At 63.6% G+C, this 112,447-nt stretch carries 106 protein-coding genes, 1 tRNA gene, 2 pseudogenes and 1 riboswitch; of the genes and pseudogenes, 58 read left to right on the plus strand and 51 right to left on the minus strand.

The annotated features are described in order from the left end of the window. A partial coding sequence (locus tag BLU35_RS21185; RefSeq protein WP_143032962.1) for a zinc-binding dehydrogenase occupies positions 1–631 on the plus strand: 631 nt, incomplete at its 5' end. 14 nt (positions 632–645) lie between these two features. Here BLU35_RS21185 and BLU35_RS21190 read toward each other — a convergent pair. Next, positions 646–1,104 carry a GyrI-like domain-containing protein gene (locus tag BLU35_RS21190; RefSeq protein ID WP_057254344.1) on the minus strand — a complete coding sequence of 153 codons (459 nt, stop codon included), beginning with the start codon at positions 1,102–1,104 and terminating at the stop codon, positions 646–648. A gap of 218 nt (positions 1,105–1,322) precedes the next feature. On the opposite strand from BLU35_RS21190, the pseudogene BLU35_RS21195 reads away from it, so the two are divergent. From BLU35_RS21195 to BLU35_RS21205, 4 genes and pseudogenes are all read left to right on the plus strand, one after another. Further along, positions 1,323–1,666, plus strand: a pseudogene (locus tag BLU35_RS21195) (GFA family protein). Between the two features lie 147 nt (positions 1,667–1,813). Beyond that, entirely contained in the window at positions 1,814–2,038 is a 225-nt protein-coding gene (locus BLU35_RS35690) for a hypothetical protein (RefSeq protein WP_162261318.1), read from the plus strand. Positions 2,039–2,127: 89 nt separating this feature from the next. Beyond that, positions 2,128–4,185 (plus strand): RNA polymerase sigma factor RpoD, encoded by a 2,058-nt coding sequence (gene rpoD, locus BLU35_RS21200; protein ID WP_057253188.1) that lies wholly within the window; start codon positions 2,128–2,130, stop codon positions 4,183–4,185. Positions 4,186–4,417: 232 nt separating this feature from the next. Then, entirely contained in the window at positions 4,418–4,711 is a 294-nt protein-coding gene (locus BLU35_RS21205; protein WP_057253192.1) for a GYD domain-containing protein, read from the plus strand. Positions 4,712–4,739: 28 nt separating this feature from the next. Here the strand turns inward: BLU35_RS21205 and BLU35_RS21210 are convergent, their stop codons facing one another. Then, on the minus strand, positions 4,740–5,555 hold the full coding sequence (locus BLU35_RS21210; protein WP_093234378.1) for a DUF2066 domain-containing protein: 816 nt from the start codon (positions 5,553–5,555) through the stop codon (positions 4,740–4,742). An 87-nt stretch (positions 5,556–5,642) separates the two neighbouring features. On the opposite strand from BLU35_RS21210, the gene BLU35_RS21215 reads away from it, so the two are divergent. Continuing rightward, entirely contained in the window at positions 5,643–6,212 is a 570-nt protein-coding gene (locus BLU35_RS21215) for a transglycosylase SLT domain-containing protein (protein ID WP_058324740.1), read from the plus strand. Between the two features lie 198 nt (positions 6,213–6,410). Here BLU35_RS21215 and BLU35_RS21220 read toward each other — a convergent pair whose 3' ends face one another. Beyond that, entirely contained in the window at positions 6,411–6,863 is a 453-nt protein-coding gene (locus BLU35_RS21220) for a VOC family protein (protein WP_058324741.1), read from the minus strand. Positions 6,864–7,015: 152 nt separating this feature from the next. Here BLU35_RS21220 and BLU35_RS21225 point away from each other — a divergent pair, with 152 nt between their 5' ends. The 5 genes from BLU35_RS21225 to BLU35_RS21245 all read left to right on the plus strand — a co-directional run bounded on the left by BLU35_RS21225 (position 7,016) and on the right by BLU35_RS21245 (position 9,599). Next, positions 7,016–7,369, plus strand: coding sequence for a DUF1428 domain-containing protein (locus BLU35_RS21225; RefSeq protein WP_057254348.1), 354 nt, complete (start codon positions 7,016–7,018; stop codon positions 7,367–7,369). A gap of 115 nt (positions 7,370–7,484) precedes the next feature. Beyond that, positions 7,485–7,907, plus strand: a complete 423-nt coding sequence (locus tag BLU35_RS21230) for a secondary thiamine-phosphate synthase enzyme YjbQ (protein ID WP_058324742.1) — start codon at positions 7,485–7,487, stop codon at positions 7,905–7,907. A 105-nt stretch (positions 7,908–8,012) separates the two neighbouring features. Continuing rightward, positions 8,013–8,417, plus strand: a complete 405-nt coding sequence (locus BLU35_RS21235; RefSeq protein WP_057253198.1) for a ketosteroid isomerase-related protein — start codon at positions 8,013–8,015, stop codon at positions 8,415–8,417. 126 nt (positions 8,418–8,543) lie between these two features. Continuing rightward, complete coding sequence (locus tag BLU35_RS21240; protein WP_093234379.1) at positions 8,544–8,849, plus strand: hypothetical protein; 306 nt, start codon at positions 8,544–8,546, stop codon at positions 8,847–8,849. A gap of 363 nt (positions 8,850–9,212) precedes the next feature. After that, complete coding sequence (locus BLU35_RS21245; RefSeq protein ID WP_058324744.1) at positions 9,213–9,599, plus strand: hypothetical protein; 387 nt, start codon at positions 9,213–9,215, stop codon at positions 9,597–9,599. A gap of 457 nt (positions 9,600–10,056) precedes the next feature. Here BLU35_RS21245 and BLU35_RS21250 read toward each other — a convergent pair whose 3' ends face one another. Then, positions 10,057–10,797, minus strand: a complete 741-nt coding sequence (locus BLU35_RS21250) for an SIMPL domain-containing protein (RefSeq protein WP_057253203.1) — start codon at positions 10,795–10,797, stop codon at positions 10,057–10,059. 257 nt (positions 10,798–11,054) lie between these two features. Here BLU35_RS21250 and BLU35_RS21255 point away from each other — a divergent pair. The 3 genes from BLU35_RS21255 to BLU35_RS21265 all read left to right on the plus strand — a co-directional run bounded on the left by BLU35_RS21255 (position 11,055) and on the right by BLU35_RS21265 (position 13,427). After that, positions 11,055–11,130 (plus strand) — tRNA-Ile (locus BLU35_RS21255). A gap of 764 nt (positions 11,131–11,894) precedes the next feature. Then, positions 11,895–12,248 carry a hypothetical protein gene (locus BLU35_RS21260; protein ID WP_143032963.1) on the plus strand — a complete coding sequence of 118 codons (354 nt, stop codon included), beginning with the start codon at positions 11,895–11,897 and terminating at the stop codon, positions 12,246–12,248. A 168-nt stretch (positions 12,249–12,416) separates the two neighbouring features. Continuing rightward, entirely contained in the window at positions 12,417–13,427 is a 1,011-nt protein-coding gene (locus BLU35_RS21265) for a glycoside hydrolase family 26 protein (protein WP_143032964.1), read from the plus strand. Between the two features lie 132 nt (positions 13,428–13,559). On the opposite strand, the gene BLU35_RS21270 is transcribed toward BLU35_RS21265, so the two are convergent. The 3 genes from BLU35_RS21270 to BLU35_RS21285 all read right to left on the minus strand — a co-directional run bounded on the left by BLU35_RS21270 (position 13,560) and on the right by BLU35_RS21285 (position 15,648). Continuing rightward, positions 13,560–13,799 carry a DUF982 domain-containing protein gene (locus BLU35_RS21270; RefSeq protein WP_057253209.1) on the minus strand — a complete coding sequence of 80 codons (240 nt, stop codon included), beginning with the start codon at positions 13,797–13,799 and terminating at the stop codon, positions 13,560–13,562. 129 nt (positions 13,800–13,928) lie between these two features. After that, on the minus strand, positions 13,929–14,651 hold the full coding sequence (locus BLU35_RS21275; protein ID WP_082663474.1) for a GntR family transcriptional regulator: 723 nt from the start codon (positions 14,649–14,651) through the stop codon (positions 13,929–13,931). A gap of 205 nt (positions 14,652–14,856) precedes the next feature. Beyond that, positions 14,857–15,648, minus strand: coding sequence for a DUF1194 domain-containing protein (locus tag BLU35_RS21285; RefSeq protein ID WP_058326822.1), 792 nt, complete (start codon positions 15,646–15,648; stop codon positions 14,857–14,859). A gap of 157 nt (positions 15,649–15,805) precedes the next feature. Between BLU35_RS21285 and BLU35_RS21290 the strand changes: the two genes are divergently transcribed. Continuing rightward, positions 15,806–17,113 carry a glucoamylase family protein gene (locus BLU35_RS21290; protein WP_093234382.1) on the plus strand — a complete coding sequence of 436 codons (1,308 nt, stop codon included), beginning with the start codon at positions 15,806–15,808 and terminating at the stop codon, positions 17,111–17,113. Next, positions 17,110–17,958, plus strand: a complete 849-nt coding sequence (locus BLU35_RS21295) for a ferric iron reductase (RefSeq protein ID WP_286161578.1) — start codon at positions 17,110–17,112, stop codon at positions 17,956–17,958. Before BLU35_RS21290 ends, BLU35_RS21295 begins: the two co-directional genes overlap by 4 nt. Positions 17,959–18,007: 49 nt before the next feature. Here BLU35_RS21295 and BLU35_RS21300 read toward each other — a convergent pair whose 3' ends face one another. The 3 genes from BLU35_RS21300 to BLU35_RS21310 form a co-directional block, all read right to left on the minus strand. Further along, the gene (locus BLU35_RS21300; protein WP_058324754.1) at positions 18,008–18,805 is read right to left on the minus strand and encodes a CbtA family protein; all 798 of its coding nucleotides are present in this window, start codon (positions 18,803–18,805) and stop codon (positions 18,008–18,010) included. Between the two features lie 195 nt (positions 18,806–19,000). After that, positions 19,001–19,177: a CbtB domain-containing protein gene (locus tag BLU35_RS21305; RefSeq protein WP_057253219.1), complete on the minus strand. Its 177-nt coding sequence runs from the start codon at positions 19,175–19,177 to the stop codon at positions 19,001–19,003. A 42-nt stretch (positions 19,178–19,219) separates the two neighbouring features. Further along, positions 19,220–19,482, minus strand: a riboswitch (cobalamin riboswitch). Further along, positions 19,481–20,173, minus strand: coding sequence for a TetR/AcrR family transcriptional regulator (locus BLU35_RS21310; protein ID WP_093234383.1), 693 nt, complete (start codon positions 20,171–20,173; stop codon positions 19,481–19,483). Its footprint overlaps the riboswitch before it by 2 nt. Positions 20,174–20,276: 103 nt before the next feature. Between BLU35_RS21310 and BLU35_RS21315 the strand changes: the two genes are divergently transcribed. Then, complete coding sequence (locus tag BLU35_RS21315; RefSeq protein WP_093234384.1) at positions 20,277–21,107, plus strand: NAD(P)H-binding protein; 831 nt, start codon at positions 20,277–20,279, stop codon at positions 21,105–21,107. Then, positions 21,104–21,583, plus strand: coding sequence for an anthrone oxygenase family protein (locus tag BLU35_RS21320; protein ID WP_058326817.1), 480 nt, complete (start codon positions 21,104–21,106; stop codon positions 21,581–21,583). Before BLU35_RS21315 ends, BLU35_RS21320 begins: the two co-directional genes overlap by 4 nt. Positions 21,584–21,651: 68 nt before the next feature. Here the strand turns inward: BLU35_RS21320 and BLU35_RS21325 are convergent, their stop codons facing one another. From BLU35_RS21325 to BLU35_RS21335, 3 genes are read right to left on the minus strand one after another with little or no spacing between them, the layout of a single operon-like run. Then, positions 21,652–22,218, minus strand: a complete 567-nt coding sequence (locus tag BLU35_RS21325; protein ID WP_093234385.1) for an SRPBCC family protein — start codon at positions 22,216–22,218, stop codon at positions 21,652–21,654. Beyond that, positions 22,215–22,577: an ArsR/SmtB family transcription factor gene (locus BLU35_RS21330; protein ID WP_093234451.1), complete on the minus strand. Its 363-nt coding sequence runs from the start codon at positions 22,575–22,577 to the stop codon at positions 22,215–22,217. Before BLU35_RS21330 ends, BLU35_RS21325 begins: the two co-directional genes overlap by 4 nt. Before the next feature lie 50 nt (positions 22,578–22,627). Next, positions 22,628–23,443, minus strand: coding sequence for a crotonase/enoyl-CoA hydratase family protein (locus BLU35_RS21335; RefSeq protein ID WP_093234386.1), 816 nt, complete (start codon positions 23,441–23,443; stop codon positions 22,628–22,630). A gap of 83 nt (positions 23,444–23,526) precedes the next feature. Between BLU35_RS21335 and BLU35_RS21340 the strand changes: the two genes are divergently transcribed. Both BLU35_RS21340 and BLU35_RS21345 read left to right on the plus strand, forming a co-directional pair. Beyond that, complete coding sequence (locus BLU35_RS21340) at positions 23,527–24,141, plus strand: TetR/AcrR family transcriptional regulator (RefSeq protein WP_093234387.1); 615 nt, start codon at positions 23,527–23,529, stop codon at positions 24,139–24,141. 124 nt (positions 24,142–24,265) lie between these two features. Then, on the plus strand, positions 24,266–24,616 hold the full coding sequence (locus tag BLU35_RS21345; RefSeq protein ID WP_093234388.1) for a VOC family protein: 351 nt from the start codon (positions 24,266–24,268) through the stop codon (positions 24,614–24,616). Positions 24,617–24,653: 37 nt separating this feature from the next. Here BLU35_RS21345 and BLU35_RS21350 read toward each other — a convergent pair whose 3' ends face one another. Continuing rightward, positions 24,654–25,937, minus strand: a complete 1,284-nt coding sequence (locus BLU35_RS21350) for a cystathionine gamma-synthase family protein (protein ID WP_093234389.1) — start codon at positions 25,935–25,937, stop codon at positions 24,654–24,656. A 126-nt stretch (positions 25,938–26,063) separates the two neighbouring features. Here BLU35_RS21350 and BLU35_RS21355 point away from each other — a divergent pair, with 126 nt between their 5' ends. The 3 genes and pseudogenes from BLU35_RS21355 (at position 26,064) to BLU35_RS21365 (ending at position 29,865) form a co-directional block, all read left to right on the plus strand. Beyond that, a complete protein-coding gene (locus tag BLU35_RS21355; RefSeq protein WP_058321551.1) occupies positions 26,064–26,522 on the plus strand; it encodes an Lrp/AsnC family transcriptional regulator in 459 nt (152 codons plus the stop codon). Positions 26,523–26,745: 223 nt separating this feature from the next. Next, a complete protein-coding gene (locus BLU35_RS21360; RefSeq protein ID WP_093234390.1) occupies positions 26,746–28,035 on the plus strand; it encodes a mechanosensitive ion channel family protein in 1,290 nt (429 codons plus the stop codon). A 145-nt stretch (positions 28,036–28,180) separates the two neighbouring features. Then, positions 28,181–29,865, plus strand: a pseudogene (locus BLU35_RS21365) (alpha/beta hydrolase). Positions 29,866–29,924: 59 nt separating this feature from the next. Here BLU35_RS21365 and BLU35_RS21370 read toward each other — a convergent pair. Then, entirely contained in the window at positions 29,925–30,794 is an 870-nt protein-coding gene (locus BLU35_RS21370) for a LysR family transcriptional regulator (RefSeq protein WP_093234391.1), read from the minus strand. Between the two features lie 124 nt (positions 30,795–30,918). Here BLU35_RS21370 and BLU35_RS21375 point away from each other — a divergent pair, with 124 nt between their 5' ends. From BLU35_RS21375 to BLU35_RS21390, 4 genes are all read left to right on the plus strand, one after another. Beyond that, positions 30,919–33,366: a GcvT family protein gene (locus BLU35_RS21375; RefSeq protein ID WP_093234392.1), complete on the plus strand. Its 2,448-nt coding sequence runs from the start codon at positions 30,919–30,921 to the stop codon at positions 33,364–33,366. Further along, positions 33,363–35,810: a GcvT family protein gene (locus tag BLU35_RS21380; RefSeq protein WP_093234393.1), complete on the plus strand. Its 2,448-nt coding sequence runs from the start codon at positions 33,363–33,365 to the stop codon at positions 35,808–35,810. The genes BLU35_RS21375 and BLU35_RS21380 overlap by 4 nt, the downstream gene beginning before the upstream one ends. A 341-nt stretch (positions 35,811–36,151) precedes the next feature. Then, the gene (locus BLU35_RS21385; RefSeq protein ID WP_176907351.1) at positions 36,152–37,696 is read left to right on the plus strand and encodes a trimethylamine methyltransferase family protein; all 1,545 of its coding nucleotides are present in this window, start codon (positions 36,152–36,154) and stop codon (positions 37,694–37,696) included. 471 nt (positions 37,697–38,167) lie between these two features. Then, entirely contained in the window at positions 38,168–39,400 is a 1,233-nt protein-coding gene (locus tag BLU35_RS21390) for an aromatic ring-hydroxylating oxygenase subunit alpha (protein WP_093234394.1), read from the plus strand. Between the two features lie 41 nt (positions 39,401–39,441). Here BLU35_RS21390 and BLU35_RS21395 read toward each other — a convergent pair whose 3' ends face one another. Continuing rightward, the gene (locus BLU35_RS21395; RefSeq protein ID WP_093234395.1) at positions 39,442–39,885 is read right to left on the minus strand and encodes an Lrp/AsnC family transcriptional regulator; all 444 of its coding nucleotides are present in this window, start codon (positions 39,883–39,885) and stop codon (positions 39,442–39,444) included. A gap of 114 nt (positions 39,886–39,999) precedes the next feature. Here BLU35_RS21395 and BLU35_RS21400 point away from each other — a divergent pair, with 114 nt between their 5' ends. Continuing rightward, positions 40,000–40,584, plus strand: a complete 585-nt coding sequence (locus BLU35_RS21400) for a cysteine hydrolase family protein (protein ID WP_058321558.1) — start codon at positions 40,000–40,002, stop codon at positions 40,582–40,584. Positions 40,585–40,701: 117 nt separating this feature from the next. Here BLU35_RS21400 and BLU35_RS21405 read toward each other — a convergent pair whose 3' ends face one another. The 10 genes from BLU35_RS21405 to BLU35_RS21450 form a co-directional block, all read right to left on the minus strand. After that, positions 40,702–41,226, minus strand: coding sequence for a DUF3426 domain-containing protein (locus BLU35_RS21405; RefSeq protein WP_058321559.1), 525 nt, complete (start codon positions 41,224–41,226; stop codon positions 40,702–40,704). A 217-nt stretch (positions 41,227–41,443) separates the two neighbouring features. Then, positions 41,444–42,568: an ABC transporter substrate-binding protein gene (locus BLU35_RS21410; RefSeq protein WP_058321572.1), complete on the minus strand. Its 1,125-nt coding sequence runs from the start codon at positions 42,566–42,568 to the stop codon at positions 41,444–41,446. 17 nt (positions 42,569–42,585) lie between these two features. After that, entirely contained in the window at positions 42,586–43,341 is a 756-nt protein-coding gene (gene fhuF / locus BLU35_RS21415) for a siderophore-iron reductase FhuF (RefSeq protein ID WP_093234396.1), read from the minus strand. Positions 43,342–43,568: 227 nt separating this feature from the next. Then, the gene (locus BLU35_RS21420; protein WP_093234397.1) at positions 43,569–44,060 is read right to left on the minus strand and encodes an ester cyclase; all 492 of its coding nucleotides are present in this window, start codon (positions 44,058–44,060) and stop codon (positions 43,569–43,571) included. Positions 44,061–44,127: 67 nt separating this feature from the next. Next, the gene (locus tag BLU35_RS21425) at positions 44,128–45,555 is read right to left on the minus strand and encodes a gamma-aminobutyraldehyde dehydrogenase (protein ID WP_093234398.1); all 1,428 of its coding nucleotides are present in this window, start codon (positions 45,553–45,555) and stop codon (positions 44,128–44,130) included. 24 nt (positions 45,556–45,579) lie between these two features. Next, complete coding sequence (locus tag BLU35_RS21430; RefSeq protein WP_093234399.1) at positions 45,580–46,395, minus strand: ABC transporter permease; 816 nt, start codon at positions 46,393–46,395, stop codon at positions 45,580–45,582. Beyond that, complete coding sequence (locus tag BLU35_RS21435) at positions 46,385–47,335, minus strand: ABC transporter permease (protein ID WP_057253272.1); 951 nt, start codon at positions 47,333–47,335, stop codon at positions 46,385–46,387. The genes BLU35_RS21430 and BLU35_RS21435 overlap by 11 nt, the downstream gene beginning before the upstream one ends. Next, positions 47,332–48,330 carry an ABC transporter ATP-binding protein gene (locus BLU35_RS21440; RefSeq protein ID WP_065375648.1) on the minus strand — a complete coding sequence of 333 codons (999 nt, stop codon included), beginning with the start codon at positions 48,328–48,330 and terminating at the stop codon, positions 47,332–47,334. The genes BLU35_RS21435 and BLU35_RS21440 overlap by 4 nt, the downstream gene beginning before the upstream one ends. A gap of 223 nt (positions 48,331–48,553) precedes the next feature. Further along, a complete protein-coding gene (locus BLU35_RS21445; protein ID WP_093234400.1) occupies positions 48,554–49,714 on the minus strand; it encodes an ABC transporter substrate-binding protein in 1,161 nt (386 codons plus the stop codon). 160 nt (positions 49,715–49,874) lie between these two features. Continuing rightward, entirely contained in the window at positions 49,875–50,783 is a 909-nt protein-coding gene (locus BLU35_RS21450) for a LysR family transcriptional regulator (protein ID WP_029742595.1), read from the minus strand. A 159-nt stretch (positions 50,784–50,942) separates the two neighbouring features. Between BLU35_RS21450 and BLU35_RS21455 the strand changes: the two genes are divergently transcribed. Further along, positions 50,943–51,857, plus strand: coding sequence for an alpha/beta hydrolase (locus BLU35_RS21455; protein ID WP_502688165.1), 915 nt, complete (start codon positions 50,943–50,945; stop codon positions 51,855–51,857). Positions 51,858–51,913: 56 nt separating this feature from the next. Here BLU35_RS21455 and msrA read toward each other — a convergent pair whose 3' ends face one another. Then, positions 51,914–52,636: a peptide-methionine (S)-S-oxide reductase MsrA gene (msrA, locus tag BLU35_RS21460; RefSeq protein WP_093234401.1), complete on the minus strand. Its 723-nt coding sequence runs from the start codon at positions 52,634–52,636 to the stop codon at positions 51,914–51,916. Positions 52,637–52,789: 153 nt separating this feature from the next. On the opposite strand from msrA, the gene BLU35_RS21465 reads away from it, so the two are divergent. Next, complete coding sequence (locus BLU35_RS21465) at positions 52,790–53,191, plus strand: ACT domain-containing protein (protein ID WP_058321568.1); 402 nt, start codon at positions 52,790–52,792, stop codon at positions 53,189–53,191. A gap of 30 nt (positions 53,192–53,221) precedes the next feature. On the opposite strand, the gene BLU35_RS21470 is transcribed toward BLU35_RS21465, so the two are convergent. The 7 genes from BLU35_RS21470 to BLU35_RS21500 form a co-directional block, all read right to left on the minus strand. Further along, positions 53,222–53,641 carry a GFA family protein gene (locus BLU35_RS21470; protein WP_093234402.1) on the minus strand — a complete coding sequence of 140 codons (420 nt, stop codon included), beginning with the start codon at positions 53,639–53,641 and terminating at the stop codon, positions 53,222–53,224. Positions 53,642–53,753: 112 nt separating this feature from the next. After that, positions 53,754–55,352, minus strand: a complete 1,599-nt coding sequence (locus BLU35_RS21475; RefSeq protein ID WP_093234403.1) for an MFS transporter — start codon at positions 55,350–55,352, stop codon at positions 53,754–53,756. Next, a complete protein-coding gene (locus BLU35_RS21480; RefSeq protein WP_093234404.1) occupies positions 55,345–55,809 on the minus strand; it encodes an SRPBCC family protein in 465 nt (154 codons plus the stop codon). The genes BLU35_RS21475 and BLU35_RS21480 overlap by 8 nt, the downstream gene beginning before the upstream one ends. A 124-nt stretch (positions 55,810–55,933) precedes the next feature. Further along, a complete protein-coding gene (locus tag BLU35_RS21485; RefSeq protein ID WP_093234405.1) occupies positions 55,934–56,503 on the minus strand; it encodes a TetR/AcrR family transcriptional regulator in 570 nt (189 codons plus the stop codon). Beyond that, positions 56,500–56,871: an HPP family protein gene (locus BLU35_RS21490; protein ID WP_286161579.1), complete on the minus strand. Its 372-nt coding sequence runs from the start codon at positions 56,869–56,871 to the stop codon at positions 56,500–56,502. Before BLU35_RS21490 ends, BLU35_RS21485 begins: the two co-directional genes overlap by 4 nt. Before the next feature lie 235 nt (positions 56,872–57,106). Then, positions 57,107–59,101: a CocE/NonD family hydrolase gene (locus tag BLU35_RS21495; RefSeq protein WP_093234406.1), complete on the minus strand. Its 1,995-nt coding sequence runs from the start codon at positions 59,099–59,101 to the stop codon at positions 57,107–57,109. A 131-nt stretch (positions 59,102–59,232) separates the two neighbouring features. Further along, the gene (locus tag BLU35_RS21500) at positions 59,233–60,822 is read right to left on the minus strand and encodes an ABC transporter substrate-binding protein (RefSeq protein WP_093234407.1); all 1,590 of its coding nucleotides are present in this window, start codon (positions 60,820–60,822) and stop codon (positions 59,233–59,235) included. 160 nt (positions 60,823–60,982) lie between these two features. On the opposite strand from BLU35_RS21500, the gene BLU35_RS21505 reads away from it, so the two are divergent. Together BLU35_RS21505 and BLU35_RS21510 are read left to right on the plus strand one after the other, a co-directional pair. Continuing rightward, on the plus strand, positions 60,983–61,777 hold the full coding sequence (locus tag BLU35_RS21505; RefSeq protein ID WP_093234408.1) for a helix-turn-helix domain-containing protein: 795 nt from the start codon (positions 60,983–60,985) through the stop codon (positions 61,775–61,777). A 59-nt stretch (positions 61,778–61,836) separates the two neighbouring features. Continuing rightward, positions 61,837–62,178 carry a PAAR domain-containing protein gene (locus tag BLU35_RS21510; protein WP_057253294.1) on the plus strand — a complete coding sequence of 114 codons (342 nt, stop codon included), beginning with the start codon at positions 61,837–61,839 and terminating at the stop codon, positions 62,176–62,178. Positions 62,179–62,188: 10 nt separating this feature from the next. Here the strand turns inward: BLU35_RS21510 and BLU35_RS21515 are convergent, their stop codons facing one another. Next, positions 62,189–63,619 carry a LuxR C-terminal-related transcriptional regulator gene (locus BLU35_RS21515; protein ID WP_093234409.1) on the minus strand — a complete coding sequence of 477 codons (1,431 nt, stop codon included), beginning with the start codon at positions 63,617–63,619 and terminating at the stop codon, positions 62,189–62,191. Positions 63,620–63,768: 149 nt separating this feature from the next. On the opposite strand from BLU35_RS21515, the gene BLU35_RS21520 reads away from it, so the two are divergent. After that, positions 63,769–64,026, plus strand: a complete 258-nt coding sequence (locus BLU35_RS21520; RefSeq protein WP_058321814.1) for a DUF1127 domain-containing protein — start codon at positions 63,769–63,771, stop codon at positions 64,024–64,026. A 258-nt stretch (positions 64,027–64,284) separates the two neighbouring features. On the opposite strand, the gene BLU35_RS21525 is transcribed toward BLU35_RS21520, so the two are convergent. From BLU35_RS21525 to bcoG, 10 genes are all read right to left on the minus strand, one after another. After that, positions 64,285–65,916, minus strand: coding sequence for an ABC transporter ATP-binding protein (locus BLU35_RS21525; protein ID WP_093234410.1), 1,632 nt, complete (start codon positions 65,914–65,916; stop codon positions 64,285–64,287). Next, the gene (locus BLU35_RS21530; RefSeq protein WP_058321816.1) at positions 65,909–66,736 is read right to left on the minus strand and encodes an ABC transporter permease; all 828 of its coding nucleotides are present in this window, start codon (positions 66,734–66,736) and stop codon (positions 65,909–65,911) included. The genes BLU35_RS21525 and BLU35_RS21530 overlap by 8 nt, the downstream gene beginning before the upstream one ends. After that, positions 66,733–67,842: an ABC transporter permease gene (locus tag BLU35_RS21535; RefSeq protein WP_058321866.1), complete on the minus strand. Its 1,110-nt coding sequence runs from the start codon at positions 67,840–67,842 to the stop codon at positions 66,733–66,735. Before BLU35_RS21535 ends, BLU35_RS21530 begins: the two co-directional genes overlap by 4 nt. Further along, positions 67,842–69,431: an ABC transporter substrate-binding protein gene (locus BLU35_RS21540; protein WP_058326793.1), complete on the minus strand. Its 1,590-nt coding sequence runs from the start codon at positions 69,429–69,431 to the stop codon at positions 67,842–67,844. Before BLU35_RS21540 ends, BLU35_RS21535 begins: the two co-directional genes overlap by 1 nt. A 339-nt stretch (positions 69,432–69,770) precedes the next feature. After that, entirely contained in the window at positions 69,771–70,553 is a 783-nt protein-coding gene (locus BLU35_RS21545) for a carnitinyl-CoA dehydratase (RefSeq protein ID WP_057253307.1), read from the minus strand. 5 nt (positions 70,554–70,558) lie between these two features. Further along, positions 70,559–72,625: an acetate--CoA ligase family protein gene (locus BLU35_RS21550; protein WP_093234411.1), complete on the minus strand. Its 2,067-nt coding sequence runs from the start codon at positions 72,623–72,625 to the stop codon at positions 70,559–70,561. Continuing rightward, on the minus strand, positions 72,622–72,816 hold the full coding sequence (locus BLU35_RS35695) for a hypothetical protein (protein ID WP_093234412.1): 195 nt from the start codon (positions 72,814–72,816) through the stop codon (positions 72,622–72,624). The genes BLU35_RS21550 and BLU35_RS35695 overlap by 4 nt, the downstream gene beginning before the upstream one ends. A gap of 4 nt (positions 72,817–72,820) precedes the next feature. After that, on the minus strand, positions 72,821–73,981 hold the full coding sequence (locus tag BLU35_RS21560; RefSeq protein ID WP_065375627.1) for an acyl-CoA dehydrogenase family protein: 1,161 nt from the start codon (positions 73,979–73,981) through the stop codon (positions 72,821–72,823). A gap of 136 nt (positions 73,982–74,117) precedes the next feature. Further along, positions 74,118–75,611, minus strand: a complete 1,494-nt coding sequence (locus BLU35_RS21565; protein ID WP_093234413.1) for a carnitine 3-dehydrogenase — start codon at positions 75,609–75,611, stop codon at positions 74,118–74,120. A gap of 16 nt (positions 75,612–75,627) precedes the next feature. Continuing rightward, complete coding sequence (gene bcoG / locus BLU35_RS21570; RefSeq protein ID WP_058321823.1) at positions 75,628–76,530, minus strand: 3-dehydrocarnitine:acetyl-CoA trimethylamine transferase BcoG; 903 nt, start codon at positions 76,528–76,530, stop codon at positions 75,628–75,630. 108 nt (positions 76,531–76,638) lie between these two features. On the opposite strand from bcoG, the gene BLU35_RS21575 reads away from it, so the two are divergent. Further along, positions 76,639–77,610 carry a GlxA family transcriptional regulator gene (locus BLU35_RS21575; RefSeq protein WP_093234414.1) on the plus strand — a complete coding sequence of 324 codons (972 nt, stop codon included), beginning with the start codon at positions 76,639–76,641 and terminating at the stop codon, positions 77,608–77,610. Between the two features lie 102 nt (positions 77,611–77,712). On the opposite strand, the gene BLU35_RS21580 is transcribed toward BLU35_RS21575, so the two are convergent. Continuing rightward, positions 77,713–78,891: a LysR family transcriptional regulator gene (locus BLU35_RS21580; protein WP_176907355.1), complete on the minus strand. Its 1,179-nt coding sequence runs from the start codon at positions 78,889–78,891 to the stop codon at positions 77,713–77,715. Between the two features lie 219 nt (positions 78,892–79,110). Between BLU35_RS21580 and BLU35_RS21585 the strand changes: the two genes are divergently transcribed. The 7 genes from BLU35_RS21585 to BLU35_RS21625 all read left to right on the plus strand — a co-directional run bounded on the left by BLU35_RS21585 (position 79,111) and on the right by BLU35_RS21625 (position 88,521). Further along, the gene (locus BLU35_RS21585; RefSeq protein WP_057253323.1) at positions 79,111–80,649 is read left to right on the plus strand and encodes an aromatic amino acid lyase; all 1,539 of its coding nucleotides are present in this window, start codon (positions 79,111–79,113) and stop codon (positions 80,647–80,649) included. Between the two features lie 18 nt (positions 80,650–80,667). Continuing rightward, entirely contained in the window at positions 80,668–82,044 is a 1,377-nt protein-coding gene (gene ertD / locus BLU35_RS21590) for a hydantoin-5-propionate amidohydrolase (protein ID WP_093234416.1), read from the plus strand. Next, positions 82,044–83,327, plus strand: coding sequence for a Zn-dependent hydrolase (locus tag BLU35_RS21595; RefSeq protein WP_093234417.1), 1,284 nt, complete (start codon positions 82,044–82,046; stop codon positions 83,325–83,327). Before ertD ends, BLU35_RS21595 begins: the two co-directional genes overlap by 1 nt. A 1-nt stretch (position 83,328) precedes the next feature. Beyond that, positions 83,329–84,426 (plus strand): thiohydantoin desulfurase, encoded by a 1,098-nt coding sequence (gene ertC / locus BLU35_RS21600; RefSeq protein ID WP_093234418.1) that lies wholly within the window; start codon positions 83,329–83,331, stop codon positions 84,424–84,426. A gap of 12 nt (positions 84,427–84,438) precedes the next feature. After that, positions 84,439–84,768, plus strand: coding sequence for a TfoX/Sxy family protein (locus BLU35_RS21605; RefSeq protein WP_093234419.1), 330 nt, complete (start codon positions 84,439–84,441; stop codon positions 84,766–84,768). A gap of 333 nt (positions 84,769–85,101) precedes the next feature. Continuing rightward, positions 85,102–86,760 (plus strand): thiourocanate hydratase, encoded by a 1,659-nt coding sequence (ertB, locus tag BLU35_RS21610; protein WP_093234420.1) that lies wholly within the window; start codon positions 85,102–85,104, stop codon positions 86,758–86,760. 954 nt (positions 86,761–87,714) lie between these two features. After that, a complete protein-coding gene (locus tag BLU35_RS21625; protein WP_093234423.1) occupies positions 87,715–88,521 on the plus strand; it encodes a class I SAM-dependent methyltransferase in 807 nt (268 codons plus the stop codon). A gap of 276 nt (positions 88,522–88,797) precedes the next feature. On the opposite strand, the gene BLU35_RS21635 is transcribed toward BLU35_RS21625, so the two are convergent. The 5 genes from BLU35_RS21635 to BLU35_RS21655 all read right to left on the minus strand — a co-directional run bounded on the left by BLU35_RS21635 (position 88,798) and on the right by BLU35_RS21655 (position 93,853). Then, on the minus strand, positions 88,798–89,559 hold the full coding sequence (locus BLU35_RS21635; protein WP_093234425.1) for an SDR family NAD(P)-dependent oxidoreductase: 762 nt from the start codon (positions 89,557–89,559) through the stop codon (positions 88,798–88,800). A 4-nt stretch (positions 89,560–89,563) separates the two neighbouring features. Continuing rightward, positions 89,564–90,382: an ABC transporter permease gene (locus tag BLU35_RS21640; RefSeq protein WP_057253338.1), complete on the minus strand. Its 819-nt coding sequence runs from the start codon at positions 90,380–90,382 to the stop codon at positions 89,564–89,566. After that, positions 90,382–91,248, minus strand: coding sequence for an ABC transporter permease (locus BLU35_RS21645; protein ID WP_058321833.1), 867 nt, complete (start codon positions 91,246–91,248; stop codon positions 90,382–90,384). The genes BLU35_RS21640 and BLU35_RS21645 overlap by 1 nt, the downstream gene beginning before the upstream one ends. 291 nt (positions 91,249–91,539) lie before the next feature. Next, entirely contained in the window at positions 91,540–92,700 is a 1,161-nt protein-coding gene (locus BLU35_RS21650; RefSeq protein WP_058326781.1) for a polyamine ABC transporter substrate-binding protein, read from the minus strand. 70 nt (positions 92,701–92,770) lie between these two features. Then, entirely contained in the window at positions 92,771–93,853 is a 1,083-nt protein-coding gene (locus BLU35_RS21655; protein ID WP_093234426.1) for an ABC transporter ATP-binding protein, read from the minus strand. Positions 93,854–94,071: 218 nt separating this feature from the next. On the opposite strand from BLU35_RS21655, the gene BLU35_RS21660 reads away from it, so the two are divergent. The 17 genes from BLU35_RS21660 to BLU35_RS21740 all read left to right on the plus strand — a co-directional run bounded on the left by BLU35_RS21660 (position 94,072) and on the right by BLU35_RS21740 (position 112,443). Continuing rightward, positions 94,072–94,842, plus strand: a complete 771-nt coding sequence (locus BLU35_RS21660) for a helix-turn-helix transcriptional regulator (protein WP_502688166.1) — start codon at positions 94,072–94,074, stop codon at positions 94,840–94,842. Between the two features lie 231 nt (positions 94,843–95,073). Continuing rightward, positions 95,074–96,039, plus strand: coding sequence for a sugar-binding transcriptional regulator (locus BLU35_RS21665; protein WP_058321867.1), 966 nt, complete (start codon positions 95,074–95,076; stop codon positions 96,037–96,039). Positions 96,040–96,161: 122 nt separating this feature from the next. After that, the gene (locus BLU35_RS21670) at positions 96,162–97,604 is read left to right on the plus strand and encodes an extracellular solute-binding protein (protein WP_058321836.1); all 1,443 of its coding nucleotides are present in this window, start codon (positions 96,162–96,164) and stop codon (positions 97,602–97,604) included. A 185-nt stretch (positions 97,605–97,789) separates the two neighbouring features. Beyond that, positions 97,790–98,713 carry a carbohydrate ABC transporter permease gene (locus BLU35_RS21675; protein WP_058321837.1) on the plus strand — a complete coding sequence of 308 codons (924 nt, stop codon included), beginning with the start codon at positions 97,790–97,792 and terminating at the stop codon, positions 98,711–98,713. 11 nt (positions 98,714–98,724) lie between these two features. Beyond that, positions 98,725–99,582, plus strand: coding sequence for a carbohydrate ABC transporter permease (locus tag BLU35_RS21680; protein ID WP_057253349.1), 858 nt, complete (start codon positions 98,725–98,727; stop codon positions 99,580–99,582). A 3-nt stretch (positions 99,583–99,585) separates the two neighbouring features. Then, on the plus strand, positions 99,586–100,704 hold the full coding sequence (locus BLU35_RS21685) for an ABC transporter ATP-binding protein (protein ID WP_093234428.1): 1,119 nt from the start codon (positions 99,586–99,588) through the stop codon (positions 100,702–100,704). After that, positions 100,701–101,825, plus strand: a complete 1,125-nt coding sequence (locus BLU35_RS21690) for an ABC transporter ATP-binding protein (RefSeq protein ID WP_093234429.1) — start codon at positions 100,701–100,703, stop codon at positions 101,823–101,825. The genes BLU35_RS21685 and BLU35_RS21690 overlap by 4 nt, the downstream gene beginning before the upstream one ends. Next, positions 101,825–103,402, plus strand: coding sequence for an FGGY-family carbohydrate kinase (locus tag BLU35_RS21695; RefSeq protein ID WP_093234430.1), 1,578 nt, complete (start codon positions 101,825–101,827; stop codon positions 103,400–103,402). Before BLU35_RS21690 ends, BLU35_RS21695 begins: the two co-directional genes overlap by 1 nt. Next, positions 103,399–104,436, plus strand: a complete 1,038-nt coding sequence (locus BLU35_RS21700; protein WP_093234431.1) for a 2-hydroxyacid dehydrogenase — start codon at positions 103,399–103,401, stop codon at positions 104,434–104,436. Before BLU35_RS21695 ends, BLU35_RS21700 begins: the two co-directional genes overlap by 4 nt. A gap of 10 nt (positions 104,437–104,446) precedes the next feature. Beyond that, on the plus strand, positions 104,447–105,109 hold the full coding sequence (locus BLU35_RS21705) for a class II aldolase/adducin family protein (RefSeq protein ID WP_093234432.1): 663 nt from the start codon (positions 104,447–104,449) through the stop codon (positions 105,107–105,109). 12 nt (positions 105,110–105,121) lie between these two features. Continuing rightward, positions 105,122–106,657, plus strand: a complete 1,536-nt coding sequence (locus BLU35_RS21710; RefSeq protein WP_093234455.1) for a glycerol-3-phosphate dehydrogenase — start codon at positions 105,122–105,124, stop codon at positions 106,655–106,657. A gap of 11 nt (positions 106,658–106,668) precedes the next feature. Next, the gene (locus tag BLU35_RS21715; protein ID WP_093234433.1) at positions 106,669–107,721 is read left to right on the plus strand and encodes a class II aldolase/adducin family protein; all 1,053 of its coding nucleotides are present in this window, start codon (positions 106,669–106,671) and stop codon (positions 107,719–107,721) included. Next, the gene (locus tag BLU35_RS21720) at positions 107,718–108,998 is read left to right on the plus strand and encodes an FGGY-family carbohydrate kinase (protein ID WP_093234434.1); all 1,281 of its coding nucleotides are present in this window, start codon (positions 107,718–107,720) and stop codon (positions 108,996–108,998) included. The genes BLU35_RS21715 and BLU35_RS21720 overlap by 4 nt, the downstream gene beginning before the upstream one ends. Continuing rightward, positions 108,995–109,840 carry a TIGR01459 family HAD-type hydrolase gene (locus BLU35_RS21725; protein ID WP_093234435.1) on the plus strand — a complete coding sequence of 282 codons (846 nt, stop codon included), beginning with the start codon at positions 108,995–108,997 and terminating at the stop codon, positions 109,838–109,840. The genes BLU35_RS21720 and BLU35_RS21725 overlap by 4 nt, the downstream gene beginning before the upstream one ends. A 14-nt stretch (positions 109,841–109,854) precedes the next feature. Continuing rightward, complete coding sequence (locus BLU35_RS21730) at positions 109,855–110,793, plus strand: sugar phosphate isomerase/epimerase family protein (RefSeq protein ID WP_093234436.1); 939 nt, start codon at positions 109,855–109,857, stop codon at positions 110,791–110,793. 100 nt (positions 110,794–110,893) lie between these two features. After that, positions 110,894–111,679 carry a DeoR/GlpR family DNA-binding transcription regulator gene (locus BLU35_RS21735; protein WP_093234456.1) on the plus strand — a complete coding sequence of 262 codons (786 nt, stop codon included), beginning with the start codon at positions 110,894–110,896 and terminating at the stop codon, positions 111,677–111,679. Beyond that, entirely contained in the window at positions 111,676–112,443 is a 768-nt protein-coding gene (locus BLU35_RS21740) for a triose-phosphate isomerase (RefSeq protein WP_093234437.1), read from the plus strand. The genes BLU35_RS21735 and BLU35_RS21740 overlap by 4 nt, the downstream gene beginning before the upstream one ends. The last annotated feature ends 4 nt before the right edge of the window (positions 112,444–112,447 follow it).

Raw genomic sequence — 112,447 nt, forward strand, 5'->3', positions numbered from 1 at the left:
CGTCGTGCCGATCCCTGAGGACGTGCCGGACGAGATCGCGGCAATCTTCGATCCGTTCGGCAATGCCGTGCACACCGCCCTTTCCTTCGATCTCGTCGGCGAGGATGTGCTCGTCACCGGCGCCGGGCCGATCGGCATCATGGGGGCACTGGTTGCCAAGCGCTCGGGTGCGCGCAAGGTGGTGATCACCGACATCAACCCGACGCGCCTCGCGCTCGCCAAAAGCGTCGGCATCGATTACGTCGTCGACGCCTCGAAGCAAAACCTCGCCGACGTGATGAAGGCGATCGGCATGACCGAGGGCTTTGATGTCGGGCTGGAGATGTCGGGAGCGGCACCGGCCTTCCGCGACATGATCGACAAGATGAACAATGGCGGCAAGATCGCCATCCTCGGCATCGCGCCGGCCGGTTTCGAGATCGACTGGAACAAGGTGATCTTCAAGATGCTCAACCTCAAGGGCATCTACGGCCGCGAGATGTTCGAGACCTGGTACAAGATGATCGCCTTCGTCCAGGGCGGTCTCGATCTATCCCCGGTCATCACCCACCGCATCAGGATCGACGAATTCCGCGACGGCTTCGAGGCCATGCGCTCCGGCAACTCCGGCAAGGTGGTGATGGACTGGTAAGGCGCTGGGGCGGCTCAGTTGGCGAGGCCGAACTGGATCTCGATCTCGTGGTAGCGGGCGCCTTGGCCCGTCCAGCGATGATAGATCTCGCGGCTCTCGCCGGAGAAATTGTGCCTGCTCATCTCGATCTGCCCGACGAGCGGTGCGTAGCCCTGGGTAAAGAGGCTGCGCATCGGCCCCTGATGCCGGGCGGACGCCACCATGATCGGTTCCAGATCGATCAGGTCAAGGTCGCCGCCATAGTCGTCACCGCCGGTGACCGGGCGGCAGATGCGCCAGTCGAACAGGGTCTTGGCATTTTTCGGCAGGTTCTGCGCGATGAAAATCCAGGGCCCCGCGGGTGCCAGGCGAGAGCGTTCCATCTCCGCCTCGATGACAGGCGCCAGCGCGGCGCTTTCACTTTTGACGTCGGGAATGGTGAGGCGCCGCGCGATCGATAGCACGCGCATGGCGTCGGTTTCCTTGATGAGCATTTGAGCCTCCATAAGATCGGCGGCGAAGGTCGTCCGCGATTGGGTCGGGCGCAAGCGAGAAACCGGAATAATCTTGCGAATTTCCGTTTGAACTGGGTGTCTCGAGGAATGGTTTTGCGTGGATATCGCCGCGCGCAAACCCGCTTGCTTGGACGCGGCGCCGCTCTATCTTGGCCGGAGGCCATCAGGGTTGGTAGCGGGACAGAGGAGATCGGTGCATGCGTTATGAGGGAAGCTGCCATTGCGGCAAGGTCGCCTTCGAGGTGGAAGGGGACTTTGCCGAGGCGGTCGATTGCAATTGTTCGCTATGCCGCCGCCGCGGCGGGCTGCTTGCCTTCGTGGCCCGAGACAAGCTGACGATAAAGACGCCGGAAACGGACCTCTCGACCTATCTCTTCAACAAGCATGTCATCCAGCATCATTTTTGCGATACCTGCGGCATCGCCCCTTTCGGCGAAGTGAGGGGCCGCATGGGAAGATGGCGGCGATCAACCTGCGCTGCCTGCCGGAGTTCGATCTGGAGGCGGTCAGGATCGTCAAATACGACGGTCGTTCGGTTTAGGAGCAGGGAAAAGATGAAGCCCTGGTTGCGGATGCGGATATGGCACAACGGGACCTTGCCGATTAAATCGGGGGCACCCTTGTCTTTTGGCGGGCAGCGCCTACATCTTCAGCGGAAGCTGATAAACCCCAAAAAGCGATAGTTACGGTGATTTTTGCCGAATCAGCCGGTTTTTCAGCGGAAATGCTTGACGGGATCGAAAATTCTGGGAATCACCATTTCCGAATAAGAAATGGCGAAATGACACGGCGGTTAGGGAATCATGCCAGAGGCGTTTCAGTGGCAGGACTGTCGAAGCTTGCCCGCTTTGCCACGATCGCATTCGTGGTTAAACAGGAATTAAACATCATCCCGTTACGTCAGGGGAAATGATTCGGTGGCGGGTACGCGGCGTGCCCGAACCTTCGAGCGGCATTTGCACCGGGCTCACGCCGGTTGCGACAAGGAAAGCGACGAACTAAATGGCAACCAAAGTCAAAGAAAACGAAGAAGCTGACGTAGAACGCGAAGGTGCTCCGGACGGTCCGCTTCTCGATCTTTCCGACGACGCTGTCAAGAAGATGATCAAGGCCGCCAAGAAGCGCGGCTACGTGACGATGGACGAGCTCAACTCCGTCCTTCCGTCCGAGGAAGTCACCTCCGAACAGATCGAAGACACGATGGCGATGCTGTCCGACATGGGCATCAACGTGATCGAGGACGAGGAAGCCGAAGAGGCTGCCGGCGGCGGTGACGACGAGGCGAGCGACGACGACGGCGAGAGCGAAGGCGGCGAACTCGCCCCTTCCAGCGGCACGGCGCTTGCGACCAGCAAGAAGAAGGAACCGACCGATCGTACCGACGATCCGGTCCGCATGTATCTGCGCGAGATGGGCTCGGTCGAACTCCTGTCCCGCGAAGGCGAAATCGCGATTGCCAAGCGCATCGAGGCTGGCCGCGAGACGATGATCGCCGGTCTCTGTGAGAGCCCGCTGACGTTCCAGGCGCTGATCATCTGGCGCGACGAACTGAACGAAGGCCAGACGCTGCTGCGCGAGATCATCGATCTCGAAACCACCTATTCCGGTCCTGAGGCCAAGGCTGCTCCGCAGTTCCAGAGCCCGGAAAAGATCGAGGCTGACCGCAAGGCTGCCGAGGAGAAGGAAAAGACCCGCAAGGTGCGCACGGCCGCCAACGACGACGACATCACCAATGTCGGCGGCGATGTCATGCCGACCGAGGAGGAAGAGGAAGACGACGACGAGTCGAACCTCTCGCTCGCCGCCATGGAAGCGGAACTGCGCCCGCAGGTCATGGAAACCCTCGACATCATCGCCGAGACCTACAAGAAGCTGCGCAAGCTGCAGGACCAGCAGGTGGAAGCCCGCCTTGCTGCGACCGGCACGCTTTCGCCCGCTCAGGAGCGCCGCTACAAGGAGCTCAAGGACGAGCTGATCAAGGCGGTCAAGTCGCTGTCGCTCAACCAGAACCGCGTCGACAGCCTGGTCGAGCAGCTCTACGACATTTCCAAGCGGCTGATGCAGAACGAAGGCCGCCTGCTGCGGCTTGCCGAATCCTACGGCGTCAAGCGCGACTCGTTCCTCGAACAGTATTCGGGCGCCGAACTCGACCCGAACTGGATGAAGTCGATCAGCAACCTGGCCGGCAAGGGCTGGAAGGAATTCGCCAAGAGCGAAAACCAGACGATCCGCGACATTCGCCAGGAGATCCAGAATCTCGCCACCGAAACCGGTATCTCGATCGCCGAGTTCCGCCGCATCGTCTCCATGGTGCAGAAGGGCGAGCGCGAAGCGCGCATCGCCAAGAAGGAGATGGTCGAAGCGAACCTGCGCCTCGTCATCTCCATCGCCAAGAAATACACCAACCGCGGCCTGCAGTTCCTCGATCTGATCCAGGAAGGCAATATCGGCCTGATGAAGGCGGTCGACAAGTTCGAGTACCGCCGCGGTTACAAGTTCTCGACCTACGCCACCTGGTGGATCCGTCAGGCGATCACCCGGTCGATCGCCGACCAGGCCCGCACGATCCGTATTCCGGTGCACATGATCGAGACGATCAACAAGATCGTCCGTACCTCGCGCCAGATGCTGCACGAGATCGGCCGCGAGCCGACGCCGGAAGAGCTGGCCGAAAAGCTCGCCATGCCGCTCGAAAAGGTGCGCAAGGTCCTGAAGATCGCCAAGGAGCCGATCTCGCTCGAAACGCCTGTCGGTGACGAAGAAGACTCGCACCTCGGCGACTTCATCGAAGACAAGAACGCGCTGCTGCCGATCGACGCCGCCATCCAGGCGAACCTGCGCGAGACGACCACCCGCGTTCTCGCCTCGCTGACGCCGCGCGAAGAGCGCGTATTGCGCATGCGCTTCGGCATCGGCATGAACACCGACCACACGCTCGAAGAAGTCGGCCAGCAGTTCTCGGTCACCCGCGAACGTATCCGCCAGATCGAAGCGAAGGCGCTCCGGAAGCTCAAGCATCCGAGCCGCTCCAGGAAGCTGAGAAGCTTCCTGGACAGCTAAGCAATCCGCAAGCTGCGCTCGTTCCTGGACAGCTAAGCCGCACGCCTCACAGAAAACCGAGAAAGCCGGGCCGATCGCCCGGCTTTTTCGTTTCGGCCTCACCCAAGCGATTTATTGTGAGGCTCTGCGCCCAGGAGTATAGTCGCGCTTTCGCAGCAATCTGGGGCACCCCGTCTAAGTCGCGGGAGCAATCGCACCGCGGGCGTGAAGCGTGCCCCCGTGGAGGTGTAGGATGACCACTTATGTCATGCTCCTCAACTGGACCGAGCAGGGCGTCAAGAATGTGCGCGAGTCTCCGAAACGGCTCGACGCGGCAAGGCAAGTGCTCGGCGAGATGGGCGGCTCCTTCAAGCATTTCTTTCTGACCATGGGCGACTACGACATGGTGGCCGTCGTCGAGGCACCCGATGACGCGATCGCCGCACGCTTCGCCCTCACGCTCGGCATGGCCGGCAATGTGCGCTCGACCACGCTCAAGGCATTTCCAGAGGCAGCCTATCGCGAACTGATTGCCTCGCTCGGATAGGCTGAACGGCCAGCGATACTGGATCTGCTCAGGGCGACCCGTTTCCGGAGAGGATGCGGGCCGCTCCGCGTAGCGCATTGCGGAAAGCGTCGTCGAAGCTGACGCCGCTGACCTGCCATTCATAGCTTTTACCGGCGGACAGCATCCGCCAATTGACGTTCCAGCCGCGCGCTTGATCGGACCAGACCAGTGTGCCCGCAAGCGTCACGTCCCCCTCGCTCGGCATTGCGAGCCTGGCGAAGCTCTCCGGGCTCGCTTGCGATATCGTGGCAAAGTCCAGCTTTCCACCGGCGACGGTCGCCCTGTCCGGCAGGGTGACCGAGAGCGCCAGCGGTGTCGCGGCCGCGCGGAGCGAGTCGGCCATATAGGGGCTTTCGTCGCCGTCGCGCGCCAGCACGAAACGGCGCCTCTGATCCTCGACCGCCAGCAGTACGGCGATCACCGGGCGGGGCGCAAGCCATGGCTTTCGACCGAGCTTTGCAAGCAGCGGGTCAATCGTCGCCGGCGCGTAGCGGCAGGTGAGATCGTGCGGCCGATCGTGAGTGCCCTGTTCGTCGTGGATCGGGATACCTTCAAGCCGGTCGCGGTAGGAAAAGGACGAGACGAAGCTGCCGGCCTCGGCCCCGAGCGCGGCGAAGCCGGGCGCGTCGAGGATCGTCGGATCGCCCGACAGTTTGACCAAAACTTCACCGAGGCATTCGCGAAAGCCGATCTGCCGGTTGATCTCGCCGGTGCCGGTGACGATCGCGTCGCTCTGATAAAGCCGGCCGATGTCGCCGGCGTTTGCGGGACCGCCAAGGCCCGCGGCGAACAGGAGCGGCAGCAGCATTCGTGACATTGCCATGCCGTTCTCCCGATCGTTCGCCTTTGAATCAAAAGAGATCCTTAACGTTTACACTTTATCAATCTCTCGGAAACCCGAGGTTCTGCGATGCGTTGCGTATTTGTCGTCGTCCTCCTGTTGCTGGCCGGCTGCGGAACGGTGCCGAGAGACACCCGGAATGCCTGTGCGGTTTTCGAGCAGCGAGATGGCCTGTTCCACAATTGGCGCCGTGCCGCCTATGGCGCCGAGCGCGAATACGGCGTGCCCGTGCCGATCCTGTTGGCGACTGTTTATACCGAGTCCGGCTTCCGCCATAATGCGCGGCCGCCGCGCACCAAGCTCTTCGGCTTCATCCCCTGGACGCGCGTTTCGACCGCCTACGGCTACTCCCAGGCGCTCGACGGCACCTGGGCGCGCTACCAGAGCGAGACCGGCCGCTGGGCGGCGCGACGCTCGGACTTCGGCGACGCCATCCGCTTCATTGCCTGGTATCACCGCGAGAGCGCACAGCAGAACGGCATTGCGCTCAACGACGCCTACCGGCTCTACGTCGCCTATTACCACGGCCACGCCGGCTATGCGCGGGGCAACTGGAGCGATACGGCCAAGACCGGCGCCAAGCGGGCGGCCGGCATGGCTTCGATCTACAATCGGCAATTGCGCGGCTGCGGCAGCTAGAGCGTTTCCGGTCAAAAACGGGCCTGCGGAAACGCTCTAGCTGTTTTTTACGCTATTCCGGACGCAAAACCGTTTCACACTTTGGCTGGAATTGCTCTAGAGCGCCGTGCGTTCAGAGAACGCACCAAGGTCGCTCTAGTACTTTGATTCTAGAGCATCTTTCCGCTTTCAAGTGATTCCACTTGAAAGCGGGATGCTCTAGCCGGCCGCCGCGCGCTCGAGTTCGGCGACCTCGATCTTGATCATGCCCATCATTGCCTGCTGGGCGCGGGCGGCGCGGGCCGGATCTGGATCGCTGAGGTGTCGCATCAGCGCGTCGGGAATGATCTGCCAGGCAAGGCCGAACTTGTCCTTCAACCAGCCGCAATGCTGCGGCGTGCCGCCTTCGAGCAACCGGTTCCAATAGTAGTCGACCTCCGTCTGGTCGGCGCAGCGCACGAAAAACGATACCGCCTCGTTGAACTTGAAATGCGGGCCGCCGTTCAGCCCCATGAAATGCTGCCCCTCGAGTTCGAAGCTCGCAGTGAAGGCCCTGCCATCGGGTCCCTTATTGATGTCCGTGACGCGGGCGTTGCGGAAGATGGAGGTGTAGAAGCCGATGGCTTCCTCCAGTTGATCGTCGAACCAGAGAAAGGGCGTGATCTTCTGCATGGATATGTCTCCCGTGGTGATTGGTACCAACTAAGGACGAACGGGCGTTGCCCGTTCCGACAGGCGCCGCTCGAAAAAAATTGGAGCTGGTGTCGGAACCTTTGCGCCTCACGCGTCCTATGCTGGTCGAAAGAACCAAGGAGGATTTCTCAATGAACTATGTGGATGGTTTTGTCGTTGCCGTGCCGAAGGCGAATATCGAGGCGTACAAGGCGATGGCCAAGGCGGCCGGCGATGTCTGGATGGAGTATGGCGCGCTCTCCTACAACGAATGCCTGGCAGATGACGTGCCCTATGGCGAGGTGACGTCCTTCCCCCGCTCGGTGCAGGCCAAGGACGACGAGACCGTGGTCTTCTCGTGGATCGCCTACAAGTCCCGCGCCGACCGCGACACGATCGTCGCCAAGGTGATGGCCGATCCGCGGCTGCAGGGCGATGCCTGGAAGGAAGTCTTCGACGGCAAGCGCATGATCTATGGCGGCTTCCAGACGTTCCTGGAGATGTAGTCGACGCGTTGCCTTTTCCTGCGATCACTGCCTTGGACCGGGAACGGTCCAGGGGTAGAAGCGTTGGGCAAATCAACGCGTTGCACCTGCCTTGCGTTGACCGCCGGAGATCGACATGCCGCAGACGAGCATCACCATTTCCACCCGCGGCCAGGGGCTCTACGAGTTCACGGTCGAGGCGGCCGCCTTCGTGCGGGCCAATACGGACGGCGAGGGGCTTTTGACCGTCTTCGTCCGGCACACGTCCTGCTCGCTTCTCATCCAGGAAAACGCCGACCCGGATGTGAGACGCGACCTCGACGCCTTTTTCCGTCGCCTGGTGCCGCCATCTTCCGATCCCTCGATGAGCTGGGTCGTGCACACCCAGGAAGGACCGGATGATATGCCGGCGCATATCAAGGCGGCGCTGACGCCGGTTTCGCTCGGCATTCCCGTTGCCGGTGGTCGTATGCTGCTTGGCACCTGGCAGGGGATCTACCTCTTCGAACATCGCGACCGGCCGCACCGCCGCGAGATCGTGCTGCACCTTGGCGCTTGATCGCCGCCCGATCGATGCGACAGGGCGCAATTGACCGGCACGGGATCCGTTCTAGTTAGAGCATGGAGACCAAAGGGCTACAGCGCGGCGCGGGAGAGGAACAGGATGACGGATGCACAGACCATTGCCAATCGCTTCATCGAAGCGCTGAACCAGCGTGATTTCGAGGCGCTGGCTCGGCTCGTCCATGAGGATGTTGAGCTCGATTCGCTGACCGGCCAGCGCACCGTCGGCGTTGGCCCCTTGCGCGCCTGGCTGATGAATTATCTGCGCCGTTTCGACGAACAGTTCGGCGATGTGGTGTTGATGCGCGATGCCTTCGGCCAGCGGGTGGCGGCGGACCTGACGGCGCGTGGCACCTATCGCGAAACGATGGAGGGCTTCCCCGCCGCGTCCGGCCAGAGCTATTCCATTCCAAGCGTGCTGATCTTCGAGATCGAAGACGGCGCCATCACCCGCCTCAGCCACTATCGCAACATCCGCGTTTTCGAACGGGCGCTCGCCGGCTGACGAGAGCTCGGATTGACAGAAACGCGCGATGGCGGAAGTTTACGATGGCAGGCGCGCGCGGGCTGCCTATCCTATGGCACCGGTTGCCGACCGGATTGTTGTTTTGCGTTGACCGGGAGAAGATCCATGAAAGCCATGTTTCGTAATTCGGTTCTGGCGGTTGCGCTCGCCGTGACGAGCTTCGCGAGCCTGCCGGCCGAGGCCGCGGCCCCGATGCCGCTGCCGACGATGGAGCGTGGCGACGTCGATCTCGTTCGCCATCGCGGCTACTGCTCGCCGCGCGAAGCACTGCGCAGGGCCTGGCGCCTGGGCTTCCATCGCGCCCGGGCCGAGCGGGTCACCCATTCCCGTGTCGTCGTGGTCGGTTGGCGCCGCGGATATTTGAGCCGGGTCGTCTTCGCCAATGCCTATGGCTGCCCGCGAATCGGCTGACCACCACCTTCGACGGCAGAAAATGCCTCAGCGTTCCTTGGGCGCGGCCGTCCCGGCGACGCCTGATTTGCCTTTGCTGCGATGATCGAGCGGCCGATTTGCTCCTTGCGTTGCGAGCCGCCGTTGCGCGTCTTGATTTCAAGAAATCAATTTGGATCAGTAGCTTATCATTCAGACGTGCTCCGTGGGGCGGCCTTCCTTGCAGGGCGAATCTCGCGCCAAAGAGGAGCGGATCACGCTCCGGCAATCTGAACCTCCCATGAACACCAGGTTCCGCTGTCGTTCAGCTTGGGAAACCTATTCTTTGCTCAATCGCTTGGGACGGTGATTGCCCATTGAACCCTTCAAGCCTGGAGAGATGTCATGAAGAACCGCTTTTTTAACGCCGCTGCCGCCGCCGTCATTGGATTGACTGGCCTGCTTGGTGCAGCCTCCACCGCTTCGGCGGACTCGATCGAATTCGGCTTCGGCCCGAGTGACGGCATCGACGTGCAGTACCGCGACTATAACGGCGGCTACGGCGACGAGGGCGACTGGGGTCGCGGCCGTGACCGCCACTGGGATCGTGATCGCCGCGGCCGCTGCGCACCGTGGATGGCCGTCGACAAGGCCCGCGATCGCGGCCTGCGCCGCGCTTATGTCGCCGACGTCACGCCGCGCCGCGTCGTCGTCGAAGGCCGCCGCCACGGCTACCGCCAGACGATCGTCTTCGCAAACGCCCGCGGCTGCCCGACGATCGGTCGCTGGTAACAAATCTTCCCGCCTTGTCTCCCCCGGCCGGCGGAAGAATGGCCCCTCATGCTTCGGCATGGGGGGCCTTTTTCGTTTTTGCCAACGGGTGGTCATGCCCAGGCACGCGCTCCGAGGCGGCCCCTCTGCCAGCTATTTTGGGAAAACGCCTCTCCTCGAGCACCATCCTCGAGCCTGACCCGCGCCGACGCGCACATCGATGACGGTCTTGATCCTCGCCTCAAGGGCGAGGATCAAGACCGTGCGTGGGGCGAGCCGGTTTCGACCCAAAGGCTTCCTTTGGCGGTCGGACTGTCGGTAGCCGCAACCGCGGCAATACCTGCTTCGCACCTCCACACACATCCGCAGGCGCACACTCGGCGTGCCGCCCAAAAACACTTCGCCCCCGGCGCCGATCTCCGGCACCAAGGGCGAGGATTAGGTGAAAGCCCACGCGGTTGCGGCGGGCCTTGCAAGCTTACTGCTTGATTTCGAAGGTCACGTTGACCGTGACGTTGTAGCTGTTCTCGCCGGTTGCGACCGGCACGGCATCGGCGGCATATTCCTTGGCCATGCCGGCGCGCATCATCGGGACCGGCTCGGGACGGAAGCCCTGTTCTGAGATGTTGAGGATCTTGCCGATCGAGACGCCTGCAGCTTCGGCGAGAACCTTCGCCTTGACGATGGCGTCGGCGACCGCCGCCTTGCGCGCCTCGGTGATGACCCCTTCCGGCTTGTCGTTGGTGAATTGCACGCCGCCGCCCTGGTTCACGCCGAGCGTCACCGACTTGTCGACGATTTCGCCGAGCTTGGCGAGGTCACGCACGCGGACGCTGACGCCGTTTACCACCTGGTAGCCGATCAGCTCCGGCGGGCGATTGCCGCCGTCGGTATTGGTCGGATAGTTGTATTGCGGGTTCACCGAAAAGCCGCTCGTCTGCAGGTCGCGATCGGCAATGCCGTCGGCCCTCAACGCCTTTAGCACTTCGGCCATGGCCTTGTTGTTGGCGTCCAGCGCTTCGCGGGCGGTCTTGGCGTCCTTGACGACGCTGAGCTGCAGGACCGCCATGTCGGGCGCGACCGTCGCGCGGCCTTCGCCGGCAACGACGATGGTTGCCTTGTCCTTGTCGGTCTCCTGCGCCTGAGCGGCGGCTACACCGGCAAAAGCGGCGGCAAAAGCGGCGATCGAAAGCGTGCGGGCAGTGCGTGTGGAAATCATGGTCTATGTCTCTCCGGTTGTTCCGTCCCTGGCGTCTTCATGCTCGGCGATTGTGTGAGCATTGCGGCAATGGCTTGTCGGCAAAAAGGTTTTCGGCTAGAGCCATTGCCACCGCGAACTGCCATTGGTTCGCGCACCTGGATCACTACGGTGCCACGCGTTTTTATCAGAGGCGCAAAGGTTGCTGTAGTACTTAGAGTTGCTGCATGTCTTATCCTCGAATCGGTACGTTTTGAGGACGCCTGCAGATCCAGCGTGGGCCTGTAGCTCAATGGTTAGAGCCGGCGGCTCATAACCGCTTGGTTGGGGGTTCGAGTCCCTCCGGGCCCACCATTCATCTCTCTCCAAATCGGCTGCCTGAAATGTGGAGAACGAAACATGTTGGGGTTGTTGCGCCAGGTTATCGGCAGCCAGTAATTGTGCCTGTTCCAGAAGCCACATTACGGTTGAAGGTTGAAGGCCGGATGGCGAGCATTCATCGCGCCGGCTCTCTTTGAGCCCTGACCGGTACAGCAAAAAAAATGCCCGCAGGACGCGGGCAGTTTTGGAGTGGGCGCATACGCTCAAACATGTTGCGCCTGGCACCAAAGTGGCTGCCAGAGGTCAACGAACTGTAAATGCGCGGTGGCTAAAAATGAGGAATGGGGCGCTGTTTTCGTTCCATGGCGTGCCACTTGACCGATAAGCGTGGCGTTTGCGGCGTCTTTGCCGCCAATTTTCCGCTGTCGTGCGAGATTTTTCCTTGCGAACCATCCGGCGTTACCGTTGCCGCATCTACCACCGGGCGTGGTGGCCAGTGGAGTGGGTAGGGTCGCCGGTGGTGGGCGCGTTCGCCTTCGCGTCTCCTGTCGGGCAAGCATCTGGTTTTCCTGCTTTGTCTTCCCGATCCTGATGTCGCCTTCCGAGTCCAGTGTGCGATCGATCTGCGGCCGCGTTGGCGCATGGGCCAGTGCCTTCAGCTGCAACCGCTGGAAGAAAAGCCTAAGAAAGAATTTGTTAATTTAAGCAATTTATAATGGAAAGGGGGTTGAACAATGCCGCCATATCCCCCAAAGGAGGCACCGGGCGGCCATAGCCGCCAATTCGAAAGGATGCTTATGCGAGATAAGACCGCATGTGCCGGCGAGATCCGAACCACCATTTCGGGTTTCAAGTATCTCGTACCGACCGCTTCCATTCTTGGCCTTCTGCTCCTGTCCGCCGGCTGCTCGTCGACGGTCATCGGTGAAACGCCGCTGTTTTCGTCGAGCCATTCCAGCGCCTATGCAAGTCCTTCGGTCAAGATACGCAAGGAAGAGAAGCAGTTGCGGGTCGCCGAGGCTGATGAGGATGTGGTCGCGCCGCAGCCGGTGAAAAAGAGCGCAACCAGCTATCTGGGCCGCGCGCCCTATATCTGTTCGCCGAGCGGCTTCGGCCGCACGTCGCACTGCTTCCTGAGAGCTTCGCTCTAACGGGACTGTCTCTGTTCGAGTTTGCGTAACTCCGGTGCGACGAGGCCGCCTCGGATCGTTCGGGGATCGGGGCGATCCCCTCTTTGGCGGTGACCTTCTGACCGCCGCACGTGTGATGTGTCCGGTTTCATTCGCGGCGTCGAGAGACGATCCGCCGGAGAATGTTCGTTGTCTGCCAGACTTTTGAGCTCGGCCCTTGCCGCGGGAACGCTGGCGCTTCTTGCCGTCACCGGAACACAGGCGGCGCGCGCGGATGATCCGGCCGATGGCATCGACCGGGCGCTGACGACTGCGGCGATCGCGCCGCAGGCAAAGGGCGCGACGGAGAGGGCGGTCGCCATCGGCGTCTACGATCCGCATGACGCCGTTGCCGACAGCGATGCGCTCGAGCTCGAACATGTCTTCGTCTACTGGCAGAAGCCGGACCGGGCGCTGTTGAAGCGCAAGATCGCGATCGCGGCGCGGCAGGGCCGGGCGCTGATGCTCTCGGTCGAGCCCTATACCCATGCCACCGACTGGCGCGCCGGCGGCGAAAGGCTGTTCGCCGATATCGGCAAAGGCCGCTTCGATCGCGAGATCGGCGACGTTTGTGCCCGTGCGGCCGCTTTCGATGGCCCGGTCTATGTGCGCTGGGGCCACGAGATGGAGGACCCCGATGGTCGCTATCCCTGGGCGCGCCGCGACAAGGAAGGCTACAAGAAGGCGTTTCGATATTTCGTCGGCAAATGCCGGGAGCTGGCGCCGGAAGCGCGGTTCGTCTGGTCGCCGAAGGGCCATCGCAATCTCGCTGGCTATTATCCGGGTGACGATGTCGTCGATGTCGTCGGGATCCCCGTCTGGGGCCTGCAGAAGATGGATGTCGACTATTGGGGGCGTGAGCGTCGCTTCGGCGAGGCGCTGAACGAAAAATACCAGCGCGTCGCGGGCTTCGGCAAACCGGTGATGATCGCCGAACTCGGCGTCGCGGGCTCGGCCGACTACAGGCGCACCTGGTACAAGGAAATCCTCGACCAGCAGACCTATCGCCGGGCCTTTCCGCTCCTGACCACCGTCGTGTTCTTCAACGACAAGGAGCCTTACAAATGGCCGCTTGGCTATGGCTCGCCGGACTGGCGTCTCGACAAGGAAGCGCTGAAGGTGCTTGCCGACCGTCAGACGAAGGAAGCGGTCGCCGACTGATCGTCTGTATTATTCGTCACAAAGTGCAATAGCGCGCTCGTGGGGTCTGGCAGCGTTCTTGGGGGGCGATGCGCCGATCGTCCTTCGGCGCATCGTGAGAGACCCGATCTACGGACCTTGGGGACTTCCACGTCAGGCCAGAAGCAGGCCCGATTCGCGGGCAGCGGCAGCAAAGCAGCGGCTGGCCCGGTCCGTACTCGTCAATCCATCCAGCGCGTCCAGGCAGCGCCTGAGAGCCGCGCGGTATTCCCGTCCGCGACGTCCCGGCCATTGCCGCAGCAACTCGACGGCTTCGAAGACCGTTCTGACGACGGTCTGCCGTTTTGCAGATAACCGGAGGGGGATGGGAGTGGCGAAGAACTTCTCGCTCATTTGCTTTCCTCGTTCTCAGTCTTTTTCGAGCGCGAGGCCAACGCTGTGGCGCGGGAATGGTTCCGCCGGATCAGCGACTTTTTTCGGCCCGTGAACTTTTCGTGATTCCCGGAGGGCTTGAGGCGGGCCCTAAAGCTCGAGTGCTGCCTTGAGGTCGGTCGATTTGTGGACGCGCAGGTCGAGATCGGCTTCGATATGGTCGATATGGTGGACCATCAGTTTGGCTGCGGTATCGACGTCGCCGCGTTCCAGCGCGTTGACGATCTCGTCATGTTCGTTGTGGCCGCAGCTCGAAACTGTCGACTGGCCGTAAAGCGCGATCACCAGCGAGGAGCGGGCGACGAGTTCGTCCATGAAGCGGCGAAGAATGGCGTTGCGGCTGAGATCGGCGAGCGCCAGGTGAAAATCGCCTGATGCCTTGATCTCGGCGCGGCGGGCCGAGTGGCCGCGCTGTTCGGTGAGCTGCCGTTCGGCCGCCAGCATGCGCCGGAGCTCGGCGAGCTCGGCCTTGCCGATATGAGGCGCCGCGGCACGAACGACGCCGGGTTCGATCAGCCGGCGGGTCGCGAAGATCTGGCGCGCCTCGTCGATCGAGGGGTGGGCGACGAAGGCGCCGCGGTTCTTCTCGACGCTGACGAGCCCTTCATAGGAGAGCGCCTGCAGGGCGGCGCGCACCAGCGTGCGGCTGACATTGAAGAGTTCGCCGACATCGCTTTCGGAAAGCTTGGTGCCGGGGGCGAGCCGCCGCTCGACGATCGCATCGCGCAACGTGTCGCGGATATGCTGACTGCCAGTGTCGGCGGCGGTGTCTGTGGCCATGTCGGCCAGTGGAGGCGTGGTGGTCAAGGACATGAATCGATCCGCGAAATAACGGCTCATCTTATCGCCGGGCGAAGCGAAGGGAAACGACAATCTGACGCGCATGGGTTGCGCGCCGACAACTGCATGTTTCCTTAAATCGTACCCGGTTTAAGGACAAAACATGCAGCGCTTCAAAGTGCTACAGCGACCATTGTGCGCCTGATAAGACGCGCGGCGCTGTAGGGGCGGCGAGGGGCTATTTGTCGAGTTCGGGATAGACGCGGTCGAGGAAGCCGGGCCTGAGCTTCTCGCCGATCAGGCAGTCGGATGCCGGAAGGGCATCGGCCAGGCGGACGGTGGGCGGCGGCAGACCGCTGACCTCGAGCACCAGCTTCTGGCGAATTGCGATCGAAAAATCCTCAGGCTCGTGCACCGGCAGCACGAAGGACCCGGGACCGCCGATGACGCATTCGGCGTAGTACTGGTCGAGCGGGCCGGTCGAAACCGAGGGGCGGATGAGGATCGCAAGCCCGTTGATGGTGATGCCGCGGGCGACCGCCGTCTCGCGGGCGGGAATGACTGGCGGGCCGATATTGTTCGGGCCGTCGCCGGAAACGTCGATGACCCGGCGTATGCCGTTGAAGGCGTTCGAATCGATCAGCATCGTACCGTAGGTGATCGCATTCGAAATCGACGTACCGCGCCGGGTACCGACCGGTCGCGCCTCGATCAGCTTGGCAAAGGCATCGGCGTCGGCGGCGGTGGCGATCACTTGCCAGGCGACGACGGAGGATTCGTTAACCGTTCCGGCCCATTCGAAATAGCCGATGGCGATCTTGCCCAGTTGCCCGCTTGCGACCGCATCGAGGAAATCGCGGTGCCGGAGCGCCTCCACGTAACCGGCGCGCTGGATGCGCGCCTCGTCCAGATCCATCGAGCCGGACATGTCGACGGCCAGGATCAGTTCGACATCGACATCCGTCGACGCGGCGGTCGATGGGCTCGGGCCACCACTCAATGAGAGGATCAACGCCAACACGCTCAACATCGCTTCAACCAGTCATTGCGCGCGGTCAGATTAGAAGAATGTAACACAGGATTGGATTTCGGCGACTATTTGGGTGTAGCTGGCCTTCAACAAAGAGTGATTTGCCGGCGTTAGCCCAAAAGGACGTATGACTGGGGCCAGGGTCCGGAAGGGCGGAATGCTGAAACAGACGGAAAATGCCGAGCTATTTCAAACTGATGGCCTGCAGAAGGCGGCGTTCGGATACTTCCTCGATCACGCCGATCCGGCCACCGGATTGATCGCGGACACGTCGCTGCCGGTCGCGCCGTCGAGTATTGCGGCGACCGGTTTCGGCCTTTCCTGTTATCCCATCGGCGTCGAGCGCGGGTGGATTTCGCGCCGCGAGGCGATCGGGCGGGTGTTGACCACGCTGCGCTTCCTGGCCGAGAGCCCGCAGTCGCGCGACCAGCGGGCGAGCGGCTATCGCGGCTTCTACTATCACTTTCTCGATATGCGGACCGGCGAGCGCACCTGGCGCAGCGAACTCTCGACCGTCGACACGGCGCTGCTGATCGCCGGATGCCTGACCGCTTCCGCCTTTTTCTCCGGCGAGGACACGGGGGAATGCGAGATCCGCACGCTGGCCGAAAGGCTCTATGCGCGGGTCGACTGGCGCTGGGCGTTGAACCGGAGTGACACACTGACGATGGGCTGGCGCCCGCCCGGCCGGTTCCTGAAGCATCGCTGGCGGGGATACAGCGAGGCGCTGTTGCTCTATGTGCTGGCGCTCGGGGCGCCCGATCATGCGATCGAGCCGGAGCACTACACCGCCTTTACGGAGGGCTACGACTGGATCGCGGTTGATGGCGGGCCTCACCTCCATGCGGCGCCGCTGTTCATCCACCTGTTCCCGCAGGCCTGGCTTGACCTTCGCGGTCTCGGCGATCGGCCGACGCGCGAGAGGGGGACGGATTATTTCGAGAATACCCAGCGCGCCATTGCGTTGCAGCGCGACCATGCGCGGCGAAACTCGGGCCGTTTCGCCGGCTATGGCCAACATCTCTGGGGGCTCAGTGCCTGCCATGCGCCACGCGGCCGGCTGCGCCTCAAGGACGGACGCTGGCAGCGGCTCTTGGGCTACGTCAACCGCGGCGCACCCTTCGGTCCGGATGACGGCACGCTCGTGCCCTGGGCAGCGGCGGCCTGTCTGCCTTTCGATCCGGATGCGTCCCTATCGGCCCTCGGCCATGTCGCGGCCGGCTATCCCGGGCTTCTGAAGGAAGGGCGCTTTCCGGGCGGGTTCAATCCGAGCCTTGCTGGCGAGGGGCCTGCGGGTTGGATCGACGAGCGTGTCGTCGGCCTTGACCAGGGGCTCGTCGTGATGATGATCGAGAATTGGCGGAGCGGCTTCGTCTGGGAGCTGACACGCAGCCTGCCGGCGATCCGGCGCGGTCTTGAGCGCGCGGGATATGAGGGCGGCTGGCTGGCGACGGAGACGGCATGAATTCGAGAAATCACCAGCGGATGGCGCGGACGGTCGAGGGATATCCGCCGCAGGCGCTGGCAGTGGTCGAGCGGTTGCACGCGCAGTTCCCCGACGCCGGTGTCTCGCTCGGGCCGGCGGACAGTGCCTTCAGCGCACCAGCCGCCTTCTGGGCCGCTGGTGGGACCGGGATCGAGCAGAGCCTTGCCTATCAGGACTTTTTCGCAATCGGCATGACGGACCGGATTCGGGCGGCACATCTGATCGCCTTCTACAGCCGCCAGCTGAGTGTGGTTCTCGGCGCGCTCTATCTTGGCGCGGGTCTTCAGGCGCAGATCGCCGGGCTTCGCTTCGAAGAGTGGACCCGCCTTCACCAAGATCGGGAAGTTGCCGGCAAGCGTTATCATTTCCGCCTCGGTGTGGCGGAAGGGCCGCAGCATGCCGAAGGCATCAGCGCTTTCGAGCGCGGCTTCACGGCCCATCTGGCGCCGGTCATCGCGGTCCTGAAAAAGCGCACCGGGCTTTCTTCCGGGGCGCAGTGGCGGCTGGCAGCGGATTCCCTTGCCGGAGCGTTCCTGGAGATCGGTCGCGCGATCGGTGACGAGGCGCGCGGCATGGCCGAGGCGCTTGCGATCGTCAAGCGGCGGGGCTCGCGGTTGTTCTCGGAAGAGCTCTGCTACGAGGAGATCTCCGCGGTCGATCCGGCAAGCGGCGCGCAACTGTCGCGCCAATATCGGATCCGTTGCGGCTGTTGCCTCTACTTCCAAACGGAGGGTAGCAGCTTCTGCGATACCTGCGTCCTGCTGGAGCCGGACGATCGCCGCGCGCGGCTGGCCGCGCATCTCATGCAAAACGGCGGAGCCTGAACCCCGCCGTCGTTTGTTCAGGTGCCCATGGGGGGCGTGATCGGCCGGATCAGTTTGCTCTCGCGAAACGCTCGTTGATGAAGCCGGAGACGACGCCAAGCACGATCCAGAAGGCGAGCGTGGTGGCGAGTGCGGCAACCGCAAACTCGGCGCCGAGTACGGCCGGAACGTTGCTCGTAATATCGACCGGCTGCGGCGCGCCGTAGACATGGGGTGCTGCGATCAGCACCAGGCCTGCGACCTTGGAGACGATCTCCTCGCGCAGGACGACGAGATAGAGACCGACTGCGGAGAGGGCGACGGTTGCCAGCCACCAGGTCTGGCGGTCGCCGAGTTCGGCGGCCGGGAAACCCGGCAGTTCCGGCGGCAGGCCGATTGCCGGCAGCATGTGCACGGCGAGCCAGCCGCAGGCGCCCCAGAGCGCGCCGTTCCGGAGCGTGATCGGGTAACCGATCACCAGGCTGACGCCGGCCAGGAGCAGGCCGAAGCCGGAGCCGGTGACGAGGTTGGCAATGAGTGTGCCGGAGAACCGGCTCATACCGAACATGATGCCGCCTTCCTCGTGTTCGCCCTCATGCGCATAGGCTGGCGTGATCGGCGACAGGGCATCGAGCATGGCGGAAAGCGGTGAGACCGCCTTCAGCGACGAATGCTGGTCATGGCCCTCGGCGGCGGGTTGCGTCGTTCCAGGCTGTGCAGCGGGCTGTTCGGTTGCGGCCGGAGCCTCGCCTTCGAATTCCTCCGCATGCAGGATCAGCGGGGTTACCCGAAATTCCTGGGCGCCGGTCATGAAGACACCGGCAATCAGTCCAGCCACGATCGCGGCCAGAAGCGTTCTGACAATCATCTTGAAGTCCCTCGATAACGGCAAAAGCCACGCGCTGCGGCGTGGTTTGCAAGCCTTCCCGTTCTGCCATGCGGATGGCCGTTGCGCGCCGGACGAAACCGGCATGCACAAACACCGACATCCGGCACAGGCCGGATGCGTTCATGTCCGCAGACACTTCGATGCGGAACGTGAGTTACGTTCCGGAACATCGTCTTAGTGGCAGGGGAAGCCGTAGGAGTGGCGGGTGTCGTGCGCGGTGTCGTGCAGCACGGCCGAATTGGCAAGGCCGGCACCGAAGACGAGGAATGCGCCGATGAAAAGCGCGATGACGCCAGCGGTCAGACGATCGCTGAGGGAGAGCGGAATGCTCGAAACAGTAGACGTAGCCATGACAACCTCCGTGATGGCATCGGGAAATTCCCGGTGTGGGCCCTATGCCCGTATCGAGTGGCAGGTTTCCTGGCTCACGGCGCTGGGCGGGAAGCCCTGGATCAGCCTCGCCTTCCCAGATCGACCACCCTCTCGTGGTCTCTTCCAGTGGCTTCTTCCGGATCGCTCCGGAATGGCAGATCGACGTCGCTCTACAGTCGCGGGGTCGGCCGTGATGTGAATGCCCAGCATGGGTCCATCCGTCACGTTCCCGTTTACTCCCGAAACACGTTCGTGTCCCGGGAACCAATCGATCTCTGATGATTAGGATCGCACCCCTAATATGTCAATTGGACTTGCGCCGCCGCCCGGTCCATCCGCGACAAAATCGCGGATGATCATGCGTTTATAGGCCTCGACGATGCGGTCGCCCTCGGCGCGATCGACCGACACCGCAAGCCGCATGGTGCAATCGCCGAGATGCATGATCAGGAAAGCGGCACTGTCGATGGTTTCGCGCGGGGTTTCGGGCACAAGCCGGGCCCAGACATCGGCAAGCAGTTTTCCGCCGGCGCGGCTTTGCAGAAGATCGATCTCGCGCAGCGCCTTGTCGGCCTGCATTGCCGACCAGATGTCGCGCATGACGGGCTCGGCCAGGAACATGTCGTAGTAGATGTCGAACAGCACACAGAAGGCGTCGCGTAGTTCCGCGAGTGATGTGACCTTGGCAAGTTCGGCAGCGATGCACTCGTTGCACACGGCATTGTAGCGCTCGGCCAGCGTGCGCACGATCGCCGCCTTGTCAGGGAAGTACTGGTAGAGCGAGCCGATCGAAATTCCAGCCTTTTCAGCGACTTCGCTCATCCGCATGGCGTCGCTGCCCTTTTCCTGAATGAGCGCCGTCGCGCAGGCAAGGATTTGTTCGACGCGCTCGCGGCTGCGTTTCTGGCTGGGTGTCCGGCGCAGCGCAGTCTCGTCTTCGGCGGGGACCGCGGATGGGCTTGTTTCTGTAATCATGAGTGATGCTCACATTTTGGCTTGACTCTTAAAATACGAGGATTTATCACATTTGCAAATGTGAGAGATGCTCATGTTTGTTGATGAACCTTAGGAGGAAACGATGTCTCAGAAAGTCACACTGGTTTTGGGCGGTACCGGCAAGACGGGGCGGCGGGTGGCTGAGCGCCTTCAAGAGCGGGGTGTTGCGGTGCGCATCGGCGCCCGTTCGGCATCACCGTCCTTCGACTGGACGGACGAGGCGACCTGGGCGCCTGTGCTCGAAAATGTCGATCGCATCTATGTCTGCTACCAGCCCGATCTGGCGGTGCCGGGCTCTGTCGAGACCATCCGCAAGTTCTCAAACCTTGCCGTCGGCGCGGGCATCAGGCGGCTGGTGCTTCTGTCGGGGCGCGGCGAGGACGAGGCGGAAGCGGCCGAGCGCGCGCTGCAGGCCTCCGGCGCCGACTGGACGATCATTCGGGGGAGCTGGTTCTTCGAAAACTTCAACGAAGGCTTCCTGGCAGAGGGAGTTCTAAGCGGTTCGGTCTTCCTGCCCGTGGATACAGTCACCGAGCCTTTCGTCAGCTGCGACGACATCGCCGACGTCGCGGTTGAAGCGCTTCTCGACGATGATCATGTCGGCAAGGTCTATTCTCTGACCGGCCCGCGGCTGATGACCTTCGCTGAAGCCGTGACCGAGATCGCTGCCGCGGCCAAACGCCCGATCTCCTATCAGGCCGTGCCGGTTGCCGACTTCGCCGCGCAATTGCAGGCTGACGGCGTGCCTGATGACTATGTCGAACTCATCCGCTATCTCTTCACCTCGGTGCTCGACGGGCGCAATTCGAGTGTGACGTCTGACGTCGAGCGCGTGCTTGGGCGGCGGCCGCGCGACTTTGCAACCTACGCCCGCGAGACCGCAGCAACTGGTGTCTGGAGTATTGCCGCATGATCCCGCTGATCCCCGCTCTGGCGTTTGCCGCCGCGATCGGTTCCGGCCTGATGGCCGGGCTGTTCTTCATCTTTTCGGTCTGCATCATGCAAGCCTTGTCGCGGCTGCCGCCGGAGCAGGGGATCGCCGCGATGAACGCCATCAATGTCGTCATCCAGAACCCGATCTTCCTCAGCGCCTTCATGGGCACGGCGCTGCTCGGCCTGGCGCTGATCGTCGTCGCGTTCATTTCGGGTGGCGAGGGCCGATGGCTGCTGGCCGCGGGCGGCCTGGCCTATGTCGTCGGCGTGCTTCTGGTGACGATCGTCTTCAACGTGCCGATGAACGACGCACTTGGGGCCGCTGCACCCGGGCAAGCTGCAATCGACCTCTGGCGTGAGCGCTATCTCACCGACTGGGTCTGGTGGAACCACGTTCGCACCTTCGCATCGATCGGTTCGCTGGCGCTCTTCATCCTCGGTTTCGCCCGCACTTGACAAAAAGCGCCGGCAAGGCCGTCATTCCTTGCCGGTGCACCCTTCTGAGGTCTCGTCACCTCGGGCGGTCAGCGCTTGGGGATGCGCGCGTCGTACTGCTCTTCAAGCTCAGCAAACTTGCTCCAGAAGGCTGCAGGCTGCTCTCCTTCCAAAAGGTCGCGCAACAGGTCGAGATGCACGTGCCAGCCGGCGGAGAAGCTCGTCATGATACCGCGGTTGGCGATCCGGGTATGGGTGACGATCAGCAGCACCTTGTCGCCGCGCGGGCTGAGTTCGAAGCGGACCTCGGAGGGCGTATCCGTGCCTTCGTCCCAGCTATAGGCGAGCAGGCGCGGTGGCTCCCAGGCGAGCACATGCCCGTGCTTGCGAACCTCGCCGGCGTGATCGGCGTATTTTTTCGGCGGTCGATCATCCTCTGTCGTCAGTTCCGAATGGCGGAAGACGTGTTCGACCGCTGCACCCTCGGAAGAGCCGATCGTTCCCGATACCATCCAGAGCCGGCGCTTGTTTTCCTCTGTCAGATAGGACCAGACCCGCTCGATCGGGCCGGGAAGCAGGCGTTCGATGCGCACCGCATCGGGGGCGATGACGCGGCCGTAATCGGCGCTGGCAAAGGCTGTGGCAGGCGATGTCATGGCTTTTCCTCCGTATCGTTTTGAACAGTTGCGTCGTCGGCGAGAAGCAGCGCCTCAAGTGCGTCAATGCGCGTTCGCCAGAAGGCTTCGTAGTGGCGCATCCACTCCATACCTGCATGCATCGGCGCTGCATCGAGGCGGCATACATGCGTGCGTCCTTTCACTTCGCGGCGCACGAGACCTGCTCCTTCCAGCACCTTGATGTGCTTCGATGCCGCGGCCAGCGAGATCGAGAAGGGGGCCGCAAGCTCGCCGACCAGTCTCTCGCCTTGCGAAAGGTTCTGGAGCATGGCGCGGCGCGTCGGATCCGAAAGCGCGTGGAACACGGCATCGAGATGTGCGTTCTGATATTCAACCATGTTGTTGAATATCACTTCGATTGCGAAGATTGTCAACCGTTTGGTTGAATTTAGTAGTAGCTCGAGAAGGAACCGTCGCGCGGCGGGTCGTCGTGGACATGCCGTCCCTTCCAGGCGGCGAGCGCATCGGAGAGATCGTCGGTCGGCACCATCTGGGCGAACTGTTCGCTCTCGACCAGCAGCCCCTCTGCGATCGACATGTTGAGGCCGCGGGTGACGGCGGTGATGATCGAGCGGATGGCGAGCGGCGAATAGCCCATGATGCGGCTGGCCAGGTCGCGGGCGGCGGGCATCAGCTCCTCATGGGCGACGACGTGATTGACGAGCCCCATCTCCCGCGCGCGTTCCGGCGAAAAATCCTCCCCCGTCAACAGCAGTTCGAGTGCGCGCTTGCGGCCGGCAAGCCGCGGCAGGCGCTGGGTGCCGCCGAAGGTCGGCGGCATGCCGAGCTTGATCTCCGGCTTGGCAAAGCGCGCCCGGTCACTGGCGATCGCCAGATGCACGGCCTCGGTGATCTCGCAGCCGCCGCCGAAGGCGAGCCCGTTGACCGCGGCGATGACCGGCTTCGGAAAGGCTTCGAGCCGCGCCGTCAGCCGCTGGCCGCGGCGGACGAAATCGCGCACAGCCGGGTTTACGCCCGCAGCCACGCTTTCCGAGAACTCGTGGATATCGCCGCCTGCGGAAAAGGCACGGTCGCCGGCGCCGGTGATGATCACCGCGCCGACAGCGTCGTTCACTTCGATCGTGTCGAGAAGGACCATGAGCCGGTCGATCAGCTCATAGTTCAGCGCGTTGAGTTTCTCCGGGCGGTTGAGGATGAGCAGGGCGGTCCCCTCGGAAATCTGCATCAGTACGGTCTTGGACATGGTCGCTCTCCGGCTAGGGTTGACGGGGAGAGGCTAGGTGAGCGACGATGCGATGTATATTCACTAGTCGGTATACTTGAGAGATGGCGAAAGCAGAGAAATCAACGCGGGATGTGATCGTCGAAGCGGCGGAAAAGCTCTTCTATGCGGAGGGTATCCGCGCCGTCAGCGTCGATGCCGTGGCGGAAGCGGCGGGGGTGACCAAACGCACGCTCTACTACCATTTCGAAAGCAAGGACGAACTGATCGCCGCCTATCTCGAAGGCCGCGACCAGCCCAATCTCAAGCTCTTCCGGAAGTGGTTCGACACGGCCGAAGGGGAACTGGCCGACAAGGTCGAGGCGATCTTCTTCAACCTAGCGCGGGCGGCACGTCACCCGAAGTGGAAGGGCTGCGGCTTCCTGCGCACCTCGGCGGAACTTGCCAACATGCCGGGCCATCCGGCAATCCGCATCGGTGCAGCCCACAAGAAGAAGTTCGAGGCGTGGATGGCCGAGAACTTTACCGAAGCCGGCATTGCCGAGCCGATCATGCTGGCGAAGCAGATCCTGCTTCTGCTCGACGGCAGCTTCGCCGTGGTGCTGCTGCACCGGGATGCAAGCTATATGGAAACGGCAGGCAAGGCGGCGGCGACGCTGGTGCGCGTGGCGCTTGCCGGTGCGGGCCCGCGACCTGAGGCGGCGGTTGCTACACCCTGAGGCTGTCCGACGATTCCCTCTTCAATCCGGCACGTTTGGCAGGCAGGATGGCCGCATCGCCGTGAAAACCGACACCCGTGAGCGCCGGAGCGCGCTCCGTTGCTCGCCGGATAAGGAAGAACCAATGACTGTCTTGCGTATCGTCTCCAATCTCCACGCCCCGGACCCACAGATGGCACAAGCCTTTTACGGTGACTTGTTGGAGCTCGACGTGGTGATGGATCATGGATGGATCCGGACTTTTGCGGCCAAGGGTGCCGCGGCGATGCCGCAACTGAGCGTCGCCAGCGAAGGCGGCAACAATACACCCGTGCCGGTGCTTTCGATCGAGGTGGACGACGTCGATCGACTTTACGCGCGCGCCAAGGTGGCAGGTGTGGAGATTGTCTACGACATCACCAACGAGCCCTGGGGCGTGCGCCGTTTCTTCATGCGCGACCCCTTCGGCAACATCGTCAATATTCTCTCACATTGACAGGCAGCCACCGCGGACCGGCGGCTGCGATATCGTGTCAGGCGACCGACAGGGCGTTCGAAAGATCGGCGACGAGATCATCCGGATGCTCGATACCGATCGACAGGCGGATGGTCGATTCCAGCACGCCGATACGGCGGCGCACCTCGATCGGCACGCCGGAATGGGTCATGGCCGCCGGGTGGCTTGCCAGCGATTCCGTGCCGCCGAGGCTGACGGCGAGCTTGAAGATCTGCAGCGCATTGAGGAAGCGGAAGGCCGCTTCCTGGCCGCCCGAGATGTCGAAGGAGAACGTCGAGCCGGCGCCGGTGCACTGCGCCCTGAAGGTGCGGCCAACCGGCGAATCCTCGTCATGGAAGGGCAGGTAGTGGATGCGCTCGACCTTCGGGTGCTCGCGCAGGAACTCGGCGACGACGCGGGCATTGTCGTCGGCCTTCTGCATGCGCACGGAAAGCGTTTCCAGCGAACGGCCGAGCATCCAGCAGGAATGCGGGTCGAGCTGGGTGCCGATCGCCCCGCGCAGCGCCTTTACCTGTTTCATCACAGCCTTCGAGCCGAGAGCTGCACCGGCGATGAGGTCGGAATGGCCGCCGACATATTTGGTCAGTGAATAGAGCGAGATGTCGGCGCCGTGTTCGATCGGTCGCTGGAAGACCGGGCCGAGCAGCGTGTTGTCACAGGCGACCACAGGGGTATGACCCTGTTTCCGGCCGATCATATCGGCGACGCGGCGGATCATGGCAACATCGACGAGGCTGTTTGTCGGGTTTGCTGGCGTTTCCACGAGAATCACAGAGACGCGGCCCTTGGCCATCGCCTCTTCGGCGGCGGCGCTGACAGCTGCTTTATTGACGCCATCGGCAAAGCCGACGGCCGCAACGCCGAGATTGAGGAAGGTTCTGGCAAGCAGCGTCTCGGTGCCGCCATAGAGCGGCTGGCTGTGCAGCACCGCGTCGCCCGGCTTGACGAAGGCAAGCAGGGTGGTGGCGATCGCCGACATGCCCGACGAGAACAGCGCACAGCTCTCGGTGCGCTCGTAGACGGCGAGGCGATCCTCAACGATCTCGCTGTTCGGATGGTTGAAGCGCGAATAGACGAGACCGGCGCCGACACCCGCCGGCGGCTCCTTCCGACCGGAAACGAAATCGAAGAAATCGCGGCCTTCTTCGGCTGAGCGGAAGACGAAGGTCGAGGTCAGGAACACCGGCGGCTTGACGGCGCCCTCGGACAGTTCCGGATCGTAGCCATAGTTCAGCATCTGCGTTTCGGGATGCAGCTTGTGGTTTCCGATGTGGGTCTTGGAGGGATGCGGTGCGGTCATGACTTGTCTCCTGAAGGGAAGCGGACTCGACTGACTGGCAAATTATATCAGATGCTTGGACCGATCCTTGCTATTTCCGGCTGGATGTCTTTGAGTTGCGCAAAGATTTGGCTGAGTTGGAAAGATATGGCGCAGAAAATTGCCGACGAGACGGATCGCAGGATTTTGAAGGAGCTGGTGGCGGACGCGCGCCTCACCAACAACGAGCTTGCCGAGCGCGTGGGGCTCTCGGCTTCGCCATGTCTCCGCCGCCTGCGGCGGCTGGAGGAGACCGGTGTGATCCGCGGCTATACGGCGCTGATCGATCCGTCGATCGACGGCTGGACGATGACCGCAATTGCCACCGTCAGGCTCAGCCGTCAGCATGAAGATGAGATCGTGATGTTCGAGGAGGCGGTGCGCGGCTGGGACGAAGTGCTTGAATGCCATCTGGTGACCGGCTCGCGCGACTATGTGCTGAAGGTGATGAGTGCCGGGCTCGAGCACTACGAGCGCTTTATCAAGGAAAAGATCGCGCGGCTCAAATGCGTCGCCTCGATCGAAACGAGCTTCGTCATGAACACGATCAAGGAGCGGCGGGTCTAGCGTCCATCCGGCAATAAGCTTTTGAAGATGCTAGCTTTATTCCGAGCCTGCCACGATTTGCAGGTGCGACGGATCTTGCGAGGCATCCGAATTCAAGGGGGATCGACGCACCGGCTTCGGGTGGCGGCATTGAAAGTGTCAAGGATGCCCTAGATTCAAAGGATTAGGGCGTCCCCCCCAAAAAAACGCTCGGTCGGACGCTTGGTTCTCTCGGAGAGAGACGATGGATTTCGCAGAAGCGTTCGACGCCGTCGCTTCCTCGTCGCGGACGGTCCTTTTGAACGAGTGGACGTATTATCAGATCGCCATCATCGTTGCCGGCTACCTGATCTGCGGCGCGCTGGCAAAGCGGATAGAGCCGCTGGTCGAAGCCCGCGCCCGCCTGATCAAGGGCAATCCGGACCTGCTGCGCGTCATCATCGCCTTCATGCGGCGGCTGCGCTGGCTCTTCCTGATCGTGTGGCTCTGGATCGCCGATGGGATGATATTGCGTTTCGGTTGGCCGTCGTATCGCTGGCTGGTGGTGACTGCGCTGACCCTGACGGCCGCCTGGTTCGTGATTTCCGTGCTCACCCGCATCATCCGCAACCAGACGCTGGCGCGCGTCACCGCCGTCGTGGGCTGGATCTATTTTGCGCTTTATGCGGTCGGGCTGGACCGGGTGATCCTGACGACCCTTGATGGCGTTGCCGTCAACCTCGGTGCCGTTCGTCTGTCGCTGCTGCTCGTCCTGAAGGCTGTCGTGCTTTCGTCCGCGCTGATCTGGCTTGCCGTGCTGTTGGGCAACGTCTCGGCGCACTGGATCCAGCGGTCGGCAGAACTCACGCCGTCCTTCAAGGTGCTGATAAGCAAATTGGTCAAGATCGTGCTGATCGGCTTTGCCGGTGCGATCGCGCTGTCCGCGACCGGTATCGACCTGACCGCGCTGACGGTCTTTTCCGGGGCGGTCGGCGTCGGCATCGGCTTTGGTTTGCAGAAGGTGGTCTCCAACTTCATTTCCGGCATCATCATCCTGCTCGACAAATCCATCAAACCGGGCGACACGATCACGCTTGGGGATACCTTCGGTTCCGTGCGCGACCTGCGTTCCCGCTTCGTCTCCGTCATCACCAGGGACGGCAAGGAATACCTCATTCCGAACGAGGACTTCATTTCGCAGCAGGTCGTGAACTGGTCGTTCTCCAGCGACTTCGTCCGCATCGAGGTCAGTTTCGGCACTTCCTATGACAGCGATCCGCACGAGGTGGCGCGCATTGCCATCGCGGCTGCCAAATCGATCCCACGGGTTGCGAGCGGCCACGCGGAGCCGGTCTGCTGGATGACCGGCTTCGGCGCATCGTCACTCGATTTCAAGCTCAGGTTCTGGATCTCCGATCCGAGCAACGGGCTGACCAACATTCGCGGCCAGGTGATGATGGCGCTGTGGGACGCCTTCAAGGTGGCCGGTATTTCGATCCCGTTCCCGCACCGCGAAATCATCATGAAGACACCGATCGAGGTGACCCGCGCGTGAGGCGTGCGACCGTCAAAGTCCAGCTTCCGTCCGTGCGTCTTCCGGTTGCGGCAATTGACTGGACACGTCGGGGAAGCGACATTGCCGCCGGCGGAACGGCCTATGGTCTTCCGGTGACAGTGTCAGCATGAGGGGGCCCGACGCCATGGAACATCTTCAACAGACGCCGCTGTCGAGGTTGCCGGTGCCGCGGTTTCTCTCGACGCTGCTCGCATCGTTTTCGACCACTGGGCTGATCGTCGGCGTCTTCTTCTTTGCCATGTCGCTGACGCCGAGCCTCATCCCGCGCCCCTATGTGGTCCAGGCGGTGATCTCGGGCCTGTCGCTTGGCGCCGGCTATGCGATCGGCGTGCTCCTGCGCTGGGTTTGGTCGCTGCTCGACCTGCCGGAGATCCGCGGGCGCACCGGGCTGATCGTGAAGGCTCTGGCGACGCTCGGCTGCACCGCCGTTGCACTCGCCTTCCTCTGGCGCACGGCCTATTGGCAGAACACGGTGCGTCAGATCATGGGACTTGATCCGGTCGAAAGCGCCGAGCCGTTCAAGCTCGGGCTGATCGCGGCCCTTGTCTTCGTCGCCATCGTGCTTTTGGCGCGGCTTTTCCGGCTGACCTTCCGGTTTCTCACCGGTCGTTTCGAACATGTGCTGACGCGGCCGCTGGCGAAGGTCGCCGGCGTGGTCGCGGCGCTGGCGCTGTTCTGGTCGGCCGCCGATGGCGTCATCTTTCGATATGCGCTGCATGCGGCCGACAGCTCGTTCCAGCGGCTCGACGCGTTGATCGACCCCGACTTAGCCCCACCCACCGATCCCTTGAAGACGGGCAGCAGGGCGTCGCTGATGACCTGGGACGAGCTCGGCCGCCAGGGACGCCAGTTCATCGCCTCCGGACCGGCGGCAAAGGACATCGGCGCCTTCTTCGGCGGCGAGGCGAAGGAGCCCTTGCGCGTCTATGCCGGCCTCAATTCGGCTGAAACCGCCAAGGAACGTGCGAAGCTGGCGCTGGAGGAACTGAAACGCGTCGGCGGTTTCGAACGCGCCAATCTTCTGATCGTGGTGCCGACCGGCACCGGCTGGATCGACCCGCCCGGTCTCGATTCGCTCGAATATCTCCTGAAGGGCGATGTCGCCAGCGTCGCGGTGCAGTACTCCTACCTCACGAGCTGGCTGTCGCTGCTGGTCGAGCCGGAATACGGTGCCGAAACGGCCGATGCGCTGTTCGATGCGGTATATGGCTCTGGACGACGCTGCCGAAGGACAAGCGGCCGAAGCTCTATCTCTATGGCCTCAGCCTCGGTTCGATGAACTCGCAGGGCTCGGTCGATCCCTTCGACATCATCAGCGATCCGTTCCAGGGGGCGCTCTGGGTCGGCTCGCCGTTCCCGACCAAGACCTGGCTGCAGATCACGCGAAATCGCAATCCGGGCTCGCCCGAATGGCGGCCGCTCTATCGCGATGGTTCGGTGATCCGCTTCACCAACCAGGAAAACGCGCTTGATATTCCGGGGGCTCGCTGGGGCAATGTGCGCATCGTCTACCTGCAATATGCCAGCGACCCGATCACCTTCTTCGATCCCCATTCCTTCTACCGCGAACCGGACTGGATGAAGGCGCCGCGCGGTGCGGACGTCTCGCCGGCGCTCCGGTGGTTCCCGGTCGTCACCATGTTCCAGCTGCTCGCCGACATGGCGCTCGCAACAACTTCGCCGATCGGCTACGGCCATGTCTACGCACCCGAACACTATATCGACGCCTGGATGCAGGTGGTGGCGCCGCCCGGTGTCACCGAGGCGGATGCCGAGCGGCTGAAGGGGCAACTCAAGGGCCGCTACTAGGTCTTTGAAACGACGCACTTCCGGTCGGAAAACCGCTTCACACTTCTCCTGGAATTGCTTTAAAGCCCGCTGGGAACAGGCAACGTCGATAACAGCGCACCCATGGCGCCGATGATCTTGCGGTGCTGGTGCGCGTGGCGTGTTCGAAGGCTTGTTGCGGCATAGACGGTCTGGGCGATGGCCGGCGCATCCTGCACCCGATCGGCAAATCCGTCCGCGGCGAGCCGCTCCGCCGTTGCCGCCGTCACATAGGCCGCGCCACCGAGGGCGGCGAGCAGCCGGGTGATCGCCATGTTCTGGCCGGCCGAAAGCAGGGCTGCGGAAAGGTGCGGCAGGGCGAGCCGGTGGGCACGGTCGAAGGTCGGCGAATAGCTTGCGCGGATATAGTTCTCGGAGCGGACCTCGGCCAGTTCGCGCGCCTCGGTGCTGACCAGCACGTAATGCAGATCTCCGATCCTTTCGTAATAGAGATCGGGCAGGTAATGGGGCGTGTAGAGGATCGCAAGATCGAGGTCGCCGGCGCCGAGGTCACGGTTCATCTGGTTGGAATAATCGGCCTCCATATAGACCTCGGTTGCGGGCAGGTCCTGCCGAATTGCGGCCATCCATTCGCCGGCGAAGGCCTCGGCAAGGTCGTGCTGGATACCGAGGCGCATGGAGCGCTCCAACGCACCGGCGCTGGTGACCGCGCGTGTTGCCTCATGCCACTGGTTTTGCAGGGCTTTTGCATAGTCGAGGAAGCGCAGGCCGGCGGCGGTCGGCACTGTTCCGCCCTTGTTGCGGGTAAAGAGCTTGCGGTTGAACTGGGCTTCGAGTGCCTTCACCCGGTGAGAGACGGTCGACTGGGTGATGTTCAGCCGCTCGGCGGTGCGGTTGAAGGAGCGGCTTTCCATCAGGTCGAGAAAGGTTTCGATCAGTTCCACCTGCATGCCATGCGCTCCCTTTGCAATCGCTACAATCTAATCGAATTTGTCGATCAATAAAGCCTGTTTCCGTCGCTTGATGGCGCACAGCTTCCCCGGCAAGAATTCCGCCAAAACGAGGGAACTATTGATGTCGAATTTGCCGTCGCACGCACGGGTCGTGATCATCGGGGGGGGAGCGATCGGTGCTTCCTCGCTCTACCATCTTGCCAAGGCCGGCTGGACCGATTGCGTGCTTCTGGAAAAGAACGAGCTGACGGCGGGCTCGACCTGGCATGCGGCCGGCAACGTGCCGACCTTCTCATCTTCGTGGTCGATCATGAACATGCAGCGCTACTCGGCATCGCTCTATCGCGATCTCGGCGCGCTCGTCGATTATCCCATGAACTATCATGTCACTGGCTCAATCCGGCTCGGCCACTCCAAGGAGCGCCTCCAGGAGTTCAAGCGCGTCGTCGGCATGGGTCGCTACCAGGGCATGGATCTCGATATCCTGTCGCCCGACGAGATGCGCAGCCGCTACCCTTTCCTCGAAACGCACGAGCTGACCGGCGCGCTCTACGATCCCTATGACGGTGACATCGACCCGGCGCAGCTGACGCAGGCGCTCGCCAAGGGCGCGCGCGACATGGGCGCAAAAATCATCCGCTTCTGTCCCGTCACGGCGGCGCGCCGAGAGAACGACGAATGGGTGATCACCACACCGCAGGGCGAAATCCGCTGCGAATACGTCGTCAACGCCGCCGGCTACTATGCCCGCGAGGTCGGCAAGATGTTCGGCCGCGACGTGCCGATGATGGTGATGAGCCATCAGTATATCCTGTTCGACGAGATCCCGGAGCTTGCCGCCTGGTCGAAGGAGGCGGGCCACAAGCTGCCGCTTCTTCGCGACGTCGACAGCTCCTACTATCTCCGCCAGGAGAAGAACGGCATGAACCTCGGGCCCTACGAGCGCAACTGCCGCGCCCATTGGGTAACGCCTGACGATCCGATGCCGGAGGATTTTTCGTTCCAGCTCTTCCCGGACGATCTCGACCGGTTGGAATGGTACCTGAACGATGCCGTCGAGCGCGTGCCGATCCTCGGCACGGCCGGCCTTTCGCGCATCATCAATGGCCCGATCCCCTATGCGCCCGACGGCAACCCGCTGATCGGACCGATGCCCGGCGTGCCCAACGCGTTTGAGGCTTGCGTCTTTACCTTCGGCATCTGTCAGGCCGGCGGCGCCGGCAAGGTACTGGCCGAATGGATCACCGAGGGCCAGACGGAGTGGGACATGTGGTCCTGCGACCCACGCCGTTACACCGACTATACCGACCAGGACTATTGTATCGCCAAGGGCATGGAGATCTACGGCCACGAGTACGCGATGCATTTCCCGAAACACTATTGGGCGGCGGGCCGCGGCAAGAAGTTGTCACCGATCCACGACCGGATCCAGGCACTCGGTGCGCAGTTCAAGCCCTATAACGGCTGGGAGCGCGCCATGTGGTACGCCAAACCCGGCGACGACACCTCTGAAGGTGCGACGCAGACCTGGGGTCGCGCGGGGCCGTGGGCGAAGCGCATCGAGGAGGAGTGTCTGGCCGTGCGCGATGCCGCCGGCATTCTCGATTTGCCGGGCTTCTCGCGCTTCCGGGTGAAGGGCGAGGGGGCGACCGCGTGGCTTTCGGGCCTCATCACCGGGCGCGTGCCGAAGCCGGGTCGTATCGGCCTTGCCTATTTCGCGGACGACAAGGGCCGGATCGTCACCGAAATGTCGGTCATGATGATTGACGAGGACTTCTTCTTCCTGATCACCGCCGCAACGGCGCAGTGGCACGATTTCGAGTGGCTGACGAAGCACCGGCCGGCCAATGCCGCCTTCACCATCGACGATGTCACCAAGTCCTTCTCCTGCCAGATCCTGACCGGGCCGAAGTCGCGCGCGATCCTCGCCGAGGTCAGCGAGGCCGATCTCGTCAAGGGCTGGCTCACGCACCAGACGGCGCAAATCGCCGGCCGCTATTGCCAGCTCGTGCGCGTCTCCTTTGCCGGCGAGCTCGGCTGGGAAATCCACACCAAGGTCGAGGATACGGCTGTCATCTTCGACGCCGTCTGGGCCGCGGGCCAGAAACACGGCCTGAAGCCATTCGGCATGGAGGCGCTCGATAGCCTGCGCATCGAGAAGGGCTACCGCGCCTGGAAGGGCGATCTTTCGACCGATTACACCATCCTTCAGGGCGGGCTGGAGCGCTTCGTCGACTGGGCCAAGCCCGGTTTCAAGGGCAAGGCGGCGCTGGAACGGGAGAAGCAGCAGGGCGTCAGCAAGCGCTTCGTCACCCTGACGGTCGCCGCCGACGGCTGCGACGCGCCATATATGTCGACGCTCTGGTCCGACGGCCAGGTGGTCGGCGAGACGACCTCGGGCAACTGGGGCTACCGCGTTGGCAAGTCGATTGCGCTCGGCATGCTGCGCGCCGATCTCGCCGTGCCCGGCAAGGAAATCGAGGTCGAGATCTTCGGCGACCGCTTCAAGGCGACAGTCGAGGCGGACCAGCCGCTCTGGGATCCCTCCAATGAAAGACTGCGCGCATGAGCAAGCCCATTCCCTCGAAAGCCCGTGCAGTCATCATCGGCGGCGGCGTTTCCGGCTGTTCGGTCGCCTATCATTTGGCCAAGCTCGGCTGGACCGACGTGGTGCTCTTGGAGCGCAAGCAACTGACCTCGGGCACCACGTGGCATGCGGCCGGCCTGATCGGCCAGCTGCGTGCCTCGCAGAACATGACGCGGCTCGCGAAATACTCGGCCGACCTCTACGTCAAGCTCGAGGCCGAAACCGGCATTTCCACCGGCATGCGCCAGAACGGCTCGATCACCGTGGCGCTGACCGAGGAGCGCAAGGAAGAGATCTATCGCCAGGCCTCGCTCGCCCGAGCGTTCAACGTCGACGTCCGAGAGATCACGCCTGATGAGGTGAAGGCGATGTATCCGCACCTCAACACCTCTGACGTGAAGGCGGCGGTGCATCTGCCGCTCGACGGCCAGTGCGATCCGGCCAACATCGCCATGGCGCTCGCCAAGGGCGCGCGGCAGAACGGCGCGACGATCATCGAGGGCGTCAAGGTCACGGCCGTGCTGAAGAAGGATGGTCGGGTGACCGGCGTCACCTGCGAGCAGAACGGCGAGACATATACGATCGAGACGGATCATGTCGTCAACTGTGCGGGCATGTGGGGCCGGGAGTTCGCCCGCCAGGCCGGCGTCACCGTGCCGCTGCATGCCTGCGAGCACTTCTACATCGTCACCGAGGCAATCCCGGAGCTCAAGCGCCTGCCGGTGCTGCGCGTGCCCGACGAGTGCACCTACTACAAGGAAGACGCCGGCAAGATGCTGATCGGCGCCTTCGAGCTCAAGGCCAAGCCCTGGGGCATGGACGGCATCCGCGAGGATTTCTGCTTCGACCAGCTGCCTGACGATTTCGACCACTTCGCGCCGATCCTGGAGATGGCGGTCAACCGCATGCCGATGCTGGAAACGGCGGGCATCCATACGTTCTTCAACGGCCCCGAAAGCTTCACGCCCGACGACCGCTACTATCTCGGCGAAGCGCCCGAAGTGAAGGGCTATTGGGTGGCGGCCGGCTACAATTCGATCGGCATCGTTTCCTCCGGCGGCGCCGGCATGGCGCTCGCCCAATGGATGAACGACGGCGAGCCGCCCTTCGATCTCTGGGAAGTGGATATCCGCCGGGCGCAGCCGTTCCAGAAGAACCGCGCCTATCTCAAAGATCGCGTCTCCGAGACGCTCGGTCTGCTCTATGCCGATCACTTCCCCTATCGCCAGATGGCAACGGCCCGCGGCGTGCGCCGCTCGCCGCTGCATGAGCATCTGAAGGCCCGCGGCGCCGTCTTCGGCGAAGTCGCGGGATGGGAGCGTGCCAACTGGTTCGCCAAGGAAGGCCAGGAGCGCGAGTACCGCTATTCCTGGAAGCGGCAGAACTGGTTCGAAAACCAGAAGGCCGAGCATCTGGCCGTGCGCAACGGCGTCGGCCTGTTCGACATGACCTCCTTCGGCAAGATCCGGGTGGAGGGGCGCGATGCGCTTTCCTTCCTGCAGCGGCTCTGCGCCAACGAGATGAATGTCGAGCCCGGCCGCATCGTTTACACCCAGATGCTCAACGCCCGCGGCGGCATCGAGAGCGATCTGACGGTGACGCGTCTGTCGGAGACCGCCTTCCTGCTGGTCGTGCCCGGCGCCACGCTGCAGCGCGATCTTGCCTGGCTGCGCAAGCATCTTGCCGACGAATTCGTCGTCATCACCGATGTCGGCGCCGGCGAAAGCGTGCTTTGCGTCATGGGGCCGAAGGCGCGGGAGCTGATGCAGAAGGTAAGCCCGAACGATTTCTCCAACGCAGCCCATCCCTTCGGGACGGCACGTGAGATCGAGGTCGGCATGGGGCTCGCCCGTGCGCATCGCGTCACCTATGTCGGCGAACTCGGCTGGGAGCTCTATGTCTCGACCGACCAGACGGCGCATGTGTTCGAGGCGCTGGAGGTAGCGGGGCAGGATCTGGGCCTTAAGCTTTGCGGCATCCATACGCTCGACAGCTGCCGCATCGAAAAGGCCTTCCGCCATTTCGGCCACGACATCACCGACGAGGACCATGTGCTCGAAGCCGGGCTCGGCTTCGCAGTCAAAGCCGACAAGGGCGATTTCATCGGCCGCGAGGCGGTGCTGGCCAAGCACAATCGCGGGCTCTCGCGCCGGCTGGTGCAATTCCGTCTCGCCGATCCGGAGCCGCTGCTCTTCCACAACGAGGCGATCGTCCGTGACGGCAAGATCGTCGGCACGATCACCTCTGGCAATTACGGCCACCACCTCGGCGGCGCGATCGGCCTCGGCTACGTGCCTTCGGAAGGCGAGAGCGACAAGGACGTGCTCGGCTCGCATTTCGAGATCGAGATCGCCGGGACGCGGGTTGCTGCGGAGGCGTCGTTGAAGCCGATGTACGATCCGCGCTCCAAGCGGGTGCGGATGTAGGTCAGGCGTTTGGGACTGGCGTCGGGCATCGTGTTCGGGCTTGAGGATTGCCCGTCATCCGCCTGCCGGCACCTTCTCCCCGTTCTGACGGGGAGAAGGGACGCGTGGCACCGGGCTCGTTCCTCTCTACGCAGGCGGGGAAAGGGGCAGGGGACGGACGAGGCGGGCGCAGAAGACAGATAATCCTCTTCCTCATGAACGGTGAGGAGGGGAACGAGCGGAAGCAGCAAGTCCCTTCTCCCCGTCAAAACGGGGAGAAGGTGCCGGCAGGCGGATGAGGGGCTTTAACCTCACCGCGCGAATGAGGGGGCGAGGACACACCCGCCCATTGGGAGATGATGATGGCTAACGATTGCGCAGTTGCGGCTTCGAGACGGTCCGGCGGGCGGGCGGCGCGGGTGGCGCTGCGTTCGGCGCCGCTGGCCGAAAACATCCGGCCGGTGCGTCCCGGTCTTTCCGGCGGGCAATACAAGCCGCTGACCGACGCTAATGTGAAGCGGATCCACGAGGCGGCGCTCGATGCGTTGGAACAGATCGGTCTTGCCAACGCGCCGAAATCGGGCATCGAGATCATGACCGCCGCAGGCGCCATTCTCGGCGACGATGGGCGCATCCGCTTCCCGCGTGCCCTGGTCGAGGACATGCTGGCGATCGCCGCGCGCGACATCACGCTTCATGCCCGCGATCCGAAGCAGGATCTCGAACTCAGCGGCACCCGCGTCTATTACGGCACGGCCGGTGCTGCGGTGCATATCGTCGACGTCGAGAAACGCGAATATCGCGAGTCCACCACCAAGGACCTATTGAACGCCGCCCAGCTCGTCCATCACCTCGACAACGTGCACTTCTTCCAGCGCGCCATGGTCTGTCGCGATGTAGCCGACAACTTCCTGATGGACGTCAACACGCTCTATGCCTGCTGCGCCGGCACGACGAAGCATGTCGGCACGAGCTTCTCCGATCCCTCGCATGTCGATGGCTGCTTCGATCTCATCCACATGATCGCCGGCGGCGAGGACAAGTGGCGGGCGCGGCCCTTCGTTTCCAACTCGAACTGCTTCGTCGTGCCGCCGATGAAGTTTGCCGAGGAAAGCTGCATCACCATGGAAAAGTGCATCCGCGCCGGGATGCCGATCCTCTTACTTTCGGCCGGCCAGGCGGGTGCGACCGCACCGGCGCCGCTGGCAACCGCGATTGTCCAGGCGGTCGCCGAATGCCTGGCGGGCGTCGTCTATGTCAACGCCATGTCGCCCGGCCATCCCGCAGTCTTCGGCACCTGGCCGTTCGTCTCGGATCTACGCACCGGGGCGATGTCCGGCGGCTCCGGCGAGCAGGCGCTGCTGACGGCCGGCTGCGCGAAGATGCACCAGTTCTACCGCCTGCCCGGTGGGGCCGCTGCCGGCATTGCCGACGCCAAGCTACCGGATATGCAGGCCGGCTGGGAGCAGGCGATCTCCAATGTCATGGCCGGGCTTTCCGGCCTCAACATGGTCTATGAGGCCGTCGGCATGCATGCCTCGCTGCTCGGCTTCTGCCTGGAGTCGCTGGTGCTCGGCGACGATCTGCTCGGCCAGGTGCAGCGCTGCATCCGCGGCATCGACGTGACGGAGGATTCGGTCTCGCTCGAGACCATGCGCTCGGTCTGCCTCGATGGCCCCGGTCACTATCTCGGCCATCCGCAGACGCTTGGGCTGATGCAGACGGAATACATCTATCCGGCGGTCGCCGATCGCACGAGCCCGAAGGAATGGGTCGAGATCGGCCGCCCCGATCTGGTGGCGCGGGCGATCGAGAGGAAAAACCGCATTCTGGCCGAAGCAGCCCCTTCGGTGATCGCGCCGGATATCGATCGGGCGATCAGGGAGAGGTTCCAGATCTTCTGCTGAGTTTAGCTCTCCGCCCCGGTCGCGGGGCGGGGGCAGCGGGGGCCAGGTCTGGCCGATCCGTCATCTACAGATTGCAAGGACTACGTCGAGCTGAGGTATCGCCGAAGTTCGCGAGCGATGGCGTTTGCATTGGGGACGGAGGCGTAGGTGCTTGAAGCTGCCCCTCGTTCGCGTGGTGGGGGAAGGCGCCCCTCATCCGGCCTGCCGGCCACCTTCTCCCCGTTCTGACGGGGAGAAGGAGACGCCTGGCCAGCCCCAAGCCTCAGGCGGCGAGGCGAGAGGAGGCGGCGCCTTTCGACGTCGCGCTCCAAGAGAGCAGACGAGGGAAGGGAAACGCGCCGCGATGCTGGCGCGGACCTGGGCGGGGCGGATCTCGCGCCAACGGCAGAGGGCGCGCCATCCGGTGCCCGATGAAATTTACACGCGCGCCGGAACGCGGTCCTTCCGGTCCAATTGTTGGAGTTCAACCCCATGCTCGTTTCGGAGCTCAAGACTACGACTGTCACCGGCGACCGCATCGATCAGCTGGTTGCTGCCCATCGTCCCGGCCATGGGTTGGCGCGCGCCTTCTATCTCGACCCGGAAATCTATGAACGTGATCTGGAGCGCGTTTTCCGCCGCCACTGGCACTGCGTGGCGCATGAGAGCGCTATCCCGAACGCCAATGACTTCGAGGTGTTCCGCATGGCCTCCGAGCAGGTGATCGTCACCCGCACGGCCAGTGGCGAGATCCACGCGATGCTCAATGTCTGCCGCCATCGCGGCGCCGAGGTCTGCGCCAAGAACAAGGGCAATGCCCGCGCCTTCGTCTGCCCTTACCATGCCTGGACCTATGGCAATGACGGCGCGCTGAAGGCGGCGCGGTTGATGCCGAAGGATTTCCGGCGCGAAGACCATGGGCTGAAGAAGCTCCATGTGCGTGTCATCGAAGGGCTGATCTTCATCTCATTCGCCGACCAGCTGCTCGATTTCAGCGATGTCGAGCATCTCCTGCACGCGACCTGCGGGCAATATGGCTGGGGGTCGGCCAAGATCGCCCATCGCCAGACCTATCCGGTCGATGCCAACTGGAAGCTCGCGGTCGAGAACTATGTCGAGTGCTATCACTGCGGTCCGGCGCATCCGGAATATTCCGAAACGCATGCGCTGGAACAGCCGCTGCATATGATCGAGGAACTGAACGCCCGGATGGAGGCGCGCACCTGCGAACTCGGCATCGAGGTCGGCTCCGGCAACCATTGGCAGACATCTGTCACGGGGAAGGAGGCGGTGCACGCCTTCCGCTATCCGCTCTATGACGGCGCCAAGACCGGCAGCAAGGACGGCCAGGCGCTGAGCCGGCTCATGGGGCGTTTCACCGATTTCGACGGCGGCGTCACCTCGATCCATTTGGGCGGCACCACTTTCCTCGTCTGCTACCCCGATCACGGCATGATCTACCGTTTCATCCCGAAGACGGCGGAGACCTCGGAGATGGAGCTGATCTGGCTGGTCGACGGCGAGGCCGAGGCGGGGCGGGACTACGATCTGGAAAAGTTGACGTGGCTGTGGAAGGTGACGACCGAGGAAGACAAGGCGATCATCGAGCACACGTCGCGCGGCGTGCGCTCGCACTATTTCGTGCCGGGTCCGATCGCGCCGATGGAGCATAACGAGCTTCGCTACATCAACTGGTATCTCGACGAGATCAGCCGACCGGTCTGATCCATATCATCAACCGAGTGGGACGGCCGAGGCCGTCCCACCTAATCTCTGCGATCGAAATGGGTCCGGAGCGCCACATGCGTCTGCACAGTGGCGATACCCGGGATCAGGGAAATCTGCCGGCGGATCGTGTCGAGGTCGCCGTTCGTAGCGCATTCGACGAGCACCATCAGATCGGTGGAGCCGGCGAGCGACCAGCATGTGACGACCGGCGACATGGCGGAAAGGTGCGGCACGATGTGGTCGCAATTCTTGCTGGACTGGAACGTGATGGCGACCAAGGCCCTGACCGTCGGGTTCTTGTCCTCGACGCCGAGACGGATCGTGTAGCCGGCGACGACGCCCTTGGCTTCGAGGCGCCGCAGACGCTCGTGCACGCCGCTGCGCGAGAGGCCGGCATGTCGGGCGAGCGCCACCAGGCTCTGGCGTGAATCCTGGCGAAGCGCTGCCAGTAGCAGCCGATCCTTGTCGTCGAGTTCCGTCAAATTGTATCTCCTTTTGCGCTAATTCCGGACGTTTGTCCGGTTTGGCGCCATCTTGTCCAGTGAAACCGGACGGTAGGACAGGTAGCTTCCTTCTCGCAACGAAGGAGCTTTGCCATGAAAATACCAGTCGTGCCCGACAATGCCGTGCTGCTGCCGATCGACATGCAGCAGGCTTTCGACAGCGCCCCCTGGCCGCGCCGATGGAATGCCGATATCGACCGGAACGGTCTCACCCTGCTTGCCGCCTGGCGCGCGGCCGGCCGGCCGGTGATCCATGTCCGCCATGACAGCGTCATGCCGGGCTCGACGCTTGGAGCCGGTGCACCCGGCAACGCCTTCCGGCCCGGCTTCGAGCCGCAGGCCGGCGAACCACTCGTCACCAAGAGCGTCAACGCGGCCTTCATCGGTACCGATCTCGACCTCAGGCTTCGGCGTCTTGGCGTCGATACAGTCGTTACCTTCGGCATCTCGACCGACATGTGTGTCTCCACCTCGGTGCGCGTTGGCGCCAATCTCGGCTACCGCATGATCCTCGTCGAGGATGCGTGCGATTGCTTCGACCAGCCGGATGGAGATGGAACGGTAATCGCGGCCCGGGATGTCCACCGGGCCCATGTCGCGACCTTGCGCGCCGAGTTCGCCGAGGTGACGACGACGGTTGCCTTCGTCGAAGCCCTACGCCGTCCGGACGCCGCCTAGAGTGTCCCACTCTCCTGTCGAATCGCTGAGCGCGCGCTGTTTACAAGCGATTCCTGATAAACTTTGAAGCGGGTTTCCGCCGGAATTGTGTCGCATTCCGGGCATTGCACCCGCTGTTCACCGGTTTGTGCCGCGGACCTCGACGATGTCGGTCGTCCATTTCGGCGCCGTCAGGCTCTGGCCTTCGCGGTTCGGAAAGGTGAGGAAGGTCTCGAACGGCCGGCTCTGGCCGGCCGGCACCCGGGCGAGAATGAGGGCCGCGTCGTCGCCGATCGTCTGGCAGACATCGTCCGGGCAATCTTCCAGCGTAACGGACAGGCGGAAGTATTCGAGCAGCGTCTGGCCCTTGTTCGTCACTGTGCCACGCAGGCGGAAGCTTCGTCCCGGTTGGCTTTGCTCGAAGGTCAGGCCATCAAGCGCAATGTCGGCGGCGGTCAGGCCCGCGGGCTGCGTCGTCTGGACCGGTTCAGGTGCTGCGGGCTTGCGACCGTCGCGATCGCTGAACCAGATGATGAAGGCGACGAGCAGGCCGACCGCTACGGCAACTGAGAGGATCGGTTCCGCCCATTGGCGAAAACGGCTGAAGCGCGCTGCCATGTACACAACGACAAGACCCAGCGGTAACGCAATCAACCAAAGCATCCGGATCCTCCTCACCGCATCATTCCTTGAATCGGATTCGATGCAAGGGGGAAACCATGCAGCCGATCAAAGCTTTAGACGGTCCTTGCCCTCAAGAGGCATGGCCGTGACCGCACTTATATAGGGTGCTCGGCGGCTGACAACACGCGACCATAAGCAGTAGCCGATGGTTCTCGGCCAAGGACGGACTCTATTGCTGGTGAGGACAAAGCGGATGCTAGTCCGCCGGTTTCAGGTCCACCCAGTAGGTGCCTTCGAACGGGACCGCGGCGAAGCGGGTGTTGATCTCGGCAAGGCTCTTCTTCGGGTCGAGATCGGAAAAGAGATCCGGCCGGATCCAGGCGGCGAAGGCCTCTGCCGCGACGATGTTGAGCGGGATGGCGTTGAAGAAGTTCCAAAGCCCATGGACGCGCTTTTCCTGTACGGCGCGGATGCTCGAAAGGGCGGGCGCCTCGATCGTGCGGGCGAGCGTCTGTTGCGCTTCGTCTTCGCTGATACCCGGGCCGATCGAGAGCGTGCCGTACTTGCCGCCGGGCGAGGAGGTAGCGATGTAGATGTCGGGATTGGCGGCCATGACCGCCTCGGCGTTGACCGTGCCGCCCGGCCGCGGCAGCGTGCCTTCGGCGATGTTGCGGCCGCCGGCAATCGTCAGGAACTCGCCGAGGCCGCCGGTGCCATAGGCCCAGCAGCAGCGGTCGGCCTGGGGGAAGGCGTCCATCAGCACCAGAGGGCGTGGCTCCGGCCTGGCGGCGAGGCGCGCCCGGATCAAGGCCAGCTTGTCCTCGTAGAACTGAGCGAAGGCGTCTGCCTGTTCGTCCCGTTCGAGGATCTTGCCGAGCAGGCGCATCATGCGCGGCGTGCTCGTCAGCGGATCATTGTTGAAGTCGACGACGATGACAGGAACGCCGATGCCGGTCAGATAGTCGATGGCGCGCTTGCCGGGTTCGGTGTCGGCCTGCCAATTGGCGAGGATGGCAAGGTCGGCCTTCAGCGTCAGCAGCGTCTCGAAGGAAAGGCCCGGGCCGGTTCCGTCGTCGATCTGCGGGACGTCTGCGATCGCGGGAAACTTCCGCCGGAAGCTCTCGTAGATCTCCGGATTGTCGCCCTTCATGTCGCCGGACCAGCCGGCAAGCAGGCTGACGGGATCGGGATGGATCAGCGACAGCGCGACGAGATTGAAGCCGCTCCCGAGAAGGATCGCCTTGGGCTTTGCCGGGATCGTCACCACACGGCCGACCGCATCGGTGACGGTCATCGGCCATTGGCCTTCCGCATGGGCGGCGGTTGCGAGCGTCAGAGCAGCAAGGATGACGAGGAAGAACCGCCGGGCGGTCTGGAAAATGCAGCGATGAAGCAAGCCTATTGGTTCCTTTGGCTGGGAAGGGCGCAGAGGCTGCCGCAGCTCGGCACGCCGGGCAGCAGATAGCGCAGGCAGCAGATCTTGCGGCGGCAGACGCGGGCGCCGTCTTCTTCCTCGTGGCGCAGGCAATCGAAGAAGGGGTTGGGCGTGCCGTCCGGCAGGGTTTTGCTGCCGATCAGCGCATCGGCCTGGGCGTTTAGCGGCTCGATGCCGGAGGCCCGCAGCGCATAGTCGATGTAGACGAGCGCATTGTTCCAGGCGAGTTTCGGGGCGATGCCGCCGACGGACTTGAGGTAACCGACGACCTCACGCAGATGCCCTTGCATCAGGGGTGCGAGCGTCGCGAAAACGTCGGTGTCATCGGCCTCCTGCCAATCGCCCGACGTCGCGACGCCGAAGGTTCGGGGCAGGCCGTCTTCGGCAAGCGCAACTTTCATCTGATCGAAGGTGACGGGGAGCACCTGATGGTCGAGCACGCGCGCCACCAGATAGGGGATGGTGAGGCTCGAAAAATAATAGAGCGACCACATGGAAGCGACGGCGCGCCGATCGCTGGCTCCGGATTTTTCGGTGTAGATATCGAGCGCTTTGTCGAAGGCGCCGGAAGCGAAGAAGTCCGGCAGCGCCATGCCGTCGGAGAGTTCGTCCGAGAGCACCATCTTCTCGTTGCACCAGGCGTGCGTTCCGGCAAAGGCGGCCGACAGCGCCTTGGGACCACCTGTCGCGATGACCGGTTCAGAAACGGCAGCCGTCATGGCGTCACCCGCGCGCGGGTACGCCCGATCGGAAACTCAGCCGTAAAAGAACGCCGTCCTGCAAGCATGCGACACCTTCTGAGCGCGGTCAGAAACTCATAAGGTGATCGTGTTACTCAAGATTATTTGCGACGCAAGTTATTTATGAGTTTTGCAATCATGATTTGTGGGCAAAAGAAGCGAGTAGCCGCAAGCCGGAGCCTGCGGCTGCCAATGTGCAAGGCCAGTTACATCAAGCCGAGCTGCTTGTAGAAGCCGAGGGCGTCGTAATAGTCGTTCTGGGAGGCGATCTTGCCGTCCTTGATGGTGAAGACCGAAGCGCCGGTGAACTTGAAGCTCTTGTTGGTCGCGGCCGTGCCATCGGCCCAGGCGCCCGAATTGGTGCCGGAGAACTCCCATTCGAAGGAGACCTTGTCGCCGGCAGCGATCGGGTCGCCTTTCATGGTCCAGACCGCATCGGGAACGGCGTTCAGGAAGTTGTCGATGACGCCGGTCTTGGCGGCATCTTTCCCTGTTACCGGCTTGCCGACGGACGCGTCGTAATAGGTCACGTCGTCGGCGAAGTAGGATGCGGCCTTGGCCGAGTCATGGGCGTTCCAGGCTGCGACATAGGCCGCGACCACATCCGGCGCCGCGTCGGCGGCGAAGGCCGCCGGCGAGAGCACCAGGGCGCTGAGGCTCAGAGCGCCTGCAGCAACAAGCAATTGACGGCGGTACATGGCAAACTTCTCCCGTTTGTTTTCGTTTGCATGCGATATGCGAGCCGAGCTCAGGCGCGTGTGCGCCTCAGCCGTGGTTGATCATGATGTGGCGAACGGCGGTGTAGTCCTCGAGCGCATAGGCCGACATGTCCTTGCCGTAGCCCGATTGCTTGACGCCGCCATGCGGCATCTCGTTGGTCAGCATGAAATGGGTGTTGATCCAGGTGCAGCCGTATTGCAGCCGCGAGGCTGCCTTCATCGCCCGGGAGATGTCCTTGGTCCAGACGGAGGAGGCGAGGCCGTAGTCGCTGTCATTGGCCCAGGCGATCGCATCGTCCTTGCCGGTGAAGCGGGTGACCGAGACAACCGGGCCGAAGACTTCGCGGCGGACGATCTCGTCCTCCTGGGTGGCACCGGCGACCACGGTCGGCTGGAAGAAGAAGCCATCGCTGCTGCCGGCGCTGCCGCCGGTGGTGATCTCGATGTGCTTCTGGTCGGCGGCACGCTCGACGAAGCTTGCAACGCGATCGCGCTGGCGGCGCGAAATCAGCGGGCCGATCTCGTTTTCGGTGTCGTCGGCATGATTGTAGCGGATGGTCGAGACGGCGGAGGTGAGGTCGGCGACCAGCTTTTCGTAGATGCCGGCCTCGGCATAGATGCGGCAGGCGGCGGTGCAGTCCTGGCCGGCATTGTAGTAGCCGAAGGTGCGGATGCCATTGACCACCGCTTCGAGATCGGCGTCGTCATAGACGATGACCGGGGCCTTGCCGCCGAGTTCGAGATGCGTGCGCTTGACGGTCTTGGCGGCGGCCGCCAGCACCTTCTTGCCGGTGGCGATATCGCCGGTGATCGAGACCATCGAGATCTTCGGGTGGTTGATCAGCGCATTGCCGACGGTTTCGCCACGGCCGGAAATGACGTTGACGACGCCTTCCGGCAGGATGTCGGCGAGCACGCGGGCAAGCTTCAGCGCCGTCAACGGCGTCTGTTCGGAGGGCTTGAAGACGACGGTATTGCCGCCGGCGATTGCCGGCGCCAGCTTCCAGGCCATCATCATCAGCGGATAGTTCCAGGGGGCGATCGAGCCGACGATGCCGATCGGGTCGCGGCGGATCATCGAGGTGTGGCCGGGCAGGTATTCGCCAGCTGTCGGCGCATGCAGGTTGCGCACGGCGCCGGCGAAGAAGCGCCAGCAGTCGACGATGGCCGGCAGTTCGTCGTTCTTCACCGCGTTGATCGGCTTGCCGCAGTTCAGCGCTTCGAGGGCTGCAAAGCCGTCGGCATCCTTCTCGATCGCGTCGGCGATCTTGAGCAGATAATTGGAGCGTTCGGCGGGTGTGGTCTGCGACCAGGTGGTGAAGGCCTGCTCGGCGGCGTCCACGGCCGCCTCGACCTGGGTATGCGAGGCTTCCGGCAGGTCGACGATCTTGCCGCCCGTCCGCGGGTTCAGGATGTGTTCGTCGGCCTCGGTGCCGGCCTCGAAGCGCGATCCGATCAGCAGTTGGGTGTCCATGTCTGTTCTCCCTTGATAGTCGAGTTATTTGCCGGCGCCGGCGATCTGGTCGCCGTCGCGGGTGAGGTAGTAGGCGCCGAGGATCGGCAGGAAGGTGACGAGCACCACGACCATGGCGACGACGTTGGTCACCGGCCGCTGGCGCGGGCGGATCAGCTCTTCGAGCATCCAGATCGGCAGGGTGGATTGCTGGCCGGCGGTAAAGGTGGTGACGATCACCTCGTCGAAGGACAGCGCGAAGGCGAGCATGCCGCCGGCGAGCAACGCCGTGCCGATGTTCGGCAGGATGATGTGGCGGAAGGTCTGGAAGCCGTCGGCGCCGAGATCCATCGAGGCTTCGATCAGCGAGCCTGATATCCGCCGGAAGCGGGCGACCGCATTGTTGTAGACGACGACGATGCAGAAGGTCGCGTGGCCGAGAACGATGGTCCAGAAGGAAAAGGGGATATCGGCCATCGAGAAGGCGGAGCGCAGCGCAATGCCGGTGATGATGCCGGGAAGCGCGATCGGCAGGATGACAAGCAACGAGATCGTCTCGCGGCCGAAGAAGCGCGTCTGGCTGACGGCGGCGGCGCAGAGGGTGCCGAGCACCAGCGCCACCGACGTGGCGATCGCGGCGACCTTGACCGAGAGCGTCAGCGCCGCCCAGACGTCGGGCCGGTTCCAGGCAACGGCGAACCATTGCGCGGTCAGCCCCGGCGGCGGGAACTGGTAGCTCTTTTCCTCCGTCGTGAAGGCGTAGAGGAAGATCAAGAGGATCGGCAGGTGCAGGAAGGCAAGGCCGGCGGCGGCCGCCATCTTCAAGCCCATCGGCGAGCGGTTCAAGCGATCAGAGCGCATCGAAAGCCCCCATGCGTTTGGCCACAAACAGGTAGGCGCCCATGATGACGATCGGCACCACCGTGAAGGCGGCGGCGAGCGGGATGTTGCCGGCGGTGCCCTGCTGAGCATAGACCGCCTGGCCGATGAACAGCCTTGAGGAGCCGACGATCTGCGGGATGATGTAGTCGCCGAGCGTCAGCGAGAAGGTGAAGATCGAGCCGGCGACGATGCCCGGCAGCGCTAAGGGAAAGAGCACGTGACGGAAGGTCTGCGCCGGCGTGCCGCCGAGATCCGAGGAAGCCTCGATCAGGTTGCCAGGCACGCGCTCGAGCGCTGCCTGGATCGGCAGGATCATGAAGGGCAGCCAGACATAGACGAAGACGATGAAGGTGCCGGTATAGCTGACCGAGAGCGAGTTGCCGCCGACGACGGGAAGCGACAGCCAACCGTCGAGCAGCCAGAGCAGGTGCAGCTTTTCGAAGATCCAGGTGAGGATGCCTTCCTTGGCGAGGATCAGCTTCCAGGCGTAGATCTTGACCAGATAGCTCGACCAGAGCGGCAGCATGACGCCGAGATAGAAGAGCACCTTCCATTTTCCCTGCGCGTAGCGCGCCGCGTAATAGGCGATCGGGAAGGCGATGACGGCGGAAGCGAGCGTGACGGTTGCCGCCATCGTCACCGTGCGCAGGATGATGTCGAGATTGGTTTCGCTCAAAAGCTGGCGATAGGTCGCCAGCGTGAACTCGTAATTGATCAGGCCGGAGAAATCGTCGATCGAGAAGAAGCTCTGCAGCAACAGCGCAAAGAGCGAGCCCAGATAGACGACGCCGAGCCAGAGCAGCGGCGGCGCAAGCATCACCGTCAGCAGCAGATGCGGGTGCTTCCAGAAAAAGTCCGACAGGCGGCCGGCGGGGCCGCGGCGCTCGGGCAGAACGAGGGGTTCGGCAAAGGCGGTCATGCGTCCTCCATCGGGTGCAGCTCGTCGGCGGCGAAGCTGATGGTGACGGGGCTGCCGACCGCAGGCACGGTGAGCGCTGCGGGGCTGGCGACGGCGACACGGGCCCCATCGACATCGACGACGACGCGGTTGACGGCGCCGAGGAAACTATGGGCCGAGACGGTGCCCGAAAGGCTGAGCGCGCCGGTCCACGGGGTGGAGATGGAGATCGCCTCCGGGCGCAGGCTGGCGGAGGGTGCCTTCAAACCGAGCCGCTGGCAGAGTTTCGCCGGCAGCACGTTGGACGAACCGACGAAATCGGCAACGAACCGCGTCTTCGGCTGCTTGTAGACGTCTTCGGGGCTGCCGAGCTGCTGGATGCGGCCATCGTTGAAGACGGCGATGCGGTCGGCCATCGACAGCGCCTCGCCCTGGTCGTGGGTGACGAAGACGAAGGTGATGCCGAGCGATTTCTGCAGGCTCTTCAGCTCCTCCTGCATCTGCTCGCGCAGCTTCAGATCAAGCGCGCCGAGCGGTTCGTCGAGCAAAAGCACCTTGGGCTTGTTGACGAGCGCCCGGGCGAGCGCCACGCGCTGACGCTGGCCGCCGGAGAGCTGGCCGGGGCGGCGAGTGCCGTAGCCCGGCAACTTGACCATGGCGAGCGCGTCCTCGGCTGCCTTGCGGCGTTCCTCGCGGCCGACGCCCTTGACCATCAGCCCGTATGCGACGTTGTCGAGGATCGAGAGATGCGGGAAGAGGGCGTAGTCCTGAAACACCGTGTTGACGCTACGCCGATAGGGCGGCACGCCTTCGGCCGTCTCGCCGAAGATCTCGATATGGCCGCCGGTCGGCTGCTCGAAGCCGGCCATCAGGCGGAGACACGTGGTCTTGCCCGAGCCGGAGGGACCGAGCATGGCGAAGAATTCGCCCTCGGCGATTTCGAGGTTCACGCCATCGACGGCGCGCACGGCGCCGAAGTGGCGGGAAACATTGTCGAAGAGAACGGCGGTGGTCATTGAAGTACTCCGGAAAGTGTGGCCCCTCATCCCCGCGGTGAGGGGAAGCGCCCCTCATCCGCCCTGCCGGGCACCTTCTCCCCGCAGGCGGGGCGAAGGGGACTCGTGGCGGGCGTCTTGCCTCAAAGGTCACGCCCGAGGCTTGGCCGGGGGCGTTCCCTCTCCCCGCGTGCGGGGAGAGGGCTAGGGTGAGGGGCGATGCTTGCGATGTGGTCGCGACGGCTCAGCGACCGCCGATCACGCCGATGTAGTCGGAGACCCAGCGGTGATAGGGCACGCATTCGCCCTGGCTTTCGCACTTCGTAACCGGCGTCTTCCAGAACTTGACCTTGTCGAAGTCCTCATAGCCATTGGTCTTGCAGCCGGCGTCGGTCAAAAGGTCGTTGCCCTTGCAGGCGGCACCGACGGACGGGTTTGCGCCGAACCAGGCGGAGACGTCGCCCTGCACCTTCGGCGACAGCGAGTGCTCCATCCACATATAAGCGCAGTTCGGATGGGCGCTTTCGGCATGCAGCATGGTCGTATCCGCCCATCCGGTGACGCCTTCTTCCGGAATGGTCGAAGAGATCGGCAGCTTTTCGGCTTCCATCAGGTTGACCTGGAACGGCCAGGAGCCGGAGGCGACGACGCCTTCGTTCTTGAAGTCGTCGATCTGGATCATCGCGTCGTGCCAGTAGCGGCCGACCAGCTTGCGCTGGCCGCGAAGCAGATCGAGGGCCGCCTTGTACTGGTCTTCGTTGAGTTCGTAGGGATTCTTGATGCCGAGCTCGGGCTTGTGGGCCATCAGGTAGTTGGCGGCGTCGGCCACATGGATCGGGCCGTCATAGGCCTGGACGCGGCCCTTGTTGGACTTGCCGTCGGGCAGGTTCATTTCCTCGAAGACGACATTCCAGCTCTTCGGCGCTTCGCCCTTGAAGGCATCCTTGTTGTACATCAGCACGTTCGGGCCCCAGACATAGGGTACGCCGTAATGAACGCCGTTGACCGTGAACCACGGCGCGTTCTGCATGCGCTCGTCGATCGTCTTCCAGCTCGGGATCAGGTCGGTGTTAACAGGCTGGACGCGCTTGCCGGCAACGAGGCGCAGCGAGGCGTCGCCGGAGGCGGTGACGAGGTCGAAGCCGCCTTCGTTCATCAGCGCGACCATTTCGTCCGAGGTCGCCGCCGTCTTGACCGAGACCTTGCATCCGGTCTGCTTTTCGAAATCCGTGACCCAGTCGTAGTTCTTGTCGGTGTCGCCGCGCTCGATGTAGCCGGCCCAGGCGACGATGGAGAGTTCGCCTTCACCCTTGCCGAGTTCCTTCAGCGGCTCCTGCGCGAATGCCGGGGCAACAAGGCCAAGCGACAGGGTCAATGCCGTGCAGGATTTAAGCATCTGCTTCATCTGAATTCTCCCAGTTTTGAGCCGCATTTTACGGCTTCGTTCCCAGAATGAAGCGTGCCTTGATTTCTCCGCATTCGCAAATTCATTAAACAGAATGTCGCTTTCGGTTTTTCCGATATCAACGCTCAGAAGCGGCCTGAAAGCAAACAAATCCAGTGGGTTAACGCGGGCGGGCGCTTCGAAGCGCCTCGGCGATGCCGACGAAATCGCGCGCCGATTGCGGCAGGCCGGAGCCCTTGCGCCAGACCATGCCGACCTGCACGACGGGGAGCGCGCCGGAGACGTCGCGGCTCTCGATGCGGTCGCCTTCAAGCGACCAGGGGCGGTAGACGAGATCGGGCAAAAGCGCGATGCCGGCGCCGGTCGCGACCAGGCTGCGCACCGCTTCCACCGAGCGGGTGCGGAAGGCGACGTGCGGGCGGGCGCCGAGTGCCGACAGCAATTTGCCGGTGTTCTCCTCGATTTCATCCACCGTCAGCATGATCAGCGGTTCCTTGGCGATATCGCTGACGGAGATGATGTCGGCGCTGACCAGAGGGTGGCCGATCGGCAGCCAGAGACGATAGGGCGACGTCTCGAGGATTTCGGCCTGCAGCGCCATGCGATCGCGCAGGTTGGAAATGACCATGACGGCGACATCGAGCTCGCCGCCGATCAACAGATGTTCGAGATAGGAGCCGTTGTCCTCGATGGCGCTGACCTCGACGCCGGGGCAGGCGCGGCGATAGCGGGCCAAGAGATCGGAGAGCACGTAGCCGGCAACAAGCGAGGTGACCCCAAGATTGAGCTTGCCGCCGGTTTCCTCGCGGCTGTCGGAAAAGCTGCGTCGGGCGTCGGAGACATTGGAGAGGATCTTGGTGGCGTGGCGCAGGAACTGGTGGCCGTTATGGGTGATCGACAGGCCGCGCGGATGGCGGTCGAAGAGCTCGACGCCGAGATCGCCTTCGAGCTCCTTGATCGCCTCGGTGATCGAGGATTGCGAGATCGAAAGGTTCTGCGCCGCACGGGTGATCGAACCCTGCTCGGCGACGGCGACGAAATACTGCAACTGTCGAAATGTGAAGGCCATGGCGCGAGTTAATAGGTGCGGGGCAGGGCTGGCAAGCGCCGAAACGCAAGCGGATCGGTCGGTGATTTTTTCCTGTCATGTCGGTTTTCGAACAGGGAGCGGGCGTGCCGATGCTAAGCTGGCGGGAAAGCGGGATGAGAGGAGGACGATGTGGACCAGATGACGAAGCGGCCGATGCCGACGGAGGAGGGCATCCTCGCCTTCCATCGCCGCTGCGAAGACTTCTATCCCGCCGATGCTGTTGATGCCTCGATCGAGCAGCAGCGAAAATGGTACGACGCGCTTTGCGCCGAATTCGATGCGCCGAGCCCGGCCAGTCTCACCCGCGAGGATAGGTTCGTCGATGGCCGCATTCCGATCCGGCGCTACCGGCCCGCAACGGTTTCGACGAAGACCCGCATCTACTACATCCATGGCGGCGGCTTCGTCGTCGGTTCGCTTAACAGCCATGATGCGATCTGCGCCGAACTGGCGGATTTTGCTGGGGCAGAGCTGGTATCGGTCGATTATCGCCTGGCGCCCGAGCATGTCTGGCCAGCGGCCTTCGAGGATTGTTATGCGGTGCTGCAGGAGTTGCTCGCCGATGGTCGCCCGGTCGTCGTTGCCGGCGACAGCGCCGGCGGCAACCTCACGGCCGGCATCGTGCTCAAGGCGCGAGCGGAGGGGCTCACTGGCGTTGTCGGCCAGGTGCTGATCTATCCGGGTCTCGGTGGCGACCTCGTGTCCGGCTCCTATGTGGAGATGGCCGAGGCGCCAGGGCTGACGACCGCCGATACCAGTTATTATCGCAAGATCCTGCAGGCGCCTGCCGACAATTCCTTCGCAGCGCCCTTGGCGGAAAAGGATCTCTCGGGCTTGCCGCCGACCTATATCACCGGCGCCTTCTTCGATCCCCTGCGCGATGACGCGCGCTTCTATGCCGCGCGCCTTGCCACGGTCGGCGTCAACGTCACCTTCCGCGAAGAGCCGCAGATGATCCACGCCTGGCTGCGGGCGCGGCACATGAGCGACGGCGCGCGGGAAGGGTTTCGGCGGCTGGCCGAGGGCGTGGCGGTACTTGTAGGAACCCGCTGACAATTGGTGCGTTGCCGTTCCGGGCGGAAAGCTGCGTCACGCTATTTCTATCAGTGCTAGCTCTTCGCCTTGAACACCAGCACGGGGTTTGCCCGGAAGGCCTGCGGGAAGAGCGCCCGCAAGTTCTCGATCTTCGGCATGTCGTTGTAGACGATATAGGGGTGCGTCGGATTTCGCGTCAGGAAATCCTGATGATAGTCCTCGGCGGCGTAGAATCCCCTAAAGGGTGAGACTTCCGTAACGATCGCCGCGGGGAAGGCGCGTGAGTTGCCGAGTTCGGCGATATAGGCGTCGGCGATGCGCTTCTGCTCATCCGTGACGGCAAAGAGCGCCGACCGGTATTGGGTGCCATGGTCAGGGCCCTGGTAATTGAGCTGTGTCGGGTTGTGGGCGACGGAGAAGAAGACCTGCAACAGTCCTCCATAGGTCACCTCGCGCGGATCGTAGATGACCTCCACTGATTCCGCGTGGCCGGTCTTGCCGCCGCTGACCGTCTCGTAGTCGGCGGTCGCGGCGCTGCCGCCGGAATAGCCCGAAACGGCTTTTTTCACGCCTTTGACATGCTGGAAAACGCCCTGAACGCCCCAGAAGCAGCCGCCGGCAAAGACGGCGATCTCCGTCGTGCCGGACACTTTCTCGTCGAGCGAGGGCGGTGGGATGACGACGGCCGGTTCCTGGGCGGCGGCGAGCGGTACCGCCGCCAGCAGCGCGGCGAAGGTGGCCGTCAGCATTCCGAGGGGGGTGTAAGAGGCATGTGCCGACTTGCTGCTCAACGCCATCATTTCCTCCACCGCCCGGTTTCCACTCCGGGCGCTTGATGACCTCATGTTTTCACGGGAATGACAATGGTCAAATCGCGTTCGCGTGCTTCACGCCAACGTGACGATCCGCTACCACTTCAGCCGATCAGATGCGCAAACGGGGAAGATGTCATGGCTGGCGAAACGGATCTCGCAAAACTCCTGGCGACGATGAACCCGGTGCTGTTTCCGCAGACCTATGTCTACTGCACCGTCGCCTACCGCGATCAGGCGCGCTACCAGGCGCTGGAGCCGCTCGCCACTTATCGCGAGGATGAGGGGCTCACGCTGGTCCTTGCCCGCAGTGCTGCGGACGAGGCGGGGCTCGATTACGGTCCGCTGCTTCGGCGCATCACGCTCAATGTGCATTCGGCGCTGGAAGCCGTTGGTCTGACTGCGGCTGTCTCGGCGGCGCTGACGCGCGAGGGCATCAGCGCCAATGTGATCGCGGCCTATTATCACGACCACATCTTCGTGCCGGAAGCGGATGCCGAACGGGCGCTGGACGCGCTGCGGGCCTTGACCGTCGCCTGACGCGGTACAACTCCCGGCGGAGACCGCGCCTCACATGAAGCGCGTGTCTTCTGGCGGGTTGAAATGGTCGTCAGCGCGGCCGTTCTCGTAGATGATGGGCGCTTCGGCGAGTTCCGCGTCGCTGACGCCATCGAGGCAGGCGACGTTGACCGCGTAGAAGTGGCCAAGAAAATCCTTGTGGTAACCGCGCGAGAAGGGGCGGACGCCGCAGCGGCTGCAGAAATAGTGATCGACATCGCCGACGATCCAGCTCGAATTGTCGGCGCGGTAGCTCGTGAGCCTGTCCTTGCCGGCGGTGATTTCGAATTCTTCTCGAAGCGCAAAGGCCTTCTGCATCCGGGTCTTGGCGCAGAAGGAACAATTGCAGCGGCGGATGCCGTCTGCGAGATCGAGCTGGCATTCGAAGGTGACGGCACCGCAATGGCAGCTGCCGCGATAAAGCTTCTTCATCGGTTCCCTCCCTAAATTCGAGCGCACGTCACCGTTCGCCGGCTGGATGGCCAGCGTCGGTGGGCGCAATGTGGGTCGCGTTCTGATGCCGCGGCGACTTGCGCCGCGGGTGTTATCCGACGTTGCCCGACGGCGCCGCTTTGTCGACCAGTGTCGGGTCGCCGCCGGTATCGCCATCGCTTGCCTTGCGCAGAAGCAGGAAGGCCATGAGCGCGGTGGCGAGCGAGAGGAACACGCAGATCGAGGCGGTGAAGGCGAAGGACTGGGTGAAGACGCCGCGCGCCGCTGTCAGCAGCCGTTCGGCGTCCACCGGCGGCAGGTTGGAGGCGACCGCGACGGCACCGCCAAGCGTCTGTCGTGCCGCCGCGATTGTTTCTTCCGGCAGTCCGGTCACCACCAGTTCGTCCATCCGGCCGCGATAGGCCGAGGTCAGCAGGCTGCCGAGCACGGCGATGCCGAGCGCGCCGCCGAATTCAAAGCTGGTTTCCGAGATCGCCGAGGCCGCACCCGCACGTTCCGGCGGTGCCGAGCCGACGATCATGTCTGTCGTCAAGGTTCCGATCGAGGCGAAGCCGAGGCAGAGCGCGACAAGACCCGTCGTGACGAGCAGTGGGCTGCTCGATGTGCCGACCTGGGTGCAGATCGCGAAACCGACGGCCGCCAGCACGAAACCGGAGGCGATCAGATTGGAGGCGGCAAAGCGCGTTGCGAGCACCGGCACCCCCATCGAGGCGACGATCATCGCGACGCCTGTCGGCACCGACCAGAGGCCGGCAACGAAAGGCGAAAGCCCGAGAACCAGCTGCAGATATTGCGCAACGAACAGGAACGCGCCGAAGCCGACGAACATGCCGAGGATGTTGACGCCCAGTGCGGCGCTGAAGGTGAGCGTCCTGAACAGCGCCAGATCGATCAGCGGATCGGCAAGCCGGAGCTGGCGGCGTGCAAACAGGATCGCGACGGCGATGCCGAGCAGAATGAAGAAGGTCGCTGTCGTGTCGAGTCCGGCCTCGGCGATGTGCTTCACGCCGTAGATCACCGAAAGCACGGCAACGAGCGACTGGCCGGCGCTGGTGAGGTCGATCCGACCGGCCTCGGGATCACGGAACTCCGGCAGCAGGATCGGTCCGAGAACCACGATCAGCACCATGACGGGAACGGCGAGAAGGAAGACCGAGCCCCACCAGAATTGCGACAGCATGAGGCCGCCGACAACGGGCCCGATGGCACCGCCGGCCGAGAAGCTGGCAAGCCAGACGCCGATTGCGAAAGTGCGCTGCCTGTCGTCCAGGAACATGTTGCGGATCAAGGAGAGGGTGGAGGGTGCAAGCGTCGCCGCCGCGACGCCGAGCACGGCACGTGCGAGGATCAAGGTTTCGGCGTTCCAGGCAAATGCGGCGAAGATCGAGGCGAGGCCGAAGGCGATCGAGCCGATCATCAGGATGCGCCGGCGGCCGATGCGGTCGCCGAGCGTTCCCATAGTTATCAGGGAGCCCGCGACCATGAAGCCGTAGATGTCGATGATCCAGAGAAGCTGGGCGGCGGAGGGCTTCAGCTCCTCGGTCAGTTGCGGGACCGCAAGGTTCAGTACGGTCAGGTCCATGGAATAGAGCATGCAGGGCAGGGCCAGCACGGCGAGCCCGATCCATTCGCGCCGGGTCGCCCTAGGGCCGGGCGTCACGGGGCTTTGCAGGGTTGCGATCTCAGACATGCTCGACGTAATCCTTGAGCCGCTCGAGGCACTCGCCCCAGCCTTCCTGGTGCGAGTCGCGCTCTTCGACAGTCTCGAATGGTGTTTGCTGGAAGGTCAGCCGGGTCTTGCCGCCGATATCGGCAAAGGAAACGGTGACCAGCGTGTCGTTGCCGGGCTCGCCGTCTTCATCCCAGGCGAAGGTGAAGACGAGCTTTTCGGGCTCGCTCACTTCACGATAGACGCCGCTCATCCAATAGTCCTGGCCTTCGGGCGAGCGGATGCAGGCGCGCCAAGCGCCGCCCGGACGGAAATCCATGTTCAGCGAATGCGGCGTGAAATCACGCGGTCCCCACCAGCGCAGCATGTGCTCGGGCGTCGACCAGACCTTGAAGACGAGGCTCACCGGCGCTTCGAAGTCGCGCACGATTTCCAGGCTGATATCCTTGCGCGCTGCGTTCGCGGTCGTCGCTGTCATGAAGCCTCCTCGCTCGGCGCCCCAATGCGCCCAGTCTTTAACCGTAGAGTTATTTAACTTGTCGGTTAATATCTGCGCGCGGAGGCGCTTGTCAAGGCAGGCTCAAGCGGTGATCTGATTTTTGTCAATTTGGCGGGGAGGGCAGACACCGCGTCTTCAGCCGGGCGAGCACCCGGCCGAAGGCGCCGGGATCGTCAAGGCTGCGGGCGAGGACCAACGCCCCCTGAATACCGCCGACGATTTCCTCGGCGAGCGCGTTGCATTCCGCCTTTGGCGTGCCGGCGCGTTCAAGCGTCGCAGCGAGATCGGCGCGCCAGTCGGAGAAGTAACCGTTGAGTTCGCGGGCGAAACGGTCGTGCGCGCCGCTTGCGGCGATCACGCCCATCAGGCAGAGCCTGCGGCCCTGGCGGAAATAGTCGTCCACGCCCGCAAACATTGCCTCCAGCGCTTGCGCCGAATCTTCGGCGTGGCGCAGTGCTTCGAAGATGTGGGTGCGGAACCACGCGGCGATATCGCCGAGCACGGCCTCGGCCATCTCCTCCTTACCGCCGGGGAAGAAATGGTAGAGGCTGCCTTTACCAAGGCCGGTCTTTTCCGTGATCAGGCTGAGGCTGGTGCCGTCATAGCCATGCTCGCGGAAGATTTCCGCCAGCGTGGCGATGACGTCCTGACGTTCGGCGACGATGCGGCTCATGCCGGTTTCCTCACAAGCGGATACTCGACCCGGGCGAAGCGGTGGAATAGCGCGCCGACGGCGACGAGGATAAGCGAACCGGTCAGCACCGGGAAGAGCAGGAACTCGAAACCGGGATCGGCGGCAAAGACGACGAGCGGATTGGCGCCCGCCGGCGGATGGGTGATGCGCAGCGCCGCCATCAGCGCGATCGCTGCACCGACGGCGATCGCCACCGCCCACCATTCGTTGGGGAAAAAGGCTCTCAGGATCAGGCCGACGAGCGTGGCGACGACATGGCCGCCGACGACATTGGCCGGCTGCGACAATGGGCTTGATGCGACCGAGAAGATCAGCACGCAGCTGGCGCCGAAGGGCGCCATCAGCATGGGATGGCCGACAAGATTGGTGAGCGCGCCTACGGCATCAATGGCGACAAGGCCTGGCGATGAGGCCGCGGTTGATATGAACGGGAGGCTGGTGACGCGAAAAGAAGCGGCGCATTTGTGTACCAATTGGTAAAGTGTTTACCGATTGGTACAATGGCTTGTCGATGAAGTCAAGAGAGCGCTGTCGGACCGGGCGCGGCGACGGCCAACGGCCCGCCCGTTCCGGAAGCGCACCTCACATGAAATCGCGAGGGATGCGCTTCTTGAAGTGCTTCTCGAAGATCTGCCTGTCACCCTCATAGGCGACGACTTCAGCCTCGGTGATCCACTCGCTTTCGGTGCAGTGGAGCGTCGAGGTCGAGACGGTGCGCACCGACCAGCCGTCGCGCTTGGCGACACAGGTCCAGGTCGAGGTTCCGATCATCGAGAGCGGATCGTCGGGCGCGATCGACCAGGTTTCGTCGCGGATGTCCTGGGTGGCAAGGCCGGTCTCAGGATGGTCGGAGAGGCCGGTGTCCTCGTAGATCCGGTAGTGGGTCATGCCGTGGGTCATGTCGCGCTCGACGGTGCGGCTCGATGTACCGCGTGTCAGTTCGCGGTATTTCGGCAGCGGATCGGGGTTTTCCGGCTCGGGCACGGCGATTTCGCGGTGAGCGCCAAGCAGCGGAAGCGCCAGCGACAGGCTTGATGTATCGATCGTGAGGCCCGGCTCCGTGGGCGATGGCAGGATCAGCGGCCAGTAGGAGGTGGAGAGCGACACGCGAATGCGGTTGCCCGCGCGGAAGCGATAGCCACAGGCGTCGAGCACGAGTGTCACCCGCGTCTTGCGACCCGGTTCCATTGGCCGCGGCTGGGCGTTGCCGTCGCGATGCGCAAGGTTCAGGACGCCGAAGGCGACGCGGGTCGCGGTGCCATCCGGATGCACGTCGACGAGGCGGACGGCGAGATTGGCCGTTGCCGCCTGGCAGCTGACATCGACGGTCAGCGTCGGCTGGCCGAGATAGTCGGCGGCGGCGAGCAGTGGCGCCGTCTCGAACACAAGCGAGCCTGCATCGTCGATGCGCTGATCACCGGCCATTTCGGCGTCGGGCTTCAGGGTGAAATACTCGCCGGCTGCCGTTCCGGTATCGAGCGGCGATTTCAAGTAGATCTCGCCGATGCCGGTGCCGCCGGCCGAAGGCGTCAGCCGCGCGTCATGGGAAACGCCGAAAAGCTGCATCTCCGGCGATGCCCACGCGTCCTTCGCCACCCAGCGGCCGGGATCGCTGTCGCGCCGGAGCGACGGGCGCGGGCCATCGAGAATGTAGGCGCGCACCTGCGGCCCGTCTTCGGCGCCGTTCTTCTCGTCGCGCAGCCAGCGGTTCCACCAGCGGATCGCCTCGCCATGAAAATCGGCGCGCGGCTTCGGGAAGGCGAAATGCGGGTACTTGTGCACCCAGGGGCCGATCAGGGCCTTCGCCTTGTCGCCGAGACCTTCGACGGCCTTCAAGGGCGTGTTGCGGTAACCGTCGGCCCAGCCGGCGATGACGAGTGCCGGCACCTCGACGCTTCCGAAATCCTCCGCGATCGAGCCGTGCTGCCAGAAGGCGTCGCGGCGCTGGTGCTTCAGCCATTCCTCCATGAAATAGGGCTCGTTCTCCAGCCGCTCGATCCACATTTCCTTCCAGCGGTCGCCGACGATTGCGGGGTCGGGCGAGCGCGACTGGTAGCCGAGCATGGTCGCCGCCCAGGAAAGCTGGGCGGAAAGGTGGCAGCCATTCTTGTAGTGGATGTCGTCGTTGTAGCGGTCGACTGTCGAGGCGATGGAGATGACGGCTTTCAGCGCCGGCGGCTTCAGGGCTGCGACCTGCAGGCAGTTGAAGCCGCCCCAGGAGATGCCCATCATGCCGACCTTGCCGTTGGACCAGGGCTGCGCCGCGATCCATTCGATGATTTCGCACCCGTCCGAAAGTTCGCGCGGCGTGTACTCACCATCGATGACGCCATCGCTTTCGCCGGAGCCTCTGATGTCAACGCGCACGCCGGCAATGCCGGCGGCGGCAAAGACGGGATAGGTGGATTCGTCACGCAGGCTCGTACCGCCCTGCTTGCGGTAGGGCAGGTATTCGAGCACGGCCGGAACCGGCGCGGCTCCCGCGCCGGTGGGCATCCAGATGCGGGCGGCAAGCCGGGTACCGTCCTTCAGCCGGATCCATTCGTTTTCGATCACAGTGAATTCACGTTCTGACATGTCGTTCTAACTATCTCTTTGTTCTCTCGGGCAATTCGGGACGCGAAACAGTGTCCCGCTTTCGCTGGAATTGCTCCATCGCTTTTCGCAATTCCGGACGCGAAGCCGCGTTGCACTTTCGCTGGAATTGCTTAGCTGTCGAACCAGACACGGCTTGCGACATAGCCGTTGGAAAGGTCGTTGCCGATGTCGTCGACGAAGCCCTTGAGCGAGGCCGAAGCGGCGTTCACGTAGTCGTTGAAGACCGGCAGGATCAGGCCGCCTTCGTCGCGCACCGTCAACGCCATGCTGTGGTACATCTCCTTGCGCTTGGCATCGTCAAGCTCGGAGCGGGCCTGGAGCAGCAGCTTGTCGAAATCCTCGCGCTTGAAGCGCGTGTCGTTCCATTCGGCGGTCGAAAGGTAGGAGGTCGAGTAGCGCGAATCCTGCGTCGGCCGACCGCCCCAGTAGGAAGCGCAGAAGGGCTGCACGTTCCAGACATTGGTCCAGTAGCCATCCTCCGGCTCGCGCCGCACTTCCAGCTCGATGCCGGCCTTCCTGGCGCTTTCCTGGAAGAGCACGGCAGCGTCCGCCGCACCCGGGAAGGCGGCGTCGGAGGTGCGCAAGAGGATCGGCCGGTCGTGGCCGGACTTCTTGAAGTGGAAGGCGGCCTTGTCCGGATCATAGGCCCGCTGCTCGATGCCCTCAGGCGCCAGCGCGTAGTTGCCGTTGACGGGATAGTCGTTGCCGAGCGTGCCGAAACCGCCGAGCACCCGGTCGAGGATCGCCTGGCGGTCGACCGCATATTTCAGCGCCAGCCGGAGGTCGTTGTTGTCGAAGGGCGCGGTGTCGCAATGCATCAGGAAGCTGTAGAAGCCCTTGCCGGCGGTCCGGAGGATCTCGACGCGCGGCGCGCGCTTCAAAAGCGGCACGGTCTTCGGGTCGATGTTGTTGATGAAGTGGACCTGGCCGGACGAGAGTGCTGCGATCCGCGCCGTCGTGTCGTTCATCACGATGATCTCGACCGAGTCGACGAAACCGCGGTCGGAGCGCCAGTCAGCGGCGTTCTTCTCGAAAGTGGCGCGCAGGCCCGCCTCGTAGCTTGCAAGCTTGTAGGGGCCGGTGCCGATGGGCGAGGCCGGGTTGTCGACACCGCCGCGCGGCTGGATGATCAGGTGATAATCGGTCAGAAGCAGCGGCAGGTCGGCATTGCCTTCGGTCAAGGTCAGCACCAGCGCGCCGCCCTTTTCCTCGATCGTTTTGATCGACCGCATCAGCCCGAGCGCGCCGGACTTGGAGCCTTCGTCGGCATGGCGCGTCAAGGTTGCAACGACGTCGGCAACCGTCAGCTTGCTGCCGTCATGGAAACTCACGTCGCTGCGGATCTTGAACGTCCACTGCGAGGCATCGGCCGAAGGCTCCCAGGATTCGGCAAGGGCCGCCAGCGGCGCGCCGGTCTTCGGGTCGGATTCGACCAGCGTGTCGCCCCAGAGGTGACCGATGACGAAGGAAACGGAACCGCTATAGGCGGCGGGGTCGAGCGAATCGGTGGTGGCACCGCCCTTGAGACCGAGCTTCAGATGGCCGCCGCGCTTCGGCTCCTGGGCCTGCGCGGCCTTGGCCGTCAGCGTGCCGCCAAGGCCGGCCGCGAGTCCGAGCGCTGCGGTACCCGCCAGGAAACCGCGCCGGCTGATGCCGGCGGGGACGAGAAGGCCGTCGGGTCGCTTCGTGAAGTCGGTCATTTCCAGGTTCCCTTTGGTGAGATGTTTATCGGGAAAACCTAACGGCTGCAGGAACGTGCACAATTTCGCGACTTGACGCTTTTTTGCGTGCTTTTACGCTATCCTTTCGCCGCCGGCCTCTACCAAGGCAGCTGGCGCCAAGGTGAGGGCGGGTAGCGCAGTGCAGGACATCGACATCTTCTCGGCCAATCTGCGGTTTGCCTGCGCGACGCGGCGGTCGATCTCGCAGATCTGCCGCGAGATCGGCATCAACCGGCAGCAGTTCAATCGCTACATCGGTGGCGAAGCGCGGCCGTCACCGCACAATGTCGCGCGCATCGCCCGCTTCTTCGGACTGGCGGCCGAGGACTTCGCGCTGCCGGCAAAACAGTTCGAGGCGCGCATGACGCGACCGGACCGCGATCGCTCGGATGCCAGCCTGCTGCTCGAAGGCTTTCCCGGCGACATCGCGGGCTTGAGGCGCCATATCGGCTACTATCAGACTTACCATGTTTCGCTCTCCTGGCCGGGGCTGGTTGTGTGCTCCTGCGCCCGGATCTACGAGGAGGCGGGCTCGATCCGGGTGAAATCGATCGAGCGCATCCGCGACCCGAAAAACGAGATCCAGCAGTTCTCGAAATATGTCGGTCTCGTCACCTTCTGGCGAAACCGCATCTTCGTCGCCGAGCGCAGCATCGGGCGCGAGCCGATGCTGGCGCAGACGATCCTTCTACCCTTCGAAGTGCACCAGCGCGTCTATCTGCGCGGTACCACCATGGGGGTCTCCTGGCGCAAGGAGAACCTGCCTTATGCGTCTCGGATGATCTGGCGATCTCTTGGGGCTCAGCCGGATCTGCGCCAGATGCTCTCGCGCTGTGGCGTGCTTTCCTTCGGTTCGCGACACATGCCTCAGACGGTCCGCGCCTTCCTTGATGCGCCCGAAGCCGAGCCTTTGACCGTGCCGACCGAATATTGAGGCGGGGGCGCGGCCGTGTCATAGCTTGCACCGGCAAGGGGACAATTGGAGGAGAGATCATGAAAGCTGTAGCGGCCGTCACCGCCTGCCTTTGGTTCGCCGTGCCGGCTCCGTCTGCAATGGCCGAGGAGGCGCGGGCGCCGATCCCGTCCTGCGCGCTTTCGGGCGCCTCCAGCGTGATGATCGGCGGCCAGCCGGCGCTCAGGCTCTCCGACGTCGCCAATTGCCCGCCGGAACTCTACGAGGTGGTGCCGAGCATCATGATCGAGGGTCAGCCGGTCGTGCATTTCCGCGCGGGTGCTGGCGCCAAGGGCGATTGCGCCGCGAAGGCAGAACCGTCTGTGACGTTTGAAGGCGAAGCCGCCCAGCGCGTGGGCGACGTCGATTGCCGGCAGAAGTGAGATTGCGCCGTCAGTCGAGCATCGCCAGCCGGGCTCCTTCCTGAACGGCTTTGAGCGCCGGCGGGTTGGTGACCGGGTAACCGGCGATGAAGCGCTCGACGGAGAAGTCCGGGAACTCGGTGCGTAACCGTGATGCGGCGCTTGCCGCTTCTTCGGTCTCTCCGATACGGGCGTGTCCCATGGCCTGAAACATCAGCGTATTGGGCGATTCCTGTGAACTGCGTCCCAGCGCCGAAAGGCTCTCCGCATGACGGCCGATGACGAAGAGGACGCGACCGAGCATGCCGTAGTACCAGGGCGGTGCCAAGGGATTGAGGGACAACGCTTTCTCGATTAGCGGCATCGCTTCGGCCGGATTTCCGGCCACCAGAGCCTTGCTACCGGCCAAGAGCGCCAGGGTATCGGCATTGTGCTTGCCGTGCTCGAACGCGTGCGCCTGGGCGTCGGCGGCACCTTTGAGGTCGCCGAGGCACGCCTTGAGATCGCCAAGGCAGGTATGGGCGAACGGGTTTGCCGGATCGAGGCGCAAGGCCTCCTCGATAGCCGATCGCCAGTTCCCGATGGTCGTATCAAAGTCGATGCCATAGCCGTTGCACGCCTGGACGGAGTAGGCATAGGCCAGTTCGGTCCAGGCCCTCACGCGTGCGGGGTCCAATTCGAGCGACCGCGTGAGGAGGTGGATTGCCGCAGCGTTTCCTTCCGCGCTGAACCGGTTGAGCTCTTCGACGCCGAGAAGATAGTAATCGTAGGAATGCAGGTTCGAGGGGGCCTTCTTGCGACTGGCATTGCGCCTGAGGGCGGCCAGCTTGCCGAAGCAGCCTGCCAGCGCGTTGACGACGCTCTCCGTCAAATCGTCCTGAAGCGCGAGTATGTCTCCGATCGGCCGGTCGTAGCGTTCGCTCCATAGCGTCATGCCGGAGCGCGTTTCCGAGAGCTGGATCGTCAGCCGCACCTGCCGGTCGTCGGCGCGAACTTGGCCGGTCACCGCATAGGTCGCGCCGATGGCCTGGACATGGTCGTCGTAGCTGTCCGCACGATTGCCGAGCAGTTTCATGGTGTGAAAGGCGACAACGGGCAGATCCGCGTAGCGCGCGAGATCGACGCAGATATCCGACGAAAGGCCGTCGGCAAACCGGCGCCAGCGCTGCTCTTCGTTCAGGCTTTCGATTGGGAACAGGGCGAGGACCGGTGGCCCTTGCTCTGCCGGTGCCGCGGTCGTTAACTCCCTTGGTCCGGCTATCTCTGACGCCAGCGCGATCTTGTTGCGAACGCCAAGCTTGCCATAGATCGTCGCGAGATGGCTGCGCACGGTCGATGGCGCGATGCAGAGCGCTTCGCCGATCTGGCGGTAGGTCAGGCCGGCAGCAAAGCGTTCGGCGACTGCACGCTCGCGATCCGACAGGATCGCAGGCACAAAGCGACGCCTCAGGATGCGGGTCATACCTGCCTCCTTGTCGTTTCACCGGTTCGGTTCTGCTGCGGCTCCAGCAAAATACTACAAATGCTGGAAGCAAAACACTGCACATGTGCGATTGCCGCATAGTCCTATGAGGCTAGAGTTTGCGCTGAACATCACGCGGGAGGACGACCATGAGCAAGCTTCTGTCAGGCATGTCCGACTTCTACCACTCCGTATCCGAGGACGTAGAGCAGACGTCCGAGCCCGGCGATGGCCGCATCACCAAGTGGTTTCACCCGAAGCGTCTCTTTGCCATGTGGGACGATCGTCAGCACTACCGCGATCAGCTTGCCCATATGGCGGCCGATTCGCCGGAGTTGATCGATGATATCGGCCTGACCGAAAAGCAGGTCGACAGCGAGGTCAAGAAGCATTTCTGGGAGCATTGACGCGAGCTCACGCGAAGCGTGACTGCGCCGTCGCGTCGTGACACGGCGGATCCCGGAAACCGAGTATTGGGGGCAGGGAAGCCGATCGCCTATGTGCAGCCGGCTTCCCTTCAGATTGCGTGCCACAACAGGCAACGCGCATTTTCCGCGATGGCCCTAGAGCAATTCACTGTTTCATTGAAACAGCGAATCGCTCCAACTATTTGAAATTGCGCAATTCCGGACGGAAAACCGTTTCACACTTTTCCTGGAATTGATCTAGTTTCCGGCGCTTTCCATCCTTCGCGTCTTCAGCACGCGTTCCAGCCAGCCGATTTCCATTTCCGGAACCGACTTCAACAGCAGGTCGGTATAGTCGTCGAAGGGTGGCGACAGCACCTTCGACTTCGGCCCGAAGCGCACGAGGCGGCCGCGATGCATGACCGCAACGCTGTCGGCGATCGCCCGGACGATGGCGATGTCGTGGGTGATAAAGACATAGGAAACAGCGGTTTCCTCCTGAAGCTTCAAAAGCAGATTCAGGATGCCTTCGGCCACCAGCGGGTCGAGCGCCGAGGTCGGCTCGTCGCAGAGGATCAGTTCCGGCTTGGCGGCCAGCGCCCGGGCGATCGCCACGCGCTGTTTCTGCCCGCCGGACAGCTCGGCCGGATACCGATCGAGGAAGCGGCTGCCCATCTCGATCTGGTCCAACAGTTCCTTGACCCGCTCCGACTTCTTCTGGCCGTGCATGCCGAAATAGAAGGAGAGCGGCCGGCCGACGATGTCGCGCACCGTCTGGCGTGGGTTCATCGCCGTGTCGGCCATCTGGTAGATCATCTGGATGCGGCGAAGCTCGTCATTGCTGCGGCCCTTCAAGGCCCGCGGCAGTTCCTTGCCCTCGAAGCTGATGCGGCCCTCGGTCGGCGGCAGGAGGCCTGTGATGACGCGGGCGAGTGTCGATTTGCCCGAGCCGCTTTCGCCGACGATCGCCAGCGTCTGGCCCTTCGGCAGATGCATCGAGACGTCGTGCAGCACCTTGAAGCCGTTGGCGTAGCCGGCGCTGACGTGCTCGATCTTCAACTGCGCCCCGGCCTGGTCGGCCGCCTCGTCGCGCTTGGTCTGGCGGACGCTGACGAGTGCGCGGGTGTAATCCTCCCGCGGTGCCTCGATCACCTGCTTGGTGGTGCCGTATTCCACCGTCTTGCCGTGGCGCAACACCATGATGTCGTCGGAGATCTGGGCGACCACCGCGAGGTCGTGAGTGATGTAGAGCGCTGCCGTATGCGTCTCCTCGATCGCGTGCTTGATCGCGGCAAGCACGTCGATCTGGGTCGTCACGTCGAGCGCAGTGGTCGGCTCGTCGAAGACGATCAACTCCGGATTGGGGCAAAGCGCCATGGCGGTCATGGCGCGCTGGAGCTGGCCGCCGGAGACCTGGTGCGGATAGCGGTCGCCAAAGGTTTCCGGATTGGGGAGGCCCAGCACCCGGAACAGATAGAGCGCCCGCTTCTTCGCCTCCTCACGGTTCATGATGCCGTGGCGGAGCGACGCCTCGATTACCTGGTCACCAAGCCGGTGGGCCGGGTTGAAAGCGGCGGCCGCGGATTGCGCGACGTAGCAGACCCGGGCGCCGCGGATCGAGCGGATACCGTTCTTGTCGAGCGTCAGGATGTCCTTGCCATCGAGCAGGACCTGGCCGCCGGTGATGCGCACGCCGCCGCGGCCATAGGCGAGCGCCGAAAGCCCGATGGTCGACTTGCCGGCGCCAGATTCGCCGATGAGGCCGAGCACCTTGCCCTTCTCAACGTCGAAGGAGACGCCCTCGACGAGGGTCAGGACCTTGGGCGGTTCGCCCGGCGGATAGCTGGTCGCTTCGATCTTGAGGTTCTTGACGGAAAGCATCTCAGGCATCGCCGCGTCCTCCCTTGAGGCTCGAGGTTCTTTTCATCAGCCAGTCGACCACGAGGTTGACGCAGATCGCCAGCGTGGCGATTGCCGCGCCCGGGATCAGGGCCGCCGAAATGCCGAAGATGATGCCATCCTTGTTGTCCTTGACCATGCCGCCCCAGTCGGCGGCCGGCGGCTGGATGCCGAGGCCGAGGAAGGAGAGGGTGGAGAGGAACAGGATCGAGAAGGCGAAGCGCAGGCCGAATTCGGCGAGCAGCGGCGACAGCGTGTTCGGCAGGATTTCGCGGAAGATGATCCAGAGCGAGCCTTCGCCGCGCAGCCTTGCGGCTTCGACGAATTCCATGACCGCGACATCGAGTGCCACGGCGCGGCCGATGCGGAAGACGCGGGTGGAATCGAGCACTGCCATGACCAGGATCAGGATCCACAGATGCTGCGGCAAGACGGCGAGAACGACGAGGGCGAAGATCAGCGTCGGGATCGCCATCATCAGGTCGTTGAAGCGGGAGAAGAACTGGTCGGTGAAGCCGCCGACGACGGCCGCCGTGAAGCTTAAGAACATGCCCAGCGAGAAGGAGAGCACGGTTGCCGCCAGCGCCACGAAGATGGTGGTGCGGGCGCCATAGACCAGACGCGACAGCAGATCGCGGCCGAGATTGTCGGTGCCGAGCAGGAAGTCGCCGCCGGCCGGAAGCCAGATGTCGCCGACGACGTCGCGTTCGCCGAAGGGGGCGATGACGGGCGCGAAGACGGCACAGAAGATCGCAAGGGTGATGCCGGCGATGCCGACCCAGGCGCTGAAGGGAATGGATCTCAGGTTCATCGCGGATGCCTCAGTCTCGGGTTGGCGATGATTGCGAGAATGTCGGCCGCCATGTTGAGGAAGATGTAGAAGGCGGCAAAGATCAGGCCACAGGCCTGGACGACCGGCATGTCGCGCACGGTCACCGCATCCACCATGTATTGCCCCATGCCGGGATAGACGAAGACCACCTCGACCACGACGACGCCGACGACGAGATAGGCGAGGTTGAGGGCGATGACGTTGATGACGGGTGCCACCGCATTGGGAGCCGCATGGCGCGCGATGATGCGGAACATGCTGAGGCCCTTCAGCTCCGCTGTCTCGACATAGGCCGAAGACATCACGTTGAGGATGGCCGCACGGGTCATGCGCATCATATGGGCGAGCACGACGAGAACCAGCGTCGCGACCGGAAGTGCTATCGCCGAGAGACGTTCAGTGAAGCTCATGCTGTCATAGACGGTCGCGGGGAAGGTCGCGATGCCATATTTGACGGCGAAGAACATGATCAGGAGATAGCCGACGAAGAACTCGGGCAGCGAGATGGCTGCGAGCGACACGACGTTGATGATCTTGTCCGGCAGCCTGTTGCGGAACTGGACCGCCAGCATGCCGAGGCCGACGGCGAGCGGCACGGAAACGAGCGCTGCGAAGAAGGCGAGAAACAGCGAATTGCCGAGGCGCTTGCCGATCTGCTCGCCGACCGAATTCTTGCTGGCCCAGGAGGTGCCGAAATCGCCTTTGACGGCACCGCCGAGCCAGGACAGGTAGCGTTCGGTCCAGGGCTTGTCGAGGCCGAGATCCTTGCGGATGTTTTCAACCGCCTGCGGCGTTGCGGACTGGCCGAGATAGGTGGTGGCGAAGTCGCCGGGAAGCGCCTCGATGCCGCCTGATATCATCAGCGACACGGCAAAGAGCAGGCCGACACTCAGGCCCAGGCGCTGCAGGATCAGCGCCGCGAGCGGGCGGCGGAAGGTGAAGCGGCGCCAGAAGGTGCCGCCGATTTCACCATCCGCAGGGTTGGGTTTTGCTGGTACTCCGGAAAGTTCGGCAGGGCGCGGATGGGTTCCATCCGCGCTCCCGTCCGTCGGAACCGGACCAGTGAGCGGTCCGCTTTCCATCATCATGCGTCCAGCCACACCCGGGTTGCGACATAGCCGTTCGACATGTCGTTGCCGATGTCATGCACGTAGCCCTTCACCTGCTTGCCGGCGGCATTCACGAAGTCGTTGAACATCGGCAGGATCAGGCCGCCTTCGTCACGCACCATCATCGCCATGGTCCGGTACATCTCCTTACGCTTCGCTTCGTCCAGCTCGGAGCGGGCCTCGAGCAGGATCTTGTCGAAATCGGCGCGCTGGAAGCGGGTATCGTTCCAGTCGGCGTTCGAGAGATAGGCGGTGGAATACATCTGGTCCTGGGTCGGGCGGCCGCCCCAGTAGGACGTCGAGAAGGGCTGGACGTTCCAGACGTTTGTCCAGTAGCCGTCGCCCGGTTCGCGCTTGACCTCGATTTCGATGCCGGCCTTCTTGGCGCTTTCCTGGTAGAGCACCGCCGCGTCGACCGCGCCTGGGAAGGCGACGTCGGAGGTGCGCAGCAGCACCGAGCCGCTATGGCCGGACTTCTTGTAGTGGAAGGCCGCCTTGTCCGGGTCATAGGCGCGCTGCTCGATGCCCTCAGGGAAGAGGGCATAGGTGTCGTTGATCGGGAAGTCGTTGCCGACCTTGCCATAGCCGCCGAGGATGCGCTCGACCATGGTTTCGCGATCCATCGCGTATTTCAGCGCCAGCCGCAGGTCGTTGTTGTCGAACGGCGCCGTGTTGCAATGCATGATGAACACGTAGTGGCCGCGGCCCGACGTGTTCAGGATCTCGACAGTGGGCGCCCTCTTCAACAGGTTGACCGTCTTCGGATCGACTCGGTTGATGAAGTGCACCTGGCCGGAGGAGAGGGCGGCGATGCGGGCCGTCGCATCGTTCATGGCGATCAGTTCGACGGAATCGACATAGCCACGATCCGTGCGCCAGTCGTCGGCATTCTTTTCGAAGGTGGCGCGAACGCCGGGTTCGAAGCTCGTCACCTTGTAGGGGCCGGTGCCGATCATCGCGTCGGGACTGTCGAGACCGCCGTTCGGCTGGATGATAAGGTGGTAGTCGGACAGCAGCAGCGGCAGGTCGGCATTGCCTTCCGTGAGTGTCAGCACGAGCTTGCCGCCGTCGGCCTTGATTTCCTTGATCGACTTCATCACGCCGAGTGCGCCCGATTCCGACTTGTCATCGGTGTGGCGCTGCAACGTCTTGATGACGTCGTCGAGCGTCAACTCCTTGCCGTCGTGGAACTTCACGCCCTTGCGGATGTTGAAGGTCCAGGTCGATGCGTCGGCCGAGGGCTCCCAGGATTCGGCAAGTGCCGGCACCGGTGCGCCTGTCGTCGGATGGCTTTCGACCAGCATGTCGCCCCAGTTGCGTCCGACGACGAACATGAATTGCGAAAGCGCCTTGGCCGGGTCCTTCGAGTCGGTGGCGGCGGCACCTTCGAGGCCGAGCTTCAGATGGCCGCCGCGCTTCGGCTCCTGCGCCGCCGCGCTGGTCGCAAACAGCGTGCCGGCCGTCGAGGCGAGAATGCCGGCAGCGGCTGCGCGGCCGAGAAACTCGCGCCGGTTCATCTTGCCGAGCATGACCTGTTGTGTGAGGTAATCCTTGTAATCGCTCATTCCCCTGTTCCCTTCTTTGTCGGCATTCGCCGTTCGTTGTGGTTGTTAGAGATTGCTGCGTACAGCCATTGTATCGATGGCATTTCGGATCGGCCCGGGCGGCCGCTTCTTGTTTCGTCGGGTTTCGTTCTCCTTTCGTCGACCGGGCGCATTAGCTTCAGATCGATAAGCGTAATCGCTGGAACCGTTCTTGTAACGCCCTAAATTACAATTTATTTCCATAAGCTTGGCTTATGGATGCGTGGTTTATGGCGCGCGGCTTTGCCCGCGCGTCTCGTCACGTCCCGATGCCGGTCGTCCGGCTCTGTTCCCTGCGCCGCCAAGAATGGCGGGGGTCTTTCAGCGGCCCTTCCAGACGGGGTCGCGCTTCTCGGCGAAGGCGCGAGCGCCCTCCAGCTGGTCTTCGCTCGAATAGAGAATGTCGACCGTCTTGAACTGCCGTTGGGTGATCTTGTTCATGGTCGTCTGGAAGGCTTCGCCTTCGGCGGCGCGCACCACTTCCTTGATCGCGGCATAGACCAGCGGCGGTCCGCTTTCGAGCAGGCGGGCGAGCTCCCAGGCGCGCTCCATCAGCCTGTTTGCCGGCAGGATCTCGTTGACGAAGCCCCAGCGGTGGGCTTCCGCCACGTCGAGCCACCGACCGGTCAGGAGCATGTCCATGGCGATGTGATAGGGGATGCGCTTCGGCAGCTTGATCGAGGCGGCGTCCGCAACTGTGCCGGAGCGGATTTCAGGCAGCGCGAAGGTCGCGTGTTCGGCGGCAAGGATCAGATCGGTCGACAGCGCGATTTCGAGACCGCCACCGCAGCAGATGCCGTTGATCGCCGCGATGATCGGCTTGTTGAGGTCGCGCAGCTCCTGCATGCCGCCGAAACCGCCGACGCCATAGTCGCCGTCGACCGCGTCGCCATCGGCGGCCGCCTTCAGGTCCCATCCCGGACAGAAGAATTTTTCACCGGCGCCGGTGATGATCGCGACGCGTAAGCTGTCGTCGTCGCGGAAATCACGGAAGATCTCGCCCATCACCCGGCTGGTCTTCAGGTCGATGGCATTGGCCTTCGGCCGGTCGATCGTGACTTCGAGAATGCCGCCTTCGCGGCGCGTGAGGATCGGTCCGGTCATCAGGGTCAGTTCCTTCGGCGGATGAGGGCGTCGGCGGCAACGGCACCCTGGCCGTTCGGCAACACCATCAAAGGATTGATATCGAGTTCTTCGAGCTTCGAGGCGTTTGAAACGACATAGGATGCCGCTGCGGCGACAGCCTCGACCAATGCCGCGAAATCGCCTGCCGGGCCGCCGCGATAGCCATCGATGAGCTTACGGATCTTCAGGCCGGCGATTGCCTCGTTTATCGCTTCCGGTGTCGTCGGCAGCGTCAGGATGGCGGAATCGTCGAGCAGTTCCACCAGGATGCCGCCGGCGCCGATCGTCAGTACCGGACCTGCCACGGGGTCGCGCATGGCGCCGATGATCAGTTCGGCGACGGGTTTTGCCACCATCTTCTCGACCAGGTAACCCGAGGCGACGGCGGCCATTGCCTTTGCTGCCGCATAAACGTCATCGCGGTTTGCAAGGTTGAGCTTCACGGCGCCCGCTTCGGTCTTGTGGGCGACGCCCAGACCCTTGAGCACGACGGGGAAACCGAGGGCCTCGGCAGCGTTTGCGGCCTCTTCGGCGGTCGCCGCCGTTCTGCCTTCAGGCACCTTGAGGCCCGAAGCGGCAAGCTCCACCTTCGCCTCATGTTCGCTGAGCGTGATCGCCTCGCCAGCGGCGCTGCCGCTGCCGTCGAGCAGGCGGGGCGGGACCGGTTTCATCCAGGCGGCGCCGATGTCGGCGGCCGTCTCGATCGCGGCCAGCGCCTCCTCGATGCCGAAGAAGGGGACGACACCCGCCTTCATCAGGAAGAGCGCCGTCGCCTCCGGCATGTTCTCGCCAAGGCTCGCGACGATGCCGGCGCGGGCGCCGGTCGCCCGTGCCGCGTCGATCACCGCGTGGCAGGTCGTCTCCCAGTCGGTCGCGTCGCAGCGGTCAAGCCGCGGGAAATCGAGCACGAGGAGATTGATCGCATAGCCGCCCTTCATCATAGCGGTAAACGCGGTGGTCTGCTTCTCGCGGTTGCCCCAGACGAAGGTGTGGTAGTCGAGCGGGTTGGCGATCGTCACCATCTCGCCGAGCGCATCCTTGAGCGGCTTCTTCTGCTCTTCACGCAGTGCCCGGTAGTTCACCCGGTAGCGCTCGCCGGCGTCCGCCATCAGCGAGGCCTCGCCGCCGGAACAGCTCATCGAGGAGATGTCGTTGCTGTCGAGCGGGCCGGCCACATGCAGGAGCTTCAGCGTTTCGAGAAGCGCTGGCAGCGTATCGACGCGGCCGATGCCAAGGCGGGCAAGAAGCGCGGAGGAGACGCGGTCGTTGCCGGCAAGTGAAGCGGTGTGCGAGACGGTCGCAAGCTGCGCGGCCTCCGACTTGCCGACCTTGAGCGTCACGACCGGCTTGCCGAGTTCGCGCGCTCGCGTTGCCAGCCGTTCGAGGGCTGCCACGCTGTCGAAGCCTTCGATATGCAGGCCGACGGCAGTGACGCGCGGATCTTCGAGCACGGCGCAGGCGATGTCGGAAAGCCCCGTCTGCGCCTGGTTGCCGGCGGTCATGATATAGGCGAGCGGCAGGCCGCGCGTCTGCATCGAGATGTTGCAGGCGATGTTGGAGGACTGCGTCAGGATCGCAACGCCCTTTTCGACGCGCTGCATGCCGTGCTGGTCCGGCCAGAGCAGGGCGCCGTCGAGCATGTTGATGAAGCCGTAGCAATTCGGCCCGACGATCGGCATGGCGCCGGCAGCCGCGACCAGCGCCTCCTGCATGTCGTTGCCATCATCGAGTTCGCTAGCGGCCTCGCGAAAACCCGAGGCATAGCAGACGGCGCCGCCGGCCCCGCGCGCAGAGAGATCGCGGATGATGTCGATCGTCAGCTGCCGGTTGACGCCGACGAAGGAAGCATCCGGGGCGCCAGGCAGTTCCGCCACCGAGCGGTAGCACTTGCGGCCGAGGATTTCCGCCTCGCGCGGATGCACCGGCCAGATTTCGCCGGAAAAGCCCATCTTGTCGCATTGTTCGATGACGCGCCGGGCTTCCTTGCCGCCGAAGACGGCGATGGTGCGCGGGCGGATCAGGCGGTCGAGGGAGCGGGGGGCGGGGGTCATGCCGTCTTGCTCTCCCTCATTCCTGTGCTTGTCACAGGAATCCAGCCGGTTTGCGTCGGCAAGCCGATAGGAACTCTTTCCATCTCGAAGCGCATGCGCTTGTTGCTTTGGTCATGGGCGGCACGGACGTGCCGCTGCTGGATTCCTGTGACAAGCACAGGAATGAGGGAGGGAGAGAGGGTGGTCGTCATCCCGTCACGCTCCCAGCGGCCGGAGCAGGTCGCGGCTGATGATGTGGCGCTGGATTTCAGACGTGCCGTCCCAGATGCGTTCGACGCGGGCGTCGCGCCAGAAGCGGGCGAGCGGCAGGTCGTCCATCAGGCCCATGCCGCCGAAGATCTGGATCGCCTCGTCGGTGACGCGGGCAAGCATCTCGGTGGCGAAGACCTTGGCGGATGCGATCTCGCGGTTCGACGGCAGGCCGTTGTCGAGCCGCCAGGCGGCAGACAGCGTCAGGAGGTCGGCAGCGTCGATCTCGGTGATCATGTCGGCGAGCTTGAAGGAGACGCCCTGGTTGGCACCGATCGGCTTGCCGAACTGCTTGCGGTCGGCTGCGTAGTTCAGCGCATAGTCGAAGGCGCGGCGCGCTCGGCCGACCGAGGTCGCCGCCACCGTCAGCCGGGTGGCAAACAGCCAGTCGTTGGCGACGTCGAAGCCCTTGTGCACTTCGCCGAGGATCTGGGCGGAGGGCAGGCGGCAATCGTCGAAGGTCAGGATGCAGTTGTTGTAGCCGCGATGGGAGACGGAGTTGTAGCCCTTGCGGATCTCGAAACCGGGCGTGCCGCGGTCGACGAGGAAACAGGTGATCTTCTTCTTCGGGCCGCGCGGCGTGTCCTCTTCGCCGGTGGCGATGAAGACGATGACGAAATCGGCGATGTCGGCATGGCTGATGAAGTGCTTGGTGCCGTTGACGATCCAGTCGTCGCCATCCTTGCGGGCAAAACACTTCATGCCGCGCACGTCGGAACCGGCGTCCGGCTCGGTCATGGCCAGCGCGTCGAACTTGTCGCCCTTGACCGCGGGCAGCAGGTATTTCTCACGCTGCTCGGCATTGCAGGCCATCAGGATACCCGAGGGGCGGCCGAAGAAGACGGTCAGGCCCATGGAGCCGCGGCCAAGCTCGCGCTCGACCAGCGTGAAGGAGGTGTGGTCGAGGCCGGCGCCGCCGACTTCTTCAGGGAAATTGCAGCCGAAGAAACCGATTTCCTTGCACTTGCGGGCGATCTCCTGGCCAAGCTCGCGCGGCACCACGCCGGTGCGCTCGACCTCGTCCTCATGCGGATAGATTTCCGTTTCGACGAAGCTCCTGACCGTATCGACGATCATCTGCTGTTCTTCGGTCAGTGCGAAATTCATTGTGTTGTTCCCCTCGTTTTCGCGCCGCTGACGTCCGTCCCGGAGCCTCGGCCCACCTCCTCAAGCGAGCCTTGGCTGCGGTTTGCGGCTCCGCCTGAGGGCGAAGTCGCCTGTTGATGTCCTGCCGCTGTTGCGGTCAGGCGCGCTTCTGGCCGACGAAGCGGCCCACACCTTCCGGTGCCGGCAGCTGCGCATGTGCTTCGGAAATGGCGGCAAGCTTGCTCAATACGTGTTCCGGTGCCGGCACGGACTTACCGGCCTTGCTGTCGACATGGAGTGCCATCTGCTCGGCGGTCGCGACCGCTTCGTTGGTCTCGGCGTTGTAGATCGTCGAGAAGATGTGCAGGCGCTTCTCGTCGGAGGACAGCACCTGGCAGGTCGAATAGAGCGCGTCGCCGAGCTTGGCCTCGCCGAGGTTCCGGATGTGGGTCTCGACCGTGTAGTAGCTGTGGCCGTCGCGCACATAGTCGAGATCGACGCCGATCAGGCGCAGCAGGCCGTCGGTGGTGTCGCCGAAGACCTGGAGATAGCGGTGCTCGGTCACGTGGCCGTTGTAGTCAACCCAGGCGGCGCTCACCTTGGTGTCGACGATGCGCAGCGGCTTGACGTCGCCGAGGTCGGCTTCCGGCTTCTTGGCATTGGCCCAGAGCTTGGCCTCGAAATCGGCAAGCAGCTTGCCCGCACCCCAGCCTTCGCCGCCGTTGCCGGATTTCAGCGCGTGCATGATGCCGACGAGGTTTTCGTCGCGGATGCGCTCCAGCTCGCGGATCGAGCGGCCGGCGGCCTGCGCGTCCGACTGGGCGCCGATCTTTTCGACGAGCGCATCGTCGAGATCGACGACGTCGGTGAACTTCGTCCAGGGCCATTTCAGGCAGGGACCGAACTGGGCGAGGAAGTGGCGCATGCCGGCTTCGCCGCCGGCGATGCGATAGGTCTCGAACAGGCCCATCTGCGCCCAGCGCATGCCGAAGGAATAGCGCATGACGTTGTCGAGCGTTTCGGTATCGCAGATGTCATCCTGGATCAGCCAGAGCGCCTCGCGCCAGAGCGCCTCGAGCAGGCGGTCGCCGACGAAAGCCTCGATCTCCTTGGCGATGACGACGCCCTTCATGCCGATCTGCTCGACGCCCTGCATGGCGCGCTCGATCGTCGCCTTCGACGTCTTCTTGCCGCCGACTAGTTCGACGAGCGGCAGCAGGTAGACCGGGTTATAGGGGTGCGCCACGAACATGCGCTCGGGATGGTGCATCTCGGCTTGTAGATCGGAGGGCAAAAGACCCGAGGTGGACGAGCCGATCAGCGCATCGGCCTTTGCGGCCGCATCGATCTTGGTGATAACGCCGCGCTTCAGTTCCAGCCGTTCCGGCACGCTTTCCTGAATCCAGTCAGCACCTTCGACCGCTTCCTCGATGCTCTTGCAGAAGGTGAGTTTCCCCTTCGGCGGCAGTGGCGCCATGGTCAGCATGGCGTAGGCGCGCTCAGCATTGGCCATGACTTCGCCAATGATGCGCTCGGCTTCCGGATGCGGGTCGAAGATCTTCACGTCGATGCCGGCAAGCGCGAAACGCGCAACCCAGGCGCCGCCGATAACGCCGCCGCCGACACAGGCTGCTTTGGTGATAAAGCTCATGGTGTTCTGCCCTTGCTCAGCGCTTCGTCAGCTTCAGTTTCTCGCGGACTTCCTTCGGCCCGATGATCTTGGCGCCCATGCCTTCGATGACGCCGACCGCCTTTTCGACGAGCTGGCCGTTGGTGGCGAGCTGGCCCTTGCCGATATAAAGGTTGTCTTCGAGGCCGACGCGGACGTTGCCGCCGGCAAGGACCGCCGCTGCCGGGTAGGCAAGCGCGTTGCGGCCGATGGAGAAAGCCGAGAAGGTCCAGTTATCAGGCACGTTGTTGACCATCGCCATGAAGGTGTTGAGGTCGTCAGGCGCACCCCACGGAATGCCCATGCAGAGCTGGATCAGCACCGGATCCTCGATCAGGCCTTCCTCGGCGAGTTGCTTGGCGAACCAGAGATGGCCGGTGTCGAAGGCCTCGATCTCGGGGCGGACGCCAAGTGCCGTCATCTGGCGCGCCATTTCCCGCAGCATCGATGGCGTGTTGGTCATGACATAATCGCCGAGCGAGAAGTTCATGGTGCCGCAGTCGAGCGTGCAGATTTCCGGCAGGCACTCGGCCACATGGGCGACACGCTCGGTGGCGCCGGCCATGTCGGTGCCCTTCTCGTTGACGGGCAAGGGGCTTTCGACATTGCCGAACACCAGGTCGCCGCCCATGCCGGCCGTCAGGTTCAACACGATATCGATATCGGCGGAGCGGATGCGGTCGGTCACTTCCCGGTAGAGATCGAGCCTGCGGGAGGGCGCGCCGGTTTCCGGATCGCGAACGTGGCAGTGGATCACGGCGGCCCCGGCCTTTGCTGCCTCGACCGCCGCTTCGGCGATCTGTTTCGGCGTGATCGGAACATGGCTGGACTTCGAAACGGTGTCTCCCGAGCCGGTGACGGCACAGGTGATGAATACCTCGCGGTTCATGCTGAGCGGCATTGCTGTCTCCCTTCTATTGACCCCATTACGAGCCAAGAAGGCGGCCGCTGCTTTTCATTATCGGCTTCATCCTATACATTATCGGCGACGAGGCGGAGAAGTTTGGGCATGGATCAGAGCGTATCGCAGGTGCAGCACGTCGATATCCTGGTGCTGCCGGAGACCAATCTGATACTCGTTGCCTCCGTCATCGAGCCGATGCGCGCGGCCAACCGCATCGCCGGGCGGCCGCTCTACGACTGGACGATCTACAGCCCGGACGGCGCGCCGATCGAGACGAAGAGCGGCATACCCATCCCCGTCTCGGGCATCTTCCGGCCGCAGCGTGAAACGTCGCCGCTCTTCATCCTGTCGAGCTACAACTGGCAGCGTAGCGCCACCTCGCAACTGAAGATGCTGCTTTCGCAGACCGCACGGCACCGCGAATTGATGGCCGGCATCGAATCCGGCTCCTGGCTGCTTGCCGAAACCAGCCTGCTCGACAATTTCAAGGCGACCACCCACTGGGAGGATTTCGAGGATTTCACCACCACCTATCCGCAGGTGATCATGGTTCGCGAGCGCTTCGTCATCGACGGCAAGCGCATCACGACCGGCGGCTCGCTGCCGACGCTCGATCTGATGCTGGAACTGATCCGCCGTGCGCACGGCTACTCGCTGGCGCTCGAAGTGTCGCGCCTCTTCATCTACGAGCAGGAGCGCACCCGCGGCGACCTCCTGCAGATGCCGGCGATCGGCAACATGCGCATCCTCGATCCGCGCGTCGGCGCCGCCGTCAAGCTGATGGAGGAAACCGTGGAAGCGCCGTTGACGCTGGCGCGGCTTGCCCGCCGCATCGGTGTCAGCACGCGCCACCTGCAGGATCTCTTTCGCGACACGATGGGCGTCGCGCCGCACGAGCATTACCTTGCGCTTCGCCTCAATGCGGCGCGGCGCAAGGTGATCGAGACACGTCTGGAATTTGCCGACATCGCGGCGATCTCCGGCTTCAACTCGTCGTCGTCCTTCTCGCGAAGCTACCGGGCGCATTATCGCGAGAGCCCGAGCGAGACCCGGCGACGACTGAAGCTCAAGACTTGAACACCCACTTCATGTGTTGATTCAGAAGGAAGTTTTCCGAGTCGTTTCAGGCGGTTGGCCGCAGGGGGTCAAAGTTTGATTCCGCCGGCGGCACCGTTGCCATCAGGCCCGTGGGCTCGCCTTCATCATCGAAATCATCAGTTCGCCGATCTCGCCGGCGAAAGCGCCGCGCGGCCAGACAAGCGTTAGGGATTGCCGGTAAGCAGGGCCAAGCCGGATCATCGCCGGAGGCCGGTGCATCCTTGCGAGAGAGGATTCCGGCAGCACCGAGAGGTAGCCGTGCTGAGCGACGAGGTTGATGATAACAGGAATGGAATCGACTTCGACGAGGGCGATGCGGCGACGCTCGGTCTCATCAAGCGTGTCGTCGAGGAAGCGGGCGGTCTCGCGGCGCAATCCGCTCCTGACGCTTGGCACTGCGATCGGGCAGGCGGCGAGCAGCCTTGGCAGGTCGCCTGCGAACGCGGAAAGGACGGAGGCGGGGCCTGCCAGCGCCAGTGGCATCTGCGACACCAGCCTGCCGTCGCAATCCAAGGGGATCTCGGCGACATCGAGAAGGGCGGCGTCGAACCGCCTGCTTCTAAGGCCAGCCAAAAGTTCATCCGCCGTGGTGCTGGATATGTATAGCGGCTGGCGCGGGCGGGTACGTTGCCAGTTCGCCGTCAGCGCTGCCAGCATGCGGGCGATCTCGCTTTCAGGACCGAGTGGCATGACGGCGCCCAGGCGCCAGGTGGCGGCGTCGCGGCGGAAGCGATCGGCGGATGCGTGTGTCAGCCGCGCCCAGATGTCGAGCAGGGCGTCGACAAATGGAATGATCCGCTCTGCGGTTGCCGTGCCGAGGACACCGCCATGAGAGCGCTCGAACAGGCGGCTGCCGAGATGGCGTTCAAGGTCGGCCATCTGTCGTGTCAGCTGCGGCTGGCCGAGGCCGAGCGCCTTGGCGGTGGCGCGGATGCTGCCGGAGCGGGCGATCCGGACGAAGCGGTCGAGCGCGACGAGGCCGATCGGCGGCGTGGGATCGATCGCCTCCTTGCCTGCCGCCTCCATGATGGCAGCAATCTTGGTCGTTGCCTCCCTGATTTCAGTTGTGCGGGCGCGCGCTTCGAGCGTCAGGACGAGTGCGGTTTCTTCTCGCCGGAACAGCGACATGGAGATCGCCTGTTCAAAGCGCTTGATGGCGGCGCTGACACTTGAGGGGGCGCGTCCGCTGAGCGTGGCGGCGCGGCGGATGCCGCCTTCGCGGAGCACCGCATCGACGATCACGATCGTTGCTAAGTCCATTCGGCGATCCTTCTGCCAGACGAGCGGCACCATGCGCCGATGGCATGTCCATGATTACGCATTGCCCGTTCCAGATTTGGGATATAGCACGAGCGGGCGATAAGCGCATAGCATGCACAAAGCAACCAAGGCCTTGCGAGCGGCGGTTGCGAGACATCAGAGCATCCGCGCACCGTTTCGAAACCGAAGCGGCTCCTGCGCGGGAAGGTATCCATCGGCATGCTGCATCAGGTCAAATCCATCGTTCTCTGCGGGAAACCGCTGGACTTCGCGACGCTCGAGGACATCGGGGCGGGAAGGGTTCGGCCGGTGGCCGATGACGGCGGCATGGAGCGGGTGGCCGCGGCCCACAAGGTGGTTGCCGAGCGTGTCGCGATGGGGCTTCCCGTCTATGGTTCCAACACCGGCGTCGGCTCGATGAAGGACCGTCTCTGGACGGCCGACGATCTGGCTGAATTCAACAATTCGCTGGTCAGAGCCCACCATTTCGGCACCGGCGAGTTCTTCGCGCCGGCGATCGTGCGCATGGCGATCGCCATCCGCGTCAACACCGCCATGCGCGGCCACACCGGCTGCAGCCCGGATCTGATCCGGGCGTTTCTGTCCCTTCTTGCGTCCGACATCATTCCGGCCGTGCGCCGGCACGGCTCGATGGGCTGCGCCGATATCGGCCTGATGGGGCAGATCGCCTCGGTGCTGACAGGCGTCGGCGAGGCCTACTATCAAGGGCGCCTCGTTTCGGCCGAGACGGCGCTTGCCGAAGCGGGCCTGAAGCCATTCGTCATGCAGCCGCGCGACGCGCTGGCGGCGCTCAGCGTCAATGCCATTTCCTTCGCCGCGGCGGCCAACGTGCTGCGCGAGGCGGCGGCCGCGATCCGCGTGCTGCTCGTCACCGGCGTTATGTCATCCTTAGCGCTTGGCGCGTCGGCCGATCCGTGGCGGGTGGCGGCAACGCTCTCGACCCGCGGCGAGGCGCTGGTCGGCTCCTGGCTCTACGGTCAATCCGGTGTTGCAGACTGGCCGGTGCCGACGGCCATCCACGATCCGCTCAGCCTGCGCATGACCGCCCAGGTGTTCGGCGCCGTCGTCGATACACTGATGGTTGCCGCCGGGCGGCTGGTGGAGGCGACCTATCTCTCCGACGACAACCCGGTGGTGCTCGGCGGCCAGGTGCATTCCTCCGGTGCGTCGCTGCCGTTGACGACGACGCTTTATATCGAAGCGGCACAGATCGCCTTTTCGCATGCGGCACGCAACGTGTTGAACCGCTGCATCCTTCTGTCGAACGGCGGACGTCGCAATCTCTCGGTCAATCTTGTCGCGCCGGGAGAGGTGGCGACCGGGCTCGGCCCGCTGATGAAGCTCGCCGTCGAACTTTACATGCGCGTGCAGTCGCTGGCCGTGCCGCTCTCGGCGCAATCGATCGTGGTTGCCGGCGGTCTCGAGGAAGAAGCGACCTTCCTGCCGCTGATCGTCGAGCGCATGGAGACCCAGGTGCGGGACCTGCGCCAGCTTGCCGCCATCGAGGCGATGCTGTCGTCGCAGGCGATCGATCTCGTCGGTGACCAGCCGCAGGGCGTCGTCAAGCGCGCCTACGACCAGACCCGTTCCGTCAGCCCCATGTATCTCAAGGACCGGCCGCTCTCGAAGGAGATCGAGGCGCTGCAGGATGCCTTCACCTGCCACGACCTGCTGCGCTCCTTCGTCGCCACCGCACCGATGCCCGAGTTCGACGACTTCTTCGCGCTCGGCAAGTGACACAACGAGGAGAACAGCATGTCCGATTTCGATCTCGTTCTGAAAGGCACCGTTGTTCTCCCGCACCGGATCGTCGAGGGCGGGCACGTGGCGGTGCGCGATGGCAAGGTGGTGCATGTCGGCCAGGGGGCGGCACCGGCCGCGCGTGAACGGCATGATCTCGGGAATGCGCTGATCCTGCCCGGCGCCGTCGATGCGCAGGTGCATTCGCTGTCGCAGAAGAACCAGGAGGATTTCATCTGGTCGACGCGATCGGCTGCGGCCGGCGGCGTCACCACCATCGTCGACATGCCCTATGACGAGGGCAATCTCGTCTGCTCGGCTGAAGCGCTACGCCGCAAGATCGACCATGCCGGTCCGCAGGCGCGCGTCGACTTCGCGCTTTATGGCACCGTCGACCCAAAGGAGGGGCCGGCGCGCATCGGCGAAATGGTGGAGGCGGGTGTCGCCGCCTTCAAGTTCTCGACCTTCGGCACCGATCCCAAGCGCTTTCCGCGCATTCCGGCAGCGCTCCTTGAAGACTGCTTCCGCGCGATCGCACTGAGCGGGCTCGCTGCCGGCGTGCACAACGAGGACGACGAGGCGGTGCGCGCCGCGATCGATAAGGTCAAGGCGGCGGGCATCACCGACTACCGCGCCCACGGGCTGTCGCGCCCGCCGCTGACGGAACTGCTTGCCACCAACCAGATTTATGAGACCGGCGCTGCCACGGGCTGCCCCGCGCATGTGGTGCATTGCTCGCTCGGCCGCGGCTACGAGATTGCCGCCGCTTACCGCGCGCAAGGCCATGCGGCGACGATCGAGTGCTGCATCCACTACCTGACGCTCGACGAGGAAAATGACGTCCGGCGCCTCGGCGGCAAGGCCAAGATCAATCCGCCGATCCGGCCGCGCGCCGAGGTCGAGAAGCTCTGGCGGCATGTGGCCGACGGTACGGTGACGATGGTCTCCACCGATCATGTGAGCTGGTCGGAGGACCGCAAGACCAATCCGGACATGCTGGCGAACGCTTCAGGCGTGCCCGGTCTCGAAGTCATGGTGCCGCTCTTCGTCAAGGGCGCGCTGGAGCGCGGAATTCCGCTGACTCGGGCAGCCGAACTGATGACGCTGAACGCGGCGCGGCATTTCCGCCTCGACCATCAGAAGGGCGCACTCGAAGCCGGCAAGGATGCCGATATCATCGTCATGACGCCCGAGCCCTATGTCTATGACGCGGCGGCAAGCGGTCACAACGTTGTCGGCTGGTCGCCCTATAACGATATCAGGCTGCCCTGGCGGGTATCTGCCACGTATCTGCGCGGCAGGCTCGCCTTCGATGGTCGCGAGGTGCTTGCCGAGCCCGGTGTTGGGCAATTCGTCCGGCCGCTGGCCACGTTGGCGCTGCAGGAGGCGTGATGAGCAAGACCGCCCACAACAAGGTCCCGGCCAATCTGCCTGTCAATGCCGGCCGGATCGCCGGCATCGTGAACGGTTTGGCCGGCATCACCGAGCTCGACCGGCCCTACACACGCCGCGCTTTCACGCCGCTGTTTCTCGAGGGCCGCGCCTTCCTCGACCGGCGCTTCCGTGCCGCCGGGCTCGAAACCCGGATCGACGCCGCCGGAAATCTGATCGGCCGGCGCAAGGGGCGCAAGTCGGCGCTCGGCACCATCATGCTCGGCTCCCATTCCGACACGGTGCCGGATGGCGGCCGCTTCGACGGTATCGCCGGCGTTGCGGCCGCGCTCGAAGTGGCGCGGGCCCTGGCCGACAACGGCATCGAGCTCGACCATGATCTGGAGATCGTCGATTTTCTCGCGGAGGAAGTGTCGATCTTCGGCGTTTCCTGCGTCGGCAGCCGCGGCATGGCGGGCGTGCTGCCTGATGGCTGGCTGAGCCGTACCCAGGGCCAACTCAGTCTGCGGCAGGGCATCGTCGAGGTCGGCGGCGATCCGTCGCGGCTTTCGGGCTCGAAGCGCTCGGATATCAAGGCCTTTCTGGAATTGCACATCGAGCAGGGGCCGGTGCTCCAAACCGGGCGGCTCGATGTTGGGGTCGTTACCGCCATCTCGGGCATCACTCGCATCGAGATCATCGTCGAGGGGCAGGCCGATCACGCCGGCACGACGCCGATGGGGCATCGGCGCGACGCTTTGGTCGCAGCCTCCCGGCTCGTGCTGGAGATCGAGCGGCTGGCGATGGAGTTTTCGCGGGGTGACGGACACTTTACCGCAACGGTCGGCGAATTTGCGATCGAGCCGAATGCGGCGAATGTGGTGCCTTCGCGCGTGCGGTTGTTGATCGACGCGCGTGCCGAGCTCAGGCCGCAGATGGAGCGATTTCTGGACGCACTCGGCCCTCTTTGCCAGAGCGTTGCCGAAGCGTCGGGCGTGACGATCGCGCCTGCCAATGTGATTTCCGACAACCACCCGACGCCCGGCGATGCGCTTCTGCTCTCAACGCTCGAAGAAAGCTGCGATGCGATCGGCGCCAAGCACCGGCGCATAGCATCGGGTGCTGGGCACGACACCGCCTGGATGGGCCGTATCACGCGCTCGGCGATGATCTTCATACCGTGCCTCGGTGGGCGCTCGCATGCGCCGGAGGAATGGGCTGAGAACGACGACATCGCGCTTGGCGCCGCCGTTCTCTTCGATGCGGTGAAGAGGCTCGACAGACGATTGCAGGAGAAGGTGTGAGATGGGCCGGATACTGAAGGAAAAGGACGTCGAGGCGGCGGTCAAGGGCGGCTCCGTCTATGCGGCGGGCGGTGGCGGCTGGGCCGACCACGGGCGCATGCTTGGCTATGCCGCGGTCTCGATCGGCAAGCCGGAGCTGGTGTCGATCGACGAGCTCGACGCCAACGACTGGGTGGCGACGGCAGCCGCGATCGGCGCGCCGGCCTCGACCACGCCCTGGGAAATGCGCGGCGTCGACTACGTCAAGGCCGTGCAACTGTTGCAGGAGGCGCTCGGCGAGAAGCTCTCCGGGCTCATCATCGGCCAGAACGGCAAGTCTTCGACGTTGAACGGTTGGCTGCCTTCGGCAATCCTCGGCACCAAGGTGGTCGACGCGGTCGGCGATATCCGCGCGCATCCGACCGGCGACATGGGCTCGATCGGCCTTGCCGGTTCGCCCGAACCGATGATCCAGACGGCGGTCGGCGGAAATCGCGACGAGAACCGCTATATCGAGCTGGTGGTGCGCGGCGCCACCGCCAAGGTCTCGCCGGTCCTGCGCACCGCGTCGGACATGTCGGGCGGCTTCATCGCGTCGTGCCGCAATCCGGTGCGCGCGTCCTATGTGAAAGCCAATGCGGCGCTCGGCGGCATTTCGCTGGCGCTGGCTCTGGGTGAGGCGATCATCGCGGCGGAGGCCAGGGGCGGCAGCGCCATCATCGACGCGATCGTCAAAGCAACCAATGGCGCGATCCTCGCCGAAGGTACGATTACCGACAAATCGGTCGTCTATACCAAGGAAGCCTTCGATATCGGCACGGTCACGCTGGGGAAGGGCGCTGACTCGACGGTACTGCACGTGATGAACGAGTATATGGCGGTTGACTCTGCGGAAGGTCGGCGGCTTGCGACCTTCCCCGACGTCATCACCACGCTGTCACCGGAGGGCGAGCCCTTGAGCGTAGGCCAGCTTCAGGTGGGCATGAGGATCTTCGTGCTGCATGTGGCAAAGACGGTGATCCCGCTTTCGTCCAGCGTGCTCGACCCGACGGTTTATCCGTCTGTCGAAAAGGCGATGGGCATCGAGCTTGCCCGCTACGCGCTTTCGGGTCGGAGCTGACGGGAGAGAGCCATGGCACGCGATGCCGGGTTGGAAGAGCTGATCCGCGAGGAGCTCGGCGATCGCGCCGGGCTCTCGGAGAAGGCGATGTTCGGTGGCTGGGCCTATCTGCTGCATGGCAACCTGCTCCTTGGCGCACGCGAGGGTTCGCTGCTGGTGCGGCTCGGCAAGGGCAATGACGGCTGGGCGCTTGCGCTGCCCGATATCGAGCTGATGGTGATGAACGGACGCGCGATGCATGGCTGGGTGCGCGTGGGTGCGGATGCCTATGGCGACGATGCCTTGCGCCGGCGGCTGCTCGATGGGGCGATTGCCTTCGTCGAGACGCTGCCGCCGAAGTGAAGGTTGGTGGTCTGCCCGCCAATAAGTGTTGGCGGGGTTGCCCCTCACCCTAACCCTCTCCCCGCAGGCGGGGAGAGGGGACGTGGCCGCCATTCTCCGCAGTGCGTGTGGCACGCGGTGCGCCATTCACCGGCCGATCGTGGAAGGGGAAACGGCCGCGGTTCGCATTCGGCAACCGAGGCAAACGCAACGCCATCCCCTCTCCCCGCAAGCGGGGAGAGGGCTAGGGTGAGGGGCAGCGACTCCCGCCGACGTAAATGGGGGCAGCGACCTTCTGCCGACATGAATGAGAGGGGCAATCACCCCGCCGAGACAACAATGAGGAACAGGACAATGCCCAAGGCCAACCCCCGTCACCCTGGTTTCCCGATCCCCGGCGGGCCGGAGCTGCGCGCCAAGGGCTGGCGGCAGGAGGCGCTGCTGCGGCTGCTCGAAAATGTGCTCTCCGTCGGCGAGGATCCGGACAATCTCGTCGTCTATGCCGCCCTCGGCAAGGCGGCGCGCAACTGGCCGGCGCATCGCGCCATCGTCAAGGCGCTCACCGAGATGGACGAAGACCAGACGCTCATCATCCAGTCGGGCAAGCCGGTGGGGCTGTTGAAGACCCATGCCAAGGCGCCGCTCGTCATCATGGCCAACTGCAACATCGTCGGCCAATGGGCGAAGGCCGAGGTGTTCTACGAATTGCAGCGCAAGGGGCTGATCTGCTGGGGCGGGCTGACGGCCGGCGCCTGGCAATATATCGGCAGCCAGGGGGTGATCCAGGGCACCTACGAGATTTTCATGCGCATCGCCGAGCGCCGATTCGGCGGCGATCTCTTCGGTCGTTTCGTGCTGACGGCGGGGCTCGGCGGCATGGGCGGGGCGCAGCCGCTAGCCGGCCGCATGGCGGGGGCTGCGATCCTCTGCGTTGACATTGATGCGGAGCGGGCGAAGAAGCGCCGGGAGATCGGCTATCTCCAGGAGATCGCGCCGGATCTCGATGCGGCGCTGGCGATGATCGACGCGGCCGTGAAGGAGAAGCGCGCGCTTTCCGTCGGCCTCGTCGGCAATGCGGCGGAAATCTACCCGGAAATCGCACGGCGCGGCATCGTGCCCGACGTGGTGACCGACCAGACCTCGGCGCATGATCTCGTCTACGGCTACGTGCCGAAGGGCATGAGCCTCGACCAGGTGAAGTCGCTGCGCGATGACGGCCAGGGGCAATTGATGGCGGCAAGCCGTGCCTCGATCGTCGAACACGTCAAGGCGATGCTCGACTTCCAGAAAAAGGGCTCAGAAGTCTTCGACAACGGCAACCTGATCCGCACCCAGGCCCGCGAGGGCGGCGTTGCCAATGCCTTCGACATTCCGATCTTCACCGAAGCCTATCTCAGGCCGCTTTTTGCCCGCGCCATCGGGCCGTTCCGCTGGATGGCGCTGTCAGGCGAGGAGAGCGACATCGCCCGCATCGACGACCTTTTGCTGGAGATGTTCCCGGACAACAAGATCATCACCAACTGGATCAAGCTCGCACGTCAGCATATCCCCTTCGAGGGCCTGCCGGCCCGCATCGCCTGGCTCGGCCATGGCGAGCGCACGGCACTGGCGCGGCGCGTCAACGAGCTGGTCGCATCCGGCGAACTCAAGGGACCGATCGCGTTCTCGCGCGACCATCTCGATGCCGGCGCCATGGCGCACCCGAACATCATGACCGAGCGGATGAAGGACGGATCGGACGCGATCGCCGACTGGCCCTTGCTCGACGCCATGCTGCTCTGCTCGTCGATGGCCGATCTCGTCGTCGTGCATTCCGGCGGCGGCGGCTATGCCGGCTATATGACCAGCTGCGGCGTGACCGTCGTTGCCGACGGCACGGCTGAGGCCGACGAGCGGCTCGACCATGCGCTCACCAATGATACCGCTCTCGGTGTCATCCGCTATGCCGATGCCGGCTACGACGAGAGTTTCGAGGAGATTGCTGCCAAGGGCATCGGGCATGTGAAGGTGTGAGACGAGGCGTGAGAGGTTTCCCGAGTGGAGCCTCAATAAATCCTTGATTCGAGCCGTTTTAATCTGTGCGCCTGGTGATTGCGAGTGCATGAAGCAAAAACATGAAATGTAGAAATAGTGCGGAAAAAGTAGATGTAGCGATATTTGAAACTGTCTTGTGAAGGTCGAGCATAGTAAACTGGCCTTTGTCAACAAGAATTCCGTCAGAGTCTGCAATAGATACCGCCAGCGATCCGGATCCAAAATAATATATATAGAAAACAAATGCTATAATAGAATTTACGAATATCATGTCTGAGATCATCAATGATCTAAAAAGAGTATAATTAGATATTGAATCAGAGATGTTGTTAATAAGTTCAACTATGGCAAATATTATCGATAGCCAAGCGGTGAGAAGTGCGGACCTCAAGAATATTCCAAATATAATTGGCATTGCCATGTGTTGAGAAAAATAAACAATACCAGCGTCAATGATAAATGCCATAAATAGTACAAATATTATGCATAGAAATCTGATGAATAAGATAGTTGAGGTGCGCTGCATATTCCATCCAGGTGGAAACTACGCTCATAATGCGAGTTTTTTCACTTTATTTCAGGGGTGCCCGAGCCTCAGAAATACCGCCTGCCATTCGCCAGTCACCATCTGCAGAAGTACAGTCGTGTCCGACTTAAATGATTATCGCGAGAATGGAGACGGCTCCAATTATCAGAAAGGACGTTAAGAGGCGCTTATTTCCCCTTTTCTTGATGTTCCTAATGAGCACTTCAAAATTAGTTCCGTCAATGGTCTGGCTGACGGATTTATGGCGAGACGCGTTGAGCCCCGCACTAAACGGCCATCTCGCCTCCATCCATCATCAGGAACCGGACGGGCACGTACTATCTACGCCTTGGTGCAAGGCGTGGCGCGCGGTACAATGCGCTCCCTTCGGCTCTTGGGGGGCACCGATGACATCGAGCTTCAATGTGCAGAGTGCGACCGGCTATGAACAGTTGATGGGGCGGTGGAGCCGGCAGCTGGCGCCGCCCTTCATCGATTTTGCCGGCATTGCCGACGGCGAACGGGTGCTGGACGTCGGCTGCGGCACCGGGAGCCTGACCTTTGCGCTGCCGCACGCGGCCGATCTCAGCGAGATTACCGCGATCGATTTTTCCCCCGTCTTCGTCGAAGCGGCGATTAAGGCCAACACCGATCCGAGGATCAAGATTCAGCAGGCCGATGCCTGCGCGCTTCCCTTTGCCGATGCTTCTTTCGACCGGGCGCTGGCGCTGCTGGTGCTGCATTTCGTTCCAGAGGCGGGAAAGGCGGTTGCCGAGATGCGCCGGGTCACGCGGCCGGGCGGCGTGGTCGCCGCCGTGGTCTGGGATCACCTTGGCGGCATGCCGGGCATGCGCATGGTGCTCGATACGGCGGCGATGCTCGATGAGAATGCGGAACAAATACGCAGCCGATATTGCTTCCAGCCGATGATGCGGCCGGGTGAGATGATGCAGAGCTTTGCCGCGCATGGCCTTGAAAAGGTCGAGCAGACGTCGCTGATGATCCGCATGGACTATCAGTCGTTCGAGGATTTCTGGCAGCCGATCGCGGCGGGCGAGGGACCCTTGGGCAAATATGTTGGCTCGCTGGATCAGGGACTGCGGGCAAAGGTCGACGCGGCAGTACGCGCGGCCTATGAGGCCGGCCAGCCTGACGGCCCACGGTCCTTTGCGGCGGTGGCTTGGGCATGCCGGGGGACGGTTCCGGAGGCTTGATAAGGTCGCCAACCTCATCCCTGTGCTCGTCACAGGGATCCAGCAGCGGCGCGTCGGTGGCGCGAAAGGCACCTTCGATCCGGCGTTCTCAAAAGTCATTCACGGCGCGGACGCGCCGTGGCTGGATTTCTGTGACAAGCACAGAAATGAGGGAGGATAGGAGACGCGCCTAACCAGCCCAGTTGTCCGTGGCTTTGTTGCGCCAGAAATGAAGGAAGTGCGGTGTCGCCGCCGCACTTCGAAACCTAAAGGGGACGCGACGTCAACGTCCGGTCTTCACACCACCGTCTCGCCGCCATCCACCACCAGGATCTGGCCGGTCATGTAGGAGGAGCGGTCGGAGACGAGGAAGAGGATCGACTCGGCGATCTCGTCGACACTTGCCCAGCGGCCGAGCGGCACCTTTTCGCGGATATAGGATTCGATCGCGCCGCGCCCGCCCATCTGGGCGATGAAGGGCTCGTTGAAGGGCGTGTCGACCCAGCCGGGGCAGAGCGCGTTGACCCGGATGCCGTGGCGTGCGTAGTCGCCGGCCATCTGCTTGGTCATGGCGATGACGGCGTGTTTGGTGGTGGTGTAGGCGATCATCTCGCGATCATAGAGCACGCCTGAGGAGGACGAGGTATTGACGATGACGCCGCGGCCGGCCGCCCTCATCGACGGCATGACGAGGCGTGCGGCCATGAAATGGGCGCGGACGTTGAGGTTCCAAGAACGGTCGAAGCCCGAAATCTCGACTTCTTCGAGATCGCCCGCCACTTGAGCGCCGGCATGGTTGTGCAGGATGTCGATGCGGCCGTGGCGATAGAGGATATCGGCGATGCCATCGCTGAGCGCGGCGTCGTCGGTGACGTCGATCGCCAGCGCCTCGGCGCTGCCGCCCTTGCTGGCGATCGCCTCGACGGCGGTGCTGGCTGCCACAAGGCTGCGATCGACGACGACGACATGGGCGCCCTCGCGCGCCATGATGGCCGCACCCGCCTGACCGATCCCGGAGCCGGCTCCGGTCACGATCGCGACCCGGTCTTTCAGGATCATGGTTTCACTCCCCGGATTTTGTTTTCTTCTCTCGCATCAGGATGCGGGCGGTCAGGATCAGAAGCAGCGAGGCGACAAGCACCAGCGTCGCGATCGCGTTGATCTCGGGCGTCACGCCGCGGCGGATCGAGGCGAAGACGTAGATCGGTAGCGTGGTTTTCGAGCCCGCGACGAAGAAGGCGATGATGAAATCGTCGAAGGAGAAGGTGAAGGCCAGAAGAAAGCCGGCGAGGATCGACGGCAGGATCTGCGGCAGCACGATCAGCCGGAAGGTCGTGAGCGGTGTCGCGTAAAGGTCGCTTGAAGCCTCGACGATATCGCGGCCGAGGCTGGCGATGCGGGCCTTCACGATCATCGTCACCAGCGCCATCGAGAACAGGCCGTGGGCGGCGATGATCGAGCCGTAGCCGAGGCCGAGCTGCGGCGGCTGATCGCCCGGCCAGATGGTGGCGAGCGCCGGATTGATGAAGGAGAAGACGGCGACCAACGCCACCAGCGTCGCGATGCCGATGACGACGCCGGGCACGACGATTGCCGCTGCAAAGAGCGCATCGAAGATCGCCCGGTTGCGCGGCGCCAGCCGCTCCATGCCAAGGGCCGCCATGGTGCCGAAGATCGCCGCAAGCGTGGCGCTGGTGAAGGCGATTAGCAGGCTGTTCTGCAAGGCCGAGACCAGGAAGGTGTTGCCCAGCGCCTTGCCGTACCAGGCGGTCGAAAACCCGGTGAACTCGCTGGCGTTACGCCCGGCGTTGAAGGAGAACAAGACGACGAGCGCGATCGGCGCGTAGAGGAAGAGATAGACGGAAGAGATAAAGGCGCGCATCAGACGAGATCCACCTGTCTTGTGCCGGCAACGCGGAAGGCAATGCGCATCGCCACCATCAGGATCACCACGACAACGGCAACGAGGGTGACGGCGATCGCCGAGCCGAAGGGCCAGTTGCGCGATTGCAGGAAGAGATCGACCAGTGCATTGCCGATGAAGAACACTTTGCCGCCGCCCAAGAGCTGCGGGATCAGGTATTCGCCAAGAAGCAGGATGGTCACCAGCGCGACACCGGTCATCACCCCTGGTAGCGACAAAGGCAGGGTGACGCCGAAGAAGGTCGAGACCGGCTTGGCGCCGAGATCGGCGGAGGCTTCGAGCAGCCGGCGGTCGAGTTTTTCGAGGCTCACATAAATCGGCATGATCATTAGCGGCAGGTAGCCGTAGACGATGCCGAGCAGCACGGCCCCGGGCGTGTTGAGCATCCTCACGTCCTCGATGCCGATCATCGACAAAAGGTTCGGGATGCCGCGCGAGCCAAGGATGTACATCCAGGCATAGGTGCGCACGAGCAGGCTGGTCCAGAAGGGTACGACCACCAGCGATACGAGGATCAGCCGGTAGCGCGGGTTCGCCTTGACCGCGAGGTAGTAGGCGACCGGATAGGCGATCAGCAGGCAGGCGAGCGCGCCGATCGGCGCGAGAACGAGCGTGTTCCAGAAGGCCGCCGCACGTGTCGGCAGGTTGGCGAACTGGGCAAAGGTGAAGGCCGCCTGATAGCCGCCTTCCGGTGCGCGTTCGCCGAAAGCGAAGACCAGCATGGCGATGAATGGCAGCACGAGGAAGATCATCAGCCACGCCGCCGCCGGCGCCACCAGCGCCGCCGTCACCAGGTTTCTCTTCGTATTCGTTGCCGCGGGCATGTAAATCTATCCATCTGGTTTCATTAGCATTTCGGCCCGGCATCCGCGCGGTGAGGGAAGCCCCTCGTCCGGTCTGCCGGCCCCCTTCTCCCCGCAGGCGGGGCGAAGGGGGACTCGTGGCGCCCGCTCGGTCCCACGCATGAGAAGCGGGAGATAGGAGCGGGAAGGTTGCTGCCTGTCCCTTCTCCCCGTCAGAACGGGGAGAAGGGACAGGCAGGCGGATGAGGGGCAGTTCCCTCACCACGCATGCGTTTCCCTCACCGCATGGATGAGGGGCAGTCGCAGTTTCGATCAAGCCGACTTGAAGCGCGCCATCAGTTCGGCGCGGCCGGGGTCGGTCAGCGTCACGGCGGCGCCGAATTCGAGCGGGGTCAGCGATGCCTCGTCCGGATAGACGATCTTGTTGCCGGTCACGTCGGCCGGCAGCAGCTTCAGCACGCGGCTGTCGGTGGTTGGTGCGCCGTTGGCGATGTGCTCCTTCATGGCGTTTTCCGGCGCCATCAGATAGTTCAGCAGGGCATAGCCGGCGGCCTTGTTGGCGGCACTCTTCGGGATCGCGTAGAAATCCGACCAGATTTCACCACCGTCCTTGCCGAGCACGAACTGGATTTCCGGCATGTCGCGGTTGAGCTGGGCGCCGTCATTGGTCCAGCACATGGTCATCCAGGCATCGGTCGCGCGCATCGACGGCTGGTAGTCGCTGTTGATGGCGTAGAGATGCGGCTTCACCTTGATCAGCAGCTCCTCGGCCTTGGCTAGTTCGTCCGGCTTGATCGAGTTGAAGGAAAACCCAAGCGATACCAGCGCATTGCCGATGGTGGTGAGCTGGTAGTCGTGGACCATGGCGCGGCCGTCGGCCTCGGTCATGGCGATCTCGAAGAAGTCCTTCCAGCTGGTCACCGGCGTCTTGATCTTTCCGGAGTTGAGCGCGATGCCGGTTGTGCCCCAGTTCTTCGGCACGGCATAGGTCTTGCCGTCGACGACGCCTTCGTTTGTGAAGCGCGCCGTCTCGGTCGAGGCGTCGTAATTCGGCAGCTTCGACAGATCGAGCTCGTCGATGAGGCCGAGCTTCACATAGGTGGAGATCGTGTAGTTGGTGGGAACGAAGAGGTCCCAACCGGTGCCGCCGGCCTGGAGCTTCGCCAGCATTTCCTCGTTGGAGCCGAAGACATTGACCTCGACGGCAACGCCGGTTGCCGCCTGGAAGGCCTCGAACGTCGCGGGGTCATGGTAGTTCGGCCAGGTGGCGATCGACATCTGCGTGCCGAGATCGCCGGCGAAGGCGGTGGAATTGAAGAGGCCCGGCTGGCGCGCGAGAACTGCGGTCGCAAGCCCGAGGCCGGTGACGCCGAGGAAGTGGCGGCGCGTAACCGAGCCGCGCTTCAGGCGCATCAGTTCGTCCGAGAGCTGATCGGCGGTGATAGGGGCATTTTCTCTGTACCATTTGCTCATGACGCTGTTCCCTTTATCGTTTGACGTTCATGCGTAGGCGGCAGAACCGGCTTGGTGAGGCCGGGAGAGTTCAGGCTGGAAAGACGTGCAGCGCGTTCGGATCGAAGGCGAGGCCGACCTTTTCGCCGGGCTCCACCAGTTCGCTGTCGCCGAGCGTGCGACGGTCGGCCGTCACCAGGAAATCGCCGAGCCCGTCGACCGCGACGGAGTATTCGACGGCTGAGCCCAAAAAGATCCGGTGAGTGACGGTGCCGGCAAGCGCGTCTGCGCTGGCGGCGCCGTTGCGCGTCAGGCGGATCGCTTCGGGCCTGAGCGCCACCGTTGCCGCACCCTTCGTTCCATTGACGGCAGGGGTGGCGAAGCGGGCGCCGTTGGCAAGGACAAGCGACGAGGCGCCGTCGACGGTCGCATCGATGCGGTTGGTCTTGCCGACGAAATCGGCGACGAAGAGGCTTGCGGGACGATCGTAGATCTCCTGCGGCGGGCCGACCTGGACGATGCGGCCGGCATTCATGACGCAGACAAAATCGCTCATCGACAGCGCTTCTTCCTGATCGTGGGTGACGAGCACGAAGGTGATGCCGAGCTCGCGCTGCAGCGTCTGCAGCTCGATCTGCATGGCGGTGCGCAGCTTCTTGTCGAGGGCGGCGAGGGGCTCGTCGAGCAGCAGCACGTTCGGCTCGACCGCCATGGCGCGGGCGAGCGCCACGCGCTGCTGCTGGCCGCCGGACATTTCGTGGATGCGGCGCTTGCCGAAACCGCCGAGCCGTACCATCTCCAACGCCTCCTGGGCGCGGCGGGAAATCTCGGCGCTGGCGATGCGCGGCCGCATCTGCCTCAAGCCGTAGGAGACGTTCTGCTCGACATCGAGATGGGGAAACAGCGCATAGTGCTGGAACACCATGTTGACCGGGCGGCGGTAGGCGGCAACACCGTTCATCGGCTCGCCGCTGATGAAGACCGTGCCCTCGCTCGGCTGCTCGAAGCCGCCGATCATGCGCAGGCAGGTGGTCTTGCCGCAGCCGGAAGGCCCGAGAAGCGCCATGAAGGCGCCACGCGGCACCTCGAGATTAATGTCCGATACGGCCGTCACGGCGCCATAACGTTTGGCGACCGAACGGAATTCGATGTCGTTCGTCGAAGCGGATGTCACGTCTGTTCCCTGCGGTTGTTTTCGGATGCAGCCAGGAATCTCCGTCCTGGCACTCCACCGTCATTGATACGCAGCCTAGTCAGCGCGCACCCTGCCGGTATATACCCCGAGAGAGGTATTTCAACGTGGAATGCTCTGTGTGAGGAGTATACCCCGGAGCAGGAAATATCGGCCGGGAGGGCGGTTTGAGCGTCGATCTCGAGGGGCTTTTTCAGGTCATGGCATCGTTGGTGGCAGGTCCTGCGCTAGACGACGAGGCGGTCGGCACCGCCTATCGGCGGCTGATGTCGACGCTGATGACCTTCGACTATGTGGTCGTCTTTGCCTATCGCGGCAAGGAACGGCCGATCGATCTCTTCAGCACCTTCAACGCCAAGGATCATGTGCTTTTCGTCAGCCTCTACCAGGCGGGGCCCTATCTGCTTGACCCGTTCTACCATGCGGCGTCACAGGGCAAGCCGGGCATCTGGCGGATGCGGGAGCTTGCGCCCGATCGGTTCTTCTCCTCGGAATACTACCGCACCTACTATGTGCAGACCGGGCTTGCGGAGGAAGTCGGCTTCTTCGTGCCGGTCGACGAGCAGATCACCGTCGTGCTGTCGCTGATGCGGCGCGAGGCGACGGGGCCGTTCAGCCCGGCGGAGTTTGCGCTGTTGAAGAAGGTCGAGCCGCTGGTCTCGGCACTGGTGCGCCATCATTGGGCGGGTCTCGGCCGACGGTTCGATGCGGCGCTGGCGAAAACCGGCCGCAGCCGCCGCAAGGCGACGCATCCACCGGCCGATGGCGTCTGGCAGCATCTCAATCTGACGGAGCGGGAATCCTCGATCATCGAACTGGTTCTGCAGGGCCATTCGTCGGAATCGATCGGCCTCAGGCTCGGCATCTCCACCGGTACGGTCAAGGTTCACCGCCGGAACGTCTACCGCAAGCTCGGCATTTCCTCGCAGACGCAATTGCTGTCGCTGTATCTGAGAAACCTCGGGCAGTAAGCCGTGTAGGCGCCGCCCATCACTGCATGCCCGCCCGTAGCGGCGCCCCGACGGCGCGCCGCGCCGGTCGATGCCGGCTCTCCCAATCCCATTCCTCCACAAACGTGATCGATCGCGCGGCTGATCGCTATTGACATTTTTTGCACGACATGAAATTTCTTTCATCAACGGATAAAAATATCACGCTGTGCAAAAAATATCATGCAGCGCAATAAGGACCGGGTGGAGACAATGACGATTGGCGGGACAGGTATTCGTGACGACGAGACCAGCATGGCGACGCGGGCGGCCTGGCTGCACTATGCCGGCGGGCTGACCCAGGCCGAGGTCGCCAAGCGCCTGGGGCTTACCTCGCTCAAGGCCCATCGGCTGATCATGAAGGCCAACCAGGAAGGACTGGTGAAGGTCTATATCGACGGCGAAGTCTCGGAGTGTGTCGAGCTCGAGCAGGCGCTTTCGGCGCGCTTTGGCCTCGACTATTGCGAGGTGGTGCCGGACTTCGATTCCGACGATCTGCCCCTGAAGGCGCTCGGCATTTCCGGCGCGCAGTTCCTGAAGCGCGAGATCGAGCGCGGCGAGACGGCACTGGTCGGCGTCGGCCACGGCCGCACGCTTGCCGCGTGCGTCGAATACCTGCCGCGCATGGCAAGCGGCAACACCCGCTTCGTGTCGCTGCTCGGCGGGCTCACCCGCAAGTTCTCGGCCAACCCGCATGACGTGATCCACCGGCTCGCCGAGCGCACCGGTGCGGAGGCCTATGTCATGCCGGTGCCGTTCTTTGCCAACACGGTCGAGGATCGCGACGTGCTCTTCAGCCAGCGCGGCGTGCGTGAGGTCTTCGATCTCGCCAAGACCGCGGATCTCTTGATGGTCGGCATCGGCACCGTCGAGCGCGAGGCATCGCTGGTCTCGACCGGCATGATCGAGATGAGCGAGATCGAGGAAATCCAGAAGGGCGGGGCGATGGGCGAATTGCTCGGCCACTTCTTCGACAAGGACGGCGCACCAGTCGAAACAGCGTTGTCCGACCGGACCTTCACGCTCAGCCGCGAGGACCTGAAGAACCGCCGCACGGTTGCTGTGGCCGGCGGCAAGATCAAGGTACCGGCCATTCGCGCCGTGCTCGCAAGTGGACACTTAAGCGGCCTTATCACCGACGAGCGGACGGCACGGGCGCTTGCGGCCGAAAGCGCATGAGGCGCTGAGACATTCGAGGCCATGCGGAGGGCAGGGAGGATCTGCCGTTCGGGTCTCAAAGGGAGGAATACCGGTGGGGTAGCCGGCAGTCGCAATCATACCCGCAACGGAGGAGAAGACGGATGTACGAGAAGGAGAAGGACCTCATCAGCGCATTCCTGCGTGGGGAGGTGGACCGCCGCGGCATGCTCAAGGGATTGGGTGCGGCAGGCTTGACGGCCGGCACGGCCGGCACGTTGTTCAACATGATGTCGACCCAGGCGCTCGCCGCCGATTTCGACTGGAAGGCGCATTCCGGCAAGAAGCTGAAGCTGCTTTTGAACAAGCACCCTTACGCCGATGCGATGATCGCCAACCTGCAGGCCTTCAAGGATCTGACCGGCATCGAGGTCACCTATGACGTCTTTCCGGAAGACGTCTATTTCGACAAGGTGACGGCGGCGCTGTCGTCGGGCTCGGCCGAATACGACGCCTTCATGACCGGCGCCTACATGACCTGGACCTATGGCCCGGCCGGCTGGATCGCCGACCTCAACGAATGGATCAAGGATCCGGCTAAGACCAACCCCAACTACAACTGGGACGATTTCCTTGCCGGCGTGAAGAACTCCTGCGCCTGGAACGGCCAGCCGGGCGGAGCGCTTGGGTCGGAAGACGCCAAGCAATGGTGCATTCCGTGGGCGTTCGAACAGAACAACATCACCTATAACCGCGAGATGTTCGACAAGGCCGGCGTCGAATTACCGAAGAACCTCGACGACATGATCGCGGTCGCGGCCAAGCTGCAGAAGGACATCGGCGGCATTTACGGCATCGGTGTGCGTGGTTCGCGCTCCTGGGCGACGATCCACCCGGGCTTCCTGTCGGGATATGCCAACTTCAACCAGAAGGACCTGAACGTCGGCGCGGACGGCAAGCTGTCGGCAGCGATGAACACCGCGGAATCGAAGGCCTATCACGCCAAGTTCGTGCAGATGATCCAGGAAAGCGGCCCGAAGGACTGGTCGACCTATACCTGGTATCAGGTCGGCACCGACCTTGGCGCCGGCGCGTCGGCGATGATCTTCGACGCCGATTGCCTGGGCTACTTCATGAACGGCGGCGACAACAAGATGGCTGGCAAGCTCGGCTATGCCGCCTTTGCCGCAAACCCGGAAGCGACAGCCTCGACGCCGAACATCTGGATCTGGTCGCTCGCCATGTCCAACTTCTCCAAGGACAAGGACGCCACCTGGTACTTCCTGCAATGGGCCTCCGGTCCGGAGCATGCGCTGTTCGGCGCCACCAAGATGGACTTCGTCGATCCGGTTCGCCAGTCGATCTGGAAGGACGAGATCTTCCGCGAGAAGCTGAACGGCAAGTATCCGGGCTACGTCGAAATGTTCGACGCTTCGGCCGCCGGCGCCTCCATCAAGTTCACGCCGCAGCCGCTGTTCTTCGACGTCACCACCGAATGGGCGGCGACGCTGCAGAAGATGGTCGCCAAGCAGGTGCCTGTCGATGAAGGTCTCGACCAGCTTGCAGAAAGCATCAACCGCCAGCTCCAAGAGGCGGGTCTCGGCTGATAGGCCTCCCAAGCGATGCCCGGCGCTGACAAGCGCCGGGCATCCCGAGATGCCGGCTGAGCCGGCCTGTTGCGACCGGTTTGAGGTTGCACCGAAATCAACCCGAGATGCCGAGGGACTGGCGCGGCGCCTATAGGCTCCCGCGTGCCGCGTGCTCTTTAAAGACTTCAGGAACGGAGCTCGACATGGCTTCAACAGAAATCCTCCGCAGACCGGCCTCCGGTTTCAGGATCAGCAGGAAGATGCTTCCCTACGTGCTGAGCCTGCCGGCGTTGCTCGTGTGCATCGGCATCCTCATCCCGTTCTTCACGGCGGTAATCTATTCCTTCCAGCGCTATCGGCTGAGCCAGCCCTGGGCGCGCCAGTTCAACTGGGGCGAAAACTATCTCAACTTCGTCACCGACCCGGCCTTCTGGAACACGCTCAAGGTGTCGCTGCTCTATGCCGGGCTCACCGTGACGCTGGAACTCTTGCTCGGTCTCGGCATCGCGCTGCTTTTGCAGCGGCGCTCGACGGTCAACAACTTCATCTCGATCATGCTGCTTCTGCCGCTGATGATCGCGCCGGCGCTCGCCGCCTTGATGTGGAAGCTGATGACCAATCCGAGCTTCGGCATCCTCAGCTATCTCGCAAGCCTCATCGGCCTGCATGATTTCCGCTGGGCGTCCTCGCCGGACACCGCGCTTCTGACCGTCGTTCTCGTCGATATCTGGGTCTACACGCCCTTCATCATGATCCTGCTTCTGGCGGGTCTGCGCTCGCTGCCGACGCAGCCCTTCGAGGCGGCGGCCCTCGACGGCGTGCCGCGCAGCTTCGTCTTCTTCCGCATCACGCTGCCGATGCTGACGCCCTATATCCTGACGGCGACGCTCTTCCGGCTGCTCGACAGCATCCAGCAGTTCGACATCATCTATGCGATGACGCAAGGCGGACCCGGCAACACGCTCACCGTCTTCCAGGTCGAGGCCTATCTCAACTTCTTCCAGTCGACCAATGTCGGTCGTTCGGCAGCGCTTCTGATCATCCTGTGGGCGATCACCTACACGCTGTCCAACGTCTTCATCAAGAACTGGCTGCGGCTGCGCGAACGCGCTCGCGGCGAAGCTTAAGGGAGGGACCAATGGAAACCATGTCTCCGCTCGAACGGGTCTTGCGCGGTCTCGCCCTCACGCTCGTCGTCGTCTTCTTCATGTTCCCGATCTTCTGGATCTTCCTGATGTCGTTCCAGACGAACGAGACGATCCTCGCAATCCCACCGTCGATCGTGTTCTCGCCGACGCTCTCGAACTATGCGGCGCTGATCACCGGCAAGCTGCAGACGGCGGCCGGTACGCTCGACATCGCCTTCATGCGCAATCTCGGCAACTCGATCTTCCTGTCGGTCGCCTCCGTTGCCGTAGCGCTCGTGCTCGGCGTGCCCGCGGCCTATGCGTTTGCCCGCCACAAGTTCAAAGGTTCGGAGGACATCGCGTTTACGCTGCTGTCCTTCCGCTTCGCGCCGCCTCTCCTGGTGCTACTGCCGCTGACGCAGTATTTCCAGTGGCTCGGCCTCTCCAACACCTATTTCGGCCTGATCTGGGTCTACCAGCTCATCTGCCTGCCACTCATCCTCTGGATCGTGCGCGGCTACTTCGAGGATATCTCGGCCGACGTCGAATATGCCTATCGCATCGCCGGCCATTCCTGGTTCGCGACCTTCCGCAAGATCGCCCTGCCGCTCGCCGGACCCGGCATTGCCGCCGCCGGCCTGCTCGCCTTCATCTTCGCCTGGAACAACTTCGTCTTCGCGCTGGTGCTGGCGTCCGCCGACAAGCAGCCGGTGACGGTGGGCGCGCTCGCCTTCGTCACGTCCTCGGGCATCCAGTACGGGCAGATCGCCGCCGCCATCGTGCTCTCGGTCACGCCGACGCTCGCACTTGCACTCTACGCCCAGCGCTACCTCGTCGAAGGCCTGTCGCTCGGCGCGGTGAAAGGGTAACTCATGACCACGCTGCAACTGAAGAATATCGTCAAGCGCTACAAGAGCCAGACGGTTCTCGACGACCTGACGCTCGACGTCGCCGATGGCGAGCGGCTGGTGCTTTTCGGCCCTTCCGGTGCCGGCAAGACCGTGCTGCTGCGATTGGTCGCCGGCGTCATCGAGCCGGACGAGGGCCGGGTGCTGATCGGCGGCGAGGACATGACCGATGTCGATGCCGAGCATCGCGGTGTCGGCATGGCCTTCCAGAACTTTGCGCTCTTCCCGCACATGAGCGCCTTCGACAATATCGCAAGCCCGCTGACGGCGACGAAATCGTCGAAGGACAGGATCGCCGCCGGCGTGCAGAAGGTCGCGAAACTGCTGAAGATCGACCATGTGCTGAGCCATCACCCAAAGGCGCTTTCCAACGGCCAGAAGCAGCGGACCGCGCTTGCCCGCGCGCTCGTCGGCTCGCCGCCGCTTCTGCTGCTCGATGATCCCTTGCGCAACGTCGATGCAAAGCTCCGCTTCGAGATGCGGCTGGAACTGCCGCGGCTGCTCGCGGCGCAAGGCGCAACCGTCGTCTACGTCACCCAGGACTACAAGGAGACGATGGCGCTCGGTGACCGCATCGCCGTCATGGCCGCTGGCCGCATCCGCCAGGTCGGAACGCCGCAGGAAATCTACAATGCGCCGGCTGATATCGAGATCGCGCGGCTCTTCGGCGATCCCACCATCAACCTGCTCGATGTCGTGCCGCAGCGTGGCGGTGAAGGCGTCTTCGTCGAACTCTCGAATGTCCGGGTGCGACTGGCCGATTACGGCGCCGACGTCGTCGGCAGACAATGCGTGCTCGGTCTGCGCCCAGAGGCCTTGAGCTTCGTCGATGCCACCGCGCCCAGTGCGATCCCTGTGACGGTGGAGGCGGAAACGCCGCTCAACGAAAAGACCGTGACGCTGGCACTGACCGCGCGTGGCCGCGAAATCCTGGTGTCGCGTCCGGCTGGTACGCCTGGTCCGGTCGCAGGCCCGGCCCATATTGCCGTCAATGGCTCCCAGGCCTTCCTCTTCGACAAGACGAGCGGCGCCCTGCTGCCGCGCGCCGACCTCGCAGCCAAGCGCAATGGAGAAGCGGCATGACCGACACCGCTCTTTTGATCAAGGACGTCGACAAGTTCTACGGCCCTGTCGATTACGGCGTGCATGCCGTGAAGAAGCTGAACATGGATGTTCAGAAGGGCGAGATCATCGCGCTGCTGGGCTCGTCCGGCTGCGGCAAGACCTCGACATTGCGCATGATCGCCGGCTTCGAGGCGGTCTCGCGTGGCACGATCTCGCTTGCCGGCCGGCCGGTGCAGACCTTGCCGCCGGTGCGCCGCAACGTCGCCATGGCGTTTGAGGGCTATTCGCTCTACCCGCCGCTCACGGTGCGCGAGAACATCGCCTTCGCGCTGAAGGCGTCGAAGCTTTCGCAGGGCGTCGTCGACGAGAAGGTCGCTGGTATCGCCAAGCTCTTGGAAATCGAGGACATCCTCGGGCGCTACCCGAGCTCGATCTCCGGCGGCCAGCAGCAGCGCGCCTCGCTTGGGCGGGCTCTCATCCGCGATGCCAGCCTGCATCTGCTCGACGAGCCGATGGGACAACTGGAGCCGCAGCTTCGCGCGCTGCTTCGCGGCCGCATCAAGCACTACATCAAGGAGCGCGGGCTGACGGCGATCCTCGTCACCCACGACCAGACCGAGGCCAACGCGCTCGCCGACCGCATCGCCGTCATGGAAGGCGGGGTGCTGCAGCAGTTCGACACCCCGCAGAAGATCAAGGAGCGGCCGGCCAATCTCTTCACCGGCACCTTCGTCGGCGAGCCGCCGATGAACGTGTTCGAGGCGAGCGTTTCGGGGTCGGAGAGCAAGGTAGCCTTCGGCCTCAAGGATGGCGTGCGGCTCGAATATCCGGCCTCCGATTTTTCGCATGCGGTGCGCGACGCGCTGGTCAAGCGGCAGAAGGTGGTGCTCGGCATAAGGCCCTATTCGGTGCGCCGCAGCGCCGACGGCGTCACCGGCCGCGTCGCCGTCAACCAATGGCTCGGCGACCAAACCCATATCGCCGCGGATTTTGCCGGCGGCACCATGGTGCTGGTCGAGCACGACCGGACGGAGCTTGATGTCGGCCAGCCGATCGGCATCCATCTCGACCCGTCGAGCCTGCATGTCTTCGACGGCGAAAGCGGCCGGGCGATCAGCCATGGACAGGAGCTCGCCTGATGCGGGACATCCTCATCGGCATAGATGCGGGTACGTCGGTCATCAAATCGGTGGCCTTCGACCTGCGCGGTCGGCAGATCGCCATGGCGGCCCTGCCGAACGCCTATGAGGCCGTGGGCCGCGCCGGCAGCGTGCAAGATCTCGACCGCACCTGGGCCGATGCGGCAGCGACGCTCAAGCAGCTCTCCGACAAGATCGAAAACCTCCCTGGCCGTGTTGCCGCGATCGCGGTGACCGGTCAGGGGGACGGCACCTGGATGATCGACAGGGACGGCGCGCCTGTCGGCAAGGGCTGGCTCTGGCTCGATGCGCGCGCCGGCGAGACGGTGGAGCGGCTGCGCGCCGACAGCGGCGATATCGACCGCTTTCAAAGCACGGGCGTGGGGCTCGCCGCCTGCCAGCAGGGCCCGCAGCTTCGCTGGATGCGCGACCATGCGCCCGAGATGCTCAACGGTGTCGCAACGACGTTCCATTGCAAGGACTGGCTCTATTTCAAGCTGACCGGCAAGCGGGCGACCGACCCATCCGAGGCCAATTTCAGCTTCGGCAATTTCCGCACCCGCAGCTACGACGACGACGTCATCGCCTTCCTCGGCCTCGAAAAGCTGAAGCATGTGCTGCCCGAGATCGTCGATGGTGCCTCGACCCATCACCTGCATTCGGCCGAAGCCGCTCGCATCACGGGGCTCACCGAAGGCACGCCTGTTGTGCTCGGTTACGTCGATGTGGTCTGCACCGCGCTCGGTGCCGGCCTCTATGATCCCGGCACCGATACTGGCTGCTCGATCATCGGTTCGACCGGCATGCATATGCGACTGGCCAACGGTGCCGACGATGTGCGCCTCAACCGCGACTTGACCGGCTACACCATGTGCATGCCGATCCCGGGCACCTATGCGCAGATGCAGTCGAATATGGCAGCGACGCTCAACATCGACTGGATCCTGTCGGTGGCATCCGGGCTGCTCAAGGGCATGGGCGTCGAAAAATCGAAGGACGAACTGCTTTCCCATGTCGACGGCTGGCTTGCGGACGCCAAGGACACGCCGCTGATCTTCCAGCCCTATATCTCGGAGGCGGGCGAGCGCGGGCCTTTCGTCGACGCCTCGGCCCGCGCCTCCTTCGTCGGCCTCTCGATCACCCACGGTTTCGGCGACATGGTGAAGGCGGTCTTTGACGGGCTCGCCATGGCGGCGCGCGATTGCTACGCGGAAATGGGGCCGCTGCCGGCGCGCATCCAGCTGACGGGTGGTGCTGCCCGCAGCGCCTCGCTCCGCCGCATCCTCGGAGCGGCGCTCGGCGCCAGCGTCCAGACGAGCGAACGGGAAGAGGCGGGTGCTGCCGGTGCTGCCATGATCGCCGCCGCCTCGCTCGGCATCTATCCCTCGATGGCCGATTGCCTCGGCGATTGGGTCACCCCCTACCAACGACCGGCGGAAGCCGCCGATCCGGTGCTTAGCTGTCGCTTTGACGAACTCTTCCCCGCCTACCAGCAGTCGCGAACAGCGCTCAGACCCGTCTGGCACGCACTCTCCCAAAGTGCTGACGCCGGAAATCAACAGGAAACACCGAAATGAAGAAGATAGCCATTATCGGCGACCGGTTCATGCTGCCGGATGTGTTCCGCGACAAGATCGTCGAGGCGACCGGCAACGGCCATGACATCCGCACGCTCGAACTGCCCTGGCCCGATGTGCCGATGGAGCACGGCTATGCCGTCGAAGGCATGGACGGGCTGAAGGAATACCTCGGCAAGCCCGAGGACATCGTCGAATTCATCGGTGACGCGGAAATCCTGGTGACGCAGCTGGCGCCGTTGTCTCGGGGGATGCTCAAGGCGTTGCCCGGCCTGAGGCTCGTTGCGGTTTCACGCGGCGGACCTGTGAATATCGACATGGGTGCGGCGCGCGACGCAGGTGTGCGCGTCGTCAACACACCCGGCCGCAATGCAAGCGCCGTTGCCGAATTTACCCTCGGCGCGATCCTCGCCGAGACGCGGCTGATCCGCACCGGCCATGAGGCGCTGCGGAAGGGCGAATGGCGCGGCGATCTCTACCGCGCCGACCGCACCGGCCGCGAACTCTGCGAAATGACCGTTGGCGTCATCGGCTACGGCAATATCGGCACCAAGGTCGTGCGTCTGCTGCGCGCCTTCGGCACCAAAGTGCTGGTGCACGACCCCTATGTGCAGCTTTCGGCGGACGACCTCAATGCTGGCGTCGAGCAGGTCTCGCTCGACGATCTTCTGTCCCGCTCGGACCTCGTGACGCTGCATCCCCGCGTCACGGAGGAGACGCGCAACATGATGAACGCCGAGACCTTCGCCAAGATGAAGCCGGGCGCGATCTTCGTGAACACGGCGCGTGGCCCGCTCTGCGACTACGACGCGCTCTATGAAAACCTGCTGAGCGGCCATCTCTCGGCGGCGATGCTGGAGACCTTCGCCGTGGAGCCGGTACCGGAGGATTGGCCGCTGCTGCAACTCCCCAATGTGACGCTGACGCCGCATATCGCCGGCGCCTCGGTGCGCACCGTGACCTTTGCCGCCGAAATGGCGGCCGAGGAAGTCCGCCGCTACATCGCCGGCCTGCCGCCAGTTCATCCCTGCTGAGGTGACAGTTATGAGCGAACGCGAACTGCGCCAGTCGATCGTCGACCATTGCCGCCACATGAACGCCATCGGGCTCAACCAGGGCACGTCGGGCAATATCAGCCTGCGCCACGGCGAGACCATGCTGGTGACGCCCTCGGGCATTCCCTATGACGAGATGACGGCCGAGATGATCGTCGCCATGCCGATCGAGGGCGAATACGGAAGCTGGTCAGGGCCGAAGAAGCCGTCGGTCGAATGGCCGTTTCACCTGGATATCCTGCGCGCTCGGCCGGAGGTCGGTGCCGTCGTCCACACCCATGCGATGTATTCGACCATTCTGGCGATCGCCCGCAAGCCGATCCCGGCCTGCCACTACATGATCGCGGCCTTCGGCGGCAGTGATGTGCGCGTCGCGGACTACGAGCGCTATGGCACCAAGGCGCTCTCCGACAGCGTCTTGCGCGCCCTCGAAGGCCGCAGTGCCTGCCTGATGGCGAACCACGGCATGATCGCGACCGGCGCGAGCCTGGAGAAGGCGATGTGGGCGGCGGTCGAGCTCGAGACGATCGCCAAGCAGTACTACCACACGCTGCTGATCGGCGGCCCGGTGCTCCTGTCGGAGGCCGAGATATCAGGCGTGATCGAGGGCTTCTCCACCTATGGCCTGCAGGACAAGACGAAGGCGGCGTGAGGCATGGCGGCGATGGCGACAGGAGTAACGACGGTGGGTTCCGAGACCAGAGTGTATGATCTGTTTGTCATCGGCGGCGGCGTCAATGGCGCGGGCATTGCGCGCGACGCCGCCGGGCGAGGGCTTTCGGTTCTCTTGTGCGAGAAGGACGATCTGGCGCAGGGCACGAGCTCGCGTTCGGGCAAGCTGGTGCATGGCGGTCTGCGCTATCTCGAATATTACGAGTTTCGTCTGGTGCGCGAGGCGCTGATCGAACGCGAGGTGCTGCTTCAGTCCGCGCCGCACATCATCTGGCCGATGCGTTTCGTGCTGCCGCACAACCCGGAGGATCGGCCGGCCTGGCTCGTGCGGCTCGGGCTCTTCCTCTATGACCATCTCGGCGGACGCAAACGGCTGCCGGGGACGCGGAGCCTCAATCTTTCGACCGCGCCGGAGGGCGCGCCGATCAAGCGCGAATACCGCAAGGCGTTCGAGTATTCCGACTGTTGGGTGGATGACGCCCGCCTCGTCGTCCTGAACGCGCTCGATGCCCGCTCCCGTGGCGCCCGGGTCTTGACGCGCACCGCCTGCAGCGCGATCCGCCGGCGCGACGGGCTCTGGTTTATCGAGATGACCGATACGCGAACCGGCGCCAAGACCGAGGCGAGGGCACGGTGTGTGGTCAACACGGCCGGCCCCTGGGTCAACGACGTGATCGGCCGGATCGGCGGGCTGAACTCCAGCCGCAGCGTGCGCCTCGTCAAGGGTAGCCACATCGTCGTGCCGAAGTTCTGGGAGGGGCGGCAGGCCTATCTGGTCCAGAACCCGGACAAGCGGGTGATCTTCATCAACCCCTATCAGAACGATCTGGCGCTGATCGGCACGACGGACATCCCCTATGAAGGCCGGCCGGAGGACGTATCGGCCGACGGCAACGAGATTAGCTATCTGCTGAAGTCGGTAAACCGCTACTTCAAGCAACAACTGACCTCTGACGATATCGTCTATAGCTTCTCCGGCGTGCGCCCGCTCTATGACGACAACGCCGAGAACCCCTCCGCCGTCACCCGCGACTATATTTTCGAGGTCGATGCGGCCGATGGCCAGGCGCCTCTGCTCTCGGTCTTGGGCGGCAAGATCACCACGTTCCGCAAGCTTTCCGAACATGCATTGGAACGGCTGAAACCCTTCTTCCCCAAGATGGGACCGGCCTGGACGGCACGCGCCCATCTGCCGGGCGGCGACATGGCGGATGCCGATTTCGAGCAGTTCCTGGGAGATCTCAAGGCACGCTACCGCTTTCTGCCCGCCGATCTCGCCAAGCATTATGCGCGGCTCTATGGCACCAGGACGCATGCGCTGCTTGCCGGTGCCACCGCGGTCGAGGATCTCGGGCCGGCCTTCGGCTCGCTCCTTCGCGAGCGCGAGGCGCGCTTCCTCATCGACAACGAATGGGCGCTGACGGCGGACGACATTCTTGACCGTCGGACCAAACACGGCCTGCACATGACACTGGCCGAGCGGCAGGCCTTCACCCATTGGCTGGAACGTCAGCAGGCGGCGGCTTGAAGGAGACCGAGATGCGAAGTCTGGAATTCGAAGCGCTTCTCGATCTTTCGGCCCGTATCGGGTCGGATCCGCTGCTGGTGCAGGGGGCGGGCGGCAACACCTCGATCAAGGAGGGTGGGGCGCTCTGGATCAAGGCCTCGGGGCTCTGGCTGGCGCATGCCCGCCAGCGCGACGTCATGGTGCCAGTGGCGCTCGATCCGTTGCTCGATGCGCTGGAGCGCAATGATCCGGCGACGGAGAAGGCCCAGGACTTCGTGATTGCCGAGCGCAACCCCTCTGGCCTGCGCCCTTCGATCGAAACGACGGTGCATGCGCTGATGCCGCAGAGGGTGGTGGTGCATGTGCATTGCGTCGAGACGATCGCGACGGCGGTGCAGACGATCGGTGCCGCGATCGCCGCCGAGCGGCTCGCCGGTTTCCCGCATGTCTTTGTACCCTATGCCCGGCCGGGGTTGCCACTTGCCAGAGCTATAGCCGAACGGGTGCAGGACAACACCTCGGCGCTGGTTCTCGGCAACCATGGCCTTGTCGTCGCTGCCGAGAGCGTGGTCGATGCGACCATCCTGCTGACCGACATCACGCGCTGCCTGACCGGGCAGAGGCGGGAGGCGCCGACGGCGGATGTGGCGGCCCTTTCGCGGCTTGCCGTCGACAGCGACTACCGGCTGCCGGAGGATCCGTACCTGCACGCGGTGGCGGCCGACCTCGACAGCTGCCGGCTTGCCGCCGGCGGCAGCCTCTATCCCGACCACGTGATTTTCCTCGGCAAGGGCGTCGTAGTAGCCGCTCCCGGCGAGACCGCGCTTGCGATCGAGGCGAAGCGGCGTGCTGCCGGCGAGAGCCTGCCGCCGTTGCTGCTTTTCCCCGGCAAGGGCGTGCTGGTGCAGAAGGAGATGTCCGCCGGCGCCTTCGCCATGGCGCGGTGCCTTGCCGACGTGACGGCACGCATTCCGGCGGATGCTCGCCTGCGCTACCTGACGGAAGCGGAAAACGCGGAACTTCTCGGATGGGATGCTGAGAAATACCGCCAGGAGCTCAACCGCGCCGGACAGGTGCTGCAATGAGCGGTGACAAGCTGGTCCTCGGCATCGATATTGGCACCTCGGGCGCGCGGGCAGTGGCCATGGCCGCGGATGGCGTCGTCGTCGCATCGGGTGCGGCGAGACTCGCGTCCTTCTCCGGGGATCATCGCGATCCCATCGGCTGGTGGAAGGCGGTGCAGGCGGCGCTCGGCGAAACGCTCGGAAGTATCGACAGGCGACAGGTTACAGCGCTCGCGATCGACGGCACGTCCGGAACGATGCTGCCGGTCGATCAAAGCGGTGCGCCGCTGGCGACGCCGATGATGTACAACGATCCGGTTGCCGACCGGGCTCTTCTCGATGCGGTTTCCGCCCATGCGCCGCGGGAGAGTGCTGCCCATGGCGCCACATCCGGCCTTGCCAAGCTTCTCGCCTTCCAGTCGGTGCCGGATGTTTTCCGGGTGATCCATCAAGCCGATTGGCTCGCCGGGCACTTCACCGGGCTCTATGATGTCTCCGACGAAAACAATGCCCTCAAGACTGGCTACGACCCGGTATCACGCTCGTGGCCGGAGTGGATCGGAAGGACGGGGGCGCGTGTCGAGCTTTTGCCAGACGTGCTGCCAGCCGGCGCGCCGATCGCGACCATCGCGCCGGCGGCGGCCGAAGCCTTTGATCTACCGGCCGGCGTGGTGATCGTTGCCGGCACCACGGACGGGTGCGCCTCGTTCCTGGCAACGGGCGCCGATCAGCCGGGGGACGGCGTCAGCGCGCTTGGCACGACTTTGACGGTGAAGATGCTCTCCGAACGGCCGCTGTTTGCGCCGGAATATGGGCTCTACAGCCACCGCATCGGCGAGATGTGGCTTGCGGGTGGGGCATCCAATACCGGCGGGGTGGTGCTCGCCGAGCATTTCTCGCCGGAAAGGATCGCCGTGCTTTCTGAGGAGATCAACCCGGTCGTCGATACCGGGCTCGACTACTATCCGCTCGTCAAACCCGGCGAGCGTTTTCCGGTCGCCGATTCGGATTTTCTGCCGCGGATGAGCCCACGGCCGGCCGACGATGCGACCTTTCTGAAGGCAATCTTCGAAGGCATTGCCGGGGTCGAGAGCCTCGCCTACCAGCGGTTGGCCGCGCTCGGCGGGCCGACGCTTCGTTCGCTCCGCAGCGTTGGCGGCGGCGCGAAGAATGCGGCCTGGACCGCAATCCGCGCGCGCAAGTTCGGCGTGCCATTCCTGCCGGTTCTCTCGGAGGAGGCCGCCGTCGGCACGGCGCGGCTTGCGCTGGCCGGCGCCAGGAAGGCAGGTGTGCTGTGACGGTCGTGCAAACCATCGAGAGGCTGAGTGCGATTGCCGATCGCTACGATGCGTTCTTGATCGACCAGTTCGGCGTGCTGCGCGACGGGCGCGGATCCTACCCGGGGGCGGCCGAAACGTTGGTGCGGCTGAAGCAGGCCGGCAAGCGCATCGTCATCCTCTCTAATTCGGGCAAACGCTCCGCGGAAAACGACCGCCGTCTGGTCGATCTTGGTTTCGTTGCCGGCAGCTGGGACTGGTTCCTGACCTCGGGCGAGGTCGCCTGGCAGATCCTGAAACGGGAAGGTGAAGGCGTAAGCGGCGGGGCGCGCAAATGCCTGCTCATCAGCCGCGACGGCGACGTCTCGCCAATGACGGGCCTCGATCTCGAGCGCAGCGAAAACGGCGCGGATGCCGATATCGTGCTTCTTGCGGGGAGCGAAGGCGACGTCTATCCGCTCTCTCACTATGAGGCGTTGCTGGCGCCGGCGGCCGCGCGTGGCGTTCCGTGCCTCTGCACCAATCCCGACAAGGTGATGCTGACGAAGACCGGAAATGCCTTCGCCGCTGGGCGTATCGCCGAGCTTTACGAAGAGCTCGGCGGTAGCGTGCGCTGGATCGGCAAGCCCTTTGCCGACATCTACGCCTCTGCGCTCGATTTCCTTGGGCATCCCGACCCGACGCGGGTCGCAGCCATCGGCGACAGCATCGAGCACGACATTGCGGGGGCAGCGAGTGCGGGGCTTCATTCTGTCTTGGTCACAACGGGGATTCTGGAGCAGGCCTCCGACGAGGAACGCCGCCGGCTCTTTGCCGAACATGGCGCGTCCCCCGATTTCATCCTTCCGAAATTTCTCTGGTAGCCGGGAGTAAGGTCGTGGCCTTCACGCTGTCGCTCAACACCAATCCGCTAGTCAACCGTTTCGCCGAAGCCGACGACCTGATCGACACGATCGCCGAGAAGATCGGCATCGGCTACGTGCAGCTGACGCATGAATTCGTCAATCCGGGCTGGCCGGCGGCGACGATCGCCAAGACCGTCAGGCAGTTTCGCAAAGCGCTGGACCGCACCGGGGTGAAGATCACCTCGGGCATGACCGGCCCCTATGGCCGGCTCAACCATTTCGGCCATCCGGATCCGGATGTGAGGCGCTACTATGTCGACTGGTTCAAGACCTTTGCCGATATCTCCGCCGAACTCGGCGCGTCCGGCATGGGCACGCAGTTCGCGATCTTCACGCTGAAGGATTACGACGATCCGGCGCGGCGCGAGGAGATGATGCGGATCGCCATCGAATGCTGGCGCGAAGTGGCAGAGCACAGCAAGGCGGCGGGGCTCTCCTACGTCTTCTGGGAGCCGATGTCGGTCGGCCGCGAATTCGGCCACACGATCGAGGAATGCCGATCGCTCGACCGGCGGCTGGCCGAGGCCGATCTGCCGATTCCGATGAAGATGATGGTCGATATCGACCATGGCGACGTCACCTCGGACAATCCCGATGATATCGATCCCTATGCCTGGGCCGGGGCGTTTCCCGAGCGTTCGCCGATCATCCACATCAAGCAGTCATCAATGAACAAGGGCGGCCATTGGCCGTTTACCGCTGCCTACAACCGGGACGGCCGCATCACGCCGGAGAAGCTGATCGGCGCGGTCAAGGCTGGCGGCGGCACCGACAACGAGATCTGTCTCGAGCTTTCCTTCCGCGAGCGCGAGCCGACCGACCACACCGTCGTGGAGATGATCCGGGAGTCGGTGGAGTTCTGGGAACCCCACATCGATACCGGTTTCAATCGCCCACAGAAATCACATTGAAAGATCACAAAATCACACAATAGAAATTGAAATATCACAAATAGGTGTTATCTTCTCACGGTGAGCGCGGCCATGGCTGCGCGTGATCGGGACCGAGATGATGAAGCCGGAAGACAGGCGACAGGCGATCATGGATGTGCTGATGGAGGCCGGAGCGGCGTCCGTCGAAGACCTGTCCTTGCGCTTCGGCGTCAGCAAGATGACGGTGCATCGCGACCTCGACGACCTCGAACAGGCGGGCCTGCTGCGCAAGGTGCATGGTGGCGCCTCGATCCAGTCGAGCCCACAATTCGAAAGCGACTTCCGTTACCGTGAGAAGATCGCCACCGCCGAAAAGCGGCGGATCGCCGAATATGCGGCGGGGCTGATCGAGCCCGGGCAGAGCATCCTGATCGACGACAGCTCGACGACCGGCGCGATTGCCGAATGTATCCGCGACATTCGCCCGCTGACGGTCATCACCAACAATCTCGGCGTGATCACCAGCCTCTCGGGTGCGCCGGGCATCAATGTCATCGCGCTCGGTGGCCAGTACAGCAAGAAGTTCAATGGCTTCTTCGGCATCGTCACCGACGAGGCGCTGCGGTCGCTGCGCGTCGACATCGCCTTTCTCTCCAGCTCTGCGATCGAAGGGACGACGGCCTTCCACCAGGACCAGGAGGTGGTGCAGGCCAAGCGCCTGATGGTGAAGGCGGCCAAGCGCAAATACCTGCTGGTGGACCACGACAAATTTGGGCGCTCGGCGCTCCACTTCCTGACCGGGCTCGATGCCTTCGACGCGGTGCTGACCGGCGCCGAAGTGGCTGCCGAGCATGCAGCACCCCTCGAAGAGGCGGGCATCCGGCTGGTCAGGGTTGGCAATAGCAAGACATCGGAGAAAGCATGAACAAGTCCGGGCTCTGGGTCGGCACCAGCTGGAAGATGAACAAGACGCTCGCCGAGGCGATGGCCTTTGCCGAAGGCCTGGCTACGGCAGACGCAGCGCGCGACGAACGGATCCAGCGCTTCGTCATCCCGCCGTTCACGGCGGTGCGTGAGGTCAAGGCGCGGCTTGAAGGCGCCAGCGTCAAGGTCGGCGCGCAGAACATGCATTGGGACGATGCCGGCGCCTGGACCGGCGAGGTGTCGCCGCTGATGCTGAAGGATTGCAATCTCGACGTGGTCGAGTTGGGCCATAGCGAGCGGCGCGAACATTTCGGCGAGACGGATCGCACCGTCGGCCTGAAAACGGCGGCGGCCGTGCGCCATGGCCTGGTGCCGCTGATCTGCATCGGCGAGACGTTGGCCGAGCGTGAGGCGGGCGAAGCGGACGCGGTGCTGAAGCGTCAGGTCGAGGGCGCTCTGGCGCTGCTCGAAGGCGAGGCGAAGAACGCGACCATCCTGCTTGCCTACGAGCCGGTCTGGGCGATCGGCGTCAACGGCATTCCCGCGACATCAGACTATGCCAACGAGCGCCACAAGCGCATCGCTGACGTCGCCGAAGCGGCGCTCGGCCGGCGCGTGCCGGTGCTCTATGGCGGCAGCGTCAATCCCGGCAACTGCGAAGAATTGATCGCGCAGGTGCATATCGACGGCCTCTTCATCGGTCGCTCCGCCTGGGACGTCACTGGCTATCTCGACATTCTGCAGCGTGTCGTAAAGGCGATCTGAGCCT

It is taken from the genome of Sinorhizobium sp. NFACC03, from assembly GCF_900103435.1.
Taxonomy (GTDB): Bacteria; Pseudomonadota; Alphaproteobacteria; order Rhizobiales; family Rhizobiaceae; genus Ensifer.

Bases quoted from the DNA above. Each gene is read 5' to 3' on its own strand.
- BLU35_RS21190 (WP_057254344.1), bottom strand. From the start codon at position 1,104: ATGCTCATCAAGGAAACCGACGCCATGCGCGTGCTATCGATCGCGCGG.
- rpoD (WP_057253188.1), top strand. From the start codon at position 2,128: ATGGCAACCAAAGTCAAAGAAAACGAAGAAGCTGACGTAGAACGCGAA.
- BLU35_RS21205 (WP_057253192.1), top strand. From the start codon at position 4,418: ATGACCACTTATGTCATGCTCCTCAACTGGACCGAGCAGGGCGTCAAG.
- BLU35_RS21210 (WP_093234378.1), bottom strand. From the start codon at position 5,555: ATGGCAATGTCACGAATGCTGCTGCCGCTCCTGTTCGCCGCGGGCCTT.
- BLU35_RS21215 (WP_058324740.1), top strand. From the start codon at position 5,643: ATGCGTTGCGTATTTGTCGTCGTCCTCCTGTTGCTGGCCGGCTGCGGA.
- BLU35_RS21220 (WP_058324741.1), bottom strand. From the start codon at position 6,863: ATGCAGAAGATCACGCCCTTTCTCTGGTTCGACGATCAACTGGAGGAA.
- BLU35_RS21225 (WP_057254348.1), top strand. From the start codon at position 7,016: ATGAACTATGTGGATGGTTTTGTCGTTGCCGTGCCGAAGGCGAATATC.
- BLU35_RS21230 (WP_058324742.1), top strand. From the start codon at position 7,485: ATGCCGCAGACGAGCATCACCATTTCCACCCGCGGCCAGGGGCTCTAC.
- BLU35_RS21235 (WP_057253198.1), top strand. From the start codon at position 8,013: ATGACGGATGCACAGACCATTGCCAATCGCTTCATCGAAGCGCTGAAC.
- BLU35_RS21240 (WP_093234379.1), top strand. From the start codon at position 8,544: ATGAAAGCCATGTTTCGTAATTCGGTTCTGGCGGTTGCGCTCGCCGTG.
- BLU35_RS21245 (WP_058324744.1), top strand. From the start codon at position 9,213: ATGAAGAACCGCTTTTTTAACGCCGCTGCCGCCGCCGTCATTGGATTG.
- BLU35_RS21250 (WP_057253203.1), bottom strand. From the start codon at position 10,797: ATGATTTCCACACGCACTGCCCGCACGCTTTCGATCGCCGCTTTTGCC.
- BLU35_RS21260 (WP_143032963.1), top strand. From the start codon at position 11,895: ATGCGAGATAAGACCGCATGTGCCGGCGAGATCCGAACCACCATTTCG.
- BLU35_RS21270 (WP_057253209.1), bottom strand. From the start codon at position 13,799: ATGAGCGAGAAGTTCTTCGCCACTCCCATCCCCCTCCGGTTATCTGCA.
- BLU35_RS21275 (WP_082663474.1), bottom strand. From the start codon at position 14,651: ATGTCCTTGACCACCACGCCTCCACTGGCCGACATGGCCACAGACACC.
- BLU35_RS21285 (WP_058326822.1), bottom strand. From the start codon at position 15,648: ATGTTGAGCGTGTTGGCGTTGATCCTCTCATTGAGTGGTGGCCCGAGC.
- BLU35_RS21290 (WP_093234382.1), top strand. From the start codon at position 15,806: ATGCTGAAACAGACGGAAAATGCCGAGCTATTTCAAACTGATGGCCTG.
- BLU35_RS21295 (WP_286161578.1), top strand. From the start codon at position 17,110: ATGAATTCGAGAAATCACCAGCGGATGGCGCGGACGGTCGAGGGATAT.
- BLU35_RS21300 (WP_058324754.1), bottom strand. From the start codon at position 18,805: ATGATTGTCAGAACGCTTCTGGCCGCGATCGTGGCTGGACTGATTGCC.
- BLU35_RS21305 (WP_057253219.1), bottom strand. From the start codon at position 19,177: ATGGCTACGTCTACTGTTTCGAGCATTCCGCTCTCCCTCAGCGATCGT.
- BLU35_RS21310 (WP_093234383.1), bottom strand. From the start codon at position 20,173: ATGATTACAGAAACAAGCCCATCCGCGGTCCCCGCCGAAGACGAGACT.
- BLU35_RS21315 (WP_093234384.1), top strand. From the start codon at position 20,277: ATGTCTCAGAAAGTCACACTGGTTTTGGGCGGTACCGGCAAGACGGGG.
- BLU35_RS21320 (WP_058326817.1), top strand. From the start codon at position 21,104: ATGATCCCGCTGATCCCCGCTCTGGCGTTTGCCGCCGCGATCGGTTCC.
- BLU35_RS21325 (WP_093234385.1), bottom strand. From the start codon at position 22,218: ATGACATCGCCTGCCACAGCCTTTGCCAGCGCCGATTACGGCCGCGTC.
- BLU35_RS21330 (WP_093234451.1), bottom strand. From the start codon at position 22,577: ATGGTTGAATATCAGAACGCACATCTCGATGCCGTGTTCCACGCGCTT.
- BLU35_RS21335 (WP_093234386.1), bottom strand. From the start codon at position 23,443: ATGTCCAAGACCGTACTGATGCAGATTTCCGAGGGGACCGCCCTGCTC.
- BLU35_RS21340 (WP_093234387.1), top strand. From the start codon at position 23,527: ATGGCGAAAGCAGAGAAATCAACGCGGGATGTGATCGTCGAAGCGGCG.
- BLU35_RS21345 (WP_093234388.1), top strand. From the start codon at position 24,266: ATGACTGTCTTGCGTATCGTCTCCAATCTCCACGCCCCGGACCCACAG.
- BLU35_RS21350 (WP_093234389.1), bottom strand. From the start codon at position 25,937: ATGACCGCACCGCATCCCTCCAAGACCCACATCGGAAACCACAAGCTG.
- BLU35_RS21355 (WP_058321551.1), top strand. From the start codon at position 26,064: ATGGCGCAGAAAATTGCCGACGAGACGGATCGCAGGATTTTGAAGGAG.
- BLU35_RS21360 (WP_093234390.1), top strand. From the start codon at position 26,746: ATGGATTTCGCAGAAGCGTTCGACGCCGTCGCTTCCTCGTCGCGGACG.
- BLU35_RS21370 (WP_093234391.1), bottom strand. From the start codon at position 30,794: ATGCAGGTGGAACTGATCGAAACCTTTCTCGACCTGATGGAAAGCCGC.
- BLU35_RS21375 (WP_093234392.1), top strand. From the start codon at position 30,919: ATGTCGAATTTGCCGTCGCACGCACGGGTCGTGATCATCGGGGGGGGA.
- BLU35_RS21380 (WP_093234393.1), top strand. From the start codon at position 33,363: ATGAGCAAGCCCATTCCCTCGAAAGCCCGTGCAGTCATCATCGGCGGC.
- BLU35_RS21385 (WP_176907351.1), top strand. From the start codon at position 36,152: ATGGCTAACGATTGCGCAGTTGCGGCTTCGAGACGGTCCGGCGGGCGG.
- BLU35_RS21390 (WP_093234394.1), top strand. From the start codon at position 38,168: ATGCTCGTTTCGGAGCTCAAGACTACGACTGTCACCGGCGACCGCATC.
- BLU35_RS21400 (WP_058321558.1), top strand. From the start codon at position 40,000: ATGAAAATACCAGTCGTGCCCGACAATGCCGTGCTGCTGCCGATCGAC.
- BLU35_RS21405 (WP_058321559.1), bottom strand. From the start codon at position 41,226: ATGCTTTGGTTGATTGCGTTACCGCTGGGTCTTGTCGTTGTGTACATG.
- fhuF (WP_093234396.1), bottom strand. From the start codon at position 43,341: ATGACGGCTGCCGTTTCTGAACCGGTCATCGCGACAGGTGGTCCCAAG.
- BLU35_RS21420 (WP_093234397.1), bottom strand. From the start codon at position 44,060: ATGTACCGCCGTCAATTGCTTGTTGCTGCAGGCGCTCTGAGCCTCAGC.
- BLU35_RS21425 (WP_093234398.1), bottom strand. From the start codon at position 45,555: ATGGACACCCAACTGCTGATCGGATCGCGCTTCGAGGCCGGCACCGAG.
- BLU35_RS21430 (WP_093234399.1), bottom strand. From the start codon at position 46,395: ATGCGCTCTGATCGCTTGAACCGCTCGCCGATGGGCTTGAAGATGGCG.
- BLU35_RS21435 (WP_057253272.1), bottom strand. From the start codon at position 47,335: ATGACCGCCTTTGCCGAACCCCTCGTTCTGCCCGAGCGCCGCGGCCCC.
- BLU35_RS21440 (WP_065375648.1), bottom strand. From the start codon at position 48,330: ATGACCACCGCCGTTCTCTTCGACAATGTTTCCCGCCACTTCGGCGCC.
- BLU35_RS21445 (WP_093234400.1), bottom strand. From the start codon at position 49,714: ATGAAGCAGATGCTTAAATCCTGCACGGCATTGACCCTGTCGCTTGGC.
- BLU35_RS21450 (WP_029742595.1), bottom strand. From the start codon at position 50,783: ATGGCCTTCACATTTCGACAGTTGCAGTATTTCGTCGCCGTCGCCGAG.
- BLU35_RS21455 (WP_502688165.1), top strand. From the start codon at position 50,943: ATGACGAAGCGGCCGATGCCGACGGAGGAGGGCATCCTCGCCTTCCAT.
- msrA (WP_093234401.1), bottom strand. From the start codon at position 52,636: ATGGCGTTGAGCAGCAAGTCGGCACATGCCTCTTACACCCCCCTCGGA.
- BLU35_RS21465 (WP_058321568.1), top strand. From the start codon at position 52,790: ATGGCTGGCGAAACGGATCTCGCAAAACTCCTGGCGACGATGAACCCG.
- BLU35_RS21470 (WP_093234402.1), bottom strand. From the start codon at position 53,641: ATGAAGAAGCTTTATCGCGGCAGCTGCCATTGCGGTGCCGTCACCTTC.
- BLU35_RS21475 (WP_093234403.1), bottom strand. From the start codon at position 55,352: ATGTCTGAGATCGCAACCCTGCAAAGCCCCGTGACGCCCGGCCCTAGG.
- BLU35_RS21480 (WP_093234404.1), bottom strand. From the start codon at position 55,809: ATGACAGCGACGACCGCGAACGCAGCGCGCAAGGATATCAGCCTGGAA.
- BLU35_RS21485 (WP_093234405.1), bottom strand. From the start codon at position 56,503: ATGAGCCGCATCGTCGCCGAACGTCAGGACGTCATCGCCACGCTGGCG.
- BLU35_RS21490 (WP_286161579.1), bottom strand. From the start codon at position 56,871: ATGCTGATGGCGCCCTTCGGCGCCAGCTGCGTGCTGATCTTCTCGGTC.
- BLU35_RS21495 (WP_093234406.1), bottom strand. From the start codon at position 59,101: ATGTCAGAACGTGAATTCACTGTGATCGAAAACGAATGGATCCGGCTG.
- BLU35_RS21500 (WP_093234407.1), bottom strand. From the start codon at position 60,822: ATGACCGACTTCACGAAGCGACCCGACGGCCTTCTCGTCCCCGCCGGC.
- BLU35_RS21510 (WP_057253294.1), top strand. From the start codon at position 61,837: ATGAAAGCTGTAGCGGCCGTCACCGCCTGCCTTTGGTTCGCCGTGCCG.
- BLU35_RS21515 (WP_093234409.1), bottom strand. From the start codon at position 63,619: ATGACCCGCATCCTGAGGCGTCGCTTTGTGCCTGCGATCCTGTCGGAT.
- BLU35_RS21520 (WP_058321814.1), top strand. From the start codon at position 63,769: ATGAGCAAGCTTCTGTCAGGCATGTCCGACTTCTACCACTCCGTATCC.
- BLU35_RS21525 (WP_093234410.1), bottom strand. From the start codon at position 65,916: ATGCCTGAGATGCTTTCCGTCAAGAACCTCAAGATCGAAGCGACCAGC.
- BLU35_RS21530 (WP_058321816.1), bottom strand. From the start codon at position 66,736: ATGAACCTGAGATCCATTCCCTTCAGCGCCTGGGTCGGCATCGCCGGC.
- BLU35_RS21535 (WP_058321866.1), bottom strand. From the start codon at position 67,842: ATGATGGAAAGCGGACCGCTCACTGGTCCGGTTCCGACGGACGGGAGC.
- BLU35_RS21540 (WP_058326793.1), bottom strand. From the start codon at position 69,431: ATGAGCGATTACAAGGATTACCTCACACAACAGGTCATGCTCGGCAAG.
- BLU35_RS21545 (WP_057253307.1), bottom strand. From the start codon at position 70,553: ATGACCGGACCGATCCTCACGCGCCGCGAAGGCGGCATTCTCGAAGTC.
- BLU35_RS21550 (WP_093234411.1), bottom strand. From the start codon at position 72,625: ATGACCCCCGCCCCCCGCTCCCTCGACCGCCTGATCCGCCCGCGCACC.
- BLU35_RS35695 (WP_093234412.1), bottom strand. From the start codon at position 72,816: ATGACGACCACCCTCTCTCCCTCCCTCATTCCTGTGCTTGTCACAGGA.
- BLU35_RS21560 (WP_065375627.1), bottom strand. From the start codon at position 73,981: ATGAATTTCGCACTGACCGAAGAACAGCAGATGATCGTCGATACGGTC.
- BLU35_RS21565 (WP_093234413.1), bottom strand. From the start codon at position 75,611: ATGAGCTTTATCACCAAAGCAGCCTGTGTCGGCGGCGGCGTTATCGGC.
- bcoG (WP_058321823.1), bottom strand. From the start codon at position 76,530: ATGCCGCTCAGCATGAACCGCGAGGTATTCATCACCTGTGCCGTCACC.
- BLU35_RS21575 (WP_093234414.1), top strand. From the start codon at position 76,639: ATGGATCAGAGCGTATCGCAGGTGCAGCACGTCGATATCCTGGTGCTG.
- BLU35_RS21580 (WP_176907355.1), bottom strand. From the start codon at position 78,891: ATGGACTTAGCAACGATCGTGATCGTCGATGCGGTGCTCCGCGAAGGC.
- BLU35_RS21585 (WP_057253323.1), top strand. From the start codon at position 79,111: ATGCTGCATCAGGTCAAATCCATCGTTCTCTGCGGGAAACCGCTGGAC.
- ertD (WP_093234416.1), top strand. From the start codon at position 80,668: ATGTCCGATTTCGATCTCGTTCTGAAAGGCACCGTTGTTCTCCCGCAC.
- BLU35_RS21595 (WP_093234417.1), top strand. From the start codon at position 82,044: ATGAGCAAGACCGCCCACAACAAGGTCCCGGCCAATCTGCCTGTCAAT.
- ertC (WP_093234418.1), top strand. From the start codon at position 83,329: ATGGGCCGGATACTGAAGGAAAAGGACGTCGAGGCGGCGGTCAAGGGC.
- BLU35_RS21605 (WP_093234419.1), top strand. From the start codon at position 84,439: ATGGCACGCGATGCCGGGTTGGAAGAGCTGATCCGCGAGGAGCTCGGC.
- ertB (WP_093234420.1), top strand. From the start codon at position 85,102: ATGCCCAAGGCCAACCCCCGTCACCCTGGTTTCCCGATCCCCGGCGGG.
- BLU35_RS21625 (WP_093234423.1), top strand. From the start codon at position 87,715: ATGACATCGAGCTTCAATGTGCAGAGTGCGACCGGCTATGAACAGTTG.
- BLU35_RS21635 (WP_093234425.1), bottom strand. From the start codon at position 89,559: ATGATCCTGAAAGACCGGGTCGCGATCGTGACCGGAGCCGGCTCCGGG.
- BLU35_RS21640 (WP_057253338.1), bottom strand. From the start codon at position 90,382: ATGCGCGCCTTTATCTCTTCCGTCTATCTCTTCCTCTACGCGCCGATC.
- BLU35_RS21645 (WP_058321833.1), bottom strand. From the start codon at position 91,248: ATGCCCGCGGCAACGAATACGAAGAGAAACCTGGTGACGGCGGCGCTG.
- BLU35_RS21650 (WP_058326781.1), bottom strand. From the start codon at position 92,700: ATGAGCAAATGGTACAGAGAAAATGCCCCTATCACCGCCGATCAGCTC.
- BLU35_RS21660 (WP_502688166.1), top strand. From the start codon at position 94,072: ATGGCATCGTTGGTGGCAGGTCCTGCGCTAGACGACGAGGCGGTCGGC.
- BLU35_RS21665 (WP_058321867.1), top strand. From the start codon at position 95,074: ATGACGATTGGCGGGACAGGTATTCGTGACGACGAGACCAGCATGGCG.
- BLU35_RS21670 (WP_058321836.1), top strand. From the start codon at position 96,162: ATGTACGAGAAGGAGAAGGACCTCATCAGCGCATTCCTGCGTGGGGAG.
- BLU35_RS21675 (WP_058321837.1), top strand. From the start codon at position 97,790: ATGGCTTCAACAGAAATCCTCCGCAGACCGGCCTCCGGTTTCAGGATC.
- BLU35_RS21680 (WP_057253349.1), top strand. From the start codon at position 98,725: ATGGAAACCATGTCTCCGCTCGAACGGGTCTTGCGCGGTCTCGCCCTC.
- BLU35_RS21685 (WP_093234428.1), top strand. From the start codon at position 99,586: ATGACCACGCTGCAACTGAAGAATATCGTCAAGCGCTACAAGAGCCAG.
- BLU35_RS21690 (WP_093234429.1), top strand. From the start codon at position 100,701: ATGACCGACACCGCTCTTTTGATCAAGGACGTCGACAAGTTCTACGGC.
- BLU35_RS21695 (WP_093234430.1), top strand. From the start codon at position 101,825: ATGCGGGACATCCTCATCGGCATAGATGCGGGTACGTCGGTCATCAAA.
- BLU35_RS21700 (WP_093234431.1), top strand. From the start codon at position 103,399: ATGAAGAAGATAGCCATTATCGGCGACCGGTTCATGCTGCCGGATGTG.
- BLU35_RS21705 (WP_093234432.1), top strand. From the start codon at position 104,447: ATGAGCGAACGCGAACTGCGCCAGTCGATCGTCGACCATTGCCGCCAC.
- BLU35_RS21710 (WP_093234455.1), top strand. From the start codon at position 105,122: ATGGCGACAGGAGTAACGACGGTGGGTTCCGAGACCAGAGTGTATGAT.
- BLU35_RS21715 (WP_093234433.1), top strand. From the start codon at position 106,669: ATGCGAAGTCTGGAATTCGAAGCGCTTCTCGATCTTTCGGCCCGTATC.
- BLU35_RS21720 (WP_093234434.1), top strand. From the start codon at position 107,718: ATGAGCGGTGACAAGCTGGTCCTCGGCATCGATATTGGCACCTCGGGC.
- BLU35_RS21735 (WP_093234456.1), top strand. From the start codon at position 110,894: ATGAAGCCGGAAGACAGGCGACAGGCGATCATGGATGTGCTGATGGAG.
- BLU35_RS21740 (WP_093234437.1), top strand. From the start codon at position 111,676: ATGAACAAGTCCGGGCTCTGGGTCGGCACCAGCTGGAAGATGAACAAG.